This is a genomic window from Curtobacterium sp. Curtsp57 (assembly GCF_047324335.1).
Classification (GTDB): Bacteria; Actinomycetota; Actinomycetes; order Actinomycetales; family Microbacteriaceae; genus Curtobacterium.
The window spans coordinates 629661-741995 of the sequence record NZ_CP168511.1 but is presented as its reverse complement, the minus strand read 5'-3'; the positions used below and the strand labels follow the sequence as shown (position 1 = coordinate 741995).

The window sequence follows — 112335 nt, the reverse complement described above, 5'->3', positions numbered from 1 at the left end:
GTCCGAAGAACACGGCTGCCGGGACATCCGGAAGCACGTCGCCTGGTACTTCAAGGGGTACCCGATCGGCGGTGACGTCCGGTCCGGGCTCGCCATGGCGTCCAGCCTGCAGGAGATCGACGACCTGCTCGCACAGCTCGACCACGACGCGCCGTACCCGGGTGCCGACGCCGAAGGCCCCCGTGGTCGTGCGGGACACCCCAAGCGCACGGCACTGCCCGACCGCTGGCTCGAGAGCCGCGACGTCGACGCCGAGTTCCGCAAGGTCCTCGCGGCCGCCGAGCTGCACCACAGCGGCGGATGAGCGCCACGAGCTCGTACGGGCCGGCCGACGCGGAACGCTGGCTGCCCGAGGAACACGGCAACCGCCGCAGCGACTTCGCCCGCGACCGCGCCCGGCTGCTGCACTCCAGTGCGCTCCGCCGTCTCGCCGCCAAGACCCAGGTGCTGAGCCCGACCACCGGCCTCGACTTCGCCCGGAACCGCCTGACGCACTCGCTCGAGGTCGCGCAGGTCGGGCGGGAACTCGCCGACTCGCTCGGCCTCGACCCCGACGTCGTGGACACCGCCTGCCTGGCGCACGACATCGGCCACCCGCCGTTCGGCCACAACGGCGAGACCGCGGTGAACGCCTGGGCCGCCGGCATCGGTGGCTTCGAGGGCAACGCGCAGACCCTGCGGCTCCTGACCCGGCTCGAGCCGAAGGTCTACGGCTCCGGTCCCGATACGGACCGCGCCTACGGGCTGAACCTGACGCGGGCCTCACTCGACGCCTCGTGCAAGTACCCGTGGCCGGCGTCGCAGGGTGTCGCCGAGTCCTCGTCCGGACGCACCAAGTTCGGCTTCTACGACGACGACCACGACGCCTTCGAGTGGCTCCGTGCAGGTGCTCCCCGCCGGCAGCGCTGCATCGAGGCCCAGGTGATGGACCTCTCCGACGACATCGCGTACTCCGTGCACGACTTCGAGGACGCCGTCGTCGCCGGGTTCATCGACGTCGCCGCGCTGGGGGACCGCGTCGGCGAGAACGACATCGTGTCCGCCATGCACGCCTGGGTCGGGGACGACCTCAGTCGCGACGAACTCCTCGAGGCGTTCGACCGGCTGCGATCGCTGCCGCTGTGGATGACGTCGTACGACGGCTCCCGGCAGGACGCCGCCCGCCTGAAGAACCTGACGTCGCAGCTCATCGGTCGGTTCGCCAGGACGGCCACCACGGCGACCCGGCAGGCGTACGCGTCCGGGTCGCTCGTCCGGTTCGCCGCGTCGGTGGTCACCCCGCCGGAGATCATCGGCGAGATCGCCGTGCTCAAGGGGATCGTCGCCGCGTTCGTGATGACCCACGGCGACCGGCAGCCCGTGTACGAGGACCAGCGCCGGATCCTCACCGAGCTCCTCGACGCGATCGCCGACCGCGGCGTGTCAGCGCTCGAGCCGGGCTTCGCCGCCGACTGGCGCGGTGCGCGTGACGACACTGCACGGCTGCGCGCGGTCGTCGACCAGGTCGCGAGCCTGACCGACCAGGGCGCCCTGGCATGGCACCGGCGGCTCGTCGTCGGCGACCGGGAAGCCGTCCACATCCCCGTCTGAGCCGTCCGCGCGGCTGTGCACGGCTCGTGCTGCGCGGCTGTGCACAGCTCGTGCCGAGCGGTCGGCGCGGTCGGTCCGGCGAACTAGGATCGAGGGGTGGCTGGACTCATCGCGCGGAACGACATCGACGAGGTCCGCGCACGCGTGAACATCGCCGACGTCGTCGGCGACTACGTCACGCTCAAGTCCGCTGGAGTCGGGTCCTTGAAGGGCCTCTGCCCGTTCCACGACGAGCGCTCTCCGTCCTTCCACGTCCGCCCACAGGTCGGTCGCTACCACTGCTTCGGGTGCGGGGAGGACGGCGACGTCTTCAGCTTCATCATGAAGCAGGACCACACCACGTTCTCCGAAGCGGTCGAGCGGATGGCGGCCAAGATCGGCTTCACCCTCCACTACGAAGAGGGCGACGGGCCGCGGACCGACTACAACACGCGCGCACGGTTGATCGCGGCGAACGAAGCGGCGCAGCAGTTCTACGTCGCCCAGCTCACCTCCCCGCAGGCGGATCCAGCACGCCGGTTCCTGGGAGAGCGCGGCTTCGACCCGTCCGCCGCACAGCACTTCGGCGTCGGGTTCGCGCCGAAGTCCTACGACGCGCTCAAGGACCACCTCAAGGGCCGCGGCTTCACGATGGAAGAGCTCATCTCCGCCGGGCTCGTCGGTCAAGGGGACCGTTCACCGTACGACCGGTTCCGCGGGCGCCTGATGTGGCCGATCCGCGACGTCACGGGTGCCACGATCGGGTTCGGCGCCCGTCGGCTCCTCGACGACGACAAGGGCCCGAAGTACCTCAACACCCCCGAGACGCCGATCTACCACAAGAGCCAGGTGCTCTACGGGCTCGACCTCGCCCGGCGCGACATCTCGAAACAGAAGCAGGTCGTCATCGTCGAGGGCTACACCGACGTCATGGCCTGCCACCTCGCCGGGGTGACGACCGCCGTCGCCACGTGCGGCACCTCGTTCGGCGTCGACCACATCAAGGTGCTGCGTCCGATGCTCGGCGACGTCAGCGGCGCCGACCCGAACGCCAACGGGGAGGTCGTCTTCACGTTCGACCCGGACGAAGCCGGGCAGCGGGCGGCATCCCGCGCCTTCGCCGAGGAACAGCGGTTCGCTGCGCAGACCTACGTCGCGGTGGCACCAGGTGGGCTCGACCCGTGCGACCTCCGGCTGGCCAGGGGCGACGACGCGATCCGGCGGCTCGTCACGAACAAGCGGCCGATGTTCGAGTTCATGATCCGGCGCACGCTCGACGGGCACGACCTCGAGACGGTGGAGGGGCGGGTCGCTGCGCTCCGTTCCGCGGCACCGGTCCTCGCCGGCATCCGGGACCGTTCGTTGACGCAGGGCTACGTCCGCGAGCTCGCCGGGTGGCTCGGGATGGAGATGGGCGACGTCCGTCGCGCGGTCGATGGTGCTCGTTCCCGATCGTCGTCCGTGCCCGTCGGCCAGGCCGGCCCCGGTGGTCAGATGGTCGCCCCGCTCGACGAGCCCGTCGCCGGGATCCGGTCGCTCCCGAACGACCCGATCACCCGCATGGAGCGCGACGCCGTGATGGCGATGGTGCAGCAGCCGACGTCGGTGGGTGCACCCCTGCTCGGGCTGGCGGCCGCCGCGACGTTCTCCGCGCCGATGCTCGCCGTCGTCCGTGACGCCGTCGTCGCCAACGTCGACTCGCTCGGACGGTCGGACTGGCTGGACCGCCTGACCGCCGACGTGCCCGCCCCGGTCAGGGGACTCGTGTCGGAGCTCGCGCTCGCGCCGATCCCCGCCCGCAACGACGAGGACCTGGCGATCTACTGCCGGGGGATCGTCGTGGCCCTGGTCGAGCGGGACCTGCTCGCGCGCAAGGCGTCACTGCTCGGGCAGCTCCAGCGCGCCGATCCGAACGAGAACGCCGATCGTCGCGGCGAGATCCAGCGCCAGCTCGTCGACATCGACGCGCAGCGCATGCGACTCCGCGCCGACGCCGACCCCGCCTGACCCGCCGTCCTGGGCTCCACGCCCTGCTGCCGTGTCCTGTGCCTCGTGCTCCTGGTCCTCGTCGTCCGGTGCCTCGTGCTTCTGGTCCTCGTCGTCCGGTGCCTCGTGCTCCTGGTCCCACGCCCGACGAGTGGTCACGACACCCCGCTCATGTTCGCCGACCGGTCTCGATCCGTTGGTCGTGCGCACGTGCAGCGACGACCCGTGACCGGTCGGCGAGGTGCGTGCGGGGTGTCGTGACCGGTCGTGCTGTGACCCGTCGGCGAGGTGCGTGCGGGGTGTCGTGACCGCTCGTCCCGTGCACGTCGCTCGTCCCGTGCACGTCGCTCGTCCCGTGCACGTCGGTCGTTCCGTGCGCGTCACTCGGCCGCGCGCGGTCGTGTTGTGGTGCGCAACTTTCGTGCGCGGCGCGCCGCGCGTGACGGCCGGATGATGCGGCATGCGCAGCACTCCTGCGTTACAGCGGTGTAAAAAAAGCGGCCCCGCCGGAAGAAGTTCCATGGCAGGGTGTCTCTCAATGAGTGTCCCGGGCCGGTACACAGCGGTTCCACCACCGACCCAGGGGCTCCTGCAACCAACAGCAGAGAGGCATCGGACATGGCATCCGTGTTCAAGAAGCGCACAGCCACGTGGGGCAAGCGCACGATCGCGCTCGGCGCGGGAGCAGCAGCGACGGCGCTGGTGCTGACCGGCTGCGCGGGCGGCGGCAGCGGCTCGTCCACCGACCTGAACGGCCTGATCATCGGCACGACCGACTCGATCACGTCGCTCGACCCGGCGGGCTCCTACGACAACGGCTCGTTCGCCGTGCAGAACCAGGTGTTCCCGTTCCTGATGAACACCCCGGTCGGCAGCCCGGACGTCAAGCCGGACATCGCGACCAAGGGCGAGTTCACGGACCCGACGACCTACACGGTCACGCTCAAGAAGGGGCTCGAGTTCGCGAACGGCAACAAGCTCACCTCGAGCGACGTGAAGTTCTCGTTCAACCGTGAACTGAAGATCAACAACGAGAACGGCCCGCAGTCGCTGCTCGCGAACCTCAAGAGCATCGACACGCCGAACGCCACGACCGTGGTGTTCCACCTGGACCACGCCGACCAGACCTGGCCGCAGGTGCTCTCGAGCCCCGCCGGTCCGATCGTCGACGAGGACGTCTTCTCGGCGGACAAGCTCACCCCCGCCGCGGACATCGTCAAGGGCAAGGCGTTCGCCGGGCAGTACGAGATCACCTCGTACAAGGAAAACCAGCTCATCCAGTACAAGGCCAACCCCAAGTACGACGGGCTGCTCGGCAAGGCGAAGACGGACGAGGTGACGGCCAACTACTACACGAAGGAGACCGACCTCAAGCTCGCCGTGCAGAAGGGCGACGTCGACGTGGCGTACCGCTCGCTGACGCCGACCGACATCGCGTCGCTCCGCAAGGACGACAAGCTCACGGTCACCGACGGCCCCGGCGGTGAGATCCGCTACCTGGTCTTCAACTTCAAGTCGCAGCCCTTCGGGACCGGCCAGTCCGACTCCGACGAGGCGAAGGCCCTCGCCGTGCGGCAGGCCGTGGCGGACGTCGTCGACCGCGACGCGCTCGCCAAGGAGGTCTACAACAACACGTACACGCCGCTGTACTCGATGGTGCCCGACGGCCTCACCGGTGCTGCGACGCCGTTCAAGTCGATGTACGGCGACGGCAACGGCGCGCCGGACGTGGACAAGGCGAAGAAGACCCTCGCCGACGCCGGTGTCGACGGCAAGATCCAGCTCGACATCCAGTACGCGCCCGACCACTACGGTTCGGCGTCGGACGACGAGTACGCCCTGCTGAAGACGCAGCTCGAGAAGTCGGGCCTGTTCACCGTGAACATCCAGTCGACGGTCTACACGACGTACGCCCAGGAGCGCACGAAGGACTCCTACCCGGAGTACCAGCTCGGCTGGTTCCCGGACTTCTCGGACGCCGACAACTACCTGTCGCCGTTCTTCACGAAGGACAACTTCGTGCAGAACCACTACGACGACCCGACGATCCAGGACCTCATCGCGAAGGAGCAGGCCGAGTCCGACCCGGCCAAGCGCGCTGACCTGATCGAGCAGGCGCAGGAGCGCGAGGCGACGCAGATCTCGACGCTGCCGCTCCTGCAGGGCAAGTCCGTCGCGGTCGCGTCGAAGGACGTCAAGGGCCTGAAGCTCGACGCGTCGTTCAAGTTCCGCTACGCAACGCTGAGCAAGTAAGCACCACCCCGGAGGGGGCGTTCCGCAGGCCGGAACGCCCCCTTCGGCCGCGCAGGACCACCGGTCCACACACAGGACCCGAAAGGCACCCACCCAGTGACCCTCACGACCCCAGAGGCGATCGACACCGAGCCCACGAAGCCGGCGGCACAACGCAGTGCCAAGTCCGGCGGTGGCATCGGGCGGTACGTCCTCGTCAGATTCCTCCTGATCTTCCCGACCGTCTTCATCCTGGTGACGCTCGTGTTCTTCCTGATGCGCATCATCGGGAACCCGATCGTCGCGTCCGTCGGCGGCCGGCTGACCCAGGCGCAGCTGCAGGAGCGCCTGCACGCCGCCGGCTACGACCGACCGGTGATCGTCCAGTACCTCGAGTACCTCGGCAACATCGCCCGTGGCGACTTCGGCACGACCGCGACCGACCACCGTCCGATCACCGAGATCATCGTCACGTACGGCGGTGCGACCGCGGAGCTCGTGTTCTACGCGCTCATCGTCGCGCTCGTCCTCGGCATCCCGCTCGGCATGCTCGCGGCGTACCTCCGTGACAAGTGGCCGGACGTGCTGCTCCGCGCGCTCGCGATCCTCACCTACGCGACACCGGTGTTCTTCGGCGGTCTCCTCATGAAGCTCGTCTTCTCGGTGTGGCTCGGCTGGTTGCCCCTCAGCGACCGGGCGTCGACAAGAGTGGAGCTCGCGCTCGACCAGGTCCCCGGTGCGACCGGCATCTACATCATCGACGCGCTCCGCACCGGCAACGGCCAGATCATCGGCGACGTGCTGCTGCACGCCGTGCTGCCCGCGCTGACGCTCGGCCTCCTCACCGCAGGCATCTTCCTGCGCCTGGTGCGCGCGAACATGATCGGCTCGCTCGGCTCCGAGTACGTCGATGCGGCCCGCTCCCGCGGTGTCCGCGAGTCCCGACTCGTCCGGACGCACGCGTTCCGCCCGGCCCTGGTGCCGATCATCACGGTGATGGGCCTGCAGATCGCGATGCTCCTCGGCGGCTCGGTGCTCACCGAGACGACGTTCGGCTGGCGCGGCCTCGGCTTCGAGCTCAACCAGTACCTGTCGGCCCGTGACTTCGTCGCGGTCCAGGGCATCGTCGCGATGCTCGCGGTGATCGTCGCGGTGACGAACTTCATCGTGGACGTCGTCGCGGCCCTGATCGACCCGAGAGTGAGGTTCTGACGATGACCGATGCGTCCCTCGTCGACCGCCACGAGCCGCTCTGGAAGCGCCTCCCCATCGTCGTCCAGCTCCGCAGGAGCACCGGATGGCAGCGCGCCATGCTCATCACGGGCGTCGTCATCTGCGCCCTGTACCTCCTCGTCGCGGTGTTCGCACCACTCATCGCCCCGTACGGCTTCGGCCAGCTGCAGGGTGCTGACGGGGCGAACTTCCCCCGCACCGGTGCCCCGAGCGCCGAGCACATCTGGGGCACCACGGTCGGCGGCTTCGACGTGTTCAGCCGCGTCGTGTTCGGCGCCCGCACCGCGGTGCTCGTCGTCATCGTCGCGGTGGTCGTCTCGATCATCGTCGGCGTGCTGCTCGGCATGGTCTCCGGCTACATCGGCGGATGGCTCGACCGCATCCTGGTCGTCGTCGCCGACGCGATCTACGCGTTCCCGTCCCTGCTGCTCGCGATCGTCGTCTCGATCGTGGTCTCCGGCGGCAACTCGAGCTACTACGGCGGCATCACGGCCGCGGCGATCTCGATCACTGTCGTCTACGTCCCGCAGTACTTCCGCGTGGTCCGAGCAGAGGCCGTCCGGCTGAAGAACGACGCGTTCGTCGAGTCCGCCCGCGTGATGGGCACGAACCCGTGGCGCATCATGACGCGCCACGTGCTCCGCAACTCGACCCGGTCGCTGCCGCTGATCCTGACCCTCAACGCGTCCGACGCGATCCTGACGCTCGCCGGCCTCGGGTTCCTCGGGTTCGGCATCGGTCCGACCGCCGGCGCCGAGTGGGGCTACGACCTCAGTCGCGCGCTCTCCGACGTGGCGTCCGGCGTCTGGTGGACCGGCGTCTACCCGGGTGTCGCGATCGTGGTGCTGGTGCTCGGCGTCACGTTCGTCGGCGAGAGCCTCAACGACATCTCCGATCCCCGCCTGCGAGCGCGCCGGCGGCTGAAGCAGCTGGTCTCCACGCGTGACAAGGCGACAGCAGCGGAAGGGGCAGCAGCATGACCGACGCGACCAACAGCCTCCAGTCCGAACGGAAGGAACCGGTCGTCGTCGTCGACGACCTCACCGTCACCTTCGCAACAGACGGCGGCGCCGTCGACGCGGTCAAGGGCGTCAGCATCGACGTCCGACCCGGCGAGGTCCTCGCCCTGGTCGGCGAGTCCGGCTCCGGCAAGTCGGTGACCGCCCGCAGCATGCTGCGGCTGATGCCGGAGACGGCGACGCTCGGCGGGGCGGTGATGCTCGACGGCACCGACGTCGTGTCCGTCGGCGCGCAGAAGCTCCGTGAGCTCCGCGGGACCGCCGGTGCGATGGTGTTTCAGGAACCGTCGACCGCACTGAACCCGGTCTTCACCGTCGGGTGGCAGATCGCCGAGGGCCTCCGCGCCCACGGTGGTGTCTCGAAGAAGGAGGCCCGCGCGAAGGCGATCGACTACCTCCGTCGGGTCGGCATCCCGGACCCTGAGGTCCGCGTGGACCACTACCCGCACCAGTTCTCCGGCGGTCAGAAGCAGCGGGTCGTCATCGCGAGTGCGCTGGCGCTCGAGCCGAGCGTGATCATCGCCGACGAGCCGACGACGGCGCTCGACGTCACGGTGCAGGCCGAGATCCTCGACCTGCTCCGCCGCTGCCGCGACGAGTTCGGCGCGGCGATCGTCATCATCACCCACAACATGGGCGTCGTGGCCGACCTGGCCGACCGCGTCGCCGTGATGTACCAGGGCGAGATCGTCGAGGAGGCGCCGGTCGCGGAGCTGTTCGGGAACCCGCAGGCCGACTACACGAAGCGGCTGCTCGCCGCGGTGCCCCGGCTCGAGGCGTCGACCGGCGCTGCGCGCCGGGCGATCATCACCGAGGACGTCGCACCGGTCGTCGAGGCGAAGGGGCTCGAGATCGAGTACCCAGGACGACTCGGCTCGCACGCGTTCAAGGCGGTCAAGGGCGTCGACCTGGCGATCCGTCCGGGCGAGGTCCTCGGCCTGGTGGGGGAGTCCGGCTCCGGCAAGACCACCATCGGACGGGCGATCGCCGGTCTCACGCGGGTGACGGGCGGGTCGCTCGAGGTGCTCGGACACGAGATGCTCGGGTTCAAGGAGCGCGACTTCAAGCCGGTCCGGAAGGACATCGGGTTCGTGTTCCAGGACCCGGCGACGTCGTTCAACCCGCTGCTGACGATCGCCGAGTGCGTCGCCGAACCGCTCATCGTGCACGGCGTCGCGTCGTCACCGCGGGCGGCGCGCAAGCAGGTCGACGAGCTGATGGAGGCCGTGCAGCTCCCCGCGGCGTACGGCGACCGCTACCCGCACGAGCTCTCCGGTGGGCAGCGCCAGCGTGCATCGCTCGCCCGGTCGCTCGCGCTCCGGCCGAAGCTGCTCATCGCCGACGAGCCCACGAGTGCGCTCGATGTGTCGGTGCAGGCCCGTGTGCTGGAGCTCTTCCTCGAGCTGCAGCAGGACTTCGGCTTCGCCTCGCTGTTCATCAGCCACGACCTCGCGGTCGTCGGCGCGCTGTCCGACCGGATCGCGGTGCTGTACCGCGGCGACCTGGTCGAGACCGGCACGACGGCAGAGGTCCTCGGCGCACCGCAGCACCCCTACACGCAGCGCCTGCTGGCGTCGTTGCCGGTACCTGACCCGGCCGAGCAGGCCGAGCGACGGCGTACGCTGGAGCAACTGGAGCACGTCGGGTCCTGACCCGACGGACCGGCCATCCCTGGAGGCCCGGCCTGCGTCGTCGACGCTGGTCGAGCCTCCAGGGCGGTCGGCTCCACTGCACCACGTACGACGCGCGGACGCGTTCCGTCCGCGCTGCGCCCCCAGGGGGCGGCGCGGGAGGGGTTCCATGATCGGGGTCAACGGACCGGCGGTCGTCGCGGACGACGTGTCCATCGAGTACCGGGTGCCAGGCGCCCGACCGATCCGGGCGGTCGACGGCGTCAGCCTGACGGTCCGCAGCGGCGAGATCCTGGCGCTCCTGGGGGAGTCGGGCTCGGGCAAGTCGACGTTCGCGGCGGCGGTCGCCGGCCAGTTCGGCGCCCGTGGCGAGGGCGAGGGTGCGCAGCGTCGGCACATCGTCGGCGGCGAGCTCACCGTCCTCGGGCAGAAGACCCGCGGGCTCCGGGCCTCGTCGCGCCGGCTCGCCCGGCTGACCGGGCGGATCGGGTACCTCTCGCAGGACGCCGCGGACCGCCTGAGCCCCGACCTCACCGTCGGCGAGGCCATCGCCGAACCGATCTACGCCCGTGACCGTCGCTTCGATCGCAAGGAAGCCGGACTCATCGTCGCGCGGCTCGTCGACGCCGTGCACCTGCCGCTCGGCGTGATGCGGCTCAACACGTGGGAGCTCTCCAGCGGGCAGCGCCAACGGGTCGCACTCGCGCAGGCGCTCGTCCTCGAACCGCAGCTCCTCGTCGCCGACGAGCCCGCCCGCGGCGTCGACGTCCTCGTCCGCCAATCCGTGCTCGAGGCCCTGGCGAACCTCCAGCAGGGTCGCCAGTTCTCCGCCGTGGTCGTGTCGAGCGACCTCCGTGAGGCCCGCGCCCTGGCCGATCGCGTCGCCGTCATGAACGAGGGACGCCTGGTCGGGCTCGGGACGTTCGACGAGGTCCTCGACAGCCCCGTGGATCCCTACGTGAAGACCCTCGCCGCGACCGCTGCCCGGCCGGTGAAGCGTCGACCCGCCGGCGGTGCCGCTGGTGCGCCGCGCCGCTCGTCCGCTCCACGCCGTCCGGCGACCGCCGGCACCGGCCCCCGTACCGACCGACAGGAGAACGCGTGACGTCACGTGGCCACCGCGCAGTGCTGACCGACTCGGGAGCGCCGCTGCCGGTGCCACCGCCGACGTCCGGTCCGATCGCGATCCTGCCCTCGCCGGCCGATCTCCACGTGTCGGCCGTGTCCGACGCCGGTGGCACCGTCGCCGCGCTCGACGGCGACACGCGTGGGATCGTGTGGCTCGACCCGCGTGACCCCTCCGGCCTCGAGTCCGCGCTGGACTCCGCGCCCGGCGTCACCTGGGTGCAGCTGCCGTTCGCCGGGGTCGACGCGTTCGCGCACCTGATCTCCGCGCACGGGGACCGCGTGCTCTTCACCTCGGCCAAGGGGGCCTACGCGGAGCCCGTCGCCGAGCACGCCCTCGCGCTGACGCTCGCGACGCTGCGCGTCCTGCCCGCGCGGGCCCGGGCGACGTCGTGGGCGACCGAACCAGAGGGGGTGTCCCTGTACGGCCGGAACGTGCTCGTCATCGGCGCGGGCGGCATCGCGTTGGAGTACATGCGGCTGCTCGCACCCTTCGACGTGGACGTGACGGTCGTCCGCCGGTCGACCTCCCCGGTGCCGGGTGCGTCCCGCACGGTGACGACCGACGACCTCGACGACGTCCTGCCGTCTGCCGACGTCGTGATGATCGCCGCGGCGATGACCTCCGGCACCGCGAAGCTCTTCGGCGCGGCGCAGTTCGCGCGCATGAAGCCGACCGCGCGGCTCGTGAACATCGCCCGCGGCGGACTCGTCGACACGGACGCGCTCGTCGACGCCCTCCGTGCCGGGGAGATCGCCGGCGCCGGTGTCGACGTGACCGACCCGGAGCCCCTTCCGGACGGTCACCCGCTGTGGGAGACGCCGGGCGCGATCATCACGCCGCACCAGGCGGACACGCCCGAGATGGTGGCGCCGTTGCTCGCGGAGCGGGTGCGGGCGAACGTGGAGGCGTTCCTCGCGGAGTCGGGATCCGGCTTCGTCGGCGTCGTGGACCCGGTCGCCGGGTACTGACGCGCGGCGCGCCCGGGGTGCGTGCCGGATGCGCGGGGAGCGTCCGTTGTCCTGCTATGCTGTTACCCGTTGTTCAGACCGGGTCACCCGGGACGACGACTGATCCTCGATAGCTCAATTGGCAGAGCAGCCGGCTGTTAACCGGCAGGTTGTTGGTTCGAGTCCAACTCGGGGAGCGTCAGGCCCTCACCGTCCGCGGTGGGGGCCTTCTCGTTTTCCCGCGCATTGTGCCGATCCTTCACGGCGGGCGCCGGGGTGGATGCTGTTAGCGTTCACAGGTGCACCTCCTCCGTCGAACCGTCCGCGCGGCATGCTGCCTCGTGGTCGCGGGCGTGGTCATGGGCGGGGTCGCTGCGTGTACTGCGGGAGCCGAGTCCGAGCCGGACGACTCCGTCGACAGCACGCCGTCGTCTTCGGTCCCGGCATCGGGCACGGCACCGATGGTGTTCGCGTTCGTCTGCCGGGACGATGGGGTGCCTGGCCGCACGGAGACGTTCACGACCTACTCGGCGGTCTGGGAAGCCGGGCGGACCGACTGCCGGGCGCAGCGCATCACGGGGACCGAGGCGTCGGCGCAGCAGCAGGACGCGGTGGACGCCGCGGCGGGGGAGTCGACGATCGAGCAACTGGCGGCGACCTGCGCAGTGTCCGGGACGGCCCCGTGGACGACCCCGATCGAGTCGGCTGCCGAGGCACGGACGGCCGCAGGGCTCGCGATCTACTGCCCGGGGCATCCGGAGATGGACCACCTGCGCGACGCGATCGCGGCGTACCGGGGCTGAGCCGAGCCTCCAGGCCGGGTTCGACGCTCCGTCAGCCCTCCGGGTGGTCGCGGCCGGGCAGCCAGGACTTGCCCGGTCCGCCCCAGCTCTGCTTCTTGACGGACTTCTGGGACTGCTTGGCGTACGGGTGGACGAGGCGGTCCGCGTAGAGCACGCCGTCGAGGTGGTCGTACTCGTGCTGGAAGATGCGCGCGAGCCAGCCGTGCGCCTCGATCTCGAACGGTTCGCCGTGCTCGTCGACCGCGCGCAGCAGGGCACCCTCGCTCCGGCGCAGCGGGAACCGATCGCCGGGGATGGAGAGGCAGCCCTCGGACTCCTCGTCCTCGTCCAGTTCCTCCACCGACTCGGGCACCGCCGGCGTGATCCACAGAACGGGGTTCACCGCTGCGCCGCGCCAGAGCACGCCGTCATCATCGGTCCATGCGTACACGAAGAGCCGCTTGCCGACACCGACCTGCGGGCCGGCGAGCCCCACACCGGGCGCCAGGTCCATCGTCTCGAACATGTCCGCCACCAGGGAGCGCAGGTCGTCGTCGAAGACGGTTACCTCCTCGGCGCGGACGTGCAGGACGGGTTCACCGGTGATCCGGATGGGGAGAACGGCCATTCACCCAGGTTATCGGGAGCGGTCGGATAGCCTCGACGCGTGACGACGGACCTCCAGCTCCCGGACGCGGTGAACAACCTCACCCCGTTCCAGGCGCTCATGATCCCGGTCGCGCTCATCGGAGCGGTCTTCCTGTCGCTCGGTGCCCAGTTCCAGGCACGCGGGGTCAAGCGGGTCGAAGCGCGCCTCGGCAAGCAGTCGAAGGGCCTGAGCGTCCGGCACATCCTCGGGCTGATCTCGAGCGGGTACTGGGTGCTCGGCACGATCATGCTCGGTGTCGCGGTGGTCCTGCAGCTGATCAGCATCACCTACGCGCCGCTCATCGTCGTCCAGCCGCTCGGCGCCGTGGCGCTCGTCATCACGACCTGGTTCTCGTCGCGGTCCTCCGGGGTCCCCCTCGGGCGACCGGCGCGGCGCGCGGTGTGGACGTGCATCATCGGCGTCGGCCTGTTCGTCGCGATCGCGGCGTTCGTCGGGCACGAGAGCCCGATCACCCGCGCCCAGCTCGTGACCGTGCTGATCATCCTCGCGGTGGTCCTCGTGCTCGTCCTCGTGTCGTTCCGCGTCGTCGCGAAGCACAAGAGCGCGCTCTACTACATCATCGGCGCCGGGGTGCTCTACGGGTTCGTGGCGACCCTGGCGAAGGTCACCCTGAACCGGTTCGTCAACCACACGTTCGACTGGCTCACCGTCCTGGCGATCATCGGCGTCATCGTCGCGGCATCCCTCGGCGGGTACTTCGTGCAGAACGCCTACTCGGCGGGGTCGGCGGACCTGGTCATCGCCGGCCTGACCGTGGTGGACCCGATCGTCGCGGTCGGCATCGGCGTGATCGTCCTCGACGAGGCCGCCGGCGCACCGGCGTTCGCCGTCGTCGGGTTCGTCGTCGCCGCAGCGATCGCGGTGACCGGTGTCTTCATGCTCGCGAAGTACCACCCGGAAGCCAGACGCTGACCGACGCCGTCCCCCTGGAGGCGGGCACCCCGTCCACCGCGCGGCTGACGCGGCCGGGCATCGGCGTACGGTAGCGTTTCAGGCCCAGACCAACGCCGGCACGTCGGACCAGCGACCCGCCGGATGCAGGCCCAGGAGAGGACGACGCCCACCGTGTCAGGAGACGCCACCCCCACCGGACGCCCACTGCGCATCCTCATCGCCGCAGACACCTTCTCACCGGACGTCAACGGCGCTGCCACCTTCACGGAGCAGCTCGCCGTCGGCCTCGCCGAGCGCGGCCACGAGGTCCACATCATCGCCCCGGCCGCGGGCCGGCACCACGGCACCTTCGACGAGGAACACCGCGGGGTCACCCTCGTCGTGCACCGGCTCAAATCGTACAAGTGGCCGCTGCACGCCTGGCTGCGCTTCGCGTGGCCCTGGAGCGTCCGGAAGCACACCGCCCCCATCATCGATGCGATCAAGCCCGACGTGCTGCACATCCAGTCGCACATCATCGTCGGCCGCGGCGTCGCCCGGGAAGCACACGACCGGGGCATCCGGATCATCGCGACGAACCACTTCATGCCCGAGAACCTCCTCGAGTACACGCCCTTCGGTCGCTTCACGCTGCCGATCGCGCTGAAGATCGCGTGGAACGACGCCGCCCGCACCTACCGGCTCGCCGACGCCATCACGACGCCGACGAACCTCGCCGCCGACTACCTCCGCGAAGCCATCGCCGGACAGCGCGTGCTCGCGATCTCGTGCGGCATCGACGCCTCGCGGTACGTCGCGCGGGAAGGCCGTCCGGCGAACAACGAGATCGTCTTCGTCGGCCGCGTCGCCCCGGAGAAGAACCTCGACGTCCTGTTCCGGGCGCTGCCGCTGCTCCCAGCCGAGCTCGGCGCGCGCATCACGATCGTCGGTGACGGCGAGATGATCCCGAAGCTGACCGCGCTGTCGAAGGAGCTCGGGATCGAGGACCGGGTGACGTTCCTCGGGTTCGTCTCCGACGAGGTGAAGTTCCGCACCCTGACGAACGCCACGGTCTTCGCGATGCCGTCCACGGCCGAGCTGCAGAGCATCGCCTCGCTCGAGGCGATGGCGTCCGGTCTGCCGGTCGTCGTCGCGAACTCGATGGCGCTGCCGCACCTGGTCGACGGCAACGGGTACCTGTTCGAGCCCGGTGACGAGCGCGACCTCGCCGACAAGCTCGCGAAGGTCCTGACGGCCTCGGACGAGGACTACATCCGTCTCCGAGAGCGCAGTCTGGCCATGATCGAGGCGCACGACATCAACCGCACGCTCGCGACGTTCGAGTCGCTGTATCGTGGGGAGCCGGTGGCCTAGGCTCCCGACGAGGGGCGGTAGCCAAGCTGGTCAAGGCAGTCTGCTCATAACGGAACGATCGCGGGTTCGAGTCCCGCCCGCCCCACGTAGTCGCAACGAAGCGCGGGTTCAAGAAGCTCCGAGACACCGGCCCGCCCCACGCAGTCGCAACCCACCGCGGGTTCAAGACGATTCGAAAGGCGGGCCCGCCCCACGTGCACCTCCCCACACGCAAGCGGAACAACGACGACGACCAGACGCCCCGCCCGACCCCGAACGTGACGTTCGAGGCGTCCCGGTCGGGCACCGGCGTGCGCGTCAACGCGTTCCGCATCGGGTTCATGGGCGGCATCGGCGTCCTCGTCGCGCTGCTCGCCGGCGCCCTCATCGGCCAGCTGTCGACCGTCCTCGTCTACATCGGCGTCGCGCTGTTCATCGCCCTCGGCCTCGACCCGCTCGTCACGTTCCTCGAGCGCTACATCCCACGGTGGGCCGCGATCCTGGCGGTCGTCGTCGTGGTGCTCGGGGCGTTCGTGGGCATCGTGTTCGCCGTCGTACCGATCGTCGTCAACCAGGCGACGAACCTGGTGCACAACTTCCCGGAGATCGTCGAGGACATCTCCAAGCAGGACTGGGTGCAGAACCTGTCGAAGCAGCTCGCCGGCTCGTTCGACCTGACGCACGCGCTGCAGTCGGTCCAGTCCTTCGCCGAGGACCCGGGCAACCTGCTGAGTCTCGGGGGCGGGATCCTCGCGGTCGGCACCGGCATCCTGTCCGGGCTGACCGGCGTGCTCATCGTGCTCATCCTGATGCTCTACTTCCTGGCGTCGATGCGGAGCATGAAGAGCATGCTGTACCGCTTCGTGCCGGCCTCGCGTCGCCAGAACTTCGTCGACGTCAGCGAAGAGGTGACGTCCTCGGTCGGTCGCTACGTCGTCGGCCAGATCTCGCAGGCAGCGATCAACGGGATCCTCAGCCTGGTGTTCCTGCTCATCATCGGCGCGCCGCTCCCGGTGCTGCTGGCCACGTTCGCGTTCATGGGGTCCCTGATCCCGCTCGTCGGGACGCTCGGCGCGGCGATCGTGATCTCGCTGCTCTGCTTCTTCGCCTCGCCGGCGACCGCGCTGGCCGCCGCGATCTACTACCTCGTGTACATGCAGGTGGAGTCGTACGTGATCTCCCCGCGCATCATGTCCCGCGCCGTGCAGGTCCCCGGCGCGCTCGTCGTCATCGCCGCGGTCGCCGGAGCCACGATCGGTGGAGTCCTCGGCGCCCTCGTCGCCGTGCCGATCGCCGCATCGGTGATCATCATCGTGCAGAAGGTCATCTACCCGAGGCAGGAGCAGGCATGACCTCCTCCGCGCGTGAGCGCTGGGCGGTCGGTCCGCGAGGCCCGCTGGCCCTGGTGAACGCGCAGCGGGTCGATCACCCGCAGGCCGTCTGGCCCGTGCCCGGCACGTGGGCACCGTCGGTCGGCGGACTCACCGTGACCGCTGCCGCGGGTGACGGTGTGGTCGTCGACGGCGTCCCGGTCGACGGAACGGTCCTCGTCGCAGGTGACGAGGCGGTCGTCCCGTCGACGGTCGCCTTCCCGGAGGGGTTCGCCGGGACCGTCGCCGGACGCACCCTCCGCGTGTGGGACCCGGCATCGGAGGCGATCGCCCGCTTCGCCGCGATCGACCGGTTCCCACGGTCCGACGACTGGATCGGTTCCGGCCGCTTCACGCCGGCGCGGGACGTGGCCGGCCTGGAGGCTCGTGGTGACGTCCTCGACGCCGCCGGCGATCCGTTGGTGGTCGCCGGCACCGTGTCGACGACCGTGGGTGGCGTGGCCGTCACGCTCGTCGCGGTCCGGTCGGCACCGTTGGGGGGAGCGGCGCGGCTGCAGCTCATCGTCCAGGACGCGACGAGTGCGCTCCCCGAGGACGACGGCCACAGCAGCTACTCGATGGGGCGGTTCCTGTTCGTCTCCGACCCGGGCGCCGCCGCAGACGTCGAGCTCGACTGGAACGAACTGGTGCTGCCACCGTGCGCGTTCTCGTACCAGTACGCCTGCCCGATCCCGCCGCCGGAGAACCGCCTGTCGGTCCTGGTGACGGCGGGGGAGCGGCACCCGATCGATCGGGATGGTGCCGTCTTCCACTGATCCGGGCTCGGACACGGGCGGATCCGGCCCGCGTCCTTGCCGTTCCCAGCGGCGACGCTGCATAATGGGCGTGTCCGCAAGGACATCACAATCGGATATCGATGGCTCTGGTCACCGGATCCTCCGCAGGTCGATGGGGAAGTCGCACCTGATGATCGGAGGAATCATGACCGGGACTGCGTCAGGAGTGCTCTACGTGCACTCCTCCCCGCGCGCGCTCTGCCCCCATGTCGAATGGGCAGCAGGTCGCGCGATGAGTCGTGCCGTGAACTTCTCCTGGCTGGACCAGCCCGCGCAGGACGGCTCCCGGCGTACCGAGTACACGTGGACCGGGCAGGTCGGTACCGGTGCCGCTATCGCCTCTGCGCTGCGGGGCTGGGAGCACCTCCGCTACGAGGTCACCGAGGAGCCCACCGAGGCGTCCGACGGCGGCCGGTGGATGCACACACCCGACCTCGGCGTCTTCTACGCGCAGACCGACGTCACGGGCAACATGGTGATCCCCGAGGACCGCGTGCGCTACGCGATGGAGGTCGCCGGCAGCAACGCCCTCGAACTGCACCGTGAACTCCGACTGGCGCTCGGCCAGGCCTGGGACGACGAACTCGAGCCGTTCCGCCACGCTGCCGAGGGCAACCCGGTCGTCTGGCTCCACCGCGTGGGCTGACCCCGCCACGGCGTCAGTCCGGCGCTCCAGGACTCCGACACCTCTGCGAAAGCGACAGTTCCCCGCCGATCACCGGCGGGGAACTGTCGCTTTCGCGATGTGGACGCGACCACAGGACGACGGAGGCCCGCCCCGCAGACGCGAGACGGGCCTCCTGGCTGATCGGTGTCAGGCCGTGCGGAACGCGACGACGGCGTTGTGGCCGCCGAAGCCGAACGAGTTGCTGACCGCGAGCAGGTCGCCCGCCGGCAGCTCGCGCGGAGCCGTCGCGACGTCCATCACGATCTCCGGGTCCTGCTCGGTGAGGTTGATCGTCGGCGGCGCGACCCGGTTGTGCAGCGCGAGGACGGTGAACATCGCCTCGATCGCACCGGCACCACCGAGCAGGTGCCCGGTGGACGCCTTGGTCGCCGAGACGACGACGGAGTCGAGGTGGTCACCGAACACGCGACGCATGGCGTGGTACTCGGCGATGTCGCCGACCGGGGTCGACGTGGCGTGCGCGTTGACGTGCGCGACGTCGTCGCGCGAGGCACCGGCGTGCTCGAGTGCCGTCAGGACCGCACGGGCGGCCGCGCTGCCCTCGGGGTCCGGAGCGGTGATGTGGAATGCGTCTGACGTGATGCCGGCGCCGGCGACCTCGGCGTAGATCTTCGCGCCGCGGGCCTCGGCGTGCTCCTTCGTCTCGAGGATGAGGGCGGCGGCGCCGTCCGCGAGCACGAAGCCGTCGCGCGTGACGTCGTACGGACGCGAGGCGGTCTCGGGGGAGTCGTTCCGACGCGAGAGCGCCTGCATCGCGGCGAAGGACGCGAGCGGCATCGGGTGGAGCGCTGCTTCGGCACCACCGGCGATGACGATGTCGGCTTCACCCGTGGCCACGTGCCGGTACGCCTCGGCGAGGGACTCGGTGGACGAGGCACATGCGGAGAGGTACGTCCGAGCACCGCCGCGGGCACCGAACTCCATCTCGATGGCCGCTGCCGGACCGTTCGCCATGAGCATCGGCACGGTCATCGGGAGGACGCGGCGCGGGCCCTTCTCGCGCAGGGTGTCCCATGCGTCGAGCAGGGTGTTCACGCCGCCGATGCCGGTCGCCCAGTCGACGATGAGACGCTCGGGGACGACGGTCTCGTTGTCGATGCCGGCGTCGGCCCAGGCTTCGCGCGCGGCGATGAGCGAGAGCTGCGACGACGGGTCGAACCGCTTCGTCTCCGGGCGGGTGAGCTGGTCGGTGATGAACTTCCGGGCCTGGCCCGCGAACTCGACGGGGATGTCGAGCTCGGCGTAGCGAGGGTCTTCGAGCCTGGTGATGCCGGACTTGCCCTCGAGCAGGGCGTCCCAGGTCTCCGAGGCAGTCGCGGCGAGAGGGGTGATCGCACCGATCCCGGTGACGACGACGGTCTTGTTGGTCATGGAACGACTTGTTTCTTCTGAGGTGGACATGAAGAGCGCCGCGGCCCGTGACCGGAAGGGTCGAGCCGGACCGCGGCGTTCAGGAAGTTCGCGCCAGGGTTGTGGGTATCAGGCCTGGGCCTTGACGATGAAGTCGACGGCGTCACCGACGGTCTTGAGGTTCTTGACCTCTTCGTCGGGGATCTTGACGTCGAACTTCTCTTCGGCGTTCACGACGATGGTCATCATCGAGATCGAGTCGATGTCGAGGTCGTCCGTGAACGACTTGTCCGCCTGCACGGTGTCGGTCGCGATGCCGGTCTCGTCGTTGATCAGCTCGGCCAGGCCGGCGAGGACGTCTTCGTTGGACAGGGCCATGATGGTGTCTCCTTGAGGGGGGTGTCGTTTGACCGTGGACCAGCCTAGGGCACGGGGTGGTCCCGTGCCCGCAGCCTGGCGGGCCTGTGGGTGAGTCGGTGGACTAGGGGAGCACGACCACCTGCGCGCCGAACACGAGTCCGGCGCCGAACCCGATCTGCAGGGCGAGTCCGCCCGACAGCTCCGGGTGCTCGTCGAGCAGGCGGTGGGTGGCGAGCGGGATGCTCGCCGCCGACGTGTTGCCGGTGGTCGTGATGTCGCGGGCGATCACCACGGACTCGGGGAGGCCGAGCTGCTTGGCGAACTCGTCGATGATGCGGATGTTCGCCTGGTGCGGGACGAAGGCGGCGAGCTGGTCGGGGCGGACGCCTGCGGTCTCCAGCGCTTCGCGGGCGACCTTGACCATCTCCCAGACGGCCCAGCGGAACACGGTCTGACCGGCCTGCCGTATCGTCGGCCGCGCGGCCCCCGCTTCCCACTCGTTGAAGGTCGAAGTCATGCCGATCGCGTCCCACTTGGACCCGTCCGATCCCCAGATGGTCGGGGCGATGCCGGGGAAGTCGCTCGGGCCGACGACCGCCGCGCCGGCGCCGTCACCGAGCAGGAACGAGATGGACCGGTCGGTGGGGTCGACGATGTCGCTGAGCTTCTCGGCGCCGATGACCAGCACGTGGTCGGCGATGCCGGACTTCACGAACGAGTCGGCCTGGGCGATGCCGTAGGCGTACCCGGCGCACGCGGCGCTGATGTCGTAGGCCGCAGCCGGGGTGGCGCCGATGCGCTCGGCGAGGAGCGACGCCATCGACGGCGTCGCGACCGTGTGCGTCACGGTGCTGACCAGGACGACACCGATCTGGTCGGGGGTGAGCCCGGCCTTCGCGATCGCTTCGCGCGCCGCGGTCTCGGCGAGGTCGACCGCCTCGACGCCCTCACCGGCGCGCATCCGGGTGATGATCCCGGTGCGCTGCCGGATCCACTCGTCGGAGGAGTCGATCGGTCCAACGAGGTCGTCGTTCGGGACGGTGAGCTCTCCGCGCGCGGCGCCGAACGCCATGATGCGGCTGAACTCGTGGCCCCTGCGCTGCGCGAGGACGGGACGGCCGGTCGGCTCGACGGCTTCTGACACGTCGGTCATGCGGACACCTCCGCGGTGCTGAGGAGCTCGATCGCGGCCGGCAGGTCCTCGGGGGACTTGATCGCGACCGTCGGGGTGCCGCGCAGGCCGCGCTTGGCGAGTCCGACGAGCGCACCGGCCGGTGCGAGCTCGATGATGCCGGTGACACCGGCCTGCTGGAAGGACTCCATCACGGAGTCCCAGTGCACGGGGTTCGCGATCTGCTGGACCATCAGGTCGACGAACTGCCGGCCGTCGTCCACGCGCGAACCGTCGGCGTTCGTCCAGATCGGGAGCGTCGGGTCCACGGCGGTGGTGCCGGCCGCGACGGGGGCCACACGCTCGACCGCGGGGGCCATGTACCGGGTGTGGAACGCGCCGGCCACGGCGAGGGGGATCACGCGGGCCTTCGCCGGCGGGTTCTCGGCGAGTGCCGCGATCGCTGCGGCAGCGCCGGCGACGACGGTCTGCCCGCCGCCGTTGTGGTTCGCGGGCACGAGGCCGTGTGCCTCGAGGGCCTGGGCGACCTCGTCGGCGTCACCACCGAGGACGGCCGCCATCGAGGTCGGCTCGAGCGCTGCGGCGTCGGCCATCGCCCGGCCGCGGGCAGCGACGAGGGAGACGGCGTCGGTCGGCTGCAGGATGCCGGCGACGGCAGCGGCGGTGAACTCGCCGACCGAGTGTCCGGCGACGCCTCCGACCAGGGCACGGCGGCCGTCGGCGAGGAGTGCGTCGGCGGTGATGATGCCGGCGGCCACGATGAGCGGCTGGGCCAGTGCGGTGTCCTTGATGGTGTCCGCGTCGGACTCGGTACCGTGCACGGCGAGGTCCACGCCGATCGCTTCGGACCACTGCCCGACACGTTCACGAACGGCGGCGTCCTCGAGCCACGGGGCGAGGAAGCCGGGAGTCTGGGAGCCCTGTCCGGGCGCGACGACGACGATCACCGGACAATCCTGTCTGCCGCGACGCGTGCGCCCCGTGTGGACTCCCGACACGAATCCGCTCGAGACATTGTGGGACCCCTACGGTCGGAGGTCACCGGCGTCCGATCCGACGTCGACCGGAGGCCGACTCGGACATCGCGCCGAGGATGAGCGCCGACTGCACGATGAGGGCGTCGCGGGCGTGTGTGGCATCCCACCCGATGATGTCGGCGACACGACGGAGCCGGTATCGGACGGTGTTCGGGTGCACGAAGAGCTCGCGGGCCGTGGCTTCGAGGGACCGACCGGTGTCGAGGTAGCACCAGAGGGTCTGGAGCAGTTCGGTGGACTGGTCCTTCAGCGGGACGTAGATGCGCTGGACGAGGGCGGAGCGGGCGAGGGGATCGCCGGCCAGTGCTCGCTCGGGGAGCAGGTCGTCCGCGAGCGCTGGACGGGGAGCGCCGCGCCAGGCACGCGCGACGGCGAACCCGGCGAGGGCCGCCTTCGCCGAGGTCGACGCGTCGACCACCCCGGGGACCTCGTTGCCGAGGACCAGGTGCCCGTCGCCGAACATCGGCTCCAGTGCCTGCGCGATGGCCATGAACGAGACGGGCTCTTCGCCTTCGGGGACGTCGTCCCGTGGGGTCGAGCGACCGATGACGACCACGAGCCGCGACCCCTGCACGCCGATGAGCACGTCGGCGTCCATGTGGCGGGCAGCACGGCGGACCTGGTCGACCTCGAGCTGCTTCGGCGCTGTGCCGACCAGCACCGCGACCTCGCCGTGACCGTGCCAGCCGAGCGCCGCGATCCGTGACGGCAGCTCGTCGTCGTACTCGCCCGACAGGATCGAGTCGACCACGAGCGCCTCGAGCCGCGCGTCCCAGAGCCCGCGGGCCTCCGCAGCACGCGCGTAGACGTCGGCGGCTGCGAACGCGATGTCTCGCGAGTACTTCAGGATCGCCTCCTGCAGCATCTCGTCGTCCTTGGCGCGCTCCTCGACCACGGTCACGACGACGCGGATGAGCTGCAGCGTCTGCTGCAGGCTCACCGAGCGGAGGAGTTCCCGCGGCGCGGAACCGAACACGTCGGCCGCGGCGATCCACGGTGTCGACGCGCTGCCCTCGAGCCACGAGATGAACGACGTGATGCCGGCCTGCGCGACCATGCCGACCGCGGAGCGTCGACCAGGGGGCATCTCGCTGTACCAGGGGAGCGTGTCCTCGAGCCGCTTGATCGTGGCGGTCGAGAGTTCGCCCGACACCTGCCGGAGCCAGGAGAGCGCGCGTTCGCGGTCGCTCTCCCGGCCCACGGCAGGGTCGGTGCGGGGTGTCGTCACCGCCGGTGTCAGCTCTCGCCGCCGGCGGAACCGGTCGTGCCGGCGGTCACGTCGTGCAGCCGGTACTTGTCGATCGCCTGCTGGACGAGCGCCGCATCGACCTTGCCCTGGCGGGCGAGCTGCTGCAGCGTCCGCACGACGACCGAGGGGCCGTCGATGTGGAAGAAGCGACGGGCGGCCGGGCGGGTGTCCGAGAAGCCGAAGCCGTCGGCGCCGAGGGTGGCGTAGTCGGTCGGCACGAACGGGCGGATCTGCTCCTGGACCTGGTGCATGAAGTCGCTGACGGCGACGACGGGCCCCTCGGTCGAGAGCAGGCGCTCGGTGACGTACGGCGTGCGCGGCTGCTCGTTCGGGTTGAGGAACGCGTGCTGCTCCGCGTCGAGGCCGTCGCGGTAGAGCTCTCCCCAGCTCGTGACGCTCCAGACGTCTGCGGAGACGCCCCAGTCCTCGGCGAGGAGCTGCTGTGCCTCGAGGATCCACGGCACCGCGACGCCGGACGCCAGGAGCTGCGCCTTCGGGCCGTCGTGCTCGCTCGGCTTGAGCAGGTACATGCCCTTGACGATCCCGTCCACGTCGACGCCCTCGGGTTCGGCGGGCTGGACGATGGGCTCGTTGTAGACCGTCAGGTAGTACATGACGTTCGGGTCGGCGTGCTTGGGCGAGCCGTCCTCGTTCGTGCCGTACATGCGGTCCAGGCCGGACTGCACGATGTGCCCGATCTCGTAGCCGTACGCCGGGTCGTAGGACACGACGGCCGGGTTCGTCGCCGCGAGCAGCAGCGAGTGTCCGTCGGCGTGCTGCAGGCCCTCGCCCGTGAGCGTCGTGCGGCCGGCGGTCGCGCCGATCATGAACCCGCGGGTCATCTGGTCGCCGGCGGCCCAGATGGCGTCGCCGGTGCGCTGGAAGCCGAACATCGAGTAGAAGACGTAGACCGGGATGAGCGGTTCGCCCTGCGTCGAGTACGACGTGCCGACGGCGGTGAAGGCCGCGAGGGCACCGGCTTCGTTGATGCCGACGTGGATGATCTGGCCCTGCGGGCTCTCCTTGTACGCCAGGAGGAGTTCGCGGTCGACGGACGTGTAGTGCTGCCCGTTCGGGTTGTAGATCTTCGCCGTCGGGAAGTACGCGTCCATGCCGAACGTGCGTGCCTCGTCCGGGATGATCGGGACCACGCGGTCGCCGAAGTCCGGGGAGCGCAGCAGGTCCTTCAGCAGACGGGCGAACGCCATGGTGGTGGCGATCTCCTGCTTGCCGGAACCCTTCTTGACGACCTGGTACTTCGAGTCGTCCGGCAGCGTGATCGACGTGTACTTGGTGCGACGCTCCGGGACGTACCCGCCGAGTGCCTGACGGCGCTCGTGCATGTACTGGATCGCCTCGTCGTCGTTCCCCGGGTGGTAGTACGGCGGCGTGTAGGGGTTCTCCTCGAGCTGCGCGTCGGAGATCGGGATGCGCATCTCGTCGCGGAACTGCTTGAGGTTGTCGAGCGTGAGCTTCTTCATCTGGTGGGTCGCGTTGCGGCCCTCGAAGCTCGGGCCGAGGCCGTAGCCCTTGACCGTCTTCGCGAGGATGACGGTCGGCTGGCCCTTGTGCTCGGTCGCGGCCTTGAACGCCGCGTAGACCTTGCGGTAGTCGTGGCCACCGCGCTTGAGGTTCCAGACCTGGTCGTCGCTGTAGCCGTCGATGAGCTGCAGCGCCTTGGGGTCGCGCCCGAAGAAGTTCTCGCGGACGTACGCGCCGTTCTCGGCCTTGTACGTCTGGTAGTCACCGTCGGGGGTGACGTTCATCAGGTTGAGCAGCGCGCCGTCGGTGTCGCGGGCGAGCAGGTCGTCCCACTCGCGGCCCCAGATCACCTTGATGACGTTCCAGCCGGCACCGCGGAAGTAGCTCTCGAGCTCCTGGATGATCTTGCCGTTGCCGCGCACCGGGCCGTCGAGACGCTGCAGGTTGCAGTTGATCACGAAGTTGAGGTTGTCGAGCCCGTCGTTCGCCGCGACCTGCAGCTGCCCACGGGACTCGACCTCGTCCATCTCGCCGTCGCCGAGGAACGCCCAGACCTGCTGGTCGGACGCGTCCTTGATGCCGCGGTTCGACAGGTACTTGGCCTGCTGTGCCTGGTAGATCGCGTTGATCGGGCCGATGCCCATCGACACGGTCGGGAACTGCCAGAAGTGCGGCATGAGGCGCGGGTGCGGGTACGACGACAGTCCGCCGCCCTCGTGCGACTTCTCCTGACGGAACCCGTCGAGCTGGTTCTCGTCGAGGCGGCCTTCCATGTAGGCACGGGCGTACATGCCTGGGGAGGCGTGGCCCTGGAAGAAGACCTGGTCGCCGCCGGACGCGTGGTCCTGCGCGCGGAAGAAGTGGTTGTAGCCGACCTCGTACAGGGCGGCGCTCGACGCGTAGGTCGAGATGTGGCCGCCGACCGAGATGCCGGGGCGCTGCGCGCGGTGCACCGTGATGGCCGCGTTCCAGCGGATCCAGCGGCGGTAGCGACGCTCGAGCTCTTCGTCGCCGGGGAACTCCGGCTCGTTCTCCGGCGCGATCGTGTTGACGTAGTCCGTCGTCGGGACCATCGGCACGCCGAGGTGCAGTTCCTTGGACCGCTTGAGCAGGCTCAGCATGATCTCGCGCGCACGCTCGTGACCGTGTGCGGCGACCAGTCCGTCGAGGGACTCACGCCATTCGGCGGTCTCCTCCGGGTCCTGGTCCGTGCTGCCGTTGCTGTACGGGTCCTGGTCGTTCACCGTCACCCTTGACCTCGGTTCGTTCTCGTGGTGGTGGACATGGTGGCGCACCGGTCGGTCGGGTCGCGACCAGCGGTGGGAGCCTCGACCACTCTAGGCCCCACTGCCGACAGGTCGCCTGTGGGAGCCGCGCCCACACGGAACACTCCTGGGCCCCAGCACCGACGAGCACCCTGATGGTGACGTGTGTCCGCACGCTCGTGAACAGGTGCTTGCATTCGCGTGTCGTCGGCGTACGATTGCCGATCGTGCCCGTGCGACCCTGCGCGTGCATGGATCGACGGGCACACCCGCAGCCCGAGGAAGAAGTACACGCAACGATGGCACTGGAGATCGGCTCACTCGCGCCGGACTTCGAACTCCCGAACCAGTTCGGAGAGCACGTCCGCCTCAGCGACTTCCGCGGTTCCCGCCCGGTCGCACTCGTCTTCTTCCCGCTCGCGTTCTCGTCGACCTGCACGAGCGAGCTCTGCGCCCTCCGGGACAACATCGCGATGTTCCAGGACAACCGCGTCGAGCTCATCGGCATCTCGGTCGACTCGAAGGCGACGCTCCGCTCGTTCGCCGACCTCAACGGCTACGACTTCGAGCTCCTCGCGGACTTCTGGCCGCACGGCGCCGTCTCGAAGGAGTACGGGGTCTTCCTCGAGCACAAGGGCTTCGCGAACCGCGCCACCTTCGTCATCGACGTCCAGGGCCGCATCCGCGCGTCGATCATCTCCGAGCCCGGCGTCGCCCGCGACGTCACCGAGTACCGCGCGGCGCTCGACCGGCTGGCCGCCTGCACGGCGCCCGTCCCGGTCGCCTGACCGTCGGTCGCCTGACAGTCGGACGCCTGACGGGCGGTCCGTCGCACCAACCGTCGACCGGTCCGGTTCCGAACACCTCCCGGGTGCGCAGGCACCGGACTGGAGGCTCGGTGCACGCCATCGACACCGCCGCAGCACCGCGGACGGGCACGACCGACGCGTACGCGCCGTTCCCGGTGACGGCTGACGCCGACAGGTGGTCGCTCCGCAGGACGGTCGTCCCGACCGTGCACGGTCCCGTCGTGGTGCACGCCCGCAGCGGGGGCCGGCCCCTGCTGTTCCTCCACGGGGTCGCCGGTTCCTGGACCACGTGGACCCCGTTGCTCGAGGCCGCCGACGGCTTCCCGACCCGCGGGCTGGTCCTCGTCGACCTGCCCGGCTGGGGGTCGTCGCCCGCACCTTCGACGCCACTGTCGGTCGACGACGCCGTCGCGGTGCTGACCGCCGTGCTCGATGCGCTCGACGTCCCGGTCGTCGACGTCGTCGGGCACTCGATGGGCGCCTTCGTCGGCATGCACCTCGCGGTCGCCGCCCCGGACCGGACCCGCTCGGTGACGCTCGTCTCCGGGACGACGTTCGCCGCGATCGACGCCGCTCGGCACCTCGTGCGCGGCGTGCTGACCGTCCCCGCGTTCACACTGCTGCGGGCCGGCCTCGCCGTCACGCGGGGCGCGGCCGTCCCGATGCTCCGGGTGCTCGCCGGCATCGGTCTCCTGCGGTTGCTCGCCGCACCCGTCTTCACCCACGTGCGGCGCCTGGACCGGAGCGTGCTCGACGCCTTCGTCGAGGAGCTCCGGCCTGCAGGCTTCCTCGCCGCCGCGCGATCGGGCGCCGCCTACGACACGGACCGCTGGCGCGGGATCCAGTGCCCCGTGACCGCGGTCTCCGGGCGCGACGACGTGTTCGCCCGCGTCCGAGACCTCGAGGACCTGGCACGCGTGGTGCCGCAGACGCGGACGGTGCTCCTGGACGACTGCGGGCACTTCGCCCACGTCGAGCACCCGGCAGCGGTGGTCGCCGCGCTCAGTGGTACTGCGGCGGCCAGTCGAACGCGGGCGGACGACGTGGGACCTCGCCGACGGTCGTGACGACGAGGTCGACCTCGCCGAGGTCCTCCAGCTCGATCGACCGAGGGTTCCCCAGGTACCGGCGGCCGTCGACCCACACGGTCAGGTCCCCGTGCAGACCGCCCACACCCCAGGCGCTCAAGGAGACGCCCCACTCGTCGAAGAACTGCCCGAGGGTGAAGTCCTGACGGACCGGCGACTCGACGTGGACGATGCCCGACGTGTCGTGCGTGTGGATCTCCGCGGCGAAGTGCCGACGGTCCGAGTGGCCGATGTCCGCGGGGATCACGACCGGTTCGTCACCGTCGGTGATCGTCACGTGGGTGTGGATGTGCTCGGCCAGTCGCTGTCCCCACACGTCGTGGAGCCCTGCGGCCTCGGCCCGTGCCGCGAGGTCGGTCGGACGCGGCCACGGCGGACCGTCCTGCACCGCCGAGCACCCCGCGAGGAGCACCACGAGCGCGGCGGCCGTCAGGGTCGCAGTCGCCGTCGCTCGTCGCACTGTTCCGTGTGTACTCGGTCAGACGCGCTCCGGCACGAGTGCCGCGACCCGGGATCGGACCTCGGACACCACCGTCCGCCGCATGCCCTGCGAGAACAGCGCGTGGTCTCCGTCGGGCACCGGCACCAGGCTGACCGACCCGGGGTGGGGCCCTGGTGCGTACCGCTCGAGCGCTGCGCGGCCACCGAGACGCTCGAACGTCGCGATGTCGACGGGAGCCGCGATCACCACCACCTCGGTGCCGGCCGCCACGAGTGGTCGCACGTGCTGCAGGACACCCCCGGTGCGGCTCCGCTCGACGTGCGCACGGACGACCTGCGGCACGACACGGTCGTACCAGGACCGGATCCACAGCCGGGCGGGCGACGGCGACCACGCGGCCGCCGCGCTGTGGCCCCCCGGTGCGGCGGGTCGCCGGCGGAAGTCGTTCGGGCTGATCTCCACGACCAGCCGCGGGGACAGCGCCGCCGAGCGGCCGGCGAGCCACGCACCGGCACACATGCCGACCAGCGCGAGCCGGTCGCCGTCGACCCCGAGGGCGGACACGACCGCGTCCTGGTCGTCGACCCACGTCTGCGCGAACAGGTGGTTGTGCTCACCGGCGGACACCGCCGTGCTCTCCCCGGTGCCCCGACGGTCGACACGGACGACCCTGGCGCCGTCCTCGGCGAGCGCCCGGGCGAGCGCGACCTGGTAGTCGTTCCCGCCGACCCGGTGCTCGGCGCCGCCGGTGTGCAGGACGACGACGGGAGCGTCGTCCGGCGCGCCGGCGGGGACCGTCTCCACGGCGAAGAGCGACTCCGGTCCGAGGTGCACGACGTGCTCCGAGATCCCGGAGTCGAGGTCGAGGACCGCGTCGACACGTGTCGGTCGCGACGCGACCGTCGCCGTGGGCACGTGTTCGTCGACCCATGCGACCACCGTGTCGACCGCCTGCACCGGCATGCGCGCGTGGATGCTCATCTCGTCGAGCAGCTCTGCGCTCCCAGGTACCTCGACGACCGGGAGACCACCGACCGCTCGGGGGCCTCGCGCCCCTGGCCGCACCAGCACGAGCGTGGAGCGGGGGTCCCGTTCGACGTGCACGAGCGCGGCGACGGCTGCGGCCTGCGCCGGATCCAGGTCGATCCCGACGAGGGTCTCGACGCCGTCGACGACACGGGTGGCCTCGATCGTCAGCGTCGCGAGCGCACGCTGTCGACGCAGCCAGGCCCGGCCGGACTCGGGGGCGTCCCAGAGCACCAGGCCGTCGTCCTCGGTCGCGGCTGCGGAGGCGATGAGTGCGCCTGAGGCGAGTCCGACGAAGACGATCCGCTCGGCCCCGGCCGTGCGGAGCACGGCCGCCGCGTTGCGAGCGGACCGGACCGGCGCGTCGGGGTCGGCGTCGTCCTGGGAATCGCCACGGCCGGACGGGTCGTAGCGCACCGAAGCCACGCCACGAGCCTCCAGGCGGTCCGCCAGCAGGCGGAACGTGCGGTACGCGAGCACGCCCTCCTGTCCGAGTGGTGTGCAGATCACGACCCCGGCGCGCACCGACGGCGGCGTCTGCACCGCGACCCGGGAAGCCGGGGAACCCGACCACCCGTGCGTGGTGGTCACAGCGTCAGCGCGCGACGGACAGCCGCCGGCCATGCTGCGGGTTCGGTGCCGTGCGCGGCGAACAGGGCGATCGTGATGCGTTCCAGGCCGAAGGCCAGGCACGCGCTGTGGGCGACCTCGCCGTCCTCGGTGCGGATCCCGAAGGACAGGCCGAAGTGGTCCTCGTGGAGGTTGGCGGAACTGATGGCGGTCGCCTCGCCCGCGTCACCGTAGACCGGCGTGACGAACTCGTACTTCAGTGCCTGTTCGGTCTGGTTGCGCGCGAGGATCTTGCCCACGCGGCCGAAGAACGGGTCGTTCGCGGGGACCACGTCGATGTCCAGGCCGAAGCCCTCCAGGAGCGACCGCATCACGGGGATGTGTCCGTCGCGGTGCGCCTTCGCCGATGTGGGTGTGCCGATGTGGACGAACTCGTGCATGTGGAACGCCTGCAGTCGCATCGGGTCGAGCGATGGCTCACGCCGGAACGAGTCGCCGGCGATGTCGAAGGACCGGCCGGCCTGCGGGACCGTGTCACCGACCAGGCCGTAGACCGGGTGGCAGACCGCTGGGGCGAGCATCAGGTCCGCCGGCTCCAGGAAGGACTCCCAGCGCTCGCCGCGTTCCCGCGCGGCGAGGAGCTCGCGGTGCTTGCGGTCGTCGCCGGTGAAGCCGGAGATCGACGCCGCGAGGTCGGGGAACGAGGCGATGTAGTCGGTGCGCTCGAACGCGGCGAGCGGTTCGACGGGCGGGAAGCGGAGGACCTCGGAGTCGAGGTCCGCCATGGAGCGGAAGGCAGCGGTGTCGACGGCGGTGTACACGCGCTCGAAGACTCCGGTGCGGCCGTAGAGCCCGGGGGAGCCGAGGTCGATGAGGACGCGATCGGCGAGCAGTCGTGCCCGGAGCGCTGCGCGGGCCCGGTCGAGCGGCGTCGCGGTCACGGGTGCTTCGGTGATGGTCACAGGATCGCTCCGCTCATGAGTGCCAGGCCGGCGTCGTTTTGGAGGAGACGGTCGTTGCTCACCATGACGGCGGCGCCGTGTGCGTCTCGGAGGTGTCGGGCGATGCTCATCGGTCCCGACGCGGCGTACCCGGCGATCCCGACGATGCGGAGCGCTGCGGTGACGATGTCCGTCACCTTCTGGGAGGCGCCGATCTTCAGGGCGTTCGCGGCGAGGGCGGAGGCGCTCGACTCGAGGGTTTCGGGGTCGTCGGCGACGGCGTCGAACCGCTCGGCGGCGTGCCGGACGCCGTCGGCGAGGCACTGCAGGTCGACGAGGAGTTCCGCGAGCCGCAGCGCACCGGGTGGTGTCGTCCCGATGCTGGCCCGTGCCTGCTTGCGGACGGCCGAGCGTGCGCGTTCCGCTGCCGAGGCCGCGATGCCGAGCCACACCGACGCCCACAGCACGTGCGAGACGGGCAGGACCGTCTGCGCCGAGATGGTGGCGTAGTCGTCGCGGAACACGTGGTCGAGGGTGGTCTCGGCGTCGAGGATCCACCCGTTGCTGCACGTGCCCCTGAGTCCGAGCGTGTCCCACGTCGAGGTCTGCGAGAGCACCGTGCGTGCGGTGTCGCAGATCACGAGGCGCTGGTCGGACGCCGGCGCGTCGGGGTCCCGGCGAGCGGTGACGAACACCGCGGTGGACTCCGTGGCGTACGAGATGACGGGGGCGTCCTTGCGGAGACGGATGCGACCGGGGACCTCGGTGGACGCCTCGATCGCGCAGGTGGACCGTCGAGCATCACCACCGACGCCCTTCTCGGTGGTCGACGACGCGACGAGCGCGCCACCCAGGACCTGATCGATCATCACGCGCACGCCGGCAGCGTCGCCGCCGTGCCGCCAGAGCGCCATCACCTGGCCCTGGTGCATCGCGAACACCATCCCCGTCGCCGCGCACGCACCGCCGAGCTCGGTCGCGATCGCGGACAGTTCGGACACCGAGGCACCTTCGCCACCGTGTTCGACCGGGACCGCAGCGGCGAGCAGGCCGTACTCGCGCATCGCGGCGATCGCCTCGCGAGGGGGCCTGGCGTCCCGGTCGACCTCGTCGGCGAACTGCGCGGCGACGGCTGCGACGGCGGCGGTGCGCTCGGCGAAGCGGTCCGCGGTGGATCCGGCCGCGACCACGGACCGCGTCGGGGACTCCGGCTGCAGCGTGGTCACGCCGTCACCTGGGCGGCCGCGGTGGTCAACGACTCCACGGAGGAGAACGTCGCTCGATGCAGGAGGTGGTCGGGGAACTCCGCGTCGAGGTCGTTCTCGATCGCGAGCATCACGTTGACGGTCGCGTGGGACGTCAGCCCGAGGAGGTAGAGGTCCGCGATCGGTGCCACGTCCCACGCGTCGACGGCGAGCCGCCCGTGGTCGGCGAGCGCGCGTCGGACGGCCTGTTCGGTCGTGTCAGCGAGGGTGTTCTGGTCCGGCTGCATGCGAGCAACCCTAGGGACGGGGTTGCCCCGGAAAGCCGCCGTCCGGATGCGCGAAACCGCAACGACCCGCCCGGGGCTGAACAGCCGTTCAGGGTGTCCCGATGCGGAGCCCGTTCACCGGTCTGCCAGCGCCACCGCCGTCGCGAGCGCCAGCCCACGCTCGTGGGACAGTGACACGTCGACGACGGTGATCCCCTGCGCCTCGGCGAGCGTCAGGGCTGCGCCGGAGAGCTCCACCACCGGGGCGCCGTGGCCGTCGAGCACGATCGCGACGTCGTGCAACGGCACCGCCTGCCCGCCGGTGGGGCGGAGGAGCTTGATCACGGCCTCCTTGCCGGCGAACCGCGCGGCCAGGCGCTCTGGGTCGTCGCGGGCATCGGCGCGCTCCCGGACCGTGAACACCCGGGAGAGGTACCGCTCGCCGTGCGCGCTGATCCCGGCGAGGACGTCGTCGACCGCGGCGAGGTCGCACCCGGTGCGGACGGCGGTCATGCCGAGATCGTACGTGCCCTGGGACCCGGTGGCCTAGGCTCCGGATCGTGCACGAGCACGGCCTTGCGGCTCGCGACACGCCGACGAGGGAACCGATCGCGGGGCCGCGGACACCACAGGACATGAACCAGAAGACGGGGGACCGCGCCGACTGGGCTCTGAGCGCCGCGGGCGACGGACAGGCCTTCGGGCGGGTGTTCGACCGACACGCACGGCGACTGCGTCGGCACGCGATCGGACTCGTGCCCACCCCTGCCGATGCCGACGACGTGGTCGCCATCGCCTTCCTCGAAGCCTGGCGGCGACGTGACCACGTCCGGTTCGTCGACGACTCGCTGCTGCCCTGGCTGCTCGTGACGACGACGAACGCGGCGCACAACCTCACCCGCTCGACCCGCAGACACCGCAGCTTCCTCGGCCGGTTCCCCGTCGACGACCCCGCTCCCGACCCCGCCGATCGGTTCACCGACGGGGACGCGGTCGCCGCGCTCCGCGGACTCGGTCTCGCCGACCAACGGGTCCTCACACTCTGCGTCCTCGAGGGACTCAGCGAACGCGAGGCGGCGACGGCACTCGGCGTCCCCGCCGGGACCGTCAAGTCCCGACTCCACCGGGCGAAGGTCCGGCTCCACCAGCAGTACACAGCCACAGCGGAACCACTCGGAGGCGCACTGTGAACGACGAACGCTCCCCACTGGACGACGAACGCTCCCCACGACTGACCGCGATGCGCGATGCCCTCGTCGCCGAGGTCGTGTCCACTCCAGCGGCCCGAGCGCGCCGTCGGCGTCGACCGACCCGGGCCACGGTCGCAGCCGTCGTCGTCGCGTTCGTGGTCGGTGGGGGCCTGACCGGCGGGCTCACCGCCGCAGCGCTCCCCGGCAACGACCCCGACACCGCGGTCCAGGCCTCGCTCGGTGCCACGACGCGGTCCATGGTCGAGGACGTCAACCACGGCCGGCTCCTCGGCACCCCGACGTTCCGCGTCACACACGGCGACACCGCGCTGACCCTGTCCTCCCGACCCTCCGGCGCGGACCGCGTCGCCGTGGCGTGGGCATGTCTCGACGGCAGTGCCCCGACCGTCGAGGTGGGAGGTCGCCCGGTCGAGGGCACCACGTGTGGTCGTCGCGCTGACCCGGACTCCGAGCAGGTCGGATGGGCGCTCGCCGCGGCACCGGCGTCCGGCGCCGCCGAGGTGACCGTCTCCGCCGACGACGCCGACCGGTACGGCGTGTGGGTCTCGTGGGCGAGGTCGCCGCAGATCGCTCGTCCGTCCGCGCAGCAGGAAGCCGAGACGGCCGACGGCGTCGTCACGCTGGACGAGTACCGAACGGCGTTCAACCGGCTGCTCGCGTGTCAGGCGCAGGCCGGGCAGCCGATGGCCGACGTCCCGCTCTCCTGGTACTCGGACGGCGGGTGGAACGGCGAGGGGCGGGGGATCGGTCCCTGGTTCCTGTACGCCACGCCGTCCGACGGGAGCGAGGTCTTCGACACGCAGTGCTACCCGAGGGAGTTCGGCGCCGTGGACGCGATCTGGCAGGGGGAACACCCGATGCCGGAGGACCCGCCGGCGGCCGGGTGACGCCAGCCAGACGTGTGCCCTGTGAGGATTCGCCGGGGGCGTTCGTCGCACGTCCTGGCCCGGTGGCTAGCGTTCAGGACATGACGACACCCGCAGAGACCGACCACAAACGCCGGGGCGGGTGGCTGCCCGGCCAGGACGACCTCGAAGCCTGGATCGAAGGGCACCGCGAGCGCGCTCGCGCCCACCGCGACCGCCCGCTGCACCCCGCCGTCGCCGCGTTCCGGCACCTGTTCGACACCGACCCGGTGATCCGGATGGGGATGACCCGCATGATCGAGCAAGTCCCGCACGGCAAGCAGTACCGGAAGGGGCACATCGAGGACATCGACGAGTTCTTCTCCCTCGTCAACGAGGTCATGACGACTGCTCCGGCGTTCAGCGACGGCGGCATGGTCACCACTCCGTTCGCCGCGATCCTCGACTGGACGATGGCCACCCCGGCCGGGTTCGCCGTCTACCGCGACCCGAAGGTCAACGCCGCACTGAAGGACGTCCTCGACGCATGGGCCGAGTACCTCGACAGCCCCGCCTCGCTCACCGTCATCACGGACGGGCCCGACGGGTGGAAGTCGGAGAAGGCACAGCAGGTCGTCGGCATGGACCAGTTCCAGCACGACCCCGACGCCGAGCACTGGGGCTTCACGTCCTGGAACGACTTCTTCATCCGGCGGTTCAAGGACGGCCAGCGCCCCGTCGCAGCCCCCGACGACGACACCGTCGTGGTGAGCTCGAGCGAGTCCACCCCCTACGCCATCGCGACGAACGTGCAGCGTCGTGACGCGTTCTGGGTGAAGCAGCAGCCGTACTCGCTCGAGGACCTCCTCGCGAACGACGAGTCCGTGGACCGGTTCGTCGGCGGGTCCGTGTACCAGGCGTTCCTCAGCGCCACGAACTACCACCGCTGGCACGCACCCGTCGCCGGCACCATCGTCCGCGCCTTCGTCCAGCCCGGCACGTATTTCTCCGAAGCCGACGCCGAGGGCTCGGACGCCGTGGAGCCGAAGGACTCGCAGGGGTACCTGGCGCACGTCGCCGCGCGGGCGATCATCATCATCGAAGCCGACAACCCGTCGCTCGGACACGTCGCGGTCGTCCCCGTCGGGATGATCGAGGTGTCCTCCTGCGTCATCGGCGACGGCATCGAGCCCGGCCGTCACGTCGACAAGGGCGATGAGCTCGGGTACTTCCAGTTCGGTGGGTCCACCGAGTGCCTCGTCTTCGAACCGGGTGCGATCGAGTCGTTCGCCGTACAGGCGTTCCCGGACCCGCAGCACCCCGCGCTGGTCCGCCTCCACACGCAGATCGCGACCGCCGCGTCGGTCTGACCCGTCGGCTCGGTCCGCGGATCCTGCGGACTGGAGGCTCGGTGCCAGCCGGTACCGAGCCTCCAGTCCGTCATGGGGCGCGCCCGGCGACCGCCGCCTGGAGTCGTTTGTCGGTTTCGCCCCGGGTGCCGGCCCGCGGTGGTCAACCGATGCGACGGAGCGCGCGCTGTTCCCGACGGAGCGGCCGCTACGATGGATCTCGAGGGCCTTTAGCTCAGCTGGTAGAGCGCCACGTTTACACCGTGGATGTCGTCGGTTCGATCCCGGCAGGGCCCACCAAGGAAAGCCGTGATCAGCGAGGACGCTCGCCCCGACACCTGGACCTCGCCGGCGGCGAGCGGCTCCGCGTTCTCGGTGTCGCCGAGTCCGGTCGACGACCGGCCATCGGACACGCTCAAGCGCTCCGCGAAGTGGCAGAGCGCTGGCTGCAAGCCCGGCCAGCAGAGAGCCATCACCGCGCGTTCCACAGATCGAACTGTCCACCGCCCGCGGGGAGCGCGCCGCCCTCGCAGGTGACCACATGACGGTGACCCGTATCGGTCGCAACTTCGAACTGCTGTACATGGTCGAGGTCGGCGTCACGATCCTGAGCGCCGCGTCCTCTGCTGCTGTTCGGATGGACGCTAGTGCGGACCGCATGATGCCGGGGACGTCCTCGAACGCTGTGTCGACGACTGACAGACTCGGTTCCGGAGGTCCAGCGATGGTCACGGAACAAGATGTCGATGCGATGAAGCGAGGCTTCGTGGGCGGCGGTGTCATCATCGCCGCAGTTCTCAGTGTGGCGGCGTTGGTCGTCATCCTGGTCGGCGAGACATGGGCCGTATGGCCGTTGCTCCCACTGGCAGCGATGGAGGTCGTGTTCCTCGGACTCTGGGTCCGCCGTCGGCGCCGATCAAGCGGACCTCATCGCGTCCGATAGCCGATCGGCTATCGAGACGCCTCGCGCGGGTGCCGGCGTCGACGACGGTCCCGCGTCGGGCCCCTCGAGGTCTCGCTTCCGCCGCCGGGCGCTGGTGAAGTCGTAGCCGAGCACCAGCGTCACCAGCGCACCGCCGATGACCGCCAGCGCGGGCACGATCACGTTCTCGTGGTGCCCGAGGCCGACCATGATGAGCACGGGGCCGAGAATGACAGCGATCGAGCCTGTGATGTCCGGATACCTGCTGCGTCTCTCAGGAGCGGCTGCGCGGGAGAACCGGCCCACCACCGACCAAGCATGACGATGCGGACGCATCGAGCACGACGGTCGAGCGCGCGACAGCCGATCGGGAGGCGCACGCTCGACACTGCGAGATTCCCGCGGATGAGCATGCTGGCACGGGGCCGGGGTGCTCCTCTTGGCGTTCGGTTGGCCTGGAGCTGCGGCTGCTGTCGTGGTCCTACCCCGGGCCGTTCGGTCAAGGACGTCGACGGCGTTCTTGGGCGGACGAGCTCCGCCTGCGGTTGTTCGGCCTTGTCGAAGGCAGTGCCCGCCGGCAGTGCTCCTCGCGGAGCATCGCCCAGGTGTCGATGCTCATCCATTCGTCCTTGAACCAATCCGCGTCCACAGCGCGGCCCTCGTGCCGGAGGCCGAGCCGCCTGAAGAGTTGCGCCGCGGCGATGTTGCGCGTATCCGTCATCGCGATGATCCGGTGAGCCTCCTGCAAGAGGAACAGATTGTCGATGAGTTGACGGAGTGTCTCCTGGCCCGCTCCGATGCCTTGCCAGTCGGGTGCCAGTGTGACGCCGAGTTCGTACGTGTCTGGCTGATCCGCGACGGCGTGCACGGCGGCGTCGCCGACGAGTGACGTGGTGTCTCGTTGGTGGACTGCGATCTGGAGCCAGTCGCCCGAGCCTGGGAGCAGCTCCGTCGGCTGGTCGGCGATGAGCGCGTCGGTGTCGGCATCGGACCAGCTCGGTGTCCACGACTGGAACCGGGCCACGTTGGGGTCGCGGCGGTACGCAGTGAAGGCCGTCCGGTCAGCCCGACTGAGCACGCTGAGGGTGAATCGTTCCGTGAGGATGGGGAACTCGAGCACGGCAGGAACGCTACCGGGACCTCCGGCGCGGCCGTCCGGGAACGCCACCTCAGCCCTTCGCGTTCCGGGTGTTCCCCTTCGCGACCTCGCGGCGCGCTGCCTCCACCGCGAGCTGGCTGCCGGCAGCCGGATCCGTGAGGAGCCTGAGGGTTGCGGCGGCATGTGGGTCGTCCGCGCGTGACTCGAGCAGGGGCGTGATGACATCCGCTCCGAGCGCGACGAGCGCCTGGCTCAGACTGAGCTGGACGGCACGGTCTCCACGCCCGAGCTGACTGACGAGCAGCTCACCCAACGCCGAGGCTCCGCCGACCGGCACGGTGGCGACGGCGGCACGCCACGCGGCGCGCGCGACCTCGTCATCGGGGTCGGTGATGGATGCGCCCACCACCGTGTGGGTTGACGTGTCGGCGATCTTCGAGAGCGTGTGCAACGCCTGACTCCGGGCCTGCGGGGTGCCGCGTTCGACCTCGTCGAGGAGGTGCGGCAGCACGGCGTGTGCGGGGAGGCGCGTGAGCGCCCACGTGAGCATGTCGCGGACGAAGAAGTCGGGCTCGACCGCGCACCGGACGATGAGGGCGTCGAGGTCGACCGGATCTGCTGCCGTGCCGATAGCGAGCACGGCTTGCAGCCGAACGGAGGGCGATGCGGCGTCGAGGCCGCGCTGTCGTGGGTTGATATGTGCGTTCATGGTTGTTTGTGACAGTATAGAACCGTGAGTGAGATGCTGAGTGTCGAAGATGTAGCGGAACGTCTACAGCTCCGCCCGCGGACCATCCGTGACTACATCCGGACGGGTCGGTTGCAGGCGACGCGGATCGGCAAGCAGTACCGGATCCGGGTCGAAGACCTCGAACTGATCGGCACGCAAAGGCCGACCACCGCTGCACCATCGTCTGGCTCGTCGGACGGTGAAGCCACGGTCTCGGCGACAGTGGTGGTCCGCATCGAGGCCGTGGATCGCCGTCAGGAGGAGCGGGTGTTCACGTTGTTGAACGTCGTGGGCGGGACCTCGGGGGTCGCGTTGCAGGTCGCACGCATACCGAAGGATGGTGCGCTCCAGGTCGTGGCGACAGGGGAGCTCGCCGGTGCGCTGGACGTCCTGACGTTCATCAGCAACGCGATGGAGGCCGCTCGTGACTGAGGACCGCCGGTTCCGCAGTGCTGATGGTGCAGCCGAACTCCGGCGGATGTACGACGCCCTCGTCGACGAGCACCTGCCCCAAGTCGCCCGGCGAATGATCGCGACCACGATTGGGCCTGTTGCCGTGCTCAGTGCCGGTCCGAGGGACGGCCAGCCCGTCGTTCTGCTGCACGGTTCCGGAGCAACAGCACTCTCCTGGGCGCCCACGATCCGACGCCTGTCCGACGAGTACCGCGTCCACGCCGTGAACCTCCCCGGGGAGCCTGGCCCGAGCACAGCAACCCGTGTTCCGTTCCGGGCGGCAGAACAGGCGGACTGGTCCGCCCAGGTCGTCCGCGCGGTGGCCGATCGTCCCGCTGCCGTCGTGGGAGTCTCGATCGGCGGATGGATCGCGACCGCGCTCGCAGCACGCAACCCTGAGCTGGTGGCTCATCTCGTGCTCCAATCCGCGAGCGGGCTCGGACCCCGTCGGGTGCTCCCGCTCGTCCTCGCCGGCGCCCTGACGGTGCTCGGCGAACGGGGGCGTCGATCTGCGCTTTCGTACCTCACCGGTCCCCACGCCGCTCCGTCGGAGCGCACGCCGATGAACCGAGACCTCGATGCCTTCTCGCTCCGGACGTTCGAGCACTTCAGGCCCCGCACCGACCCGCTCCCTGAGCACGACAGCGCTGACCTGCAGCAGATCCGCGCACGGGTCAGCGCTGCCTACGGGGAACTCGACAGGATGCTCGATGCTCGAGCCGCTGCCGACCGGATCCGAAACCTCTTCCCGGCGGCCGTCGTCGAGCTCCGAACCGGTGCCGGCCACCTGATCGGTGACCAGGCCGCGTTGACACACGAGCAACTCGCGGCGTCCGGTTAGCGATCGCCTACCGAGACGATGCGTGAGGCAGGTCGCGGAGTGCGAAACGCTGATCGTAGCCTCGTCCGCTCGGTAACCAGAGGTTGCGCAACGGGGCGTCGGGGCTGCGGCCAGTCGAGCAAGCGGGTGAGGAGGGCGTCGGCGCTGAGGTGTTGAGTGGATCGATGATCGACGTCACCACTTCGCGCGGGCGCGCGAGCGCGGTGCGAGGTGAACGGCGACATTGTCAGTGTGGGCGCACGAGTGCGGTCAGTGGTCGACAGCGAGCGTCGCTTCAACCGATCGTGCCAACGACGTACGCCGACTGGGGTCAAGGCGCTCGGGACATCCGCCGAGTTCACGACTCCTTCGTGGCGACCCCTCCCGCAGTGGCCGAGCGCTAGGAGGACCTGAGGCTGAGGCCTTCGCTCGGAACGGCCGGTAGTGGATGGGCTTCCGGACGCGCCTCCGCACCGACTGGCTTGGTGACCCCGGGCTGGGACGCAGCCCGGGGTGGGCACTCACGGGCGGATGAGCACCTTGAGTGCTTCGCGCGCGTTCATCAGGCGGTAGCCCTCGGCGATGTCGTCGAGGGGAAGCTCACGGTCGAACACCTTGCCCGGCTCGATGGTCCCGTCGAGCACCTGCGGGAGGACCGCCTCGAGGTACGCGCGAACCGTCGCCGGGCCGCCGGTGAGGGTCGCGTTCTTGCCGAAGAGTGATGTGAAGCCGACCGGAGCGTCCTCGTACTGCGGCACGCCGACGCGGCTGATCGTGCCACCGGGACGGACGATGCCGTACGACTGCTCGTAGGCAGGCATGTGGCCGACTGCTTCGAGGACGACGTGTGAGCCTTCCCCTTCGGTCAGTTCCATCACCTTCGCGACGCCCTCATCGCCGCGCTCAGCGATGACGTGGGTGGCACCGAACTCGCGGCCGAGATCGGTGCGGGCGGTGTGGCGTCCCATGAGGATGATCTTCTCGGCGCCGAGCTGCTTCGAGGCCAGGACGGCGGAGAGCCCGACCGCGCCGTCACCGATCACCGTGACGGTCTTACCCGGTGCGACACCACCCTTCTCGGCGGCGTGGTACCCGGTCAGGTACACGTCGGACAGGGTCAGCAGGGACGGCATGAGCGACTCGTCCGTGCCCGCGGGGATGCTGACGGCGGTGCCGTCGGCGTGGGGGACGAGGAGCTTCTCTGCCTGGGTTGCCGAGGCGGCGCCGTCGAAGAAGCCGCCGTGCACGCAGGACGTGGTGATGCCGTCACGGCAGAACGCGCAGGTGCCGTCGGACCAGGCGAAGGGGACGATGACGGTGTCGCCGACGTTGAGGGTGGTGACGTCGTTGCCGAGCTGCTCGATCACGCCGATGGCTTCGTGTCCCATGCGCCGACCCTCGGGGGTGTCCGGTAGGTCGTGGTACGGGTGCAGATCGGATCCGCAGACGCAGGCGTAGGTGACGCGGATGATCGCGTCGGTGGGGTCCTGGAGGACGGGCTCGGCGACGTCGACGACGCGGACGTCGCCGGCGCCGTACATGAGTGTTGCCTTCATGAGGTGGGTCCTTTCCTGCGAGGCGGCGGCTGCCGAGCTCGCGTGGTCTGTCGGGTTGGGTTCGTCAGCCGTTGGTGGGGCGGATCTGTACGGTGGCGCTGGTGGGTCCGTCCTGCAGCATCGGCGACAGGTAAGGGCTGCCGGCGTACTTGCGTTCGTAAGCGGCGTCGACGCGGGCGTTGACGGACGGGTCCGCTTCGTCGAATCGGACGTCGTGCTCCGCACCCGCGGCGCTGACGCGGCCGGCGTGCTGAGTGAGGGCCGCCTGGAACCAGCGGGAACGGCGTCCGTTCCAGGCGCGGACGTAGAGTCCGTCGTCGACGACGACGGACCAGATCCAGGTGGGGGTTCCGTAGGTGTGGCCGTCCTCGCGGAACGGTGACACGTGCAGGTCGTCGCTGGTGGTGATCGCAGCGAGAAGGTCCTCCGGCCATGCCGACTTGGTGTTGTCGGTCATGCGCCGTTGAACTGGTCGTCGGTGATGTGCTCGAGCCACGTGGTGGTCCTGGCGGGGTCGTCGCCGTTTTCGAGCATCGCGATGTGCTCCATGAACATCCCCGGGGCGGCGGCGTGCCAGTGTTCCTCGCCGGGCGGGGTGTAGATCGTCTGCCCGGGGTGGACATCGATGGTGTTGCCATCGCGGGTGCCGAAACGGCCGATGCCCTGGGTCACGCGGAGGTACTGGCCCTTCTCGTGGGAGTGCCATGCTGTGCGGGCGCCGGGGGCGAACCGGACGGTCGCGACGACCATGTGCTGGTCATCTTCGTGTGGGAGCGCGATCGGGTCGAGCCACACGTCGCCGGCGAACTGTTCCGGCGGGTTCTTGCTGGTCGGGTTCGTGGGTTCGATGTTCATCAGTTCGCTGCTTCCTGGGTCCCGAGGACCTTCTTGGCGACGCCCATCGCGCCCATGCCCTTCGGCCAGCCGGCGTAGAAGGTCACGTGCGTGAGTGCTTCGATCAGTTCGGTATGGGTGACACCGTTCTCGACGGCGCGGCCGAGGTGGAACTCGAGCTGCGCGAGGTCGCCGCCTGCGGCGAGGACGGCGACGGTGATGAGGCTGCGGTCGCGGGCGGACAGGTCGGGTCGATTCCAGACGTCATCGAAGAGGACATCGTCGGTGAGTTCGGCGAGCTTCGGGGCGAAGTCGCCGAGGGTGCGGCGTCCACCACCGATCTGGCGTGCTTGTTCGGGCATGGGGTCCTTCCTGGTGGATGGGTTGTGCAGCTGATCTGGTCATCTGCCGGCCGCCGTGACAGGCGACGGGGTCGTTTCGGTGGAGGCGGCTGAGCCGCGCACGTGCAGCGTGAGGACGCTGAGCGGAACCAGCATGAGCGCGGCGGCGATGATCCCGACGGTGACCGGGCCGAGCGGTCCGAGCGGTCCCTGCAGTGCGGCGGCGGCGATCCCGGTGCCGATGGCTGTGCCGAGGTTGAAGGTGCTCGTCGGCATCGCGGTGGTGAGATTCGGTGCGTCGCCACCGAGCTTCGTGGCGAGGGCGATGAGGATCGGGTTGGCGGAGAAGCCGACCAGGCCAAGAACACCGAAGCTGATCAGCACCAGTGTCGGGCTGGTCGACGTCACGGCGATCGCGATGGTTGCGACCAGCGTCACCGCGCCGAACCCGAGTGACGCTCCATGCGGCCGTCGGTCGCCGACGCGGCCTCCGACGATGCTGCCAACCACCGATCCGGCGCCGAAGACGACGAGCGCGATCGGGACCGCGGCCTCGGGAAGCCCTGCACGGTCAGTCAAGAGGGGGCTGATGTAGCCGTAGGTGGAGAGCACCCCACCCGTGATGCACGCGGTGGTTGCCAGGACAAGCCACAGCTGACCAGACCGCAGCCCCCGGAACTCAGCGCGGAGCGACACTCGCGTGGTTTCTGCAGATGACTCCACGAGCCGCCAGATCGGGACGGCGAGGATGAGCGCGAGCAGCGCGAGCGCCCAGAACACGACTTGCCACCCGACGAGTAGGCCCGCGAGAGCACCGAGCGGGACGCCGAGCACGTTGGCGATGTTGCCGCCGCCGATGACGACGCCGAGTGTTCGGGCTGCGGCAGTGGGGCCAGCTGCTTTCGCCGCGACCACGGACGCGATCGCCCAGAACGCGCCGGTCGCTACCGCAGTGACGAACCGGGCGACGAGGAACACCGCGAGCACCGGAACGGTCGCCGCAAGAATCTGCCCCCCGGCGAAGGCCAGCAACGCAGCGATCAGCACCGCGCGGCGGGACACCCGAAGCGTTGCGAGCGTGATGACCGGCGGCCCCACGATCATGCCGATCGCGAAGACCGTGATCGCCAGACCCGCGTGGCCGACCGAGGTGCCGAACGTGCGGGCAAGGTCGGGCAAGAGCCCGGCGACGACGAACTCCGTGGTCCCCATCAGGAACGTGCCCGCGGTCAGCGGGAACGTCAGCCGGGGAAGAGCCATCGGATACTCCTGACAGGTTCATGGGTGGTGCAGTGCTGGCCCGGTGGGACGGCGCCACCGCTGCACCGGTCTGCATAGGCGTGGCAGGTCAGTCGGTCTTGAGCGCGTAACAGTGTTGGCATCGCTGACTGACAGGCCGTCGTCGGTTGCGGGCGAAACCCCGCAACAACTACGAGACCACCGCATCGCTGTGGAAGTGATGCCCTGTCGAGACGTGCCTTGAGAGGGAACGTCTTCCACGTGGGAGTCGGCCGTACCCTGACGGCGTGGACAACAAGACGGAAGTACGCGAGTTCCTGATGTCACGGCGTGCACGCCTGGCGCCGGAGCAGGCTGGCCTGCTCGGCGGCGGTCGGCGCCGTGTCGCGGGCCTTCGTCGCGGCGAAGTCGCCGCTCTCGCCGGTCTCAGTGTGGAGTACTACGGCCGAATCGAACGCGGGCAGATCGCTGGCGTATCCACGGCCGTGCTGGAAGCGCTAGCCCGTGCGCTGCAGCTGACGGAACCCGAGCGGAGCCACCTGTTCGATCTCGCTCGCGCCGCGGACGGCAACACCCTCGCCGCACGCCCCAGAGGGCGTCGCTCCCCACGAGCCGCGCAACGGCAGAGTATCCAGCAGGTCCTCGGCACCATCCACGACGGCATCGCGGTGGTCCGTGACCAACGGCAGAACCTGCTCGCCACCAACCAGCTCGCGAAGGCCTTCTACACACCCGTCATCGGCGATGGCACCGGCACCCCCAATCTCGCCCGGTTCCAGTTCCTTGACCCAGCTTCCCGGGACTTCTACCCCGACTGGGACCTGTTCTCCGAGATGTGCGTCGCGGTGATGCGCGCCGAAGCGGGACGGGACCCGCACGACGCCGAGCTGCAAGAACTCGTCGGCGAACTCTCCACTCGAAGTGACGTGTTCCGACGTCTCTGGAGTGCGCACGACGTGCGCTCCCACGGCTCCGGTACCAAGCGCTTCCACCACCCCGAGGTGGGAGAACTCGTGCTGTTCTACGAGGAGTTGATGATCACCGCCGACCCCGGCACGGTCCTGATGGTCTACACCGCCGAACCCGGCACCCCGACCGCCGAACGGCTTGCGTTGTTGGCATCGTGGGCTGCCGCGCCGACGGGCGCCGCCGCGGACGTCGACGTCGACTGATCAGCGTTCCGGGAACGCGACACCGGTCGCCGCCTCGAGCGCACGCAGCAGCTCGTTCTGGAACTGCGGGTCACGGACAGCCGGATGCGGTTCCTGCTGCCGGTCATGGAACCAGTACCCACCGCTGACCGAGGCGTCCGGATCTCCGATCAGCCGTTCCTGCGTGCGGTGGCCAAGCTCCAGGTCATCCGATGCGCCGGCGCCACCCATCTTCGTCGGCACCCATCCCGGGTCGACCGCGTTCGCCTGCACGTCGGACCACCGATCCGCGACCGCTGCAGCGAACGCGGTGACGAACAGCTTGCTGTCCGAGTAGCTGCTCGACGACGAACCGCCCTTCCAGTCCGCGCCGGCGAGCTGGGCGGTGCCGCCGCGGTGCATGCTGCTGCTGAGGTAGACGTGCCTGCTCGGGCTCTGCAGCAACGCCGTGAGCAAGTACGGCGCCACGACGTTCACGGGGATGATCGCAGCGCCCGAGAGGACGCCGGCGTTGTGGATGACGCCGTCGATCGGTGCCCCGGCCTGCAGCTGCTCCGCCACAGCGAGTACCTCGCCGCGGTTGGCGAAGTCCGCCACGACGAGGTCAGCGCCGCGACCAGTGAGATCCGCGACCGCCGCAGCGCGACCAGTTGAGCGGGCGTGCACGATGACGTCGTGCCCCTCGCGGAGCAACGTCTCCGCGGTCGCTCGCCCGAGCCCGTCAGTGGAACCGGTGACCAAGATTCGTGCCATGCCACTCATCGTGCTCCGCTCCGGCCTCCATAGCGGTGCCCTGAGAGGGCATCGCAACTCGGCTCGCGCCGCCATAGCGTCACAGCACGAACCCCGACGGCGCCCCTCCCCGGCACACCCGTCTCGGCACACAGGAGTGCACGAGCACTCCGGGAAGCGAACGCACGATGAAGTACTCCGTCCTCGGACACACCGGAATGAAGGTGTCCCGCATCTGCCTCGGCACCGCAACCTTCGGCGTCGCCCCGACCGCGCAAGACGCTGACCAGGTCGTCGGCACGGCGCAGGAGCTCGGCATCAACTTCATCGACACCGCGGACGTGTACGGGAACATGCCCGTCTTCGACCGTCCCGGCGCTCCCACTGCAGCCGAGCGCGAGCCCGCGGAGCAGATCCTCGGACGGGCGCTGCGCGGCCGACGCGACAACATGGTCATCGCGACCAAGTCAAACGGCATCGTCGGCCACGATGTGAACCAGCGTGGTCTGTCGCGCCGGCACATCATCCGCCAAATCGAGACCAGCCTCAGTCGCCTCGAAACCGACTACATCGACGTGTACTACGCCCACGACCCGGACCCGGACACGCCCCTCGAAGAGACACTTTCCGTCTACGACGACCTCATCCGGCAGGGCAAGATCCGCGCCGTCGGCTTGTCCAATCACCCTTCCTGGCAGCTCACACACGCCCTCTGGATCGCCGACTACCGGCGGCTGCACGCACCTGTGGTCGCCGAGGTGAAGTACAACCTCATCGACCGCGCCGCGGAACGTGAGCTCGCTGCTGCCTGCACACAGTTCGGCGTCTCCATCGTCCCGTACGCACCCCTGCACGGTGGGCTCCTCGCGGACCTCGCCGTCCTCGACCGTTCCGTCTCCGGCGACCAGCGATTCGGCCAACCAGGGTTCCCGGACCACGAGATCACGATCGCCCGCGAGGTCGACCGTCACAGCCGCGCTTGGGGACTGCACCCCTATCAGGTGTCCCTCGCATGGCTGCTGTCCCGCCCAGCAGTGGCATCCGTCATCGTCGGCCCGGAAACCCCCGACGAGCTCCGCGCGAATGCGACGGCCGCCGACATCGAGCTCAGCCCTGAGCAGCTCGAGGCGCTCACTGCCCTCAGCGCGCAAGACCCCGCATTCCTCCACCGAGCGGGCGACGGCCCCGCCTGACACGCACTCCTCGCCCCCAGCATCACGAGTAGTACGGAAGGACGTTCTCGATGCCCAGCGCCACTCAGCACACCATCGACCTGCTCACCGACTACTTCGCCGCGATGGAGGCAAAGGACAGCGACTGCTTCGCGGCCTACTACGCCGACGACATCACCCTGACCTTCGCGGGCGCGCCCGTCGTCTCCGGCCGTGACGCCGTCCGTCAACAGATGATCGACACCCTCAGCAAGGTGGAATCGTTGGCGCACCACCCGCTGATCAACGTGTGGCAGGAAGACAACGGGTTCGTCATCTTCGAAGTGGACAGCGTCTGGAACCTCCGCGACGGCACGACCACCACGATCACCGCCTGCTCGATCTTCACCCTCCACGACGACAAGATCACCGACCAGCGCATCTACGTCGACAACGGCCCCATCAGCCACCAGCTGAGCTGAGGACCCAACGCACAACACCGCCCGCCGGAGGGGGGCGCGGGCTCGCAACCGATGCGGCGCTCCCTCAGGCCGATCATCACCTGCGCTCAGCCCGATTTCGTCACCCTCGATGATGATCAAGAGAATCGCCCTGCGAATCCAAGACCCCGCGGAAGACTGACATGAACGAACCCCCTGAGCGCTACGAGCCGCCAGCCACCGAGCCGTTCAACGCCCTAGCGATTGCCGGATTCGTTCTTGCCTTCGGGGCAACGCTGATCGGGCTGGTGATCTGCACTGTTGCTCTGGTGCAGATTCGCCGCACGGGACAACAAGGCAAGGGTTTAGCGCTGGCGGGCCTCATCATCTCCGCATCTGCCACCATTGCCGGGACGATTTGCCTCGTCATCGTCGGTCAGCAAGGGTTGCTGCCCTGGCAGTACTAGCAACGGAGGGGCTGATCGCTGGTCCCTGCGCGACTGGAGCTCTGAATCTGCTGCGTCCCACAGGGACGCGGAAGGCAACGATCGCTGACGTGGTCGGCGCCACCCCTCGCAGACCGTTGTGTCCGGGACACTGAGCATGCGATCTCGACCCTCGCTCGAGCGTCGGCGTGATCCCACATGGCGGCAGGGCACGATAGTCAGCTCGGTGCCCGACGGTGCTGATCGAGCGGTCCTCAGGCAGCGCTGTACCGTCAGCATCGGAGAGTCCTGCTCAGCGAGCATCCGCCGCAGCTGTTCAGGGCCGAGACCCGCACAATCACTGGGATGCGCTGCTTCGGTCCCTGGCGGCTCACACATTCACACCGTGGATGTCGTCGGTTCGATCCCGGCAGAACCCACCTCAGTGGTCCCGAACCGGTCGACCAGCTCCCGTTTCAACACCTTCCCGCTCGGACCGAGGGGCAGCGCGTCGAGGACGTGCACGGCACGCGGGTACTTGTACGCCGCGATCTCACCGGCGACGAAGTCGATGAGTTCCTCCGGCGACGCGGTGGCTCCGGAACGCAGCACCACGGCGGCCTCGATCTCCTGTCCGTGCAGCTCGTGGGGGACGCCGAACACCGCTGCCATCGTGACGTCGGGGTGGGTGGCGAGGACCTCTTCCACCTGCCGCGGGTACACGTTGTAGCCGTTCCGGATGATCATGTCCTTCGTCCGGTCGACGATGGTCAGGTAGCCGTCGTCGTCCTTCGTCCCGAGGTCTCCGGTGCGGAACCAGCCGTCGACGATCGCCGCTGCGGTGTCCTCCGGCCGGTCGAGGTACCCGTTCATCAGGTTGTGTCCGCGGATGACGAGTTCGCCGATCGAGCCGTGCGGTAGGAGCACGATCGCGTCGTGCACCTCGGGGTCGGCGATCTCGACGTCGACGCCCCAGACCGGGGTCCCGATGGTGCCGGGCCGCGGTGGGACGCCGACGTGGTTGAACGTCGCGACCGGGGAGGTCTCGGTGAGGCCGTACCCCTCGTGGATGGGGGCGTCGTACACCTTCTCGAAGCGCTCGAGGACGGCCAACGGCAGCGAGGCGCCGCCGGAGATCGCGTAGCGCAGGTGTGGGCGCGCTTCGGAGCGGGTGGCGGCGTCGAGCAGGGCGATGTACATCGTCGGGACGCCCATGAAGACCTCGCAGCCGTGTTCGACCATCGCGGCGAGGGCGGAGTCGCCGTCGAACTTCGGCAGCATGACGATCGTCGCCCCCACCCGGAACCCGGTGTTCATCGTGCACGTCTGTCCGAACGTGTGGAACAGGGGCAGTGCCCCAAGCAGGACGTCGCCGCGGTGCATGTCGAACGTCGTCATGAGGTTCGTGTTGACCTGCTCGAGCAGGGAGAAGTGCGATCCCTCCGCGCCCTTCGGCTTCCCGGTGGTCCCGCTCGTGTACAGGATCGTCGCCGTGTCGAACGGGTCGCGCGGCGTGTAGGTGGTCAGCGGCTCGCTCGACGACGCCAGGGCCTCCAGCCGGTCGTGGACCGGGGCCCCGTCGTCGGACGCCGGCGGTGCGAGGACCGTCAGGAGGTCGACGCCGGCGAGTTCCGCACCGGGTGCGCCCTCGCCGAGCAGCGGGGCCGCGCACACCAACAGCGTTGCGCCGCTGTCCCGGAGGATGTACTCGATCTCGCGGCGCTTGAGCAGCGCGTGCACAGGAACGGCGACCGCGCCGAGGGCGAGGGTGGCGTAGTAGACGCGGGGGAAGTCCTCGACGTTCGGGACGAGCATCGCGACCCGCGATCCCTCGCCAACGCCTCGGTCGCGGAGTGCCCCGGCGTAGGCGAGCGTCTGCGACCAGAGCTCGGCGTACGTCGTGCGGCGGTCGCCGACGATGACCGCGACGTCGTCGGGGTACCGTGCGGCGGACTCGGCGAGGATCGCGGCGACCGACGCGGTCGCCCGGGTGGGTCGGGCGACAGGTGCGGTGTGGTTGGTGGTCATGCGGTCCTCCGGCGACGTCGACGAGTGAGGTTCCCCGATCCTACGGTTCTTGTTCGGAGCGGTTGTCGAGCGCGACGGGGATGGGTACGGTGATGGGCATGCAGTGCCGCTGAACCGTCTTCGATTCCCATCTGTGCGCCGTTCCGGCGCGGTTCGAGAGGTTCACCATGTCCGCACACCTGCCCCTGCACGGCAAGACCGCCCTCGTCACCGGTGTCTCACGACGCCGCGGCATCGGGTTCGCCGTCGCCACGAAGCTCGCCTCGCTCGGCGCGAGCATCGTCATCCACCACCACCGCCCGCACGACCTCGACCTGCCGTGGGGCGGTGACGACCTCGACGCCGTCCGCGACGGGATCCGCGCCCACCTGACCGAGGGTGCACGGTTCGCCGACCTGGCCGCGGACCTGTCGGACCCGTCGACGATCGCCGGTGTGATCGACACGGCCGAGGGGCTCGTCGGCGGCCTCGACGTCCTGGTGTGCAACCACGCCAAGAGCGGGGATGACGGCAGCATCCTCGACATGACCCCGGAACGGCTCAGCGCGTTCTGGGAGGTGAACACCCGGGCGACGATGCTGCTCACCGCCGAGTTCGCCCGCCGTCGGGCTCCGCAGACCGAGGAGCAGCGGCGTCCCGGTGACCGGATCACCGGGAACGGCCCGTACGCCGAGCCGCAGGGTCACGTGTTCTGGATGACGTCCGGGCAGATCCACGGCGCCATGCGCGGCGAGGTCGCCTACGCCGCGAGCAAGGCAGCGCTGGCGGGGGTCACCGCCACCGTCGCCGCCGACCTGCTGGAGCTCGGGATCGTCCTCAACACGGTCAACCCCGGTCCGGTGAACACCGGGTACATGGACCCGGAGACGACGGACCGCTCGCTCGAGGGTCTGGACGAGTACCTGGCGAGCACGCCCTTCGGTCGGGTCGGACGGCCGGAGGACCCGGCTGAGCTGATCGCGTGGCTGTCGACGTCGGCCGGGGGCTGGGTCGTCGGGCAGGTGCTGACGAGCGACGGCGGGTTCTCGCTCTGACCGCGGAAGTCCCGCGGCGGTGCAGGACCCGTCCCGCGGGGTCCTGAGCCGAGCTCGGCCGGTCGCGCACCGGACTGGAGGCTCGTGGCGCGCCCGCAACGATCCTCCGGTCCGGCGGATGACGGCAGAACGGGGCGCGTCCTCGTCAGGAGGCGGCTCGCGATCGCGGCCGATGACGGATTCGGTTCCCGGTTCCCGGTGATCGGGAACCGGATTCGTCATCCCGCCAACGGAATCGTCGATGCGCCGTGGCTCATGTGGTGGGCGACGACCGATTGCGTGTCGGCGCAGCCGACGCCGGTGTGCGTTGCGCCAGGACGTAGAGTCGACCGCGTGCACGTCGTCATCGCCGGCTGCGGCGACCTCGGGACCGCCGCCGGACTCCGCTTCCACCAGGCCGGTCACACCGTGGTCGGCCTGCGCCGCAGCCCCGAACTGCTCCCGACGTGGATCGAGGGACGCGCCGTCGACCTTCGGCACGACGCCCCGGTCATCAGCGCCGACACCGGAGTCGTGGTCGTCGCACTCGCCGCTGGCAGCAGGGACACCGAGACGTACCGCGCGACCTACGTCGACGGACTCCGGCACGTGCTCGACGGCGTCGACGCGTCCGGCTCCTCGCCACGCGTCGTCGTCGTGTCCTCCACGGCGGTGTACGGCGGCGACGGCATCGTGACCGAGGACACGCCCGCGACCGGCGGCAGCGAGACCGCCGACGTGCTCATCGAGGCCGAGGAGCTCCTCCGCTCGCGGGTCCCTGACGCGACGCTCGTCCGGCTCTCCGGGATCTACGGACCCGGCCGCACCCGGTTGATCGACCAGGTCCGATCCGGCCGCGCGACCGTCGTCCCGGGTCCAGGGCGCTCGCCGATGACGAACCGGATCCACCGCGACGACGCCGCAGCGGCGCTCGTGCACCTCGCGACGCTCGACGCCGCACCGCCACTGGTGATCGGCACGGACGACGAGCCCGTCCGCCGCGACGAGGTGCTGCGGTTCCTCGCCGCAGAGCTCGGTGCCGGACCCCTGCCCGAGGCGCCCGCCGACGTCCCGGTGACCGACAAGCGCCTGTCGAACGCGCTCCTGAAGTCCTCCGGCTTCTCGTTCCGGTACCCGACCTACCGCGAGGGGTACCGCGCCGTCATCGCCGGCGACGGCATCCGGTACGCCTGAGCAGCGGGTACCGGATCGGCAGGCATCGGCTCAGCGGTTGACGGCGGCCATCCCCGCGGCGTCGTAGCGGTTGCCGGCGACGCCGATCCGGTCGGCCAGCCCGTCCAGGTCGGCGACGTCGTCGGCGGAGAGCGCGATCGCCGTCGCGCCGGCGTTCTCGTCGATGCGCTCCGTGCGGCGCGTCCCGGGGATCGGCACGATGGACGGGTGCTTGGCGAGGAGCCACGCGAGCGCGATCTGCCCGGGCGTCGCACCGCGAGTCTCGGCGAGGGTCCGTACCGCGTCGACGAGGGCCTGGTTCGCGGCGAGGTTCTCGGCCTCGAACCGCGGCACCTTCCCGCGGATCTCACCCTCGCCGAACGACGTCCCCGCGGCGATGGTGCCGGTCAGGAAGCCCTTGCCGAGCGGACTGAACGGCACGAACCCGATGCCGAGCTCCGCGCAGGTCGGCAACACCGCTGGTTCCGGGTCGCGCGTCCACAGCGAGTACTCGCTCTGCACGGCGGTGACCGGGTGCACGGCGTGCGCGCGCCGGATGGTCTCCGCCGCCGCCTCGGAGAGCCCGAAGTGCTTGACCTTGCCCTCGGCGACGAGTTCCCCGACGGTGCCGGCGACGTCCTCGATCGGCACGTCCGGATCGACGCGGTGCTGGTAGTACAGGTCGATCGCGTCGATGCCGAGCCGGCGGAGCGAGCCCTCGGCCGCCTCGCGGATGTGCTCGGGGCGCGAGTTCACGCCCACCGACCTGCCGTCGACGATGTCGAAGCCGAACTTCGTGGCGAGGACCACCTGGTCGCGGATCGGGCGGATCGCGTCGCCGACGAGTTCCTCGTTGTCGTACGGGCCGTACACCTCTGCCGTGTCGATGAACGTGACGCCGTGCGCGACGGCGTACCGCAGCACGCCGATCATGTCGTCGCGGTCGCCGGGGTTCGGGCCGTAGCTCTGGGACATGCCCATCGCACCGAGTCCGATCGCGGAGACCTCGAGGCCCTGGCCGAGTGTCCTGGTGTGCATACGTGCTCCTGTCGTCGAGATCCACGCTAGGGACGCGGCCCACGCGGAAGGAGTCACGGACAGAACACCTCAGCGCGGAGCACTGCGCTCGGTCGGCTAGCGGAGAGTCCAGGGATCCTCTGGTCGTGTCCCTTCGCGGAACCCGAAGTGCTCGAGCATCGCCATCGCCTCCGGGAAGTGCGCCGCGAGCGTCCCCTCCGCGTGTGCGTCGCTCCCGAACGTCACGGCTCGCCCGCCCTCGTCGCGCCACCACTCCGGGATCCACGGCCACAACCGCCTGGTGTTCATCTCCAGCGCGCGACCCGACCCGGCGATCGCGCGCATCGCCGCCCGGAAGCCCTCCTCGAACCGCCGCGGGTCGAACGGCCCGGCCGACTCCGACGGCCACGAGCGCACCGCGTAGTCGATGTGCGTGAAGACCTCGAACGAGGCCGAGCCGGCGACCATGCGGGGGATCTCGTCGAGGTAGGCCCACATCACCTCGTCGGGATCGCGACGGTGGTAGAGCGTGACGGGTTCGGCACGGTCGCCGTCGGTGAACGGCAGCATGTGCAACGACCCGTTGACCCGATCGATCGTCCCCGACCGGAGCACGTCGGCCGCCGCCGCGTCCCAGACGTGCGGCTGCCCGAACTCCACTCCGGTCAGGATCCGGAGCGCGGGGAACGCCCGGCGGCACCGGTCGATCGACTCGAGGTACCCGTCGAGGTCGAACGGCGGCAGGCGCACGTGGTTCGTCTCGTCGACCAACGCCTCCGCGTGGTCGCCCATGTCCCCGGGTTCGACCCGCCACCGTTCCTCGAAGTCCAGGTGCTCGGTGAAGACGAGCGCGGGCAGACCGATCCGGACGGCCCGGGCGCACGTACGCTCCATCAGCCCGACGGACGCCGGGTTGGTCGCGGCGTCCCACGACCATTCGCTGTGCACATGGGCATCCGCGGTGAGCCTCATGCCGGCCATGCTGCCAGGAGGCCCACGTCGGCGTCACTCGATTCCGTGCCCGTCCAGCAGGCTCGACGCGACCGCCCGCGCCACACCGGTGTCGGCATCGGCGTCCCGGAGGCGCATGGCGAGCGCGCCGGAGACGACGAGCGTCAACTGCTCACCGAGCGTCCCTGCCCGATCACCCACGAGGGGCACCGCCAACTCCGTGAGCCGCGTGCGCAAGCCCGACGACTCGGCATCGAGCACGACGCGGATCTCCGACGGCGCATCGGCGTACTCGGACGCGGTGCCGAGGAACGCGCACCACCGTGACGCCGCCGAGCGGGTGCGGTAGTCGTCGAGTGCGTCGAAGACCGCCAGGAGCCGGGCACGATCACCGGTCTGCCGCTCGACCGCAGCAGTCCACGTCGCCTCCCAGTCCAGCCGGCGCCGCTCGAGGGTCGCGGCGACGAGCGCCTCCTTGCTCGGGTACCCCCGGTAGAGCGTCGCGGACGACACCCCTGCACGCTCCAGGACCGCGTCCACCGAGGTCGCCGCGATGCCGTGCGTGAAGAACAGGTCCTCGGCGGCGTCGAGGAGCTTCTGCTCGGTTCCTGCACGCATGGCCATGTCAGCACCCTAGACTCCGAAAAGTGAAACGATCGTTTTCGAAAGGAACCGGGCTCGCCGCGGCCGGTACAGCCCTCGTCGCGGTGACCTACGGGCTCGTCCGCCTCGCGTACGGACTGGTGCTGCCGGACGTGCAGGCGGACCTGGGGCTCGGCGCGGCGCTCGCCGGGTGGATCTCCGCTGGGGCGTCGACCATGTACTGCGTCGGGGCGGTGATCGGGTTCCTCGCGGCGACGAGGCACCCGCGCTCGCTCGTGGTCCTGGCCGCGAGCACCGCGGCGGTCGGTGCCGCCGGGATGGCGTGGAGCCACGACGCGACCACCTTCGGCGTCGCGGCGGTCCTGAGCTCGACGGGCGCGGGCGCTGCATCGCCGGCGCTCGTCCGGCTGGTCGCGCGGAACACGGCACCGGATCGGGTGCCTCGCGGGCAGTCGGTCGTGAACGCGGGGACCGGACCCGGGCTCGTCGCGGCCGGGGTCCTCGCACTCGCGGTCCTGCCCGAGTGGCGCACCGCCTGGTTCGTCGCCGCGGCCTGTTCCGTGCTGGCCGGGGCCGCAGTGCTCCGCACCGACCACCGCGGTCACGACGACACGACGGAACGCGGTCACGACGACACGACGGAACGCGGTCACGCCGACACGACGGAACGAGTGGACCGAGCAGGACGACCGACGGGGTCGTGGTTCGTCGCGCACCGTCGACTCCTCCTCGCGGCACTGCTGCTCGGCGCCGGCTCCGCCGCGGTCTGGAACTACGGCCGATCCGTCCTGGTCGACGCCGGTGTCGATCGGGAGGCCTCCATCACCGCCTGGATCGCCCTCGGCCTCGGAGGTGCTGCGGTCGTCGTCACGAGCCGGTGGACGGTCGGCATGCGACCCGCGCGGCTCTGGGCGATCAGCGTGACCGCGGTCGTGGTCGGGTCCCTCGCGCTCGCCGTGGCGCCCGGTGCCGTCTCGGTCGCGCTCGTCGCCTGCCTGGTGTTCGGATGGGGCTACACCGCGGCGACCGGGGCGCTGATCGCCTGGACGACCGAGATCGACCCGGATCGTGCGTCGGCGGGGACCTCGATGCTCTTCGTCACCCTGGTGCTCGGGCAGGCCCTGGGCGCCGTCGCGGCCGGCGCCGTGATCGGCGTCGCCGGCGCGGTGACGGCGTTCGCACTGGCGGCCCTGGTCGGACTCGTCTCCGCTCCGGCGGCCGGGCCGCGGCACTGAACGTGCGCACCGCCGGACGGGAGGCTCGGAGCGCGCCCGCACCGAGCCTCCCGTCCGCCCCGTGATCGCGTCGCGAGCCGCGCGCACGTCCGGTGTCCAGGTCGAGCCGCGCGCGGTGCGGCAAGATGGTGTCTCGTGAACCCACAGCCGCAGCAGCCCCGCTGGCGCAAGACCTGGTCGACCGTGCAGGTCGGTCTGCTCTCCGCGGCGGTCATCGCGTGCATCGTGATGCTCGTCGTCGGCGACGGCAGCCTGAACCGGGTGTGGGCCGTCGCACTGGTGTTCTTCGGGATCGCGCTGCTCGGGCACATCACGTTCCTCGTGTACACGGCGCGGTACGAGCGCGACAGCCGCTGAGACCGTCCGAAACGGCCCTTCGTCAGGGCGTGACCATGCCGCCGTTCACGTTGAGCGTCTCGCCGGCGACGAAGCTCGACTCGTGCGACGCCAGGAACACGTACGCGGGCGCGAGCTCGGCTGGCTGACCCGCGCGGCCCATCGGCGACTCGCTGCTGCCGAACTCCGGCAGGGTCTCGGGGTCGACGCCGCTCGTGACCTGCAGTACCGACCAGGTGGGACCGGGCGCGACGACGTTCACGCGGATGCCCTGCTCGATGAGTGCCTGCGAGAGGCCCTTGGAGAAGTTGTTGATCGCGCCCTTCGTCGCCGCGTAGTCGAGACGGTCGGGTGCGGGCTTGTACGCCTCCATCGACGCCGTCGTGGTGATCGTCGATCCCGGGTGCAGGTGGGGGAGCGCAGCCTTCACGAGCCGGAACAACCCGAACACGTTGACGTCGAACGTGGCCTCGAACTGCTCGTCGGTGATGTCGAGCAGATCGGGTTGCCAGACCTGCTTGCCCGCGACGCTGACGAGCGCGTCGATACCGCCGAGCCCCTCGACCGCCTCGGCGACGAGGCGTCCGGCGTACTCGCGGTCGCGGAGGTCACCGGGGATCGCGACAGCCGTCCGTCCGGCGGCGCGGACCTGCTCGATGACGTGGTCGGCGTCCTCCTGTTCCTCGGGCAGGTAGGCGAGTGCGATGTCGGCGCCCTCGCGGGCGAACGCGATCGCGACGGCGCCGCCGATGCCGGAGTCGGCACCGGTGATGAGCGCCTTGCGGCCGGCGAGGCGGCCGGTCCCGCGGTAGGTGTCCTCGCCGAGGTCCGGGACGGGCGTCATCCGCGACTGCAGACCCGGCTCGGGTTGCGTCTGCGGCTCGGGCGACACGTCGGGGTAGCGGGTGCGTGGGTCAGCGGGTTCGTACTGGTCGTGCGGCATGCACCCACCGAACCCGTCGACGCCTGAGAGGTGGTCAGGAGCGTGCGTGATCCGGATTCGCCGGACGCTCAGCGATCCGGACGATGGTGGTGCCATGAGTGACGACGACCAGCAGACCAGGGCCGACTTCGCCGACGCGGTCAACATGACCGCGTCCGAGCTCCGGAAGTGGCTCGACACCGACGAGTCCAAGAGGGTCGGGCAGAAGTCCGGCGGGAGCACCGAGTCCACCGGGCACGAGAGCGGACGGCACATCGTCCGCATCCTCGAGAAGAAGCAGGCCGACTACACGGACGCCGACTACGCGCACATGCGGAAGGTCGTCGGGTACGTCGCGCGGCACGCGAAGCAGCGGCCGAAGGGTGACGTGCACGACACGGCGTGGCGGTACTCGCTCATGAACTGGGGCAACGACCCCGAGAAGCACTGAGGCTCGGCGGCGTACGGTCTCGGCCATGCCGAACCAGCAGATGCGGGGCGTGAAGAACCCCGAGATGTACGAGGAACTCCGCGCAGAGGGCAACTCGAAGGAGAAGTCCGCGCGGATCAGCAACGCCGCGGCCGCGAAGGGCAAGCGGGCGGTCGGGAGGAAGGGCGGGGAGTCCGGCTCCTACGACGACTGGACCGTCGCGGATCTCCGGAAGCGTGCGAAGGAGCTCGGACTCACCGGGTACTCGTCGAAGCGGAAGAGCGAGTTGATCGAGGCGCTGCGCGACCACTGAGGTCGTCCGCGACGGTCAGCGCCAGCTCGCAGAACATCGCGTCGGCCCACGAGAACCACTCCCGTGAGAACGCGGCGGGGTCGTCCACGTCGAACGACTCGTGCATGCGCCCGGTCCCGGCGTCCGTCGCGAGCAGCACGGCGAGGAGCTCCCGCCGGCGCTCCGGCGTCCCGGTGATGCCCTCGACGCAGAGCGCGATCGGCCACACCCGGTTCGGCTCGGTGTGCTGGCTCCCGATCCCCTCGGCCGCCGCTCCGCTGAACCAGTACGGGTTCGCCGGGGACAGCACCAGGCGTCGGGTCGCGGCGGTGACCTCGGGGTCGATGACGTCGGGCGCGTCGAACGGCAGTGAGAGCAGCGACGGCATGTTCGCGTCGTCCATGAGCACGACGCCGTCGAGCCCGTCGACCTCGTACGCGTAGACCTGCTCGCCGTCGTGCTCGACGATGCCGTGCCGACGCACCCCGTCGAGGACGGCCGACCGCAGTGCGTCGGCGTCGTCGGCGAGCCGCGCGTCGCCGTACACGTCGCGGGCGATCTCGGCGAGGTCCAGCAGTGCCTGCGCGGCGTGCAGGTTCTCCGGGACGTTGTAGCCGTACGTGCACGCGTCGTCCGACGGACGGAACCCGCACCAGGTCATGCCCGTGACGGCGACCGGGGTGCCGCGACCGTCGCGGTCGAGCGTCTCGGTCGCGATGCCGACGTCCCGGACGAACCGGTACGCGGACGCGTCGTGGTCCTGCTCGGCGCGCCACTGGTCCACGATCGTGCGGAGGACCCGGTGGGCGCGCTCGTCGAACAGGTCGGTGCGTCCGGTCACGGTCCACAGCCGGTGGGCGAACTGGACCGGGTAGGCGAGGCTGTCGACCTCGTACTTCTGCTCCCACACCGACGGGTCCGCGCAGAGGTCCCTGGCATCGTGGTGTGCGCCGGTGGCCGAGCGGTTGAAGGCGTTGGCGTACGGATCGTGGTCGATGCACCGGAACTGCCGCCGGACGACCCCGGTCAGGACGTCGGCGATCGCGGGGGAGTCGGCGGCGAAGCGCAGGTACGGGAGCATCTGCGTCGTCGAGTCGCGGAGCCACATCGCGGGGATGTCGCCGGTGATGACGAAGGCGGTGCCGTCGTCATCGAGGGTGATGGTGTCGGTCAGCGTGCGGGTGAGGGCTTCCTCGACCCGGTCGCCGACACCGACACCGGCGGTGCCCCGGACCGCGTCAGCGGCGGCCCGGAGCACCGAGGTGGTCTCGTCGTCGAGGATCACGCGGAGACCGGCTCCACCTGGAGCACCGACGCGATGGTTCCGCTGTGGGCGCCCTCGTACGCCGCCAGGATCATGCCGAGCACGGCGATGCCCTCCCGCTCGGTGTGGATCGGACGCGTGCGGTCCCGCAGGCACGCGCCGAACGCGCCGATCTCCGCCGCGAAGGTGTCCACGTCCTCGTAGGTCACGGTCTCGCTGGTGCCGTCGAGCAGGTCCCAGCGGAGCGTGGTGCCGTCGCTCGTCAGGGAGCCGAGCTCACCGACGGCGCTGAAACGCTCGGTGCCGGCGGCCGGCTCGTACGCCCAGCTCGTGACGAGCTGGCCGACGGCACCGTTGTCGAAGCGGAACAGGGCCTGCGCCGAGTCCTCGCCCTCCATGAACGTCAGGCGGTGGGTCGAGAGCAGCGCCGTCGCCTGGACGGGGACCCCGCCGGCGAGGTGCATGAGCAGGTAGCTCGGGTGGTAGCCGGTGTCGATGAGCTCGCCGCCGCCGCTCTTTGCCGCGTGTGCACGCCAGCCCATGTTCTCCGGGTCGAAGTCGTTGCGGAAGCTGTCCGTCGTGCGGACCTCGTACACGGTGCCGAGGACGCCGGTCTCGATGAGCTCCTTCGCCTTCGCGACCGCCGGCATGAAGAGCTGGTTGTGCGCGCACATCAGCGTGACGCCCGCATCGCTCACGGCGGCCTGCACGTCGCGCGCTTCCTCCGGGGTGAGGCAGAGCGGCTTCTCGCAGAGGACGTGCTTGCCGGCACGTGCCGCGGCGACGATCGCGTCGCGGTGCAGGTGGTGCGGCAGGCAGATGTCGACGGCGTCGATGTCGGCGCGGTCGAGCATCTCCTGGTAGTCGGTGAAGTGGGGCACGCCGAGCTCGGCGCCGCGGGCCTCGGCGGTCGACGCGAACGCATCGGCGACCGCGGCGATGCGGATGAGGTCCGGGTGCTGGGCGTAGCCGGCGATGTGTGCGGACGCGATGCCGCCGCCGCCGATGAGTCCGACGCGGATGGTGTCGTTGGACATGGTGACTCCTGGTTTCGTGCTGGGTTGCTGGTGTCGGTCGGTCGCGCGGCCGGTCAGGCCGCGACGGGGGTGCGCGCAGCGGCGTTCGCGGCGACCACGAGCCTCGTGAGCTCGACGGCGCGGGCGATGTTGTCGTCGGCACGCGTGCCGGAGGTGATGTGGTCCACCCACTGTCCGAAGGCGTCCTGACCGTCCTCGGGGACCGGGATGGTGACCGGCTCGTCGCCGTACGCCGACCCGCCGGCGGTGAGCCGGGCCTCCTGGTCGGAGAACGCGAGCCATCCGCCGGTGCCCGCCACGTCGATCGTGAACGGGGTGCCCGCGACGAAGCCGGCTTCGATGATGCCGATCGCCTGGGAGGCGTAGCCGACCGTGACGACCGCGTGGTCCTCGACGGCGCGGCGGGTGACGGAGCGGTAGACGGCCTCGACCGAGTCCGGGCGGGCACCCAGGAACAGCTGCGTGAGGTACACCGGATGGCAGCCGAGGTCGGTCAACGCGCCGCCGATCGCGGTCGACGGATCGAAGAAGCGCTCCGGCAGCCACGGCCGGACCGCGCCGTCGTGCGACAGGCGGACGCGGGCGTGGTTGACCTCGCCGAGGCGGCCGGATCGGATCTCCTCGAGGATCGCCTGCGTGTACCCGTGGTACAGCCGGGGGAGCGAGACGATCAGCGTGACGCCGGCTGCGTCGCAGGTCGCGATGATCTCCTCGCACTCCTCCACCGTCGGGGCGAGCAGCTTCTCGGTGAAGACGTGCTTGCCGGCCCGGGCGGCGCGCGTGATCACGTCGCGGTGCACGTCGGTCGACGTCGTGATCGTGACGGCGTCGATGTCGTCGCGGGCGAGCAGCGCGTCGAGGTCGTCGGTGAACTCGACACCGAACTGCTCGGCACCCTCGCGACCACGGGCGACGTCGTCGTCCCACACGGCGACGAGCTCGGTCCCCGGGTGCTCGACGGTCTGGCGGGCGTAGTCACCGGCGTGGACGTGCCAGAAGCCGAGGACGGCGACGCGGATCGGGGTGGTGGTGCTGGGCATGGTTGCCTTTCGTGGAAGTGGTGCGTGATCCGGCCCGGGGAAGCTAGACCCGGACCTTGTCGTAGTCCTTGGGCAGCTTGAACGGGGAGTAGGTCTGCATCATCGGGTTGACCCGCGCCTGTGCGCGCTCGACCGCCTCCTGCGGCGACGCGGTGCCGAGGAGCACGCTCGACCTGGCGTCGGCGAGCGAGTCCCACCACGCGCCACCGACGGGCAGGGGCGGGCGGCAGGTGGAGTCGGGCATCGACTCGACGAAGAAGCGGATCGACTTCGCGGAGCCCTTCGGGTCCTTCAGCGCGGCGATGTTCGACGGGACGCTCGTGGCGGGGACCATGTAGGTCTCCTGGCCGCGCTTGCCGGTGAAGTACTTCATCAGCTCCCACACGGCCTTGTTCTTCTTGGAGCCCTTCGGCAGGCAGAGCGCGAAGCCGCCGGACCAGGTGTACTTGTCGTCACCGGCGGCCTGGGTCGGCAGGTACGCGACACTCCAGTCGAGGTCCTTCGGGCCGTAGTTGTCGAACGTCTGGATCGTCGAGGGAACGCTGACCATGAACGCCATCCGGTTCGCCAGGAACGCGGTCTGCCCCGGCGGGTGTCCCGTGGGCTCGTACGTGGCGATGAACGTGTCCGCGGCGCGGTAGCCGTAGCGCTGCGCCCACTCGTCGTAGAACTCGTAGATCTTCTTGACGCTGCCGGAGTCCATCGTCATCTGCGAGTCGGCCTGGTCGAAGTACGACGCCCCGAGTCCGAGCCCCCACGTGAACGGCCAGCCCTCGCCGTACCAGGGGAGGAGGCCCATCTTGCTGTAGTTGCCGCCCTCCTTCTTCGTGAGCTTGTCGCTGACCTCGGCCATCCGGTCCATCGTCACCGGGCCGTTCTGCTCCCAGTCGAACTCGTCCAGGTCGAGCCCGGCGTCGCGGAGCATCGTGCGGTTCACGAACATCCCGCGGGCGTCGGTGTCGTGCGGCAGGCCGTACGTCTTGCCCTGGTAGGTCAGCTCGCCGACGGTGAACCCGAGCCAGGAGGACAGGAACTCCTCCTTGGAGACGTCCTCGAACTCGGCGATCAGCTCGTCGATCGGCTCGATGAGCCCGATCGCCGCGTACTGCGCCGCGCTGAACCGGTCGAGGAGCCACAGGTCTGGTGCTGTTCCACCGCGGACGGCCGTGATGACGCTGGTGGCGTCGCCCGTGCCCTGCGAGGGCACCTGGTTGACGCGGACGTCGATCTCCGGGTGCAGCTGCTTGAACTGGTTGATGACCTTGGTCTGGAACGGCACGAAGGTTCCCGTGACGCCCCAGATCGAGACCGAGTTCGGGTTGCTGCCGGCACCGCCCGTCGCGCACCCGGCGGCGAGCAACGCGAGGGCACCAGCACCGCCCGTCGCGGCGGCGGCGCGGAGGAAGGTCCGGCGGTCGAAGGCGGCGCCGTTGTGTCGCGCGTTCACTTGAAGCTCCCGATCTGGATGCCCTTGAGGAAGGTCCGCTGGAAGAAGAAGAACAGGATGACGAGCGGCAGGATGATGAGGATCGATGCCGCCATCAGCTGGTTGAACTGGAAGTCCGCGCTGTTGTTCAGGCGGAAGACCTGGAGGCCGATCGACAGGGTCTGCACGTTCTCGTCCTGCAGGTAGATGAGGGGCCCGAGGAAGTCGTTCCACGCACCCACCGCGGCGAAGATGCCGACCGTGACGAGCGCGGCCTTGGCCTGCGGGAAGACGATCCGCCAGAGGATGCGCCACTCGGACGCGCCGTCCATGCGTGCGGCGTCGAGCAGGTCCTTCGGGATCTGCAGCAGGAACTGCCGGAGGAGGAACACGTAGAACGCGGACCCGAACAGGCTCGGGACGACGAGCGGCAGGAAGGTGTTGATCCAGCCGAGCCGCGCGTACAGGTCGAACATCGGGATGAGCGTCACCGGGAACGGGATGAACAGCGTCGCGAGCACGACGTAGAACATCCGGTCGCGGCCACGCCACTCGATGCAGGAGAACCCGTAGGCGATGACCAGGTTCGACACCATCGAGAACAGCGTCACGAGCACGGTGATGATCAGCGTGTTCCGGAAGAACGTGAAGAACGGCATCGCGTTCACGGCCTCGCCGAAGTTCGACCAGTCCAGCCACTGCGGGAACCAGGTCGGGGGGAACGCGCCGAGCTCGCTGTTGCTCTTCAGCGCGGAGATCACCATCCAGTAGATGGGGATGAGGAACAGCAGGCTCATCGCGATGAGCACCACACGGGCGCCGATCGACGACCACGGGGAGCGGACGGAGCCGTCGGCGTTCCTGGAGCGGTCCGCGCGGGCGTTCCTGCGGTCCTTGGGGCGGACGTCCTCGATCGACGACGTCTCGGTGGACACTCGGTCCTTCTGCATCGTCATGGCGTCACTCCCCGCTCACGTCGTAGTTCACGAACCGCTTGGACAGCCAGTAGACGAGTCCGGAGAGGATCATCCCGGCGAGGAACAGGAGCACGGCCATCGCACTCGCGAACCCGAGCTGCGCGTAGCTGAACGCGTTCTTGTAGAGGTAGAGCATGTAGAACAACGTCCCGTTGTCCGGGGACCCGAGTCCGCCGGTGCCGGACGAGATCACGTACGCCTCGGTGAACACCTGCAGGCCGTTGCTGATCCCCGTGATGAGGTTGAACAGGATCGCGGGGGAGATCAGCGGCAGCGTCAGCGCGAAGAACTGCCGCACCGGACCGGCGCCGTCGACGCGTGCTGCTTCGTACAGGGTCTTCGGGATGCCGCGCATGCCGGCGAGGAACACCAGCGCCGCGTTGCCGGCACCCATCTGCGCGAGCGCGACGATCACGAGCTTCGCGGTCGTCGGGTCGCCGAGCAGATTCGTCGCCGGGATCCCGACGAGCTTCATCGCCTGGTTCACGATGCCGGTCTGCGGGTTGACGAGCACGACGAAGATGAACGCGAGGGCGAAGGTCGGGATGAGGGACGGGATGTACAGCGCCGTCCGGTACCAGCTGATCTCCTTGACGTCCTGGTTCATCGCCAGCGCGATCACGATCGCCACGACGATGCCGACGGGCACCGCGATCACCGCGTAGAACAGCGTGTTGCCCACGGCGGTGTGGACGAGCGGGTCGAGGAACGCGGCGATGTAGTTGCCGAACCCGACGAAGGTCGCGGCGTTCATGCCGGAGTACCGCGTCAGGCTGATCACGAAGGAGTAGATCAGCGGGTACGCGATGAACACGAGGACCCCGACGATCCACGGGGAGATGAAGGCGATACCGATGCGGAGGCGTCGCTTCTCCGCTGCGGTCCAGGGGTGTTTCTTCCCCGCTCGTCGACCGGTGCGCTCGGTCGGTGGAGCGGGTCGCGCTGTGGTGGCCGGGCGAGCGGTCGTCGTCACGGGCGTCCCTTCGGGTTCCCGTCTCACACCGGTGTGACGACGGGCGCGACCACCTCGGTGTGGTCACTCGGCGATCTGCCCGTCCGGATCGGTTCAATCCAATTGATTGACAAATTCGCTTGGTCAGGAATGCTAGGGACCATGCACGAGCTTCGTCAAGCACCTGATCGCTGAGATGTCTGCAGGGCAGAACGCGACCCACATCGCGGCGCACAACCGCGCCGTGGTGCTCGACGTCGTGCGCCGTGACGGCCCGGTCACCCGCTCCGCGCTGACCACCAGGACGGCACTGACCGCCCAGACCGTGTCGAACATCGCGGCCCGACTCCTCGCCGACGGCCTGGTCCGGGAGACCGGCGCAGCGGTCCGGGAGACCGGCGCAGCGGTCCGCGAGACCGGCGCGGCGGTCCGGGAGACCGGCGCGGCGGTCCGGGTCGCCGGCCCGGTCGCCGGTCGTCGCCTCGAACTCGCGCCGGACGGTCGCTTCGCCGTCGGCGTCCACCTCGACCCCGCGCAGGTCTCCGTGGTGCTCCTGGACCTCGCTGGCGGGCTCGTCGCCGAGCAGCACCTCGGCGCGGCCGACGTCGACGATCCCTCGTCGACGCTCGACGCGATGGCCGGCGCGGTCGACCACCTCGTGACGTCCGCTCGGATCGACCGGGCGCGCGTGGCCGGCATCGGTGTCGCGGCGCCTGGCCCCATCGAGCGGGACCGCGCGGCGCTCGGCGCCCCCGTGCAGCTCGCCTCGTGGTCCGGCGTCCCGATCGCCGCCGAACTCGCGGAGCGCACCGGGTTCCCCGTCCGCATCGAGAAGGACGTCGTCGCGAGTGCCCTCGCCGAGTGGTGGACGGCGCGGTCGACCGAGGACCTGGTGTCGGTGTACCTCGGGCACGGCGTCGGAGCGGGCATCGTGGTCGGTGGCGAGGTCGTCCGAGGCAGCACCGGCAACGCCGGGGAGTTCGGCGGCATCCCCGTGCACGCGCACGGCGGCTGGACCGAGCTCTGGGAGGCGTGTCAGCCCCTCCAGCAGGTCCGGCGCGGGGTGGCCGCCGGGCTCCTCGCGCCGGTCGCCGAGGACCCGGCGTCCGTCCGGGCCGCGTTCGAACGGCTGTGCGCGCTGCCTGCGGCACGGCCGCTCCTCGCCGAGGCCGGCGCGGCGCTGGGGTCGGCGCTCGTCCACGTCGTCGAGCTCCTCGACGTGCAGCGCGTGGTCGTCGGCGGGAGCGCCGCACTCGCCGGCGGCGCGACCCTCCTCGACGGACTGCACGCGCGGCTCTTCGAACGCCTGGGTTCGCGTCGCGCGCCAGCGGTGGCGTTCACGGCGCTCGGTGAGGACGTCGTCGCCCGCGGCGCGGCGTGCGCCGTGCTGCTCACGTCCGCCCCGGCCGGTCCCGTCGTCCCCGCGGTGCGGCAGGTCCGGACGGGAGGCCCGGCTCGGCCCCGGGACATCGCCCACCCCTGGTAGGCGGTCGCGGAAGCGTCCGTCTCAGACGCCGAGGCGCAGGAGGAGCGGGCCCAGCAGGCCGATCACCCAGATCGCGACGATGGCGGCGGCGCCGATCGCGAGGCCGCGTCGCTTCCAGCGCCGCCTCGGCGTCGCCGGCTGCTCGCCCCACATCTGCGTGCGGACCATCATCCGGTTCGCCTCGCCGACGAGCTGCCGGATCTGCGGGTCGTCCATGTCGAGACGGCCCTCGCGCGCGTGTTCGGCGATCGCGGCTGCCTCGTCCAGGGACAGCCCGTCGCTCGTGCTCCCGGGACCGGTCATGACGTCATCGTCCCACTCCGGAGCGCGCTCGGCACACGGGTGCGCTGAACGGCGAGGTCGAGGGGGATCCCGCGCTGCAGCTCGATGACGTCCTCGCTCGTGATGACCGCGCCGTCGACGGTCGGCAGGTCCAGGTAGGTCCGTCGGACCACATGGGCGAGGGCGTCGTCCGACGCCGGGGTGTGTCCGTCGGCGAACTGCCAGTGCTCCGGGTTCCGACGGAGTTCGACGGCCTCGTCGACCGTGGCCGGGTCGGCGAGCAGCACCGCCCAGAGCTCGTCGTCGGTCAGCCCGGCGAACCTGGCGGGGGTGAGCGTCCCCGCGTCGAGCACGCGCGTCACCAGCGACCGGAGCACGACGTTCGGGACGATGTTCGCCTCGGACCGCTGCGCCCGGGCCTCGCGCACCGCGAGGTCCACCACCGCGGCGGCGGTCGCGGCGTCGGTGTCGACGGTGCCGTCGACGAGCCGCAGCCGGCCGAGGAGCTCAGCGGGCGGCGAGGTCGTCCGGCCGTGCGCCTGACCACTGCGCAGGAACGAGTCGAGGTGGTCGAGCTTCAGGCCGCCGCGCCGGTTCGTCAGCGGGGACGGCAGTGCGCCGTCGTCCGTGCTGATCACGGCCTCCGGATCGATGCCGCCGTCGTGCAGCACGTCGGCGAGCCCGCGGACCGCAGCGCGACCGAGCGTGTGGTGGTCGAGTCCGCCGAGCCCCTCGAGCGTGTGGCTGAACGGCAGGTGCCCGACGTCGTGCAGCAGACCGGTGACCCGGGCGAGCGCGTCGTCCGGGGCGAAGTGCGCCACGAGGGCGAGGACCCCGAGCGAGTGCTCGAGGCGCGTGTACGTCTGTGTCGTGGTGATCGACGCTGCGCCCGCGTGGGCGATGAACGCGAGTCGCCGGACCGGCCACGTCGTGAGGAGCGTCCGTTCGAGGGGCGTCAGCCGGACCTCGATGCGCCAGAGCGGGTCGAACCACACACTGTCGATGCCCAGTGTGTCCACTGCGTCGCCGTGCACGTGACCTCCTCGACCCTGCCGACCTCACGCTACCGGGGGACGGCCCGTACGGTCGATGGACAGCGCCGTGCGCGTACGAACGGGCACATGGCACATCGATTCCGCGGTCAGGTCGTCGTCGTCACCGGAGCCTCGAGCGGCATCGGGCGAGCGGCGGCGCACGAGTTCGCACGAGCAGGCGCGACGGTGGTCCTCGCTGCGCGCAGCCACGAGAGTCTCGAGGCCGCCGCGGAGGAGTGCCGACGGTTGGGTGCCGAGGCGCTCGCGATCACGACGGACGTCGCGGACGAGCAGCAGGTGGCGGACCTCGTGGGCACCGTCACGAGCCGGTTCGGACGGATCGACGTCTTCGTCGGGAACGCCGGCCTGTTCGTCTACGGCCTGTTCGAGCAGACCCCCACCGAGTCGTTCAAGCGGGTCGTCGACACCAACCTGTACGGGCACCTCAACGCGATCACGCATCTCCTGCCGCACTGGAGGCAGCGCGGCCGCGGGACCTACGTCTTCGTCGGGAGCATCCAGTCGCTGTTGTCCGCGCCGTACCAGTCCGCGTACGTCACGAGCAAGCACGCGGCGCTCGGACTGGTCGACGTGCTCGGCGACGAGTTCGCCCACACCGGCATCGAGTTCACCACGCTGATGCCCTCGACGATCGACACGCCGATCTACCAGAACGGCGCCAACTACACGGGCAAGCGGTCCCACCCGCTGCCGCCGACGGTGTCCGTCGAGCGGGCAGGGCGAGCCGTGCTGCGTGCAGCGGCCCATCCGAAGCGGTACCGGTTCGTCGGACGGATCCAGGCGTCGCTCGTGCCGCTGCAGTACGTCTTCCCCGGCCTGTTCCACGCGATCACGGGACCGATGGTGGAGACCTTCGCGCTGCGCGGGAAGGGCGAGCCCACCGACGGCAACCTGTGGCAGCCGGCCGAGTCCGGCAACGCCACCGACGGCGGGTGGGTCGCGAAGCGACGGCGCGTCACGCGCCCGCTCCTCGTCGTCGGCGCGGTCGGGGCGGTGCTGGCCCTGGCCGCTGGCGGCCGCCGCCGGTGACGCCGGATGTCGGACGGGTCGCCGTGCGGCCCGGGACGACGTAGCGTCTGGAGCATGACCACGACGACCGAGACCGCGTTCGCAGTCGACTGGCGTGCGTGGCACGACGCGCACGAGGCCGCTCGCGCCGACGAGCACGGCTTCCTCGCCGTCACGAGCATCCGCTGGCTGACGTGGACGCCCGAGCGCTTCGACGACGCGCCCGGCGAGTGGTCGACGAGTGACGACGGCCCCGTCGTGGTGCTCGCGGACGGGGAGTCGCTCGAGGTCGACGGCGCCACCGTCACGGGCACGCACCGGTTCGGGCCGCTCGCGGAGCGCTCGTCCACCACCGTGGTGTGGCGCACCGACGACGAGACGACCGTCGTCGAGGTGGCCCGACGTGGCGGCAGCGACATCGTCCGCCCGAGGCACCCGTCGAGCCCGATCCGCACCGGGTACCGCGGCACACCGGCGTACGCACCGGACGAGCGCTTCGTCGTCGACGCCCGCTTCACCCCGTTCGACGAGCCGCGCGAGGTCACGGTCGGTTCCGTCGTCGACGGACTCCAGCACGTGTACGCCGCACCGGGGACCCTGTCGTTCGACCTCGACGGGCCGCGGACGCTCCTGGCGTTCAACGGGCACGGCGACGGGTTGCACGTGCTGTTCACCGACCGGACGAGCGGCGTCACGACGTCCGCGGCGAACCGGAGCCTCGACATCGACGCCCCCGATGCCGAGGGCCGCACCCGCATCGACTTCAACCGCGCGACGAACCTGCCGTGCGCCTACACGGCGCACGCCACCTGCCCGCTGCCACCGGCCGAGAACCGGCTCGACGTCGCGGTCGAGGCGGGCGAGCAGCTCCCGGCCTGAGCGGGTCGGCGGACACCCGAGTGGGTCTCCGGACACATCCGCGCGGACCAGGGCGCTGCCGGCAGGGCCGCGTCCGTAAGCTCGCGACGTGGGCACGGGGGGAACCGACCACCGGTCGGACTGGAGGCGCGGGGCGGGCCGAGGGGGAGCCTCCAGTCCGGTGGGTGGGCACCTTCAGTGCGTCACGCGCGTCCAGCCGGACGTCGCGCGCCACGCGCGCGGATCGAACGTGAAGACGCTGCCCATGCCCGGCTGGTCGAGGTCCCTGGAGATCGCCGCCCCGGTGAGGTCCGCGAGGAGGAGCGCGCCGACCGCGCCGTGCGAGACGATCGTGACGTCGGCCCCGTCCGCGGTGTGCCCGCGGACGGCATCGACGATGCGGGCTTGCGCGTCGACTGCGCGCTCCCATCCCCGGACCGACTCGGCGGGGCGGGCGAAGAAGGCGTCGACGACCGGTTCGAACTCCGACGGCGCCAGGTAGCCGGTCGCGCTCCGGTCGATCTCGCCGAGGAGTGGGTCGACCGTCGTGGCCAGGCCGACGGTCCGGGCGAGGAGGTCGGCGGTCTCGAGGGCCTTGCGCTCCTCGCTCGAGACGATCCGTGCCGTGCCGGGACGCCACGCGTCGCGGTGTGCAGCAGCGGCGCGGGCGCGGCCGGTGTCGGACAGGTGCCACGACTCGATCGGCGCAGCGGGGTCGACGACGACCTCGGCATGGGTCAGGAAGAACGACGGCATCCGTCGATCATGGCAGCGGGGCGTCGTATGGTGACTGCGTGGAGTTCCCGGGGGAGGCGGACGGCGCGCGTGACGCGTCGACCTCTCCGGGGTCACCCCGGGGCACGCAGGACCAGCAGGACGATACGCCCCGAGAGGCACGGCGCGCTCCGCGCGCTCATCCTCACGGAGGCACCGACAGGTCCCCCGGGAACGCCACGCCCCTCGCCGTCGTCGCCGCCGCGCTGGCCGACGCCTTCCTGGCTGCCGAGGAGTGGACCGCGGACGCGTTGACCGTCGCGGGGTACGACGTCCTCGGTGTCGAGCGGGCGTACGTCGGTCTGGCGGTCGCCGCCGCGCTCGACGCGTACCCACGGCCACCGGTGGACGCACCGCGGCAGCTCGCGGCGGTGCTCGCCCGTGCGCCCCGACTGGCGACGTTGCACCGGTCGCGGGAGCAGGTGCGGCCCGTTCGGGTCCTCGCACGGCAGGCGGTCCCGGTGCGGGCACGGCCCGAGACGGCGAGTCGGCTGCTGGTCGACACGCTGCCGGAACTGGCCCGGGCGCTGGACCTCACCGTCGGGCGGCTCTTGTGGCTCGCGGACACCAGAGGGTGGAACCGCAGCCGTGGGCCGTCGAGCCCACTGCACCACCACCGGCACGAGTGGGTGCGACGTCCTGACCGCACGCCTCGGCTGCTCGAGAAGCCGATGGCGATGCTCAAGCGGACGCAACGGACGATCCTCGACGAGCTGCTCGTCGCGCTGCCCGTCCACGACGCCGCGCACGGGTTCGTCGCGGGCAGGGGCGTGCTCTCCGGTGCGAGGGCGCACGTGGGACGGGAAGTCGTCGTCTCCGCGGACCTCACCTCGTTCTTCGCGTCGGTCCGCGCTCCCACCGTCTACGGCGTGTTCCGTGCGGCGGGCTTCGCCGAACCCCTCGCCCACGTCCTCACGGGGATCTGCACGCACCGGGTCCCGCCCCACGTGCTCACGGCGATGCCGGACGGCGGCGACCCGGACGAGCGGGCGGCGCTGCGACGATCGCTCGCGGAAGCGCACCTGCCGCAAGGCGCACCGACGTCGCCCGCGTTGGCGAACCTGGCGCTCCGGCACCTGGACGCGCGGCTCGACGGCTGGGCGACGGCGGTGGACGCGACCTACACCCGCTACGCGGACGATCTGGTGTTCAGCGGTGGTGATCGCCTGGCGCGCCGGACGGATGCGTTCCTCCGCGGCGTCGACAGGATCGTCCGCGAACAGGGCCATCGACTGAACCCACGGAAGACCCGTGTCCGCCGACATGGTGTGCGGCAGTCGGTCACGGGCGTGGTCGTGAACGCACGGACCGCACCCGGTCGGCGAGAGGTCGATCGGTTGCACGCGGAACTGCACAACTGCGTCGTGCACGGTCCGACATCGCAGAACCGATCAGGGCACCCCGCCTTCCGCGAACACCTGCTCGGGCGGATCGGATGGGTCGAGCAGGTGCACCCGGGGCGGGCGCGACGGCTCCGGGAGGAGTTCGCACGCATCTCCTGGTGACTGATCCTCGGCAGGTCACTCCAGGTCGTCGGCCGCGGTGGGGTCGACCGCGCGGACGCCGTCGACCTCGCCGAGCTGCGCGAGCAGCATGCCGGAGTCCCGCGGTCCGGTGACCTCCAGCCGGACCGCGGTCGTCTCGTCACGGTCGCTGTCCTGCTGGACGAGCCGGCCGACATGCCAGCCGCTGGCGGTGACGAGCGTCAGGACCTTCGGCAGCACGCCTCGGCCCGAGTCGTACAGCACGTCGAGCGTCAACGACGACTCGGCGGAACGGGGGAGCGCGCGGATGAGCGCCGTGTAGCCGAACACCACCACGAAGTGCAGGGCGGTGACGACGAGGGCGAGCAGCCAGAGTCCGGCGCCGGCGGCCATGCCGATCGCCGCGGTCTCCCACACGGACGCCGCGGTGGTGAGCCCGCGGACGGCCCCACGGCGCGTCAGGATCAGCCCGGCGCCGAGGAACCCGACGCCTGAGACGATCTGGGCCGCGACGCGCGACGGGTCGAGGACGACGTGGCCGGCGAGCAGGACGTCGCTGAAGCCGTACTTGCTGACCAGCAGCATCAGGGCAGAGGCCGTGCCGACGATGGTCTGCGTCCGGATGCCCGCGGCCTTCGACCGGAGCTGCCGTTCGAGTCCGATGAGCGACGCGAGGGCGAACGCGAGCAGGACCTCGCCGATCTGCACCAGCCCCTGTCCGGCGAACGGCGCGGTCAGGTCGTGGATGGTCATCGCGTCGACGCTACGCCGCGACGAGGTGTGACGCCCGGTTTCGCCGCGTTGCACGAGGTTGCGGCAGCGGTGTCCGGCCGTGCGCGCGGTCGGTAGCGTGCGCCGCATGTGCCCGAGTGAGATCCCAGCAGACGACCGGTACGACGAGCTCATCGCGCCGCTCCGGCCCGTGATCGAGCGGATCGGACTCGACGCCTTCGAGCGGGAGCGTGACGAGCGCCTCGCGACGGAGCAGCTCGGGTGGCTCGTCGAGGCCGGGTTCGCGCGGTGGCGGACCCCGGAGGACTGGGGCGGCGTCGGGGCTCGGCTGTCCGACCTGTTCCGCGCCGTCGCCGAGATCGCCGAGGTGGACCCGAACCTGGCGCACGTGTGGCGGAACCACTTCTCGTTCGTCGAGGACCGCGTGCACGCGGACGGCGGCACCGCGGACCGGGAGCTCGTCGCGCGGCTCGGTGGCGGCGAGGTCGTCGGGGGTGGGTGGAGCGAGACGCCGAACGCCACCGGGGAGCGCATCACCACGACCGCACGCCGGGACCCGGACGGCGGATGGCGCATCAGCGGCGCGAAGTTCTACTCGACGGGCAGCGTCTACGCCAGGTGGATCACGGTGATGGCGATCGACGAGGCGGGGGAGCAGATCGTGGCGCTCGTCGACGCCGAGGACCCCGACGTGGTGGTCGGTGACGACTGGGACGGCTTCGGACAGCGCATCACCGGCAGCGGCAGCGTGCGGTACACCGACGTGCACGTCCCGGACGAGCGCGTGCACCCGTTCGCCACCCGGTACCCGTACCAGGAGCAGTACTACCAGACCTTCATGCACGCGATCCTCGTCGGCATCGGGCGTGCGGCACTGCGTGACGGCGTCGCCGCGCTGCGTGCTCGTGCCCGGGGACACCACAACGGAACTGAGGCCCGCCCGACACACGACCCGGAGCTCCTCGGTGTCGTCGGGACCGTCGCCGCGCGGGTGTACGCGGCCGATTCGGCGTTCGTCGCGAGCCTCCGGTCGATCGACGACACCGTCGACCGCCACGACGAACTGCGCGCGGCCGGAGCGGACCCGGCGGGGGACGAGACGCTGACGGGGCTGCTGGAGCGGAGCTGGATCACGGTGGCCCAGGCGCAAACCGTCGTGACCGATTCGGTGCTGGACGCGACGACCGTGGTGTTCGACGCCCTCGGGTCGTCGGGGACCTTCCGATCGATCGGCCTGGACCGGCACTGGCGGAACGCGCGCACCCTGTCGTCGCACAACCCGCGCGTGCACAAGCGGCGGATCGTCGGCGACCACCTGGTGAACGGCGCGAGCCCGCTCGACCGCCGGGACCCGACGGCAGCCGCCGCCCCGTCGACCGCTGGCGCCACGTCCGCGTGACGCCCGGTCGCGCTGCGACCGCCGAGGCGTAACGCCCCGTCATCCCGCGCAACGCGGTGACGCCCACGAGCAGCGGGCTCGTCGCGACCCGTACGGTCGTCCGCAACGGCCCGCCACCCGGCGCTGGGGAGGCGACGGTGGCGGGCCGCTCCCGATCCCGGAGGACAGATGACGGACACCAGCACACGCATCGCATCGCCGATCCGCGTGTCAGACCCCGACCTCGCGACCGCGGTCCACGAGCCCGGAGGCATCGCCGGACTCGCGGACCGGATCCGGCGCACCGACGCGGACACGGTCGTGCTCGGTGCGGACCGCTTCGTCCAGGAGCAGGCCCACGGACCACGGGTCGACCCGACGTCGGCGGCGCTCGCCCTCGGCCGTGCGCTGCCGGCGCACCGGTTCCTGATCGCCGTCGCCCCGACACGGGACCACCCGTACAACGTCGCCCGTCGGGTGCTCTCCCTCGACCACGTGCTCGCCGGTCGCGTGGGGCTACTCGTCGGTGCCCACGACCACGGCGCGCACGACCCCGCTGCTGACGACGAACGCTCGCACGACCCCGCCGAGTTCGCACGGGTCGTCCGCGGTCTCTGGGCGACGTGGCCGTTCGACAGCATCGTGGGGGACCGCTCGACCGGGGTGTTCGCGGACACCGACCGCATCCGGCCGCTCGACCACGACGGCGGCCCCGGCGGATACCGCGTGCGTGGCCCGTTGACCACGCCGTCACGTCCTGGTGGCTCACCCGTGCTCGCGGTCTGGGACGACGTGGACCTGCCGGACGCCGACCTGCGCCTCTCCGCCGCGACCCCCGTCCTGCCGGCCGACGCTGCGCAGCGCGGCCCGGCGACCGCCGCATGAGCCGCGACGCCGACGCCGGCCTGGTCCTCGGCGTGAACCTGCAGGGCTTCGGGCAGCGACCGGCCGCGTGGCGGACCCAGGACGTCGCCGCCACGGACCTCCTCACCGTGGCGTTCTGGGAGGACCTCGGGCGCACCGCCGAGCGAGGCCTCCTCGACATGGTGTTCCTCGCCGACCACCCCGCCTGGAGCGACCCGAACGTCCGGGCGTACGGGCTGCTCGAGCCGTTCGTCGCCCTCGGGGTGATCGCCGGCGCGACGACGCACCTCGGGCTCGTCGGCACCGCGTCGACGACGTACAACGACCCGGTGGAACTCGCCGAGCGGACCCTGTCGCTCGACACCGTCTCGGGCGGGCGGGTCGGCTGGAACGCGGTGACGACGTACGACCCCTCGGTGTCCGCGAACTTCGGCGTCGCACGGAACCCCGATCGGCCGGAGCGCTACGCCCGCGCGGGGGAGTTCGTCGACCTCGTCCGGGCGTTGTGGGCCTCCGCCGCCACCGGGGCGACCGTGCACCACCGCGGCGAGTTCCTCACGCACGACGGTGTGCTCCGGGTCCCACCGTCGGCGCAGGGGCATCCGGTCGTCTTCCAAGCCGGGGGATCGCCGCACGGCCGCGACCTGGCCGCCCGGGTCGCCGAGGGCGTCTTCGCCGTCGAGCTCACCCCGGAGCCGGCCCGAGAGCACCTCCGTGCCGTGAAGCGCGCCGCCGCGACGTACGGGCGGCGGTCCTCCGACGTCACGGTCGTCCCCGGGCTCTCGCTCGTCCTCGGCAGCACCGAGGCCGAGGCGCACGCCCGCTTCGACCATCTCGAGTCCCTGGCGCCGGACGGGTACGCACTCCGGGCGCTCGGCACGCACCTCGACGCCGACCTCGGCGGTCTCGACCCGGCAGCCCCCATCCCGTCGTCGATCCTCGACCGAGAGGTCGACCCGGTCACGTACGGCCCGTCGCTCGGCTACCACGAGACCGTCGTCCGCTGGGTCCGCGCGAACAACACGAGCCTCCGCGACGTCCTGCGGGGCTTCGGCGGGTACGGCGCGCGGATCGTCGTCGGCACACCGGAGCAGGCGGCGGACACGATCGAGGACTGGTACCGCACCGGTGCCGCCGACGGCGTCAACCTGATGATCGACGAGTTCCCCCGGGGACTCGAGACCGTCGTGGACGAACTCGTGCCGATCCTGCAGCGTCGCGGCGTGTTCCACCGCGAGTACGAGGACGTGACCTTGCGCGGCCGGCTGGCCGCGCGCCGTCACGCCGCGTGACCACCGGACGGGAGGCGCGGGTCGGGCCCGCACCGTGCCTCCCGTCCGCCTGCGCCGGTCTGGAGGCGCGGGTCGGGCCCGCACCGTGCCTCCCGTCCGCCTGTCGTTGCGTCTGCAACCGGCGACAGGATCGCTGTCGTACGACAGCGACCCTGTCGCTTGGCCGCGTGTGCAACAGTTGCAGGCGCGCAGGAGCGACAAGACCGATGTCGTACGACAGCGACGCTGTCGTTCCGAGTCGGGCCCGCCGCCGCCCCGCCCGCCCAGCGCCGCGTGACGCCGCGTGACGCGCGCCCCGCCGACCGACGTCACGTGACGAAACCCCCGGTCACGGACCGCAACACCCGTCACTGGACGGTGCGAGCCGCCATAGCGTCGCAGCCATGACCGACTTCCTCGACCGCGAGCACGACAAGACCTACACCGCCGTCTACAAGCGTGAGACGCCCGACATCCTCGCCGCGTTCGCGCAGTTCGACGGTGCCGTGTTCCAGGCAGAGGACCGGGCGATCCCGCTGAAGTTCCGCGAGCTCATCGCCGTCGCGGTCGGCATCACCACGCAGTGCGTCTACTGCATCGACGCGCACTCGCAGCGCGCCGTGCAGGCCGGCGCGACCGAGGCCGAACTCGCCGAGGCCGCGTGGGTCGCGACCGCGATCCGCGCCGGCGGCGGCTTCGCCCACGGCCGCCTCGGCTTCAAGTTCGGATCCGAAGCGTCCCCCGCACACACCCACTGAGACGGAGCCCACCGTGCCCGATCGCATCACCCTCGTCACCGCGCTGCAGGGTGCCGGGTGGCACCCCGCCGCCTGGCGTGCCGCCGACTCCGACGCGGAGCGGCTCACCTCGCTGCGGCACTGGCGCGACGTCGTCGTCGAGCAGGACCGGCTCGGCGTGGACGCCGTGACCATCGAGGACTCGTTCACCGCAGGGCCCGAGCGGGATGGCGACCTGGACACGACCACCGTCGTCGGCCGCCTGGACGCCCTGTTGATCGCCGCCGCGGTCGCTCCCGCCACCCGGCAGATCGGCCTGGTACCGACGGTGAGCGTCACGCACACCGAGCCGTTCCACGTCGCGACCAGCCTGCAGACGCTCGACCACGTGTCGCTCGGACGTGCCGGCTGGCGGCTCCAGGTGAGTCCGACGGCGCGGGAGGCCGCACTCTTCGGGCGAAGGACCCTGCCGGCCACGCCGGACGACGCCACCGTCGCGGAGCTCTTCGCCGAGGCGCGCGAGGTGGCCGAGGTCGTCGACCGCCTCTGGGACAGCTGGGACGACGACGCGATCATCCGCGACGTGACGACCGGGCGGTTCATCGACCGGGACCGGATCCACAACGCGGAGTTCGTGGGGGAGCACGTCTCGGTGCACGGCGCGTCGATCGTCCCCCGGTCGCCGCAGGGCCGGCCGCCGGTCTTCTCGCTGGCCCACCGGTCCGACGCGGCCGCGCTGGCCGTGGACGTCGCGGACGTCGTGCTGGTCACGCCCGGCTTCGACGGACGGGAGGACCGGGAACTGCTCGCCGAGGTCCGTCACCTCGAACAGGTGGCCGGGTCCACCGCCCCGCGCCCGGTCCTCGCGGACCTCGCGGTGCTCATCGGCTCGTCGTCGGCTGTCGCCGCCGACGAACTCGCCGCCCTCGACGACCTGGCCGGGACCCCGTACGTCTCGGATACGTCGGTGCTGGCGACCACGGTCCCGGACCTGGTCTCGCGGATCGCCGGGCTGCGCGAACTCGGCTACGCCGGGGTGCGGCTCCGCCCGTTGCGCATCCCGACGGACAGCACCGCGATCGCCCGGCAGCTCGTCCCGGCGCTCGTCACGGCCGGACTCCGGGCCGACGTCGCCTCCCGACCGGCGGTCGACCTGCGCACCCGGCTCGGGATCGCCCCGGCCGTCAGCCGTCACACCCGTCCGACCACCGAAGGCGTCCTCGCATGACCACGAAGCGTCAGGTCCACCTCGCCGCGCACTTCCCCGGCGTCAACAACACGACCGTGTGGAGCGACGACCGGGCCGAGAGCCAGATCGCCTTCTCGTCGTTCGAGCACTTCGCGAAGAACGCCGAGCGCGGGTTCTTCGACTTCCTGTTCCTCGCCGAGGGGCTCCGGCTCCGCGAGCAGAAGGGCCGCATCCACGACCTCGACGTCGTCGGTCGACCGAACACGCTCGCGATCCTCGCCGCGCTGGCCGGGGTGACCGACCACATCGGGCTCGTCGGCACGCTGCAGACCACGTTCAACGAACCCGTCGAACTGGCGAAGCAGCTCGCGACCCTCGACCACCTGACCGGGGGCCGCGCCGGCTGGAACGTCGTCACGAGCTCCGATGCCTTCCACGGCGCGAACTTCCGTCGCGGCGGCTTCCTCGACCCGGCTGACCGGTACACGCGGGCCGCCGAGTTCGTCGACGTCGCCCGCGAGCTCTGGGACTCGTGGCGCGCCGACGCGGTCGTGGCGGACCGCGCTGCCGGAGGGTTCGCCGACCGGTCCCGGATCCGCGACGTCGACCACCACGGCCCGCAGTTCGACGTCAGTGGCACGTTCCCGGTCCCGCGGAGCCCGCAGGGGCATCCCGTGGTCGTGCAGGCCGGTGACTCCGACGAGGGCCGCGACCTCGCCGCGAGCCGGGCCGACGTGATCTTCTCGCTGCACACCGAGTTCGCCGACGCGCAGGGCTTCTACCGGGACGTCGCCGCTCGGCTCGAACGCGTCGGCCGCTCGGAGGACGAGCTGCTCATCCTGCCCGGCGCGACCTTCGTGCTCGGCGACACCGCGGCGGACGCCGAGGAACGAGCCAGGGCGATCCGGCGGGCGCAGGTCAGCCCGGCCACTGCGATCGCGTTCCTCGAGCAGGTGTGGAACCGCGACCTGTCCTCCTACGACGTGGACGGCCCGCTGCCCGACGTCGAGCCGGACCTCGACGGCGCCGCGATCACCCGTGGTCGTGCACGCCACACCCGGGACGTCCCCGCGCTCGTGCAGGGCTGGCGCGACCGTGCCGAGGCCGAGCGACTGTCCATCCGGGAGCTCGTGATCGAGGTCTCGACCCGCGGCGGGTTCGTCGGGACGCCGTCGCACATCGCGGCGGAGATCGACCGGTACGTGCGGGAGCGCGCCACGGACGGGTTCGTCGTCGTGCCGCACACGAACCCCTACGGGCTCGACGACTTCGTCGACCGTGTGGTCCCGCTGCTGCAGGAGCGTGGCGTGTACCGGTCGTCGTACGAGGACGGCGCCACCCTGCGGGAGACCCTCGGACTCCCCGGTGTCCGGACGGGGCGGGAGGTCCTCGCGTGACCACACCCCTCGCCGTCCTCGACCTCGTCCCGGTCAGCGCGGGTTCCACCCCCGCCGAGGCGCTCCGCAACACCGTCGACCTCGCCCAGCGCGCCGAACGTGCCGGATACGCCAGGTACTGGCTCGCGGAGCACCACCTCAACCCCGGGGTCGCCGGCAGCGCGCCGAACGTCGTGATCGGGGCGATCGCCGCGGCGACGTCCAGGATCCGCGTCGGCAGCGCCGCCACCCTCGTCGGGAACCAGCGCGCGTTGCAGATCGCCGAGACGTTCGGCACGCTCACGGGGCTGTACGGCCCGCGCTTCGACCTCGGGCTCGGCCGGTCGGGTGCTCCGGCACCAGGGACCGCGAAGCCGCCGTCGCTCGCCCCGCGGTCCGACGAGGTGGTGGACGGGCTGCTCGTCCCCGCGCCGTTCGACTTCCGGATCGCGCCGAACAGCCGGTTCGCCCTGCAGGGGACGTTGCTCGGGCGGGTCCCCGGCGACGTCGGTGCGTTCGAGGGTGAGGTGTCGCTCCTCAGGGCCTTCCTCGCGGGCACGTACGAGCCCGGCGGCGCGCACGGCGGGTCGGTCGTCGACGCCACGCCCGCGGCCGGCGCGGACGTCGAGCTCTGGGTGCACGGGTCGACCGGCGGTGAGAGCGCGCGGATCGCCGGGGCGCTCGGGTTGCCCTACGGTGCGAACTACCACACGTCGCCGGGCACGGTCCTGGCGTCGGTGGAGGCCTACCGTTCGGCGTTCCGGCCGGGGGTCCTGCCGGCGCCGCACGTCGTCGTGTCGGCGGACGTCGTCGTCGCGGACACCGACGCCGAGGCCGTGCGCCTCGGTTCGGGCTACGCGGCGTGGGTGCACTCGATCCGCTCGGGCGTCGGAGCGATCGCGTACCCGCCGCCGGCCGACGGGGCGGTGCTCGACGCCGAGGTCGCCTCCTCGGTCGGCGACCGGCTGGCGACCCGGTTCGTCGGCGCGCCGTCGGAGGTGGTCTCGCGGCTCGAGACGCTCCGCCGGGTGACGGGAGCGGACGAGCTGCTCGTCACGACGATCACGCACGAGCACGCCGACCGAGTGCACTCGTACGAGCTCCTCGCCGAGGCGTGGGCAGCGCACGAGTCCGCCCCCGAGGCGGTCGTCGCGCGCTGAGCGCGCCGCGCTCGGCGCGCTCGGCGCCGGGCGCGGCTGCATCGAGTGCGCGGACGTGGCGTCGCACCCGACCTGGGAACCGGCCTTTGTGCGCACTCGTCGCATGAGGGCCGGCCCTCCACATGCCGGACGGGAGGCTCAGGGCTGGCCGGACCCGAGCCTCCCGTCCGGCGTCGAGTGCGCGGAAGTGGTGGCTGGTCCGCGTCTCGGATCGCACCTTCTGCGCACACGGCCGGTCGGCCGACCGACCGCCCGGCCGAGTGCGCGGACGCGGTGTCGTACCCGCCCCGGGAACCGGCCTTTGTGCGCACTCGTCGCACGAGGGCCGGCCCGGCCACACGCCGGACGGGAGGCTCAGGGCCGGCCCGACCCGAGCCTCCCGTCCGGCGTCGAGTGCGCGGAAGTGGTGGCTGGTCCGCGTCTCGGATCGCACCTTCTGCGCACTCGGCCGGCAGACCGGCCGACCGCCCGGCCGGCCGGTCGGCCGACCTCCCGGCCGAGTGCGCGGACGCGGTGTCGTACCCGCCCCGGGAACCGGCATTTCTGAGCACTCGTCGCGTCCGCAGGCGGGCCGGGCCGGATCGCGCACCGCCCCTGCGCACTCGTCGCGTGGTGCGGTGGGCCGGCCGCACGCCGGACGGGAGGCTCGTGGCGGCATGGCCACGAGCCTCCCGTCCGATGCGTGCTGAGCCCGCCGCCGATGGTTGCGTCCGCAAGGAGCGACAGGGTCGCTGTCGTACGACAGCGACCCTGTCGCTGCGGCGCGCGTGCAAGTGTTGCGTCCGCAACGAACGACACCCTCGACGTCGTACGACGTCGAGGGTGTCGTCCCGAGTCGGCCCGGCGAGCCGACCGACCGGGCGAGCCGACCGGCCCGGGCGAGCCGACCGACCCGGCTCAGCTGTTGTCGAGCGGCAGCCCCGGCGGGTTGATCTCGGACTGCTGCACGGCCTCGTTCGACAGGTTGTACGCCTGCAGCCACTTGGCGTACGTGCCGTCCTCGATGAGCTCGTTGATCGCCTTCTGGACCGGCTCCACGAGTCCGTTGTCCTTCTTCGTCGTCGCGGCGATGAGCCCCTGCAACGACCCACCCGCACCGGAGTACGTCCCCGCGGTCTTTGTCGGGTTCGCGCTGCCCGCGCTCTGCGTGTTCTGGTACGCGATGCTCGGGTTCGGGCCGAAGGACGCATCGATCTTGCCGGAGTCGAGCGCGAGCTTCGTCGAGTTCGTGTCCGGGTAGTACTTGACCGTCAGGGTCTTGCCGGCGGCCTCGAGCTGGTCCTTCCACTCGAGCAGGATCTTCTCCTGGTTCGTACCGGACCCGACGGCGACGGTCTTGCCCGCGAGCACCGAGGGGTCGCCGTCGAACGTCCAGTCGCTCGACTTCAGGACCTGGAAGGCCAGGTTGTCCTCGCGGTACGAGGCGAAGTCGTACTTCTCCTTGCGCTGCTCGGTGTCCGTCACGTTCGAGAACCCGACGTCGACGGAGCCGCTGTCGATGCCGACGAACAGGTTGTCCCACGTCGAGTTCTTCACCTGCGCGTCGAGCCCGAGCTTCGCGGCGACGAGCCGACCGAGGTCGGGCTCGGCACCCGTGAGCGTCTTCTGGTCGTCGCCGGTGTAGGCCAGCGGCGGGAACCCGGAGGGCAGTGCGCCGATGCCGATGACGAGCTCGCCCGACTTCTTGACGTCGGACGGCAGCGCGTCGTGGAGCTTTTCGTCCTCGGCGACGGTGAGCGTCGTCTCCTTCGCTGCGCCGTTCGAGGCGGCGCCGATGGTGACCGTGCCGTCGACGGAGGAGCCGGAGCCGGAGCCGGTGCCGGCGTTCGCTCCCGCGGCGCAGCCGGCCAGGGCGACGACGACGCCGGCGGCGATGGCGAGGGCGCCGGTGCTGCGCCAGCGGGACAGGGTGGTGATGGGCATGGTTCTCCTGGGGTCGGGTGCTGTGGGGGGTGGGGAGTCGGGGTCAGCGCAGGCGGCTGAGGAACGCGCGGGTCCGGTCGTGGCGGGGCGCGTCGAGGACCTGCGACGGCGGACCCTGCTCGACGATCCGGCCGTGGTCGAGGAACACGACGTGGTCGGCGACCTCGCGGGCGAAGGCGACCTCGTGGGTGACGATCACGAGGGTCGTGCCGGACGCGGCGAGAGACCGGATGACGCCGAGCACCTCGCCGACGAGCTCGGGGTCGAGCGCCGAGGTGGGCTCGTCGAGCAGCAGCACCTCTGGTTCGAGGGCCAGGGCACGGGCGATCGCGACGCGCTGCTGCTGGCCGCCCGAGAGCTGCCTCGGACGGGCGTCGACGCGGTCGCCCAGTCCGACCTGCTCGAGCAGGGCGATGCCGCGGACCCGGGCGGGCGCGACACGGACACCGGCGGCGACGAGCCCCTCGATGACGTTCTCGAGCGCGGTCAGGTGCGGGAACAGGTTGAAGTGCTGGAACACGAACCCGATCCGGGCGCGCTGCCGGAGGATCGCTCGCTCCGGCAGCTCCTTGTAGCGACCGCTCCCCGGCACCAGCCGCACGCCGATCGTCTCGTCGCCGATCGTGACGACGCCCCGGTCGAGCGGCTCGAGGTGGTTGATCGCCCGGAGCAGCGTGGACTTGCCCGACCCGGACGGCCCGAGGACGGCGGTCACGCTCCCGGCCGCCAGGTCGAGGTCGATCCCGTCGACGACCCGGTTGTCACCGAAGGCCTTGACGGCCCCGCGGATGCTGATCGTCGCGCTCACGAGACGACCCTTCCGTCGTTGTTGTCTGCGGTGACCAGACGGCCAGCAGCCGTCGACGACCGGACCGGAGCCGAGCCTCCTGTCCGGATCCGCCGCCAAGCGGCGCGGACCCGCTGCAACGGCGTCGGCGGCAGCGTGCGCACCGAACCGCGGGACGTCCACCGCTCGACGTAGTACTGGACGATGGAGACGGCACTGGTCAGCGCGAGGTACCAGAGCGTCGCGACGACGAGCAGCGGGATGATGTCCGTCGGGTAGGTGCTCGACAGGTTCTGGACGACCCCGAACAGGTCGAGGAGCGACACGTAGAACAGCAGCGAGCTCGCCTTGAGCAGCCCCACGATCTGGTTCACGAACGCGGGGACGATCGAGCGCATCGCCTGCGGCAGCACGATGCGGAGGAACTGCCGGTGCCGGGGGAGCCCGAGTGCCTGTGCGGCCTCGTGCTGCCCGTGGTCCACGGCGAGGACCCCGGCGCGGACGATCTCCGACGCGTAGGCGATCTCGCTGAGGCTCAGTCCGATCACGCCGATCGCCAGGTCACCGAGCACGTTCGCGGTCGGCACCTCGACGTGCGGGCCGAACGGGACGCCGATCCCGATCGTCGGGTAGAGGTTGCCGAGGTTGTACAGGAAGACGAGCACCAGGATCAGCGGCACGGACCGGAACAGCCAGACGTACCCCCACGCCAGGCTCGACAGCACCGGGTTGCGCGACAGGCGGGCGATCGCGACGACGATGCCGCCGGCGAAGCTGATCACGGCGCTGAGCGCCGTCGCGACGAGCGTGAGCTGCAGGCCGGTCAGGATCGCCGGGCTGAACAGCCACTTCCCGACCCGCGGCCACTCCCAGGACGGGTTCGTGAAGAGCGTCTCGACGAGGTTCGCGAGCAGCACGAGCACGACCGCCGCAGCGATCCACCGCAGCGGGTGGCGGAGCGGGATGACGGGGCGGTCGGTCGGACTGGAGGCCCGGGTCGGCCCCGCCCCGTCGGTCCTGATGGTCTTCTCGAACGGGTGGATCCCGACCTCCTCCGACGACTTGGTCACGTCGTACAGCGGGGTGTAGCCGAGCCGGGTGTAGAGCCGCACCGCCTCGGGTTGCCGTGGCCCGGTCGTCAGGTACACGCGCCCGAAGCCACGTCGTCCGGCCTCGGCCTCGAGTTCCTGGACGACGACCCCCGCGAGGCCACGGCCGCGCGCCTCGGGGGTCGTCCAGATCCGCTTCAGCTCGATCGTGTCGTCGTCGTACGGCTTGAACGCGCCGCCGGCCACCAGGCGGTCGTCCTCGTACAGGAGCACGAACGTGCCGAGCGGAGCGGTGAAGTGCTCGACGGGGTACCGGTTGATCTCGGTGGAGGCCGGTTCGCCGAAGTGGTCGCCGTAGCGGGCGTCGTACTCGCGCTCGAGGTCCGCGAGCATCGGTGCCGCTGCCGGGTCGTCGGGGCGGACGGTGCGGAACGCGAGGGCACCGTGCCGGTGCTCCGTCGCGTGTGCCGTGTCGGTCATGGCGTGACCGTACGAGGGGTTCGCGCCGCCCGACAACGCCCTGCGCAACACAGCGGCACGGAACGGAACCCAACGTCACGTCGGCGTGGTGGATGACCTTCCGTGACGCGTCAGCGGTGTGCGCGGCTCGCTATGGTGAGCCCATGAGCGCCCATCGCGTCACCGCACCAGAGCCCCCGGCCGACGGCAGCAAGCCCAAGGGACCGGCGTCGTACTTCCCGAGCATCGAGAAGACCTACGGCCGCCCCGTCCAGGAGTGGCTCGACCTCGTGGCCGACCGGCTCGACACCGACCGGCACATGGAGGTCGTCGCGTGGTTGAAGTCCGAGCACGGACTCGGGCACGGTCACGCGAACGCCCTCGTCGGGTACGTGAAGAACGCCCTCAGCTGAGGACGGACCGCAGCCGTGGGAGCGTCTCGACGTCCTCGTGCGCGCCACCGCCCTCGTGGCCGTTGAACTCCCACACCGTCATCTCCTTCGGGCCCCCGTGCGCGTTGTACGCGGCGTAGACGGTCGACGGCGGGCACGTCGGGTCCATCAGCGCGGTCGAGTACCAGGCCGGAGCCGTCGCGCGGGCGGCGTGCAGGACCCCGTCGAAGTACGCCAGCGTGCCGAAGACCTGGTCGCGCCCGGTCCGGTGCACCGTGAGGTACTGCGCGATCTCGCGGTAGGGGTACGCGTCGGTGATCGTCGTGCCCCGCGGGAAGTCGCAGAGGAACGGCACGCGGGGGAACACGCCGGCGAGTCCCTCGACCAGGCCGGACACCGCGATCGCCATGCCGCCGCCCTGACTGACGCCGAGCACGGCGACGCGGGCGGGGTCGACGAGGTCGATCGCCCGCGCGGCGTCGACGGCACGGACGGCGTCGGTCGTGAGCCGACGGTAGTAGTAGGTCTCCGGCGACTCGATCCCGCGCGTCATGACCCCGGGGACCGCCGGGCCGGAGCCGTCCGGATCCGGGGTGTCGCCGACTGACCAGCCGGACCCCTGCCCGCGGGTGTCCATGAGCAGGTGCGCGTACCCGGCAGACGCCCACAGCAGCTGCTCGGTCGGGAGGCCACGGCCGCCGCCGTAGCCGATGTACTCCACCACCGCGGGGAGCGGCGCGTCCGGGCTCGTGCCAGCTGGGACGGTCAGCCACGCGTGGATCCGCTGCCCGGCCCAGCCGGCGAAGGTCACGTCGTAGGTGTCGAGCGTCGTGAGGCCCGTCGCGACCCGGTCGACGGCGACGTCGATCGGGTGCTGCCGGGCGTCGGCGAGGGTGGTGGTCCAGAAGTGGTCGAAGTCATCGGGCTCGACGACGCTCCCGCGGTAGGCGTGGAGCTCGGGCCCGGTCATGTCCGTGTACACGACACCGACCCTGGCACGGCGGCGCCGGGTCTGGCTAGGAGCGGACGAGTCGTGCGATCGCCTCGGACGCTTCCTTGATCTTCGCCTCGGGGTCGCCGCCGTCCGCCATCGCATCGGCGACGCAGTGGCTGAGGTGGTCCTCGACGAGGCCCAGTGCGACCGACTGCAGGGCCTTCGTCATCGCGGACACCTGGGTGAGGATGTCGATGCAGTACTGCTCGTCCTCGACCATGCGCTGCAGGCCGCGCGCCTGTCCCTCGATGCGCCGGAGACGCTTCAGGTACGCGTCCTTGGACGAGATGTAACCGTGGTGGTGCTCGGTCATGGCGCCTCCTGTCGAGTGGTACCCCACCAGGGTATGCCATGCGGCCGGAACGGCCGGAACGGCCCGCACGGTTGCGGGTCCGCCAGCGCTCGACTGTCGGTGGTGCGCCCTACCGTGACCGTCGTGGTGGAACCCGTCGACGCGTGGTGGCGCCGCCGGCAGTGGTCGCGCGGTGTGCCGATGCCGTACGCCGTCGGGGAGTTCCGAGCCGCGTGGGCGTCCTACCCGGTGCTCGTCCGGCAGTACCACCCGGAGTGGAACGCCGGCATCGTCCTCACCCAGATCCCACCGGCGGCCGACGTCCTCCTGACCTGGGAGTGCGACGTCGGCCACGTGTTCGTCGCGACCCCTGCGGAACAGCGTGGGCGTCCCGGCCGAGAGCGTCGTCGTTCCGTCTGGTGCCCCGAGTGCGCGCTGATGGCGAAGCCGCAACGCTGGCCGACCCTGCCCGACGAGTGGCCCGAAGCCGTTCCCGCACCCCAACGTGCGGTGCGGGTGACCGGTCGCCAGACCCTGCCGGCCGCGCCCGGCCGTGGGATCGGCGCTCCCGGGACGTCGTCCGGCATGCCGACCGGCGCGGTGGCGTCCGAGCGTGTCCGTCGGCCCGGTGCGGTCCGGTCGTCCGGCTCCCGCTCGGCGGCTCCTCGTCGCATCTGCCAGAAGACCCCGCGACTGCCCTCCGGCGACGCCTTCGTCAGCGTGTGTGCGCCCGCGACGGCCTCCGCGGTGGAAGCCGAACTCCGGCAGGCGCTGTCCGACCGCTTCGACTTCACGTTCGACCGCAACGCGATCCGCCTCGACCGCCCGTTCCACGACCACGTCGAAGCGTGGCCGGACATCATCCTGCCCGAGCTCCGCGTCGCGATCGAGTACGACTCCACCGGACGGCACGGCCTCGAGCACGTGGGACCCCGCGAAGCGTCTGACTGCCGCAAGGACCGGGCGATCCGCGGTGTCGGGTGGGAGGTGATCCGGATCCGGACCGGTCGGCTGCCCGCGCTCGGCCCTCACGACCTGCAGGTGTCGGGGATCTCCGGCCGGACCATCGCGAGCCTGGTCGACACGCTCCGTGACGTCCGCGGCGCGCTCTTCGTCGACGCCTACGCACGCTGACCCCACGCCCGAACGCCCGCGCCCGCCGACGCGCACGCCCGCGCCCGCCGACGTGCCCGCCCGCGCCCGCCGACGTGCCCGCCCGCGCCCGCCGACGCGCACGCCCGCCGCATCCGTCACCCGCGGAGCGCCAGCGCCTCGCTCGTCCAGCGCGCGTGCAACGACCACGGGTCGGACACCCCGCCGGCGACGACCGCGACGTGCGCCAGCAACGCCGGCGTCGTGCGGAACCACTCCGTCCCCGGGTACCGCGTCGCTGCGAACTGCCCGTGCCGACGCCGTTCGAGCACCCGGTCGCCCCGCTCGAACGCCATCAGGTCCTGGTGGCTGATCCGCCCCAGCCGCTGCCGCGGGTTCGCCGTCGTGCCGATCTTGATCCGGTCGCCGACGTCGTCCCGCTGCCGCAGGTAGTACACGACGTCGACCCGCGGGGGAGCGAGGTCGCCGTCGGGCACGTCCCCGAACGGCCACTCGCACACGGCGCACACCGATCCCGACGGCCACCGCACGCCGAGCCGCGATCCGCAGACGAGACACGGGCCGGGCAGGACGTCCTCGGTCCCACGGGCGGAGGCGGCGAAGTCGGCCACGAGCCCCACGTGCGACTCGCACAGCGGCACCGGCGCGCCGGACGCGACCGGGCCCGCGCAGCCCGGGACGCAGCAGGACTGGACCATGCGCCGAACGCTACCGGCGACGTCCGACGCTCCCCGGGCCTCCCGTCTGGTGCCCCGCGGTCAGGACGCCGCGACCGGCTCGGACGACCCCCGTGCCGCGCGGTCCACCCGCACGAGCGACCGGTCCACCAGGGTGATGACGAGGAAGAGTGCCGCCGTCCCCGCCATGAACCACGCGAGGTCGTGGAGTCCCGCGTCCGTCGTCCCGTGGTGGAAGAACGCCCCGCTGGCCGACGACGCGATCATCGCGCCGAGGTACATGAACGTCCGGAGGAGCCCTGCGGAGGCGCCCACGCGCGCGGGGTCCGCCTGGTGGTAGAGCGTGTTCTGCACGGCCAGGTTCACGAGCCCCTGCGGGATGCCGAGCACGATCGCGACGACGAGCAGCAGTGCGATCGGCGAGCCGGACCCCGCGAACAGGACGACGACGCACCCGACCACCTGGGCCGCCGCACCGACCACGAGCTTGCCGCGGATCTCCGGACGTCGGCCGGTGAGCGTCGCGACCAGGATCCCCGTCGCGAACGTCGGCAGCAGGACGAGTCCCGCCTGCGACGGGGAGAGCCCGCGACCGCCTTCGAGCCACTGCGTGAACCCGTAGAGGAAGCAGTACGACACCGTGGCCGCCAGCACGCCGCGGGCGTAGGTGACGAGCAACGGCACGTTGCCGGCGAAGACCCGCACGTCGATGAACGGGTCGGGCGCGCGCAGGGAGCGCCACGCGAAGGCGGCGCCGAACAGCACGGCGAGCCCGAGCAGCCAGAGCGTCTCGACACCGATCGACATGAGGAAGAGCAGGAGCGAGACGAGCGTGCCGGCGAACAGCACGATGCCGAGCAGGTCGATCCGGAGCCGGTCGGCACCAGGGGTCACGGGCATCGTGCGCGGCAGGACCAGCGCCCCGAGCACCAGGCACGCGACCGCGAGCGGGATGTTCACCGCGAACGTCGCACGCCACCCACCGAGCCCGATGAGGAGCCCGCCGAGTGTCGGCCCGATGACCGCGATGGTCTGCGTCGCGACGGACAGCGCCGTGAGCACACCGGCGGGGGAGGCGATCCCGGTGCGGTCCGCCTCCGAGCGGATCAGGTACATCGACGCCGGGTAGCCGGCGCAGGTGCCGAACCCGAGCACGACGCGCGCGGCGATGAGGACCCCGAGGTTCGGCGCGAACACACCCAGCACGCCCGCGATGCCGGTGAGTGCGGCTCCGATCAGGAACAGCCGTCGCGGCCCGAAGGTGTCCACGAGCCGTCCGACGAGCGGCTGCCCGATGCTCGTCGCGAGGTAGAGCGCCGACACGAGCCACGCCGTCTGCGACGGGGGAGCGCCGAACGCCGAGGCGATGGGCACGAGGGCGACGGCGATGATCGAGGAGTTGATCGGGTTCAGGATCGACCCGAGCATCATCGGTGCGAGCAGCCGCCGGTCGAACCGGTCGGTGCGCGCGGCAGTGCTGGCGGACATGCCGCCACCGTACGCTCCTCAGCGCAGTTGTACAACCATGCTGTACAACAGGGTCAGTCGAAGATGACGCCGATCGGCTCGCGCTTCTCCTCCTGGAAGCGGTCCTCCGCGCGACCCAGCGCCCAGTACGCCGACAGGGACATGTCCGACTTCTCGAGTTCCCACTCGTCCTGCAGGAGTCGACGGATCGCCTTCATCGCGGTCCGCTCGCCGTGCGCGAAGACCTGGACCGGACGGGAGGCTCGTGGCAGCTTCCTGGCCTCCTCCAGCAGGAGCGTGCCCGGCTCGGCGCCGGCGGCGTCGCGGTACAGCCAGCGGAGCGCGATCCCCGCAGGGTGCGGGATGTCCTGCTCGTCGTCGGGGCCGGCGATCTCGACCAGGGCGACACCGGTGGCGGAGTCGTCCATCGCCTCCAGTGCCGATGCGATCGCGGGCAGTGCGCTGTCGTCACCGAGCAGCACGTGCGCGACGGCCGGATCGGTGCTCGGAGCGTAGCCGCCGCCCGGGCCGGACAGTGCGAGCCTGTCGCCCGGTTCCGCCGCGGCTGCCCACGGACCGGCGAGTCCCTCGTCGCCGTGCACCACGAAGTCGATGGCGATCGTGCGGGCATCGTGGTCGATCGCCCGGACCGTGTACGTGCGGCGTGCCGGACGGTCCTGCTTCGGGAGGGTCTCGCGCAGTGCCTCGAGGTCGTACGGCGGCTGCAGCCCGAGTGACGGCTTCGCGAGCAGCAGCTTCACGTACTTGTCCGTGGTCTCGAGGCGTTCGGGGTCGGCCGCGTGGACGAAGTCCTCGAACGCGGGGCCGCCGAGGTGGACCCGGACCATGTGCGGCGAGAGGCGCTCGGTGCGCTCGACGACGAAGACGTGCTGGGGGCGGTTCGGTTTGCTCATCGTGGTGGAGCTTCCTCTCGGGGGATCGCAATCGCCTGGAAGTTCGACGGAGTGCTTGACGTCCGGCTCAGTAAGGTTAGCCTTACCTCATGGATAGTCCCGTCATCCCGTTCTCCGAGCTGCTGCGGAAGCGCACCCGTCGCTCGCACGGCTCCTCGGCGGGGAACGGTTTCATGGACGACCTGCTCGGCGGGAAGTGCGACGTCGCCGACTACGCCGCGCTGCTCGGACAGTACTCGTTCGTCTACGACGCCCTCGAACGCGCCGCCGCGCGCATGGCCGACCACCCCGTCGCGAGTCCGTTCGTCACCGCGCAGCTGACCCGGATGCCCGCGATCCGATCGGACCTCGAGTACCTCATCGGATCGGACTGGTCCGAGCTGGTCTGTCCGCTGCCGGCGACGACCGCGTACGTGCGACGGCTCAACGAGGTCGCCGCCGAGTGGCCGGGTGGGTTCGTCGCGCACCACTACACGCGGTACCTCGGCGACCTGTCCGGCGGGCAGATGATCGGCCGGATGCTCTCCGAGCAGTTCGGGTTCGACACGAACGGCGTGCTGTTCTACATCTTCGACCAGGTCGCCGACCCCGCCGCGTTCAAGGACACCTACCGCGGCCAGCTCGACGCCGCGCCGTGGGACGACGACGAGCGCGAGCGGGTGATCGCCGAGGTCGAGCTCGCGTACGAGCTGAACAACGGACTCCTCGCGGAGCTCGATGCCGGTCGTCGCCCGGACGTGGCGGTGACCGCGTGAGCGCCGGCGCCTCCGAGCCCTTCGACGACGATGCCCGAGCGGCGATCCTGCACCACATGAACGGCGACCACGCCGGCGACAACCTGGTGATCGTCCGGGCGAACGGTGCCGCCACCGCCGTCGCCGCCACGATGACCGAGATCGACGCGATCGCCGGGGTGTGGATCGCCCAGCTCGACGACGGCGACGTGGAACGGGTCATCGTGCCGTGGACGACGCCGCTCACCGATCGACGATCCGCCCGTGTGCAGATCGTCGAGGTGCACACCGCCGCGCAGGCGCAGCTCTCCGAGCCGAGCTAGCCGCCAGGGCTCCACAGACCCGCCGGGATCGCGGACGGTCGGCCACAGCAGGGGTGCTCCCGCTGCCCGTCCGCCTTCCCGGCGACACAACCCGCCCGGCGGCACCTAGCGTCGGATGCGCCGCGTGAGCTTCGCGATCGGGCCGGTCCGGGGTGCGCGTTCGGACGGGTCCTCGACCTCCTGCTGGTAGAAGTCCGCGAAGTCGACCATCATCGCCCGCCGCTCCGCGCGCAGGTACGCCCGACGCTCCCGGGTGAACGCGATGACGGTCGACCAGCACATCAGCACCATCACGACGCTGAACGGGAGCGCCGTGGTGATCGCGGCCGTCTTCAGCGCGTTCAAGCCGCCGGCGAGCAGCAGTGCGATGGCGACGAGCGCCGTGACCCCCGCGAAGAACACCCGGATCCAGTTCTTCGGCTCGATCTGCCCGCCGGTCGCGATCATGCCCATCACGAGTGCCCCCGAGTCCGCAGAGGTCACGAAGAACACCCCGATGAGGACGATCGCGCCGATGACGAGCACCGACCCGGCCGGCAGGTCCCCGAGCATCTGGAAGAGCACCTGCTCGACGTTCACGGTCCCGCCGGCGCCGAGGAGGTCCCCGTTCCCGTTGAGCTGGTCCCACAGCGCGGTCCCGCCCATGATCGAGAACCAGAGGAAGGTCAGCAGGGTCGGGACGAAGAGCACGCCGAGGACGAACTGGCGCACGGTCCGACCGCGGGAGATCCTGGCGATGAAGATCCCCACGAACGGGGCCCACGACATCCACCAGCCCCAGTAGAACGTCGTCCAGGCACCCTGCCACTCCTGCCCGGCCTTGCCCGCGAAGGCACTCGTGTCGAACGCGAGCCCGACGAAGCCCTGCAGGTACTGTCCGATCGACTGCACGAACTCGCCGAGCAGGAACTGGGTCGGTCCGAAGGCGAGCACGACCAGGAGCAGCGCCGCGGCGAGCAGCAGGTTGATGTTCGACAGGATCTTCATGCCCTTGCCGACGCCGCTCAACAGCGACCCGATGGCGATCAGCGTGACGACGACGATCAGCCCGATCTGCAGGCCGCGGGTGTTCGCCGCGATGTCCGTGTAGTCGAGTCCTGCACCGATCTGCAGGACACCGAGGCCGAGGGACGTCGCGACGCCGAACAGCGTCCCGACGAGCGCGACGACGTCGATGAGGTTCCCCCAGCCGCCCGTGACCCGCTTGCCGAGGAGCGGCTCGAGCGCCCAGCGGATGGACACCGGGCGACCGCGGCGGTGGATCGCGTAGGCGAGCGCGAGCCCGACGACGACGTAGATCGCCCATGCGTGCAGGCCCCAGTGCAGGAACGTCTGGGACATCGCGCGCTGGGCGAGCTGCTCGTCGCTGCCGGTGACGCCTGGCCTGGGGGAGGCGTAGTGGCTGAGCGGCTCCGCGACGCCGTAGAAGACGAGCCCGATGCCCATCCCGGCGGCGAACAGCAGCGCCAGCCAGGACATCGTGGAGAACTCGGGCTGCTCGTCGTCCTTGCCCAGCACGATGTCGCCGAACCGGCTGAACCCGATCCAGATCGCGAACAGGACGAACCCCGCGGCGACGATCACGTAGTACCAGCCGAAGTCGCGGACGATCGCGTCCTGCACCGTGGCGAAGACGGCCTCGGTCTGCTTCGGCGCGATGAGTGCGATGACGACGAACGCCAGCACCAGGCCGGCTGCCGGCCAGAACACCCAGCGCTTGACCGGCGGCTCCCGTCCGTCGTCGCCCTCCAGGACAGGAGGCTCGTCATGCGCCACCTGGGCGGCCCCCGTCTCGTCGATGGCCGCTTCGGCGCCCTCGGCCGGTTCCGCAGTGTCGCTCACACCCCCGGATTCTACGAACGGACCCCGAAGTCCGTCCGGATGCGATCCGAATCCACGCCGCCCGTCCGGACGGTCGTCGTCACCGGAGCCCGGCTGCCGATACGCTGCTCTGGACCCGGAAGCGGTATACCGGGCCGACCCGAAAGGACGAGATGACGGCGATCGACGGATCGACGCGCTTCGGGAGCGCGCGCGACGATGTGAGCGGAGCGGTCGACAGCGACCTGCGTTCGGATGTCCGCTACCTCGGCAAGCTGCTCGGGCGGGTGCTGCGCGAGAGCGGCGGCGACGACCTGCTGCGCGACGTCGAGGCCCTGCGTGCCGCGGTGATCGAGGCGTATGAGGGCTCCGACGCGGACGGCGCGGCACGTGCCGAGGCGGTCGTGTCCGGACTCTCGGCGGAACGCGCCGAAGAGGTCGCACGTGCCTTCACCACCTACTTCCACCTGACGAACCTGGCCGAGGAGCACCACCGTGTGCGCGTGCTCCGGCTGCGCGGGGACGACGGCGGTGTCGCGGGAGACTCGTTCCCGGCGACGTACGCCCAGCTCGTCGACGAGGTCGGCGCCGAGCAGGCGGCCACGCGACTCGACGCGCTCCGCTTCCACCCCGTCCTGACCGCGCACCCGACGGAGGCCCGCCGTCGCGCGGTGACCACGGCCGTCCGCCGCATCACGGACCTCATCGACGAGCGCGACCGGGCGAAGAACTCGACGGCGCTCGTGGAGAACGAACGGCGGCTGCTCGAGGAGATCACGAACCTCCTCCGCACGTCCCCGCTCCGCACCACCCGGCCGACCCCGCTCGACGAGGTCCGCACGGCGATGAGCGTGTTCGACCAGACGCTGTTCGAGATCGTCCCGCAGGTCTACCGTCTGCTCGACGACCGGCTCCAGGGCGACGCCGCTGGCAGCGCTCCGGCCAAGGCCCCGGCGTTCGTCCGGTTCGGCACGTGGATCGGCGGCGACCGCGACGGCAATCCGCACGTCACGGCCGACGTGACCCGGCAGGCGGCCGAGATCGCGGCGGAGCACATCCTGCTCGGCCTGATGCGCGCGGCGACCCGCATCGGCAGCACCCTGACCCTCGACAGCAGCGAGACCCCGGCGGACGCCGGACTGACCGCGCTCGTGGCGGCGCAGGAGACCCTCGACCCCGGCATCGCCGAGCGCATCGGGATCCGCGCGCCGAACGAGACGCACCGCCGTGCGCTGCTCTTCACCGCTGCTCGGATCGACGCGACCCGTCGCGGCGACGCCGTGCTCGCGTACGACGGACCAGAGGCGTTCCTCGCGGACCTCCGCACCATCCAGGCGTCGCTCGTCGCGGCCGGCGCGGCGCGTCCCGCGTACGGCGAGCTGCAGAACCTCATCTGGCAGGTCGAGACCTTCGGGTTCCACCTCGCCGAGCTCGAGGTCCGGCAGCACTCGCAGGTGCACCGGAACGCCCTCGCCGAGATCCGTGCGGGTGGCGAGCTCAGCGAGACGACCGAAGAGGTCCTCGCGGTCTTCCGGACCATCGCGGACCTGCAGCGTCGGTACGGCGTGCGGGCTTCCAACCGGTACATCGTGTCGTTCACGCAGTCGGCGGAGGACCTGGCGAACGTCCACGAGCTCGCCGCCGCCGCGCTCGGGTCCGCCGAGGCGGCGCCGGTGCTCGACGTCATCCCGCTGTTCGAGACCTTCGCCGACCTGCACGCGAGCGTCGGCATCCTCGACGAGGCCGTCCGGACCGAGGCGTTCCAGCGACGCCTCGCCGCGACCGGTCGCAAGCTCGAGGTCATGCTCGGGTACTCGGACTCCTCGAAGGACGTCGGCCCGGTGTCGGCGAACCTGGCGCTCTACGACGCGCAGGCGAAGATCGCCGAGTGGGCCAGGCAGAACGACGTCGAGCTCACCCTGTTCCACGGACGCGGCGGGTCGCTCGGCCGCGGTGGCGGTCCCGCGAACGAGGCCGTGCTCGCCCAGCCGCCGGGGTCCATCGACGGCCGGCTGAAGCTCACCGAACAGGGTGAGGTCATCTTCGCCCAGTACGGCGACCAGGACATCGCCGCCCGGCACCTCGAGCAGATGGCCTCCGCGACGCTGTTCGCGTCGTCGCCGTCGAACGAGGCGCTCACCGAGGCCGCTGCCGATCGGTTCGCCGACCTCGCCCAGCAGCTCGACGACGTCTCCCGCGACGCCTTCTACGACCTCGTGAAGGCCGACGGGTTCGCGCCGTGGTTCGCCACGGTGACCCCGATGGAGGAGATCGGGCTGCTGCCGCTCGGATCCCGTCCGGCGCGCCGTGGACTGTCGGTCGAGTCGCTCGAGGACCTCCGCGCCATCCCGTGGGTCTTCTCGTGGACCCAGGCCCGGATCAACCTCGCCGGCTGGTACGGCCTCGGGTCCGCGCTCCAGGCGGTGGGCGACGAGGAACTCCTCCGTACCGCCTACGCCGAGTGGCCGCTCTTCGGCGCGATGATCAAGAACGTCGAGATGTCGCTCGCGAAGACGGACGAGCACATCGCCCGCCGGTACCTCGAGCTGGCCGACCGCGACGACCTCGCGGCGAAGGTGCTCGACGAGATGCTCCGCACGCGGGAGTGGGTGCTCCGGGTCTCCGGCGGTGCCGACGTGCTCGAGGACCGTCCGGTGCTCGCCCGCGCCGTGCGACTCCGCAGCCCGTACGTCGACGCCCTGTCCCACCTGCAGCTCCGGGCGCTGCGCGCGATCCGCAGCACAGGCAGCACCGATCCGGCCGATGCCGACCACCGGCTGCTGCTCCTGACGGTCAACGGGATCGCCGCCGGCCTGCAGAACACGGGCTGACCCCCGAACGCACCGGCGGACGGGAGGCGCGGTGCTGGCTGGCACCGCGCCTCCCGTCGATCGCGTGGCGCGACCCGTCACCGGCCGGTGACCCTCCTCGAGTGGTCGCGACACCCCGCCAGCCCGACGCCGACCGGCCACGGATGGTCGTCCGGCCGAAAGACACCCGACGTCCCGCGACCACTCGGCGAACGCGAGCGGGGTTTCGTGACCAGCCAGTCTGCACTGTCGAATCGATTCGGTCCGCGGTAGCGTGGCGGACGTGACGACGGAGCGCATGCGGACCATCTCGACCACCCTGCCGCCGATCGTCCCGCTGGCCCTCATCGTCGGTGTCTCGCCGTTCGCGACGGACATGTACATCCCCGCGTTGCCGGCGATCGCCCGCGACCTCGGGACCACGCCGAGCGCCGTGCAGCTCTCCCTGACCGCGTTCCTCGTCGCGTTCGCGGTCGGGCAGTTGCTCGCCGGCCCGGTCAGCGACGGCATCGGTCGCCGGCCGATGCTCCTCTGGGGCACCGCGCTCTTCGCCGTCGCCTCGCTCGGGTGCGCCCTCGCCCCCGACGTCGTCACGCTGGTCGTCGCCCGGGTCGTGGAGGGCCTCGCCGGAGCCGCCGCTGCCGTGGCCGGGCGGGCGATGGTGTCCGACGTGACCGACGGGGCGGTCATGGCGAAGGTGTTCGGCACCCTCGCGGCGATCAACGCGATCGGGCCGGTCGTGGCGCCGCTCGTCGGGGGAGCGGTCCTGACGGTCGGGACATGGCGCGTGATGTTCGTCGTGCTCGCGGTCCTCGGCGCGGTGTTCTTCGCCATGGTGGTGGCCCGGTTCCCCGAGACCCTCCGCGCGGAGGCACGCGGCGGCATCGGCCTCGGCGCGAACTGGCACCGGATGCGCGAGCTCCTGGCGATCCCGCGGTTCCGCGCCTACCTGCTCTCCGGGGTCCTCTCGACCATCGGCTTCTTCGCGTACATCGCGACGAGTTCGTTCGTGTTCCAGACGCAGTTCGGGTTCTCGGAGGGGCTGTACACGATTGTGTTCGCCACGAACGCGACGATGATGATCATCACGACCCTCGTGTTCCGGCGGGTCGTCGGGCGCTTCTCCGAGGACGGCCTGCTCACGTTCGGGCTCGTCGTCGGGACGATCGGTGGGGCCGGGGTGCTGGCCTCGGCGCTGCTCGGCCTCGGTCCCGTCCCGGTCTGGTGTTCGCTCGCCGTGGTGACGGGCGCGTGGGGGTTCGTCCTGCCGGCCGCGATGACCCGCACGCAGCACGTCGGCGCCGCGCACCCGGGGACCGCCGCGGCGCTCCAGGGCGGACTGTCGTTCGGGCTGGGTGGCCTCGGCACGCCACTCGCGGGGGTGCTCGGCGGGACCGCGCTCGCGATGGGTGCGGTCATGGTCGTGCTGATGGCAGCGGCGGTGGTCGTGCAGACGGTGGCGACACGGAGAACTCGCTGACCGTACCGACGGTGGGCGGAGTCGAACCGATAGGGTCCGTGGAGCACGCGCACCGACCTGAGGAGGACCACCGGCATGGAGATCGTCGTACACGAGGCACAGGCGGACGCGGCGGTCCTGGAGTGCAAGGGGCGACTCAACATGGTCTCGGCCCCCGCGTTCCGGGAGACCGTCGCCAAGGTGGTCGGGGACGGTCGGCACCGTGTGGTGGTCGAGCTCTCCGCCGTGGACTTCATGGACTCGTCCGGACTCGGCGCCCTGGTCGGGTGCCTGAAGACCGCGCGGCAGGCGGGCGGCGACCTGCGGATCGCGGCGCCGTCCGACCAGGTCTCGATGGTGCTGAAGCTCTCGAACATCGACAAGATCCTGCGGACGTACCCGGACGGGGACGCCGCGGTGTCCAACTGGGGATGAGCGGGTCCGCCGTGGGCGAGCACCGCCTGGAGTTCGCGTCCCCACCGGACGACGTGAACGCGGTCCACGACTTCCTCGCGGTGGTGTGGGGCACCGAGCCGTCGGTCGGTGCCGAAGACCGCATGGCCTTCGAGCTGGCGCTCGTCGAGCTCGCGTCCAACGTCGTCGAGCACGCGGGTGCCGGCCACCGGGTCGCGTGCTCGCTGGCCCTCGCGGTCACCGGTGACGGGCTGGAGGCACGGCTCACCGACGACGGTCGGCCTGCGTCCGTCGACCCCGCGGCCGCCGTGCTGCCGGACGGGTCCGCGGAGAGCGGTCGCGGTCTGGCGCTGGTCGGCATGGTCGTGGACGAGCTGCGGTACGAACGCGAGGGCGACCGCAACCGCTGGACAGTACGCCGCGGCCGGTCCTCCAGCACCGCCTGACTGTCCAGAACGCGCACTGGGTGAGCCGGAACCCGCAAGGCTCCGACGGCGATTCCGTCGGGGTCACCGGCGCGTGTCACGATCCGGTCGATGACAGTCGAGTCCGACCCCAGGATGAGCTTCGAGACGTCTGGTGACGACCTCGGCGCGGCGCTCCGCATGTACGAGGACGCGTACGAGGGCACCGATTTCGTCGCGCGGTACACGGAGCGCGACTTCTCGTACCGGTTCCGCGTGGTCGGTGACGACACGATGTCCTTCCGGTCGAGTCGGTTCGACGCCCGGGTGTCCGGCGAGGTCGAGGTCCGTGACGAGTACGTCGTGATGTGGACGGCCGAGGGCGGCGGTCGGGTCGACGTCGGCCGCGACGAGGTGACACTCGTCCCGGGGACGCCGATGATGTTCCCGACCGGACGCCCGTACGTCTTCGACCTCGCCGACATCCGCCAGAGCCTGGTGCAGTTCGAGCGCAGCTACCTGGAGGGCGTCGCGGCGGAGTTCCACGGCGCGCAGCCGGGGCCGCTCGTGTTCGACCACGCCGCCGCCCTCGAAGCCGATGACGTGCGGGTGTGGAACCGGCAGGTCCAGGCCGCCGCCGCGACGGTGCTCGGCAGCGCACCGGCCTCGCCGCTCGTGCTGGCGGAGACCGCCCGCGAGACCGCGACGACGCTGCTCCGCACCTTCCCGCACCGGCTGCTCACGCCTGATGTCCCGCTGCCGCAGGGCGCGACCGGCAGGGTCCGCGGGGCGGTGGAGTACATGCACGCCTTCGCACACACGCCGATCTCCACGACCGACGTCGCGGAACACGTCGGCCTGAGCGTCCGCGGTCTGCAGCAGGCCTTCCAGCGGCAGGTCGGCACGGCCCCGAACGCCATGCTCCGCGGGATCCGACTGGACCGCATCCGGGAGGAGCTCCGCCGGGGATCACCGGGGGAGCTGACGGTCGCGTCGGTGGCGGTGAAGTGGGGCTTCGCACACCTCGGGCGGTTCTCGGCCGCGTACGCCTCGCGCTTCGGCGAGTACCCGCGGGACACGCTGCAGGCCTGATCGACCGCGGCGGACGATCCCGTACGCTGCAGGAGTGAGCCGACCTCGACCCTGGGTGATCGTCCCCGGCATCTGGAACTCCGACGCCGAGCACTGGCAGTCGCACTGGCAGGAGTCCCGCGGGGCGGACGCCGTGCGGATCGCGCCGACGTCCTGGTCCGAGCCGGATCCCGACGACTGGTCGGCCGCGATCGACCGTGCGGTGGCGGCCTGTGCCGAACCGCCCGTGCTCGTGGCGCACAGCCTCGGCGTGCTGGCGGTGGCGGCGTGGCTCGCGGAGCACGACGACGGCCGCGTGGCCGGTGCCTTCCTCGTGGCGCCGCCGGACCCGGACGCCCCCGGGTTCCCCGTCGCCGCGGCCGGCTTCACGGTGCCGACGCAGGGCGTGCGGACGCCCACCGTCCTCGTGGTGAGTGACGACGACCCGTACTGCACCGCTGATCGTGCGCTCGGGATCGCTTCGACGCTCGGCGCGGGGGTGCAGCGGATCGGCGCCTTCGGGCACGTCAACGTGGCGAGCGGCGTGGGGGACTGGGACGCCGGACGCACCCTGCTCGAGGACTTCGCCGCGACGCTGTAGGCCCGATCGCAGCCGAGCGGTGCCCGCCCGGACGACACGCCGTTCACGTTCAGGGCGATATGGCACGCGATGCCGCGACACTCCGCGGATGTCCGACGGGATCGAGCGCGCGATATTCATACTTCCCTCATGGAAACGCAGTCCGGTGCACGCACCCCCCTCGTCGACCCCTTCGGTCGCGAGCTCGAGGAGTGGCTCCGTGACGCACCGGCGACCCGGTCACCGTACGTGTCGGACCTCGTGGTCCCACCCGTCACGGGTCCGGTGCAGCGACCGGACGCCACCACGGACGCCGCACCCGAATGCGACCACGCCACCGAGGAGCCATCGTCGGCACCCTCGGACGACACGGCGTTCCGTCGCCCCCGCGACCGTGGGCGTCACGCCTCGGTCTGCGCGCCGTCCTTCCCCGAACCCCCTGAGCGGCTCGCGCTCCGCATCGACGAGCTCGAGGTCGAGGTGTCCGCGCAGAGCGGCCGTCCGGTGATCGAGCGCATCGTGATCCTCGAGGACGAGGTCCGCCGTCGCGACGAGGACCTCGCCCGCCTGTCCGCCTGGGAAGCCGTCGTCGCCGATCTCGCGGACCCCGAGGTCGACGCCGCTCGTGCGTACGCGCGCTCGGTCTTCGCCGACCTGCTCGCCGACGCCGCCGTCGAGAACGACCGCCGGGACCGTGCCGCCGCCCGCCGTGCAGCGGCCACCGGGGCGGTCGCGGTCGTGACCGCAGGCTCGGTCGCCGTGGTGACGGCGCCTACCGCGGCGCCAGCCCTGGTCGAGCCTGCAGCGGCGCCCGTCACCGCGGACCGGGTCGACGACCTGGACGTCGAGTCCACGGAGCGTGACGAGCCCGCACGACCCGTGCTGCGCCTCCCGGCCGTGTCGCCGGTGTCCGCGAACACCCGCCCGACCCCGCTCGTCCAGCCCGCGACCGGTCCGACGGTCGTGGACCGCGACGCCTTCGCCGCCGTCCTCCGTGCGCACCGTGTGGAGACGGCCGGCACGCCGGTCGTGTTCGCCGCCGAGCACGCGGCCGAGCTCCCGGCGGTCGCACCGTCACCGGAGCCGCAGCCCGTGGCGACCACCGAGGCACCGGCGCACTCCGGTTGGTGGTCCCGGGTCGTCGCCGCGGTGCTCCGGCTCGTCCGCCGCTGAACCCGGTGGCCTGCCGCTCCTCGGTAGACTGACCGGATGCCGACGCTCCGCGATCTCCAGGCCGTGATCGAGTCCCTCTGGCCGGTCGACGGCGCGGAGTCCTGGGACGCCGTCGGCCTCGCCTCCGGGGACCCGGACGCGGTCGTCGAGCACGTGCACCTCGCCGTCGACGCCGTGCCGGACACGGCGCGTGAAGCCGTCGCGGTCGGTGCCGACCTGCTCCTCACGCACCACCCGCTGCTGCTCCGCGGCGTGACCACGATCGCGGAGTCGACCTACAAGGGGTCCGTGCTGGCCACGCTCGTCCGCGGTGGTTGCGCGCTCGTGGCCGCACACACCAACGCCGACGTCGTGCGCTCCGGCACCTCGGCCGTGCTCGCCGACCGGATCGGGCTCACCGACCTGCGTCCGATCGAGTCCGGTTCGGCAGCGGACACCGGGATCGGCCGGGTCGGCGTGCTGCCGGAGTCCGTCACGCTCGGGGCGCTCGCACGGCGCATCGTCGACGTGCTGCCCGCCACCGCGTCTGGGGTCCGCGTGTCCGGCGCGTACGACCAGCCCGTCCGGACCGTCGCACTCTGCGCCGGCGCCGGGGACTCCCTGCTGGGCAACCCGCTCGTGCAGGCCGCCGACGTGTACGTCACGAGCGACCTCCGTCACCACCCGGCGTCCGAGTTCCGCGAGCAGGCGATGCTCGCTGGCGGCCCGGCACTCATCGACACGTCGCACTGGGCCACCGAGTGGCTCTGGCTCGACGTCGCCGCCGAGGAACTCCGTCGCGCCGCCGGTGTCCGCGTGACGGTCAGCGACCTCCGGACCGACCCGTGGGACTTCGCGGTCCTGCCGAACGCCTCCGCCCCCACCACCGAGCACCACAACGAAGGAGCCTGATCATGAAGGCAGCACCCGAGGACCAGGCCATCCTCCTCGACGTCCAGCGTCTGGACAACGACATCACCCGCATCGCGCACCGCATCAGCTCGCTGCAGAAGGGCGCCAAGCTGACCGAGCTCGGCACGACGGCGGCGGGGCTCAGGAGCGAACTCGTCGACGCGACCGGCAAGGTCGAGGACGCCGAGCGCGACCTCGCCCGACTCGAGTCCGACACCGCGACGGCCCAGGCCAGGATCGAGCGCGACACGACCATGCTGCAGAACGTGTCGAGCGCCAAGGACGCCGCCGGGCTCCAGAGCGAACTCGACTCGTTGCAGCGCCGCATCGGGGACCTCGAGACGTCCGAGCTGGAGATCATGGAGACGCTCGACGTCCTCCGTGCGCGGGTCGGCGACGTCGAGGCGAAGCTCGCCGACGTCGAGGCGCAGCGCACCGCCCTCGTCGCGGAGCGGGACACCGAGATCGAGCGGCTCGAGGGCGACCGGGTCTCCGCGACCCAGAGCCGCGCCGACGTCGCGGCGAAGGTCCCGGACGACCTCCTCGCGCTGTACGAGCGCCAGCGTGCGCGGTACGGGTTCGGGGCGTCGCTCCTGCAGGGCGGTGTGTCGACGGCGTCCGGCGTCACGCTCACCGGCGCCGACCTGCAGGCGGTCCGTGCGGCCGCGCCCGACGACGTCGTGCTCTGCCCCGACAGCGAGGCGATCCTGGTCCGGACGGCCGAGTCCGGCCTGTAGACGCACGCCGAACCGGACGGGAGGCCCGGTGCCAGCTGGCACCGGGCCTCCCGTCCGTCACGTGGTGCGAACGGGCCGGCCGTACGCCGGGTTCTGTCCCGCCTTGCAGCGGTGACGGCCATCTCTCTCGGACCGACGTTGCCGTCGGCCTCCAGCGGTCTACCCGAGGACTCGGCGAGCAGCCTCGACGTCCTCTGTCTGACCTTGCTCCGGGCGAGGTTTACCGAGCGAGTCCGGTCACCCGGACCCCTGGTGGTCTCTTACACCACCGTTTCACCCTTACCGACGTCGCCGCCGGCGGTCTGCTTTCTGTGGCACTGTCTCGCGGATTGCTCCGGGTGGGTGTTACCCACCGCCCTGCTCTGTGGAGCCCGGACGTTCCTCGGCACTCCCGGGGGAGTGACGCGACCGTCTCACCGACCCGTTCGCAGTGCCGAGTCTACCGGTGCCGAGTGGTCGTGACACGCCGCGTGCGAGCGCCGAGCGGTCACGAACTGTCGCTCCCAGACCGGCCGGACGACGGCTCGTGACCACACGGCGAAGCGTCAACGGCGTGTTGCGACCGCTCGGCGGCACAGTCGCGCCGGGCTACTTCGAGTTGAACGCCAGGGTCGCGGCACCGATGATGCCGGCGTTGTTGCGGAGCGTCGCGGGGATGATGTCCGCCTGCAGGTCGAGGAGCGGCAGGAACTCGTCGTACTGCTTCGACACACCGCCGCCGACCACGAAGAGCTCGGGGGAGAGCAGGGCCTCGAGCCGCGAGTAGTACTTCTGCAGACGCTTCGCCCAGTGCTTCCAGGAGAGGTCGTCCCGCTCCTTCGCCGCGAACGAGGCCTTCGTCTCGTAGTCGACCCCGTCGATCTCCAGGTGGCCGAGCTCCGCGTTCACGATGAGCACGCCGTCGTTGATGAGCGCGGTGCCGATGCCCGTGCCGAGCGTCGTCATGATGACGAGGCCGTCCCGACCCTTGGCGGCGCCGAACTGCTGCTCGGCGAACCCGGCGGCGTCGGCGTCGTTGACGAAGTGGATCGAGCGGCCGAGTTCCTTCTCGAAGAGCGCCTCCGCCTCGAAACCGATCCACTTCTTCGACACGTTCGCCGCCGACATGGTCTTGCCGTCGCGGACGATCGCGGGGAAGCACACACCCACGGGGACGTCCTGGTCCGGGCCGAGCTCGTCGAGGATCTCGACGACGACGGACACGATGTCGTGGGGCTTCCCGCCCTCCGGGGTGGCCTTCTTGATCCGGTCGGTCGTCAGTTCACCGGTCGTCGTGTCGACGATCGCGCCCTTGATGCCCGTACCGCCGATGTCGACGCCGACTGCGAGTGAGGTCATGAGGAGCGGTTGCCTTTCAGGAGACGGTGAGGAGCTCGGCGCCACGTTCTGTGACGACGAGGGTCTGTTCGAACTGCGCGGTCCAGGACTTGTCGCGGGTGCTGACGGTCCAGTCGTCGGCCCAGATGTCCGCTTCGATGCCGCCGAGCGTGAGCATCGGCTCGATGGTGAACACCATGCCGGTCTCGATGACGGTGTCGTACTGGGGCGCGTCGTAGTGGGGGATGATCAGGCCGGAGTGGAACGCCCGGCCGACCCCGTGCCCGGTGTAGTCGCGGACGACGCCGTAGCCGAAGCGTTTCGCGTACGACTCGATGGCGCGGCCGATGACGTTCACCTGCCGACCAGGGGCGACGGCCTTGATGCCGCGTTCCATCGCGATCCGCGTGCGTTCGACCAGGTCCGCGACCTCTGGCGCTGCCTGCCCGACGACGAACGTGCGGTTCGTGTCGCCGTGCATGCCGTCCTTGTACGCGGTGATGTCGATGTTCACGATGTCGCCGTCCTGCAGCACCGTGTCGTCCGGGATGCCGTGGCAGATGACCTCGTTGACCGACGAGCACAGCGACTTCGGGTAGCCCCGGTAGCCGAGCGTCGACGGGTAGGCGCCGTGCGCGAGGACGTACTCGTGCCCGATGCGGTCGAGCTCGTCGGTGGTGACACCGGGGCGGATCGCGGCGGCCACCGCGTCGATCGCCCGGGACGCGATGCGCCCGGCGGTGCGGATCAGCTCGATCTCGGACGCGGAGTACGTGTCGCCGAGCCCGTGCTCGTGGGGCTCGACCCTGCCGACGTACTCGGGGCGTTCGATGTCCTTCGGGACGGGCCGCTGGGGGGAGATGCGGCCGGCGGTCAGGTGTCCGTGTTCGTCCCGGGGCATGCGGACCACTCTAGCCGCGGCGGACGACGACCCGTGCCGCCCGTGCCGCGGACGGCGAGGGTACGTTTGGCGGCATGAGCGACGAGCGCATCGAGTCCCAGTGGTGGTTCAACGACAAGACCCACGCGGTCGAGCAGGGACCGCAGTCTCCGCAGCGCGACCGGATCGGCCCGTTCGAAACCCGCGAAGCAGCCGAACACGCGCTGGAGCGCATCAAGGCAAACAACGAGAAGTGGGACGACGAGGACGCGTGACGCGATCCGGACAGGCCCGGTGACGGACGGGACCGCTGACGGACGGGAGGCACGGTGCCAGCTGGCACCGTGCCTCCCGTCCGCCGTCCGGCCCCGTCAGGGGCGGTACGTGATCGGGAGCCGCCGGTCACGACCGAACGCCATGCCGGAGATCTTCGGACCGATGGCTCCCTGTCGGCGCTTCCATTCGGACCGGTCGACCAGGCGGGTGACCTCGGCCACGGTGGCCGCGTCGAACCCACGCGCCACGATGTCCGCCGCGCCCTGCGCCTGCGTGACGTAGAGGTCGAGGATCGCGTCCAGGACCTCGTACGGCGGCAGGGAGTCCTGGTCCTCTTGTCCGTCGCGGAGTTCGGCCGACGGCGGCTTCGTGATCGAGTTCTCCGGGATCGGTCCGGTCTCGCCACGTGACGCGGCGACCGCGTTCCGCCACCGGGCGAGCTCCCACACCATCGTCTTCGGGACGTCCTTGATCGGGGCGAACCCGCCGACCGAGTCGCCGTAGATGGTGGAGTAGCCGACGGCGAGCTCGGTCTTGTTGCCCGTCGTCAGCACGAGGTGCCCGTCGAGGTTCGACAGTCCCATCAGGATGAGCGCGCGGACACGGGCCTGGATGTTCTCCGCCGCGAGCCCGGTGAGTGCGAGCTGCTCGTCGAAGGGAGCGACGAGGTCGGCGATCGGCTCCGTGCGGTACTGCAGGCCGAGCCGGGCGGCGACGTCGTCCGCGTCCGACCGCGAGTGGTCAGACGACCACCGCGACGGCATCGAGACGCCGAACACGTTCGACGGGCCGATGGCGTCCACGGCGATGGCCGCGCACACCGCCGAGTCGATGCCGCCGGAGAGCCCGAGGACCACCGAGCGGAACCCGTTCTTCTGCACGTAGTCCCGGGTGCCGAGCACGAGCGCGTCCCAGATCGCGGCGGTGTCGTCCAGCGGTGCCGCGATGTCCAGGGGCAGCGCCGGGCGGCCGGGGAGCTCGCCGGGCGTCGTGTTCGGCGTGTCCAGGACGATGCGCTGGACGTGGTCGGTCTCGACGGGGTCCGTGGCGGGTGCCGGGTCGACGTCGACGACGAGCAGGTGCGGCTCGAACTGCGGGGCCCTGGCGAGGATCGTGCCCTGCTCGTCCACCACGACGGAGTCGCCGTCGAAGACCAGGTCGTCCTGGCCGCCGACGATGTTCACGTACGCGACGATCGTGTCGGACTCGGTCGCACGACGGGTCACGAGCGGCAGCCGGACCTCGTCCTTGTCCGCGACCCACGGCGACGCGTTCACGACGAGCAGCAGCCCGGCGTCGGCGTCGAGCACCCGCGCGACCGGGCCGCCGTCGCGCCAGAGGTCCTCGCAGATGATGATCGCCACGTCGACGTCCGCGATCCTGGCCACGAGCAGGTCGTCACCGGGGATGAACACCCGGTACTCGTCGAACACCGAGTAGTTCGGCAGGTGGTACTTCGCGGTGGTGGCGACGACGCGTCCGTGCTGCAGGACGCTCGCGCAGTTCTTCGCGATCGCGGTCGGGGCCGTGCTGACGTCGACGGCCCGCGGCTCGAACGGCCCGTCCGGGTGTCCGACGACGACGGCGACGTCACCGAGCCCCTCGTCGGCGAGCCGTGCGGCGAGCGTGACCACCGCGGCACGCGCGGCCCGCAGGAACGACGGACGCGACGCGAGGTCCTCGATCGGGTAGCCGGAGATCGCCATCTCACCGACCGCGACGAGGTCGGCGCCCCGCGCGGCTGCGGAGCGGACGGCGTCGACGATCCCGGCGGTGTTCCGGGCGAACGCACCCACCACCGGATTCGTCTGGGCGAGTGCCAAGCGGAGACGGGGCATGACCACTAGCCTATTGACCACGGCCGTCGTACGGCCGTGGTGGAACGCGGAAAGGGCGTGCATGGACAAGCAGACGGACTTCGTGCTCCGCACCATCGAGGAGCGGGGCATCAAGTTCATCCGACTCTGGTTCACGGACGTCATCGGGACCCTCAAGTCGGTGGCGATCGCCCCGGCAGAGGTCGAGGGTGCGTTCGCCGAGGGGATCGGTTTCGACGGCTCCGCGATCGAGGGCCTCAGTCGCTCCTACGAAGCCGACGTGCTCGCACACCCTGACCCCTCGACGTTCCAGATCCTGCCGTGGCGCGGGGAGATCGACCCGACCGCGCGGATGTTCTGCGACATCGCGACGCCGGACGGCCAGCCAGCCGTCGCCGACCCCCGCAACGTCCTCAAGCGCACGCTGGCGCGGGCGAGCGAGCGCGGGTTCACGTTCTACACGCACCCCGAGATCGAGTTCTACCTGCTGAAGGACCGCGACTGGAAGGACGGCGGCCCGAAGCCCGTCGACCAGGCCGGCTACTTCGACAACGTCCCCGGCGGCAGCGCCCACGACTTCCGTCGCCGCGCCGTCCGCATGCTCGAGGACCTCGGCATCTCGGTGGAGTTCAGCCACCACGAAGCGGGCCCCGGCCAGAACGAGATCGACCTCCGCTACGCCGACGCGCTGACGATGGCGGACAACATCATGACGTTCCGCACCGTGGTGAAGGAAGTCGCGATCGAGCAGGGCGTCTACGCGACGTTCATGCCGAAGCCGATCTCCGGGCAGCCCGGCTCCGGCATGCACACGCACGTGTCGCTGTTCGAGGGCGACCAGAACGCGTTCTACGAGCCCGGCGGCGAGTACCAGCTCTCCCCGACGGCGAAGCAGTTCATCGCGGGCCTGCTCAAGCACGCGCCGGAGATCACGGCGGTCACGAACCAGTTCGTGAACTCGTACAAGCGGCTCTGGGGCGGCGACGAGGCCCCCTCGTTCGTCACGTGGGGCCACAACAACCGATCGGCCCTGGTCCGCGTCCCGCTGTACAAGCCGAACAAGGGCCAGTCGTCGCGCGTCGAGTACCGCGGCATCGACTCGGCGGCGAACCCGTACCTGGCGTACTCGCTCATCCTCGCCGCCGGACTCAAGGGCATCGAAGAGGGATACGAGCTCCCGGCCGAGGCCGAGGACAACGTCTGGAGCCTCAGCGACTCCGAGCGCAAGGCCCTCGGGTACGCGCAGCTCCCGGCGAGCCTCGATCACGCGCTCTCGCTGATGGAGGACTCCGAGCTCGTCGCCGAGACGCTGGGGGAGCAGGTGTTCAACTACGTGCTCCTCAACAAGCGGCAGGAGTGGAAGCGGTACCGCGACCAGGTCACGCCGTTCGAGCTCGACACCAACCTGGGGATGCTCTAGCAGGAGATGACCGGCAGGACGAAGACGTCGCGTTCCGAGTTGGCCCGGCTGGGCTTCGCGGAGCTCTCCGAGACGCTCGAGCGTCTGGCCGACCTGGAGGCCCGGTCCGGCTCCGACATGCGCCTGCCGGTCAGCGAGCGGCCGGGGCTCTGGGAGTCCACGGCCGATCCCGACGGTGCGCTCCGGCGCATCGAACGCCTCATGGAGACCCATCCGGACGAGGTCAGGGCCGTCCTGGCGGACGACGACGCCACCGAGCGGTTCGTCCGCCTGCTCGGTGCCTCGGTCGGTCTGGGGGACTTCTTCCAGCGCCGACCCGCCGAGCTCGCACTGCTGCTCGACCCGGTCACCGCACCGTGGTCGCAGCAGGAGTACACGGCGTCCCTGACCGAGGCGGTCGACGGCGGCACGGGTGAGGACGCCCGGCTGCGACTCCGGGTGCGCTACCGACGGCACCTGGCGCAGATCGCCCTGTTCGACGTCCTGCACCCGTCCCCGACGAGCGCGTTCCCGGCCGTCGCCGCCGGGCTCGCCGACCTCGCGGGCGCTGCGCTCGACGTCGCCGTGGACGTCGCCAGGCGAGAGGTCCCTTTCCCAGAAGCCGACGTCGCAGCGACCCCGCTCGCCGTCATCGCGATGGGCAAGGCCGGTGCGCGCGAGCTCAACTACGTCAGCGACGTCGACGTCATCTTCGTGACCGAGGCGACGGACACCGTCGACACCGACAAGGCCGTCCGGATCTCCACCCGCATCGCGATCGCCGCGACGCACGTGATCACCGACCTCGCGGTCGAGCCGGCGCTGTGGGAGGTCGACGCCAACCTGCGCCCAGAGGGCAAGGACGGCGCCCTCGTCCGGACCCTCGACTCGCACGTGGCGTACTACGAGCGCTGGGCCAGGGAGTGGGAGTTCCAGGCGCTGCTGAAGGCCCGCGCGATCGCGGGCACGACGGACCTCGGGGAGCGCTACGTCGCTGCGGTCGCGCCGTTCGTGTGGAACTCGTCGAAGCGTCCCGGGTTCGTCGAGTCCGTGCAGCGCATGCGCGAGCGCGTGACCGACAACATCCCGGACGCCGAGGTCGACCGGCAGCTCAAGCTCGGACCCGGGGGCTTGCGCGACGTCGAGTTCACCGTGCAGCTCCTGCAGCTGGTGCACGGCCGCGACGACGAGAGCGTCCGCGTGCGCTCGACACTCGAGGCCATGGACGCGCTCACCGCGGCCGGGTACGTCGGACGACCGGAAGCCGCACGGTTCGGTCCCGACTACGCCCTGCTGCGGGTCCTCGAGCACCGGATCCAGCTGCGGCGGCTGCAGCGGACGCACATGATGCCCGCGGACGAGGACGAGCTCCGGGTCCTCGCGCGCTCGAGCGGCGTCGCGACGTCGGCGAGTGCGCTGGAGACCCGCTGGCGCGCCGTCAAGCTCGAGGTCCGCGGCCTGCACGAGCGGCTGTTCTACCGCCCGCTGCTGTCCGCCGTGGCTGCGTCCGACGGTGACATCGTCCTGACCAACGACCAGGCGCGGGACCGCCTCGGCGCGATCGGCTTCGTCGACCCGGACGGTGCGTTGGCACACATCCGAGCGCTCACGCCTGGCACGTCGCGTCGTGCGACCATCCAGCGGAACCTGTTGCCGGTGCTGCTCCGGTGGATGGCGGAGGGCCCGGCACCCGATCGCGCGCTCCTGGCGTTCCGCCGGTTGAGCGACACCCTGGGGGAGTCCAGCTGGTTCCTGCGCATGCTCCGCGACTCGTCGGGCGCCGCGCACAGCCTGACGACCGTCCTGTCCGAGTCCGCGTTCCTGTCCGGGCTCCTCGAACGCTTCCCCGAGGCGGTGGCCTGGCTCGACGAACCCGAGTCGCTCCTGCAGCCGCGACCGATCGCGTCCCTGCTGTCCGAGGTGCGCGCGACCACGGCGCGGCACGGCGACGACGTGGCAGCGGCGTCGTCGCTGATCCGGTCGATCCGCCGGCGCGAGACGCTGCGGCTCGGGATGGCGGCCGCGCTCGGCAGGCTCGACGTCGACCAGCTCGGGCCCGCCCTCAGCGACATCACGGAAGCGACGTTGACCGGCGCGCTCGACCTGGCACGACGCGACGCTCCGGACGACCTGGAGTTCGGCATCATCGCGATGGGACGCTACGGCGGGCGCGAGCTCGGGTTCGGGTCGGACGCCGACGTCCTGTACGTCTACCGCGCGCCCGAGGGCACGGGTGAGACCGCCTCCCGTGCGGCACAGGTGATCGTCCGCGAGCTCAACCGCCTCACCGACGATGCCATCTACCCGTTCGACCTCGACATCGACCTGCGTCCGGAGGGCAAGAACGGCCCGGTGGTGCGCACCCTCGAGTCCTACGGCGCCTACTACGCCCGCTGGTCGCTCACGTGGGAGGCGCAGGCGCTCCTCCGTGCCAGGGGTGCCGTCGGGGACGAGCAGCTCCTCCGCGACTTCGAGCACCTCGCCGACCGCACCAGGTACCCCGAGCACATCGAGGAGCGCGAGGTCCGCGAGGTCCGTCGCATCAAGGCCCGCGTGGAGTCCGAGCGGCTGCCCCGCGGTGCGGATCCCGCGCGCCACCTGAAGCTCGGTCGCGGATCGCTCAGCGACGTGGAGTGGTTCGTCCAGCTCCTGCAGCTCCAGTACGCCCTCTCCGTGCCGGCGCTCCGCACGACGTCGACGCTCGACGCCCTGGACGGAGCCGTCGCCGAGGGACTCGTCGCGGCGGAGGACGGGGAACGTCTCGCCGCAGCGTGGCGGTTCGCGTCGAGGACCCGCAGCGCGCTCGTGCTGTGGTCGGGCAAGACCACTGACGTGCTCCCGGTCGACCGCACCCAGCTCGAGGGTGTCGCGCGGTTGATGGAGTACCCGCCGGGGTCGGCGACGCAGCTCGAAGAGGACTACCTCGGCGTCACCCGACGTGCCCGACAGGTGTTCGAGCGCGAGTTCTACGGCGCCTGACCTCCGCCCGACACGCCCGGGATGTCGATCTCGTCGCGAAGGTGACATGTCGTCGAAGGTTAATTCCTCGTGTCGCAGGTCGTCCCCCGAAATCGGACGTCCCGTACCCCGCTCAGCAACCGATGTCGCGCCGTTACCGAGCTGTGACGAAGCGTTCGGAAGACCGCAGCACGCCGTGCGAGGTCGGCCCGCGACCCGCCCGGTGACCACGCTCTGAACTGGGCTTTCCCGGAGACGCGATCCGGGCCTCCCGTCTGCTCGTCCACCCCGTCGGGGTGACCGGCGGGGTGAAAGCAGTCCGCACATGTGCTGACAGCAACCGAGGGGACAGGAGGAGTACGCCCGTCGGGGGACTTCGGTGTACCCCGTAACGCGCTCGTAACGCCCCCGGACGGGGGTCACGTTGCAGCGGTCGCCTCGGAGATGCGTCAATGGGTCTCACCCGAACCGACCCCCGATTTCCCGATGGCGCGGAATCACCACCCCGAACGTTGAAGCAGGGATCGATGTTCACCTTCATTCTGCAGATCAGGCAGATGGTCGACGGACACCCCGAGTTCTACCTCTTCGCCGTGTACTCCGCGGTGATCTGGTTGCTCTGGTTGCTCAAGGTCGTCCTGTCCGCCCGTTACCGCCCCTTCACCGGCAGCTACGTCGGGACGACGAGCGTCGTCGTCCCCGTCGTGGACGAGCCACTCGACCTCTTCCGGGACGTCATCGGCCGCATGGTCGAGCAGCGCCCAGGCGAGATCATCGTCGTGATCAACGGCAAGAGGAACGAAGCGCTCGAGGAGGTCTGCGACGAGTTCGCCCCACTCGTCCGCTGGACCCACACGCCGATCCCCGGCAAGCGCAACGCCGTCAAGGTCGGCACCGAGATGTCGAACGGGGACATCACCGTCCTCGTCGACTCGGACACGGTGTGGACCCCAGGCACGCTCGAAGAGCTCCTCAGGCCGTTCGCCGACGAGTCCGTGGGCGGTGTCACCACCCGGCAGCGCATCCTCGAGCCCGAGCGCTCGTGGATCACCCGC

110 protein-coding genes, 3 tRNA genes and 1 other RNA gene (2 of these 114 running past the window's edge) are annotated in these 112335 nt (G+C 70.8%); 64 read left to right on the top strand and 50 right to left on the bottom strand.

Features of this window, described 5'->3' with window-relative positions:
• From dusB to ACEN9V_RS03435, 11 genes are all read left to right on the top strand, one after another.
• Positions 1 to 304 carry the 3' end of a tRNA dihydrouridine synthase DusB gene (gene dusB / locus ACEN9V_RS03485; protein WP_402728489.1) on the top strand. It extends 851 nt beyond the left edge of the window, so only the last 304 of its 1155 coding nucleotides appear in the window; its start codon lies off the left edge, out of view; the stop codon is at positions 302 to 304.
• Positions 301 to 1590 carry a deoxyguanosinetriphosphate triphosphohydrolase gene (locus ACEN9V_RS03480; protein ID WP_413602150.1) on the top strand — a complete coding sequence of 430 codons (1290 nt, stop codon included), beginning with the start codon at positions 301 to 303 and terminating at the stop codon, positions 1588 to 1590. The genes dusB and ACEN9V_RS03480 overlap by 4 nt, the downstream gene beginning before the upstream one ends.
• Positions 1591 to 1686: 96 nt before the next feature.
• The gene (gene dnaG, locus ACEN9V_RS03475) at positions 1687 to 3576 is read left to right on the top strand and encodes a DNA primase (protein ID WP_413602149.1); all 1890 of its coding nucleotides are present in this window, start codon (positions 1687 to 1689) and stop codon (positions 3574 to 3576) included.
• A gap of 597 nt (positions 3577 to 4173) precedes the next feature.
• Positions 4174 to 5808, top strand: coding sequence for an ABC transporter substrate-binding protein (locus ACEN9V_RS03470; RefSeq protein ID WP_402728492.1), 1635 nt, complete (start codon positions 4174 to 4176; stop codon positions 5806 to 5808).
• Between the two features lie 120 nt (positions 5809 to 5928).
• On the top strand, positions 5929 to 6999 hold the full coding sequence (locus ACEN9V_RS03465) for an ABC transporter permease (RefSeq protein WP_413603032.1): 1071 nt from the start codon (positions 5929 to 5931) through the stop codon (positions 6997 to 6999).
• A gap of 2 nt (positions 7000 to 7001) precedes the next feature.
• Positions 7002 to 8000: an ABC transporter permease gene (locus tag ACEN9V_RS03460; RefSeq protein WP_413602148.1), complete on the top strand. Its 999-nt coding sequence runs from the start codon at positions 7002 to 7004 to the stop codon at positions 7998 to 8000.
• Positions 7997 to 9691 carry an ABC transporter ATP-binding protein gene (locus tag ACEN9V_RS03455; RefSeq protein WP_413602147.1) on the top strand — a complete coding sequence of 565 codons (1695 nt, stop codon included), beginning with the start codon at positions 7997 to 7999 and terminating at the stop codon, positions 9689 to 9691. Before ACEN9V_RS03460 ends, ACEN9V_RS03455 begins: the two co-directional genes overlap by 4 nt.
• A gap of 148 nt (positions 9692 to 9839) precedes the next feature.
• The gene (locus tag ACEN9V_RS03450) at positions 9840 to 10775 is read left to right on the top strand and encodes an ATP-binding cassette domain-containing protein (RefSeq protein ID WP_413602146.1); all 936 of its coding nucleotides are present in this window, start codon (positions 9840 to 9842) and stop codon (positions 10773 to 10775) included.
• Positions 10772 to 11767: a D-isomer specific 2-hydroxyacid dehydrogenase family protein gene (locus ACEN9V_RS03445; RefSeq protein ID WP_413602145.1), complete on the top strand. Its 996-nt coding sequence runs from the start codon at positions 10772 to 10774 to the stop codon at positions 11765 to 11767. Before ACEN9V_RS03450 ends, ACEN9V_RS03445 begins: the two co-directional genes overlap by 4 nt.
• Positions 11768 to 11870: 103 nt before the next feature.
• A tRNA-Asn gene (locus tag ACEN9V_RS03440) sits at positions 11871 to 11943 on the top strand.
• Between the two features lie 102 nt (positions 11944 to 12045).
• A complete protein-coding gene (locus tag ACEN9V_RS03435; RefSeq protein ID WP_413602144.1) occupies positions 12046 to 12549 on the top strand; it encodes a hypothetical protein in 504 nt (167 codons plus the stop codon).
• A 31-nt stretch (positions 12550 to 12580) separates the two neighbouring features.
• Here ACEN9V_RS03435 and def read toward each other — a convergent pair whose 3' ends face one another.
• The gene (gene def / locus ACEN9V_RS03430) at positions 12581 to 13156 is read right to left on the bottom strand and encodes a peptide deformylase (protein ID WP_413602143.1); all 576 of its coding nucleotides are present in this window, start codon (positions 13154 to 13156) and stop codon (positions 12581 to 12583) included.
• A 39-nt stretch (positions 13157 to 13195) separates the two neighbouring features.
• Between def and ACEN9V_RS03425 the strand changes: the two genes are divergently transcribed.
• The 6 genes from ACEN9V_RS03425 to ACEN9V_RS03400 all read left to right on the top strand — a co-directional run bounded on the left by ACEN9V_RS03425 (position 13196) and on the right by ACEN9V_RS03400 (position 18237).
• Positions 13196 to 14110: a DMT family transporter gene (locus ACEN9V_RS03425; RefSeq protein ID WP_281264263.1), complete on the top strand. Its 915-nt coding sequence runs from the start codon at positions 13196 to 13198 to the stop codon at positions 14108 to 14110.
• Positions 14111 to 14263: 153 nt separating this feature from the next.
• Positions 14264 to 15445, top strand: coding sequence for a glycosyltransferase (locus ACEN9V_RS03420; RefSeq protein WP_413602142.1), 1182 nt, complete (start codon positions 14264 to 14266; stop codon positions 15443 to 15445).
• Positions 15446 to 15456: 11 nt separating this feature from the next.
• Positions 15457 to 15530: transfer RNA gene (locus ACEN9V_RS03415), tRNA-Ile, on the top strand.
• A gap of 109 nt (positions 15531 to 15639) precedes the next feature.
• Positions 15640 to 16776: an AI-2E family transporter gene (locus ACEN9V_RS03410; protein WP_281264265.1), complete on the top strand. Its 1137-nt coding sequence runs from the start codon at positions 15640 to 15642 to the stop codon at positions 16774 to 16776.
• Positions 16773 to 17570 carry a DUF1684 domain-containing protein gene (locus ACEN9V_RS03405; RefSeq protein ID WP_413602141.1) on the top strand — a complete coding sequence of 266 codons (798 nt, stop codon included), beginning with the start codon at positions 16773 to 16775 and terminating at the stop codon, positions 17568 to 17570. Before ACEN9V_RS03410 ends, ACEN9V_RS03405 begins: the two co-directional genes overlap by 4 nt.
• 166 nt (positions 17571 to 17736) lie before the next feature.
• Positions 17737 to 18237 (top strand): DUF3145 domain-containing protein, encoded by a 501-nt coding sequence (locus ACEN9V_RS03400; protein WP_281264267.1) that lies wholly within the window; start codon positions 17737 to 17739, stop codon positions 18235 to 18237.
• 168 nt (positions 18238 to 18405) lie between these two features.
• Here ACEN9V_RS03400 and ACEN9V_RS03395 read toward each other — a convergent pair whose 3' ends face one another.
• The 6 genes from ACEN9V_RS03395 to aceE form a co-directional block, all read right to left on the bottom strand.
• Positions 18406 to 19650: a beta-ketoacyl-[acyl-carrier-protein] synthase family protein gene (locus tag ACEN9V_RS03395; RefSeq protein ID WP_281264268.1), complete on the bottom strand. Its 1245-nt coding sequence runs from the start codon at positions 19648 to 19650 to the stop codon at positions 18406 to 18408.
• Between the two features lie 108 nt (positions 19651 to 19758).
• Positions 19759 to 20007 (bottom strand): acyl carrier protein, encoded by a 249-nt coding sequence (locus ACEN9V_RS03390; RefSeq protein WP_281264269.1) that lies wholly within the window; start codon positions 20005 to 20007, stop codon positions 19759 to 19761.
• Between the two features lie 103 nt (positions 20008 to 20110).
• Positions 20111 to 21142, bottom strand: coding sequence for a beta-ketoacyl-ACP synthase III (locus tag ACEN9V_RS03385; protein ID WP_402728500.1), 1032 nt, complete (start codon positions 21140 to 21142; stop codon positions 20111 to 20113).
• Positions 21139 to 22068, bottom strand: a complete 930-nt coding sequence (locus ACEN9V_RS03380; RefSeq protein ID WP_413602140.1) for an ACP S-malonyltransferase — start codon at positions 22066 to 22068, stop codon at positions 21139 to 21141. Before ACEN9V_RS03380 ends, ACEN9V_RS03385 begins: the two co-directional genes overlap by 4 nt.
• 91 nt (positions 22069 to 22159) lie before the next feature.
• Positions 22160 to 23386: a PucR family transcriptional regulator gene (locus tag ACEN9V_RS03375; RefSeq protein WP_413602139.1), complete on the bottom strand. Its 1227-nt coding sequence runs from the start codon at positions 23384 to 23386 to the stop codon at positions 22160 to 22162.
• Positions 23387 to 23394: 8 nt separating this feature from the next.
• On the bottom strand, positions 23395 to 26139 hold the full coding sequence (aceE, locus tag ACEN9V_RS03370) for a pyruvate dehydrogenase (acetyl-transferring), homodimeric type (RefSeq protein WP_281264272.1): 2745 nt from the start codon (positions 26137 to 26139) through the stop codon (positions 23395 to 23397).
• A 314-nt stretch (positions 26140 to 26453) separates the two neighbouring features.
• Between aceE and ACEN9V_RS03365 the strand changes: the two genes are divergently transcribed.
• Entirely contained in the window at positions 26454 to 26942 is a 489-nt protein-coding gene (locus tag ACEN9V_RS03365) for a peroxiredoxin (RefSeq protein WP_402728504.1), read from the top strand.
• A 110-nt stretch (positions 26943 to 27052) separates the two neighbouring features.
• Positions 27053 to 28030, top strand: coding sequence for an alpha/beta fold hydrolase (locus ACEN9V_RS03360; RefSeq protein ID WP_413602138.1), 978 nt, complete (start codon positions 27053 to 27055; stop codon positions 28028 to 28030).
• Here ACEN9V_RS03360 and ACEN9V_RS03355 read toward each other — a convergent pair.
• From ACEN9V_RS03355 to ACEN9V_RS03330, 6 genes are all read right to left on the bottom strand, one after another.
• Entirely contained in the window at positions 27966 to 28511 is a 546-nt protein-coding gene (locus tag ACEN9V_RS03355; protein WP_413602137.1) for a hypothetical protein, read from the bottom strand. The two genes, ACEN9V_RS03360 and ACEN9V_RS03355, sit on opposite strands and share 65 nt — an antisense overlap.
• Positions 28512 to 28529: 18 nt before the next feature.
• On the bottom strand, positions 28530 to 30110 hold the full coding sequence (locus ACEN9V_RS03350) for an alpha/beta fold hydrolase (protein WP_413602136.1): 1581 nt from the start codon (positions 30108 to 30110) through the stop codon (positions 28530 to 28532).
• On the bottom strand, positions 30107 to 31051 hold the full coding sequence (locus ACEN9V_RS03345; RefSeq protein WP_413602135.1) for an amino acid--[acyl-carrier-protein] ligase: 945 nt from the start codon (positions 31049 to 31051) through the stop codon (positions 30107 to 30109). Before ACEN9V_RS03345 ends, ACEN9V_RS03350 begins: the two co-directional genes overlap by 4 nt.
• The gene (locus tag ACEN9V_RS03340) at positions 31048 to 32256 is read right to left on the bottom strand and encodes an acyl-CoA dehydrogenase family protein (RefSeq protein ID WP_413602134.1); all 1209 of its coding nucleotides are present in this window, start codon (positions 32254 to 32256) and stop codon (positions 31048 to 31050) included. The genes ACEN9V_RS03345 and ACEN9V_RS03340 overlap by 4 nt, the downstream gene beginning before the upstream one ends.
• Entirely contained in the window at positions 32253 to 32522 is a 270-nt protein-coding gene (locus tag ACEN9V_RS03335) for an acyl carrier protein (protein ID WP_413602133.1), read from the bottom strand. Before ACEN9V_RS03335 ends, ACEN9V_RS03340 begins: the two co-directional genes overlap by 4 nt.
• A gap of 114 nt (positions 32523 to 32636) precedes the next feature.
• Positions 32637 to 33014, bottom strand: a complete 378-nt coding sequence (locus ACEN9V_RS03330) for a holo-ACP synthase (RefSeq protein WP_413602132.1) — start codon at positions 33012 to 33014, stop codon at positions 32637 to 32639.
• 122 nt (positions 33015 to 33136) lie between these two features.
• Between ACEN9V_RS03330 and ACEN9V_RS03325 the strand changes: the two genes are divergently transcribed.
• From ACEN9V_RS03325 to ACEN9V_RS03305, 5 genes are all read left to right on the top strand, one after another.
• Positions 33137 to 33691 carry an RNA polymerase sigma factor gene (locus ACEN9V_RS03325; protein WP_413602131.1) on the top strand — a complete coding sequence of 185 codons (555 nt, stop codon included), beginning with the start codon at positions 33137 to 33139 and terminating at the stop codon, positions 33689 to 33691.
• Complete coding sequence (locus ACEN9V_RS03320; protein WP_413602130.1) at positions 33688 to 34599, top strand: hypothetical protein; 912 nt, start codon at positions 33688 to 33690, stop codon at positions 34597 to 34599. The genes ACEN9V_RS03325 and ACEN9V_RS03320 overlap by 4 nt, the downstream gene beginning before the upstream one ends.
• An 80-nt stretch (positions 34600 to 34679) precedes the next feature.
• Complete coding sequence (locus ACEN9V_RS03315; protein ID WP_413602129.1) at positions 34680 to 35927, top strand: phosphatidylserine decarboxylase family protein; 1248 nt, start codon at positions 34680 to 34682, stop codon at positions 35925 to 35927.
• Between the two features lie 203 nt (positions 35928 to 36130).
• Positions 36131 to 36206, top strand: a tRNA-Val gene (locus tag ACEN9V_RS03310).
• 241 nt (positions 36207 to 36447) lie between these two features.
• Positions 36448 to 36849 carry a hypothetical protein gene (locus ACEN9V_RS03305; protein WP_413602128.1) on the top strand — a complete coding sequence of 134 codons (402 nt, stop codon included), beginning with the start codon at positions 36448 to 36450 and terminating at the stop codon, positions 36847 to 36849.
• Here the strand turns inward: ACEN9V_RS03305 and ACEN9V_RS03300 are convergent.
• The 3 genes from ACEN9V_RS03300 to ACEN9V_RS03290 all read right to left on the bottom strand — a co-directional run bounded on the left by ACEN9V_RS03300 (position 36823) and on the right by ACEN9V_RS03290 (position 38636).
• Positions 36823 to 37047: a hypothetical protein gene (locus ACEN9V_RS03300; protein ID WP_413602127.1), complete on the bottom strand. Its 225-nt coding sequence runs from the start codon at positions 37045 to 37047 to the stop codon at positions 36823 to 36825. The two genes, ACEN9V_RS03305 and ACEN9V_RS03300, sit on opposite strands and share 27 nt — an antisense overlap.
• A 280-nt stretch (positions 37048 to 37327) precedes the next feature.
• A complete protein-coding gene (locus tag ACEN9V_RS03295) occupies positions 37328 to 37948 on the bottom strand; it encodes a GNAT family N-acetyltransferase (protein WP_413602126.1) in 621 nt (206 codons plus the stop codon).
• Between the two features lie 49 nt (positions 37949 to 37997).
• Positions 37998 to 38636 (bottom strand): HEAT repeat domain-containing protein, encoded by a 639-nt coding sequence (locus tag ACEN9V_RS03290; protein WP_413602125.1) that lies wholly within the window; start codon positions 38634 to 38636, stop codon positions 37998 to 38000.
• 33 nt (positions 38637 to 38669) lie between these two features.
• Between ACEN9V_RS03290 and ACEN9V_RS03285 the strand changes: the two genes are divergently transcribed.
• Together ACEN9V_RS03285 and ACEN9V_RS03280 are read left to right on the top strand one after the other, a co-directional pair.
• Positions 38670 to 39089 (top strand): helix-turn-helix domain-containing protein, encoded by a 420-nt coding sequence (locus ACEN9V_RS03285; RefSeq protein ID WP_413603031.1) that lies wholly within the window; start codon positions 38670 to 38672, stop codon positions 39087 to 39089.
• On the top strand, positions 39082 to 39951 hold the full coding sequence (locus ACEN9V_RS03280; protein ID WP_413602124.1) for an alpha/beta fold hydrolase: 870 nt from the start codon (positions 39082 to 39084) through the stop codon (positions 39949 to 39951). The genes ACEN9V_RS03285 and ACEN9V_RS03280 overlap by 8 nt, the downstream gene beginning before the upstream one ends.
• A gap of 500 nt (positions 39952 to 40451) precedes the next feature.
• Here ACEN9V_RS03280 and ACEN9V_RS03275 read toward each other — a convergent pair whose 3' ends face one another.
• The 5 genes from ACEN9V_RS03275 to ACEN9V_RS03255 all read right to left on the bottom strand — a co-directional run bounded on the left by ACEN9V_RS03275 (position 40452) and on the right by ACEN9V_RS03255 (position 43921).
• Complete coding sequence (locus ACEN9V_RS03275; RefSeq protein ID WP_413602123.1) at positions 40452 to 41486, bottom strand: zinc-binding dehydrogenase; 1035 nt, start codon at positions 41484 to 41486, stop codon at positions 40452 to 40454.
• Between the two features lie 64 nt (positions 41487 to 41550).
• Entirely contained in the window at positions 41551 to 41943 is a 393-nt protein-coding gene (locus ACEN9V_RS03270) for a DUF2255 family protein (RefSeq protein ID WP_413602122.1), read from the bottom strand.
• On the bottom strand, positions 41940 to 42341 hold the full coding sequence (locus tag ACEN9V_RS03265) for a cupin domain-containing protein (RefSeq protein ID WP_413602121.1): 402 nt from the start codon (positions 42339 to 42341) through the stop codon (positions 41940 to 41942). Before ACEN9V_RS03265 ends, ACEN9V_RS03270 begins: the two co-directional genes overlap by 4 nt.
• Positions 42341 to 42682 (bottom strand): carboxymuconolactone decarboxylase family protein, encoded by a 342-nt coding sequence (locus tag ACEN9V_RS03260; protein WP_413602120.1) that lies wholly within the window; start codon positions 42680 to 42682, stop codon positions 42341 to 42343. Before ACEN9V_RS03260 ends, ACEN9V_RS03265 begins: the two co-directional genes overlap by 1 nt.
• Before the next feature lie 39 nt (positions 42683 to 42721).
• Positions 42722 to 43921 (bottom strand): MFS transporter, encoded by a 1200-nt coding sequence (locus tag ACEN9V_RS03255; RefSeq protein WP_413602119.1) that lies wholly within the window; start codon positions 43919 to 43921, stop codon positions 42722 to 42724.
• 266 nt (positions 43922 to 44187) lie between these two features.
• Here ACEN9V_RS03255 and ACEN9V_RS03250 point away from each other — a divergent pair, with 266 nt between their 5' ends.
• The gene (locus ACEN9V_RS03250; protein ID WP_413602118.1) at positions 44188 to 45072 is read left to right on the top strand and encodes a helix-turn-helix transcriptional regulator; all 885 of its coding nucleotides are present in this window, start codon (positions 44188 to 44190) and stop codon (positions 45070 to 45072) included.
• On the opposite strand, the gene ACEN9V_RS03245 is transcribed toward ACEN9V_RS03250, so the two are convergent.
• Positions 45073 to 45804: an SDR family NAD(P)-dependent oxidoreductase gene (locus tag ACEN9V_RS03245; protein WP_413602117.1), complete on the bottom strand. Its 732-nt coding sequence runs from the start codon at positions 45802 to 45804 to the stop codon at positions 45073 to 45075.
• Positions 45805 to 45971: 167 nt separating this feature from the next.
• Between ACEN9V_RS03245 and ACEN9V_RS03240 the strand changes: the two genes are divergently transcribed.
• The 3 genes from ACEN9V_RS03240 to ACEN9V_RS03230 all read left to right on the top strand — a co-directional run bounded on the left by ACEN9V_RS03240 (position 45972) and on the right by ACEN9V_RS03230 (position 47841).
• Positions 45972 to 46976 carry an aldo/keto reductase gene (locus ACEN9V_RS03240; RefSeq protein ID WP_413602116.1) on the top strand — a complete coding sequence of 335 codons (1005 nt, stop codon included), beginning with the start codon at positions 45972 to 45974 and terminating at the stop codon, positions 46974 to 46976.
• 50 nt (positions 46977 to 47026) lie between these two features.
• Positions 47027 to 47416 carry a nuclear transport factor 2 family protein gene (locus ACEN9V_RS03235; RefSeq protein ID WP_413602115.1) on the top strand — a complete coding sequence of 130 codons (390 nt, stop codon included), beginning with the start codon at positions 47027 to 47029 and terminating at the stop codon, positions 47414 to 47416.
• Between the two features lie 161 nt (positions 47417 to 47577).
• Complete coding sequence (locus ACEN9V_RS03230) at positions 47578 to 47841, top strand: DUF4190 domain-containing protein (protein ID WP_413602114.1); 264 nt, start codon at positions 47578 to 47580, stop codon at positions 47839 to 47841.
• A gap of 357 nt (positions 47842 to 48198) precedes the next feature.
• On the opposite strand, the gene ACEN9V_RS03225 is transcribed toward ACEN9V_RS03230, so the two are convergent.
• The gene (locus tag ACEN9V_RS03225) at positions 48199 to 49827 is read right to left on the bottom strand and encodes a long-chain-fatty-acid--CoA ligase (protein WP_413602113.1); all 1629 of its coding nucleotides are present in this window, start codon (positions 49825 to 49827) and stop codon (positions 48199 to 48201) included.
• Positions 49828 to 49994: 167 nt separating this feature from the next.
• Between ACEN9V_RS03225 and ACEN9V_RS03220 the strand changes: the two genes are divergently transcribed.
• Positions 49995 to 50861 carry an SDR family oxidoreductase gene (locus ACEN9V_RS03220; protein ID WP_413602112.1) on the top strand — a complete coding sequence of 289 codons (867 nt, stop codon included), beginning with the start codon at positions 49995 to 49997 and terminating at the stop codon, positions 50859 to 50861.
• A 333-nt stretch (positions 50862 to 51194) separates the two neighbouring features.
• The gene (locus ACEN9V_RS03215; protein WP_413602111.1) at positions 51195 to 52034 is read left to right on the top strand and encodes an NAD-dependent epimerase/dehydratase family protein; all 840 of its coding nucleotides are present in this window, start codon (positions 51195 to 51197) and stop codon (positions 52032 to 52034) included.
• 30 nt (positions 52035 to 52064) lie between these two features.
• Here the strand turns inward: ACEN9V_RS03215 and ACEN9V_RS03210 are convergent, their stop codons facing one another.
• From ACEN9V_RS03210 to ACEN9V_RS03200, 3 genes are all read right to left on the bottom strand, one after another.
• Positions 52065 to 53051 (bottom strand): aldo/keto reductase, encoded by a 987-nt coding sequence (locus ACEN9V_RS03210; protein ID WP_413602110.1) that lies wholly within the window; start codon positions 53049 to 53051, stop codon positions 52065 to 52067.
• Between the two features lie 96 nt (positions 53052 to 53147).
• The gene (locus tag ACEN9V_RS03205) at positions 53148 to 54002 is read right to left on the bottom strand and encodes a PHP domain-containing protein (RefSeq protein ID WP_413602109.1); all 855 of its coding nucleotides are present in this window, start codon (positions 54000 to 54002) and stop codon (positions 53148 to 53150) included.
• 33 nt (positions 54003 to 54035) lie between these two features.
• A complete protein-coding gene (locus ACEN9V_RS03200; protein WP_413602108.1) occupies positions 54036 to 54605 on the bottom strand; it encodes a TetR/AcrR family transcriptional regulator in 570 nt (189 codons plus the stop codon).
• 23 nt (positions 54606 to 54628) lie between these two features.
• On the opposite strand from ACEN9V_RS03200, the gene ACEN9V_RS03195 reads away from it, so the two are divergent.
• Together ACEN9V_RS03195 and ACEN9V_RS03190 are read left to right on the top strand one after the other, a co-directional pair.
• Complete coding sequence (locus ACEN9V_RS03195) at positions 54629 to 55819, top strand: MFS transporter (RefSeq protein WP_413602107.1); 1191 nt, start codon at positions 54629 to 54631, stop codon at positions 55817 to 55819.
• Between the two features lie 135 nt (positions 55820 to 55954).
• On the top strand, positions 55955 to 56176 hold the full coding sequence (locus tag ACEN9V_RS03190) for a hypothetical protein (protein ID WP_413602106.1): 222 nt from the start codon (positions 55955 to 55957) through the stop codon (positions 56174 to 56176).
• A 22-nt stretch (positions 56177 to 56198) separates the two neighbouring features.
• Here the strand turns inward: ACEN9V_RS03190 and ACEN9V_RS03185 are convergent, their stop codons facing one another.
• Positions 56199 to 57098, bottom strand: coding sequence for an SDR family oxidoreductase (locus ACEN9V_RS03185; RefSeq protein ID WP_281264321.1), 900 nt, complete (start codon positions 57096 to 57098; stop codon positions 56199 to 56201).
• A gap of 94 nt (positions 57099 to 57192) precedes the next feature.
• On the opposite strand from ACEN9V_RS03185, the gene ACEN9V_RS03180 reads away from it, so the two are divergent.
• Both ACEN9V_RS03180 and ACEN9V_RS03175 read left to right on the top strand, forming a co-directional pair.
• Positions 57193 to 57528, top strand: coding sequence for a DUF3140 domain-containing protein (locus ACEN9V_RS03180; RefSeq protein WP_413602105.1), 336 nt, complete (start codon positions 57193 to 57195; stop codon positions 57526 to 57528).
• Positions 57529 to 57553: 25 nt separating this feature from the next.
• Positions 57554 to 57820: a Rho termination factor N-terminal domain-containing protein gene (locus ACEN9V_RS03175; RefSeq protein ID WP_413602104.1), complete on the top strand. Its 267-nt coding sequence runs from the start codon at positions 57554 to 57556 to the stop codon at positions 57818 to 57820.
• Here ACEN9V_RS03175 and ACEN9V_RS03170 read toward each other — a convergent pair.
• From ACEN9V_RS03170 to ACEN9V_RS03145, 6 genes are read right to left on the bottom strand one after another with little or no spacing between them, the layout of a single operon-like run.
• Entirely contained in the window at positions 57762 to 59084 is a 1323-nt protein-coding gene (locus ACEN9V_RS03170; RefSeq protein ID WP_413602103.1) for a glycoside hydrolase family 125 protein, read from the bottom strand. The genes ACEN9V_RS03175 and ACEN9V_RS03170 overlap by 59 nt on opposite strands.
• Complete coding sequence (locus ACEN9V_RS03165; RefSeq protein ID WP_413602102.1) at positions 59081 to 60100, bottom strand: Gfo/Idh/MocA family protein; 1020 nt, start codon at positions 60098 to 60100, stop codon at positions 59081 to 59083. Before ACEN9V_RS03165 ends, ACEN9V_RS03170 begins: the two co-directional genes overlap by 4 nt.
• A 53-nt stretch (positions 60101 to 60153) precedes the next feature.
• Positions 60154 to 61140, bottom strand: coding sequence for a Gfo/Idh/MocA family protein (locus tag ACEN9V_RS03160; protein ID WP_413602101.1), 987 nt, complete (start codon positions 61138 to 61140; stop codon positions 60154 to 60156).
• Between the two features lie 43 nt (positions 61141 to 61183).
• A complete protein-coding gene (locus ACEN9V_RS03155) occupies positions 61184 to 62587 on the bottom strand; it encodes an ABC transporter substrate-binding protein (RefSeq protein ID WP_281264326.1) in 1404 nt (467 codons plus the stop codon).
• A complete protein-coding gene (locus ACEN9V_RS03150; protein ID WP_281264327.1) occupies positions 62584 to 63522 on the bottom strand; it encodes a carbohydrate ABC transporter permease in 939 nt (312 codons plus the stop codon). The genes ACEN9V_RS03155 and ACEN9V_RS03150 overlap by 4 nt, the downstream gene beginning before the upstream one ends.
• Positions 63523 to 63526: 4 nt before the next feature.
• Positions 63527 to 64516, bottom strand: coding sequence for a carbohydrate ABC transporter permease (locus ACEN9V_RS03145; RefSeq protein WP_413602100.1), 990 nt, complete (start codon positions 64514 to 64516; stop codon positions 63527 to 63529).
• 175 nt (positions 64517 to 64691) lie between these two features.
• Here ACEN9V_RS03145 and ACEN9V_RS03140 point away from each other — a divergent pair, with 175 nt between their 5' ends.
• On the top strand, positions 64692 to 65981 hold the full coding sequence (locus tag ACEN9V_RS03140) for an ROK family transcriptional regulator (RefSeq protein ID WP_413602099.1): 1290 nt from the start codon (positions 64692 to 64694) through the stop codon (positions 65979 to 65981).
• A gap of 21 nt (positions 65982 to 66002) precedes the next feature.
• Here ACEN9V_RS03140 and ACEN9V_RS03135 read toward each other — a convergent pair whose 3' ends face one another.
• Both ACEN9V_RS03135 and ACEN9V_RS03130 read right to left on the bottom strand, forming a co-directional pair.
• On the bottom strand, positions 66003 to 66284 hold the full coding sequence (locus ACEN9V_RS03135) for a hypothetical protein (protein WP_281264330.1): 282 nt from the start codon (positions 66282 to 66284) through the stop codon (positions 66003 to 66005).
• On the bottom strand, positions 66281 to 67297 hold the full coding sequence (locus ACEN9V_RS03130) for an HD domain-containing protein (RefSeq protein WP_413602098.1): 1017 nt from the start codon (positions 67295 to 67297) through the stop codon (positions 66281 to 66283). The genes ACEN9V_RS03135 and ACEN9V_RS03130 overlap by 4 nt, the downstream gene beginning before the upstream one ends.
• 87 nt (positions 67298 to 67384) lie before the next feature.
• On the opposite strand from ACEN9V_RS03130, the gene ACEN9V_RS03125 reads away from it, so the two are divergent.
• Positions 67385 to 68347, top strand: coding sequence for an SDR family NAD(P)-dependent oxidoreductase (locus tag ACEN9V_RS03125; protein ID WP_413602097.1), 963 nt, complete (start codon positions 67385 to 67387; stop codon positions 68345 to 68347).
• Between the two features lie 54 nt (positions 68348 to 68401).
• Positions 68402 to 69205: a DUF1684 domain-containing protein gene (locus ACEN9V_RS03120; RefSeq protein WP_413602096.1), complete on the top strand. Its 804-nt coding sequence runs from the start codon at positions 68402 to 68404 to the stop codon at positions 69203 to 69205.
• A gap of 174 nt (positions 69206 to 69379) precedes the next feature.
• On the opposite strand, the gene ACEN9V_RS03115 is transcribed toward ACEN9V_RS03120, so the two are convergent.
• Positions 69380 to 69940, bottom strand: a complete 561-nt coding sequence (locus ACEN9V_RS03115) for a histidine phosphatase family protein (protein ID WP_413602095.1) — start codon at positions 69938 to 69940, stop codon at positions 69380 to 69382.
• Between the two features lie 38 nt (positions 69941 to 69978).
• Between ACEN9V_RS03115 and ACEN9V_RS03110 the strand changes: the two genes are divergently transcribed.
• Positions 69979 to 71463: a reverse transcriptase family protein gene (locus tag ACEN9V_RS03110; protein WP_413602094.1), complete on the top strand. Its 1485-nt coding sequence runs from the start codon at positions 69979 to 69981 to the stop codon at positions 71461 to 71463.
• Between the two features lie 15 nt (positions 71464 to 71478).
• Here ACEN9V_RS03110 and ACEN9V_RS03105 read toward each other — a convergent pair whose 3' ends face one another.
• Positions 71479 to 72195: an MgtC/SapB family protein gene (locus ACEN9V_RS03105; RefSeq protein WP_413602093.1), complete on the bottom strand. Its 717-nt coding sequence runs from the start codon at positions 72193 to 72195 to the stop codon at positions 71479 to 71481.
• Between the two features lie 106 nt (positions 72196 to 72301).
• Here ACEN9V_RS03105 and ACEN9V_RS03100 point away from each other — a divergent pair, with 106 nt between their 5' ends.
• The 7 genes from ACEN9V_RS03100 (at position 72302) to ACEN9V_RS03070 (ending at position 80149) form a co-directional block, all read left to right on the top strand.
• Entirely contained in the window at positions 72302 to 73573 is a 1272-nt protein-coding gene (locus ACEN9V_RS03100) for an acyl-CoA dehydrogenase family protein (RefSeq protein WP_413602092.1), read from the top strand.
• A 168-nt stretch (positions 73574 to 73741) separates the two neighbouring features.
• Positions 73742 to 74437 carry an LLM class flavin-dependent oxidoreductase gene (locus ACEN9V_RS03095; RefSeq protein WP_413602091.1) on the top strand — a complete coding sequence of 232 codons (696 nt, stop codon included), beginning with the start codon at positions 73742 to 73744 and terminating at the stop codon, positions 74435 to 74437.
• Positions 74434 to 75708: an NtaA/DmoA family FMN-dependent monooxygenase gene (locus ACEN9V_RS03090; protein WP_413602090.1), complete on the top strand. Its 1275-nt coding sequence runs from the start codon at positions 74434 to 74436 to the stop codon at positions 75706 to 75708. The genes ACEN9V_RS03095 and ACEN9V_RS03090 overlap by 4 nt, the downstream gene beginning before the upstream one ends.
• A gap of 383 nt (positions 75709 to 76091) precedes the next feature.
• Positions 76092 to 76445 (top strand): carboxymuconolactone decarboxylase family protein, encoded by a 354-nt coding sequence (locus ACEN9V_RS03085; protein ID WP_281264339.1) that lies wholly within the window; start codon positions 76092 to 76094, stop codon positions 76443 to 76445.
• A gap of 13 nt (positions 76446 to 76458) precedes the next feature.
• Positions 76459 to 77652: an LLM class flavin-dependent oxidoreductase gene (locus ACEN9V_RS03080; RefSeq protein ID WP_413602089.1), complete on the top strand. Its 1194-nt coding sequence runs from the start codon at positions 76459 to 76461 to the stop codon at positions 77650 to 77652.
• On the top strand, positions 77649 to 79010 hold the full coding sequence (locus ACEN9V_RS03075) for an NtaA/DmoA family FMN-dependent monooxygenase (RefSeq protein WP_413602088.1): 1362 nt from the start codon (positions 77649 to 77651) through the stop codon (positions 79008 to 79010). The genes ACEN9V_RS03080 and ACEN9V_RS03075 overlap by 4 nt, the downstream gene beginning before the upstream one ends.
• A complete protein-coding gene (locus ACEN9V_RS03070) occupies positions 79007 to 80149 on the top strand; it encodes an LLM class flavin-dependent oxidoreductase (protein WP_413602087.1) in 1143 nt (380 codons plus the stop codon). The genes ACEN9V_RS03075 and ACEN9V_RS03070 overlap by 4 nt, the downstream gene beginning before the upstream one ends.
• A gap of 897 nt (positions 80150 to 81046) precedes the next feature.
• On the opposite strand, the gene ACEN9V_RS03065 is transcribed toward ACEN9V_RS03070, so the two are convergent.
• Genes ACEN9V_RS03065 through ACEN9V_RS03055 form a run of 3 tightly spaced genes read right to left on the bottom strand, consistent with a single transcriptional unit; the run spans position 81047 to position 84388 of the window.
• Entirely contained in the window at positions 81047 to 82072 is a 1026-nt protein-coding gene (locus ACEN9V_RS03065; RefSeq protein ID WP_413602086.1) for an ABC transporter substrate-binding protein, read from the bottom strand.
• Positions 82073 to 82115: 43 nt separating this feature from the next.
• The gene (locus ACEN9V_RS03060) at positions 82116 to 82880 is read right to left on the bottom strand and encodes an amino acid ABC transporter ATP-binding protein (protein WP_413602085.1); all 765 of its coding nucleotides are present in this window, start codon (positions 82878 to 82880) and stop codon (positions 82116 to 82118) included.
• Positions 82877 to 84388 (bottom strand): GNAT family N-acetyltransferase, encoded by a 1512-nt coding sequence (locus tag ACEN9V_RS03055; RefSeq protein ID WP_413602084.1) that lies wholly within the window; start codon positions 84386 to 84388, stop codon positions 82877 to 82879. The genes ACEN9V_RS03060 and ACEN9V_RS03055 overlap by 4 nt, the downstream gene beginning before the upstream one ends.
• A gap of 143 nt (positions 84389 to 84531) precedes the next feature.
• On the opposite strand from ACEN9V_RS03055, the gene ACEN9V_RS03050 reads away from it, so the two are divergent.
• On the top strand, positions 84532 to 84780 hold the full coding sequence (locus ACEN9V_RS03050; protein ID WP_281264351.1) for a DUF4287 domain-containing protein: 249 nt from the start codon (positions 84532 to 84534) through the stop codon (positions 84778 to 84780).
• Here the strand turns inward: ACEN9V_RS03050 and ACEN9V_RS03045 are convergent.
• Together ACEN9V_RS03045 and ACEN9V_RS03040 are read right to left on the bottom strand one after the other, a co-directional pair.
• Complete coding sequence (locus tag ACEN9V_RS03045; protein WP_413602083.1) at positions 84773 to 85741, bottom strand: acetylxylan esterase; 969 nt, start codon at positions 85739 to 85741, stop codon at positions 84773 to 84775. The two genes, ACEN9V_RS03050 and ACEN9V_RS03045, sit on opposite strands and share 8 nt — an antisense overlap.
• Positions 85742 to 85775: 34 nt before the next feature.
• On the bottom strand, positions 85776 to 86066 hold the full coding sequence (locus tag ACEN9V_RS03040; RefSeq protein WP_281264352.1) for a metal-sensitive transcriptional regulator: 291 nt from the start codon (positions 86064 to 86066) through the stop codon (positions 85776 to 85778).
• A 123-nt stretch (positions 86067 to 86189) separates the two neighbouring features.
• On the opposite strand from ACEN9V_RS03040, the gene ACEN9V_RS03035 reads away from it, so the two are divergent.
• Positions 86190 to 87179, top strand: a complete 990-nt coding sequence (locus ACEN9V_RS03035) for a hypothetical protein (RefSeq protein WP_413602082.1) — start codon at positions 86190 to 86192, stop codon at positions 87177 to 87179.
• Between the two features lie 116 nt (positions 87180 to 87295).
• On the opposite strand, the gene ACEN9V_RS03030 is transcribed toward ACEN9V_RS03035, so the two are convergent.
• Genes ACEN9V_RS03030 through ACEN9V_RS03020 form a run of 3 tightly spaced genes read right to left on the bottom strand, consistent with a single transcriptional unit; the run spans position 87296 to position 90216 of the window.
• Positions 87296 to 87856, bottom strand: coding sequence for a GIY-YIG nuclease family protein (locus ACEN9V_RS03030; protein ID WP_413602081.1), 561 nt, complete (start codon positions 87854 to 87856; stop codon positions 87296 to 87298).
• A gap of 60 nt (positions 87857 to 87916) precedes the next feature.
• A complete protein-coding gene (locus ACEN9V_RS03025; protein ID WP_413602080.1) occupies positions 87917 to 89323 on the bottom strand; it encodes an MFS transporter in 1407 nt (468 codons plus the stop codon).
• A gap of 53 nt (positions 89324 to 89376) precedes the next feature.
• Positions 89377 to 90216 carry a siderophore-interacting protein gene (locus tag ACEN9V_RS03020; protein ID WP_413602079.1) on the bottom strand — a complete coding sequence of 280 codons (840 nt, stop codon included), beginning with the start codon at positions 90214 to 90216 and terminating at the stop codon, positions 89377 to 89379.
• 89 nt (positions 90217 to 90305) lie between these two features.
• Here ACEN9V_RS03020 and ACEN9V_RS03015 point away from each other — a divergent pair, with 89 nt between their 5' ends.
• Positions 90306 to 90971, top strand: a complete 666-nt coding sequence (locus ACEN9V_RS03015) for a heme oxygenase (biliverdin-producing) (RefSeq protein ID WP_413602078.1) — start codon at positions 90306 to 90308, stop codon at positions 90969 to 90971.
• On the top strand, positions 90968 to 91273 hold the full coding sequence (locus ACEN9V_RS03010; RefSeq protein ID WP_413602077.1) for a DUF2470 domain-containing protein: 306 nt from the start codon (positions 90968 to 90970) through the stop codon (positions 91271 to 91273). The genes ACEN9V_RS03015 and ACEN9V_RS03010 overlap by 4 nt, the downstream gene beginning before the upstream one ends.
• A 105-nt stretch (positions 91274 to 91378) precedes the next feature.
• On the opposite strand, the gene ACEN9V_RS03005 is transcribed toward ACEN9V_RS03010, so the two are convergent.
• Complete coding sequence (locus ACEN9V_RS03005; protein WP_413603030.1) at positions 91379 to 92983, bottom strand: BCCT family transporter; 1605 nt, start codon at positions 92981 to 92983, stop codon at positions 91379 to 91381.
• Between the two features lie 284 nt (positions 92984 to 93267).
• Between ACEN9V_RS03005 and ACEN9V_RS03000 the strand changes: the two genes are divergently transcribed.
• The 9 genes from ACEN9V_RS03000 (at position 93268) to ACEN9V_RS02960 (ending at position 102633) form a co-directional block, all read left to right on the top strand.
• The gene (locus tag ACEN9V_RS03000; RefSeq protein ID WP_413602076.1) at positions 93268 to 95925 is read left to right on the top strand and encodes a phosphoenolpyruvate carboxylase; all 2658 of its coding nucleotides are present in this window, start codon (positions 93268 to 93270) and stop codon (positions 95923 to 95925) included.
• 262 nt (positions 95926 to 96187) lie between these two features.
• On the top strand, positions 96188 to 97384 hold the full coding sequence (locus ACEN9V_RS02995; protein ID WP_413602075.1) for a multidrug effflux MFS transporter: 1197 nt from the start codon (positions 96188 to 96190) through the stop codon (positions 97382 to 97384).
• 75 nt (positions 97385 to 97459) lie between these two features.
• A complete protein-coding gene (locus ACEN9V_RS02990; protein WP_281264361.1) occupies positions 97460 to 97798 on the top strand; it encodes an STAS domain-containing protein in 339 nt (112 codons plus the stop codon).
• On the top strand, positions 97795 to 98223 hold the full coding sequence (locus ACEN9V_RS02985; protein WP_413602074.1) for an ATP-binding protein: 429 nt from the start codon (positions 97795 to 97797) through the stop codon (positions 98221 to 98223). The genes ACEN9V_RS02990 and ACEN9V_RS02985 overlap by 4 nt, the downstream gene beginning before the upstream one ends.
• 90 nt (positions 98224 to 98313) lie before the next feature.
• Positions 98314 to 99273, top strand: coding sequence for an AraC family transcriptional regulator (locus ACEN9V_RS02980; RefSeq protein WP_413602073.1), 960 nt, complete (start codon positions 98314 to 98316; stop codon positions 99271 to 99273).
• A 34-nt stretch (positions 99274 to 99307) separates the two neighbouring features.
• Complete coding sequence (locus ACEN9V_RS02975; protein ID WP_413602072.1) at positions 99308 to 99853, top strand: RBBP9/YdeN family alpha/beta hydrolase; 546 nt, start codon at positions 99308 to 99310, stop codon at positions 99851 to 99853.
• Between the two features lie 129 nt (positions 99854 to 99982).
• Positions 99983 to 101005, top strand: a complete 1023-nt coding sequence (locus tag ACEN9V_RS02970) for a hypothetical protein (protein ID WP_413602071.1) — start codon at positions 99983 to 99985, stop codon at positions 101003 to 101005.
• A 36-nt stretch (positions 101006 to 101041) separates the two neighbouring features.
• Positions 101042 to 101896 carry a Nif3-like dinuclear metal center hexameric protein gene (locus ACEN9V_RS02965; protein WP_413602070.1) on the top strand — a complete coding sequence of 285 codons (855 nt, stop codon included), beginning with the start codon at positions 101042 to 101044 and terminating at the stop codon, positions 101894 to 101896.
• A gap of 2 nt (positions 101897 to 101898) precedes the next feature.
• Positions 101899 to 102633 (top strand): zinc ribbon domain-containing protein, encoded by a 735-nt coding sequence (locus ACEN9V_RS02960; protein WP_413602069.1) that lies wholly within the window; start codon positions 101899 to 101901, stop codon positions 102631 to 102633.
• Between the two features lie 67 nt (positions 102634 to 102700).
• On the opposite strand, the gene rnpB is transcribed toward ACEN9V_RS02960, so the two are convergent.
• From rnpB to map, 3 genes are all read right to left on the bottom strand, one after another.
• An RNA gene (gene rnpB, locus ACEN9V_RS02955) (RNase P RNA component class A) lies at positions 102701 to 103057 on the bottom strand.
• Between the two features lie 164 nt (positions 103058 to 103221).
• On the bottom strand, positions 103222 to 103971 hold the full coding sequence (gene ppgK, locus ACEN9V_RS02950; protein ID WP_281264368.1) for a polyphosphate--glucose phosphotransferase: 750 nt from the start codon (positions 103969 to 103971) through the stop codon (positions 103222 to 103224).
• Between the two features lie 16 nt (positions 103972 to 103987).
• Positions 103988 to 104851 (bottom strand): type I methionyl aminopeptidase, encoded by an 864-nt coding sequence (gene map / locus ACEN9V_RS02945; protein ID WP_413602068.1) that lies wholly within the window; start codon positions 104849 to 104851, stop codon positions 103988 to 103990.
• Positions 104852 to 104925: 74 nt separating this feature from the next.
• On the opposite strand from map, the gene ACEN9V_RS02940 reads away from it, so the two are divergent.
• Positions 104926 to 105105: an SPOR domain-containing protein gene (locus tag ACEN9V_RS02940; RefSeq protein WP_281264370.1), complete on the top strand. Its 180-nt coding sequence runs from the start codon at positions 104926 to 104928 to the stop codon at positions 105103 to 105105.
• A gap of 96 nt (positions 105106 to 105201) precedes the next feature.
• On the opposite strand, the gene ACEN9V_RS02935 is transcribed toward ACEN9V_RS02940, so the two are convergent.
• Positions 105202 to 106944: an NAD+ synthase gene (locus ACEN9V_RS02935; RefSeq protein WP_413602067.1), complete on the bottom strand. Its 1743-nt coding sequence runs from the start codon at positions 106942 to 106944 to the stop codon at positions 105202 to 105204.
• 61 nt (positions 106945 to 107005) lie between these two features.
• Here ACEN9V_RS02935 and glnA point away from each other — a divergent pair, with 61 nt between their 5' ends.
• The 3 genes from glnA to ACEN9V_RS02920 form a co-directional block, all read left to right on the top strand.
• A complete protein-coding gene (gene glnA / locus ACEN9V_RS02930; RefSeq protein ID WP_281264372.1) occupies positions 107006 to 108343 on the top strand; it encodes a type I glutamate--ammonia ligase in 1338 nt (445 codons plus the stop codon).
• 6 nt (positions 108344 to 108349) lie between these two features.
• Complete coding sequence (locus ACEN9V_RS02925; RefSeq protein WP_413602066.1) at positions 108350 to 111301, top strand: bifunctional [glutamine synthetase] adenylyltransferase/[glutamine synthetase]-adenylyl-L-tyrosine phosphorylase; 2952 nt, start codon at positions 108350 to 108352, stop codon at positions 111299 to 111301.
• Positions 111302 to 111807: 506 nt separating this feature from the next.
• Positions 111808 to 112335, top strand: partial view of a glycosyltransferase family 2 protein gene (locus ACEN9V_RS02920; protein ID WP_413602065.1) — the beginning only. 1107 nt of this gene lie beyond the right edge of the window; the window shows 528 of its 1635 coding nt (coding positions 1–528); it begins with the start codon at positions 111808 to 111810; its stop codon lies off the right edge, out of view.

Bases quoted from the DNA above. Each gene is read 5' to 3' on its own strand.
- ACEN9V_RS03480 (WP_413602150.1), top strand. From the start codon at position 301: ATGAGCGCCACGAGCTCGTACGGGCCGGCCGACGCGGAACGCTGGCTG.
- ACEN9V_RS03470 (WP_402728492.1), top strand. From the start codon at position 4,174: ATGGCATCCGTGTTCAAGAAGCGCACAGCCACGTGGGGCAAGCGCACG.
- ACEN9V_RS03460 (WP_413602148.1), top strand. From the start codon at position 7,002: ATGACCGATGCGTCCCTCGTCGACCGCCACGAGCCGCTCTGGAAGCGC.
- ACEN9V_RS03455 (WP_413602147.1), top strand. From the start codon at position 7,997: ATGACCGACGCGACCAACAGCCTCCAGTCCGAACGGAAGGAACCGGTC.
- ACEN9V_RS03450 (WP_413602146.1), top strand. From the start codon at position 9,840: ATGATCGGGGTCAACGGACCGGCGGTCGTCGCGGACGACGTGTCCATC.
- def (WP_413602143.1), bottom strand. From the start codon at position 13,156: ATGGCCGTTCTCCCCATCCGGATCACCGGTGAACCCGTCCTGCACGTC.
- ACEN9V_RS03405 (WP_413602141.1), top strand. From the start codon at position 16,773: ATGACCTCCTCCGCGCGTGAGCGCTGGGCGGTCGGTCCGCGAGGCCCG.
- ACEN9V_RS03400 (WP_281264267.1), top strand. From the start codon at position 17,737: ATGACCGGGACTGCGTCAGGAGTGCTCTACGTGCACTCCTCCCCGCGC.
- ACEN9V_RS03395 (WP_281264268.1), bottom strand. From the start codon at position 19,650: ATGACCAACAAGACCGTCGTCGTCACCGGGATCGGTGCGATCACCCCT.
- ACEN9V_RS03390 (WP_281264269.1), bottom strand. From the start codon at position 20,007: ATGGCCCTGTCCAACGAAGACGTCCTCGCCGGCCTGGCCGAGCTGATC.
- ACEN9V_RS03385 (WP_402728500.1), bottom strand. From the start codon at position 21,142: ATGACCGACGTGTCAGAAGCCGTCGAGCCGACCGGCCGTCCCGTCCTC.
- ACEN9V_RS03365 (WP_402728504.1), top strand. From the start codon at position 26,454: ATGGCACTGGAGATCGGCTCACTCGCGCCGGACTTCGAACTCCCGAAC.
- ACEN9V_RS03335 (WP_413602133.1), bottom strand. From the start codon at position 32,522: ATGCAGCCGGACCAGAACACCCTCGCTGACACGACCGAACAGGCCGTC.
- ACEN9V_RS03330 (WP_413602132.1), bottom strand. From the start codon at position 33,014: ATGACCGCCGTCCGCACCGGGTGCGACCTCGCCGCGGTCGACGACGTC.
- ACEN9V_RS03325 (WP_413602131.1), top strand. From the start codon at position 33,137: ATGAACCAGAAGACGGGGGACCGCGCCGACTGGGCTCTGAGCGCCGCG.
- ACEN9V_RS03315 (WP_413602129.1), top strand. From the start codon at position 34,680: ATGACGACACCCGCAGAGACCGACCACAAACGCCGGGGCGGGTGGCTG.
- ACEN9V_RS03305 (WP_413602128.1), top strand. From the start codon at position 36,448: ATGACGGTGACCCGTATCGGTCGCAACTTCGAACTGCTGTACATGGTC.
- ACEN9V_RS03290 (WP_413602125.1), bottom strand. From the start codon at position 38,636: ATGAACGCACATATCAACCCACGACAGCGCGGCCTCGACGCCGCATCG.
- ACEN9V_RS03285 (WP_413603031.1), top strand. From the start codon at position 38,670: ATGCTGAGTGTCGAAGATGTAGCGGAACGTCTACAGCTCCGCCCGCGG.
- ACEN9V_RS03275 (WP_413602123.1), bottom strand. From the start codon at position 41,486: ATGAAGGCAACACTCATGTACGGCGCCGGCGACGTCCGCGTCGTCGAC.
- ACEN9V_RS03270 (WP_413602122.1), bottom strand. From the start codon at position 41,943: ATGACCGACAACACCAAGTCGGCATGGCCGGAGGACCTTCTCGCTGCG.
- ACEN9V_RS03265 (WP_413602121.1), bottom strand. From the start codon at position 42,341: ATGAACATCGAACCCACGAACCCGACCAGCAAGAACCCGCCGGAACAG.
- ACEN9V_RS03260 (WP_413602120.1), bottom strand. From the start codon at position 42,682: ATGCCCGAACAAGCACGCCAGATCGGTGGTGGACGCCGCACCCTCGGC.
- ACEN9V_RS03255 (WP_413602119.1), bottom strand. From the start codon at position 43,921: ATGGCTCTTCCCCGGCTGACGTTCCCGCTGACCGCGGGCACGTTCCTG.
- ACEN9V_RS03245 (WP_413602117.1), bottom strand. From the start codon at position 45,804: ATGGCACGAATCTTGGTCACCGGTTCCACTGACGGGCTCGGGCGAGCG.
- ACEN9V_RS03240 (WP_413602116.1), top strand. From the start codon at position 45,972: ATGAAGTACTCCGTCCTCGGACACACCGGAATGAAGGTGTCCCGCATC.
- ACEN9V_RS03235 (WP_413602115.1), top strand. From the start codon at position 47,027: ATGCCCAGCGCCACTCAGCACACCATCGACCTGCTCACCGACTACTTC.
- ACEN9V_RS03230 (WP_413602114.1), top strand. From the start codon at position 47,578: ATGAACGAACCCCCTGAGCGCTACGAGCCGCCAGCCACCGAGCCGTTC.
- ACEN9V_RS03225 (WP_413602113.1), bottom strand. From the start codon at position 49,827: ATGACCACCAACCACACCGCACCTGTCGCCCGACCCACCCGGGCGACC.
- ACEN9V_RS03220 (WP_413602112.1), top strand. From the start codon at position 49,995: ATGTCCGCACACCTGCCCCTGCACGGCAAGACCGCCCTCGTCACCGGT.
- ACEN9V_RS03210 (WP_413602110.1), bottom strand. From the start codon at position 53,051: ATGCACACCAGGACACTCGGCCAGGGCCTCGAGGTCTCCGCGATCGGA.
- ACEN9V_RS03205 (WP_413602109.1), bottom strand. From the start codon at position 54,002: ATGAGGCTCACCGCGGATGCCCATGTGCACAGCGAATGGTCGTGGGAC.
- ACEN9V_RS03200 (WP_413602108.1), bottom strand. From the start codon at position 54,605: ATGGCCATGCGTGCAGGAACCGAGCAGAAGCTCCTCGACGCCGCCGAG.
- ACEN9V_RS03185 (WP_281264321.1), bottom strand. From the start codon at position 57,098: ATGCCGCACGACCAGTACGAACCCGCTGACCCACGCACCCGCTACCCC.
- ACEN9V_RS03180 (WP_413602105.1), top strand. From the start codon at position 57,193: ATGAGTGACGACGACCAGCAGACCAGGGCCGACTTCGCCGACGCGGTC.
- ACEN9V_RS03175 (WP_413602104.1), top strand. From the start codon at position 57,554: ATGCCGAACCAGCAGATGCGGGGCGTGAAGAACCCCGAGATGTACGAG.
- ACEN9V_RS03165 (WP_413602102.1), bottom strand. From the start codon at position 60,100: ATGTCCAACGACACCATCCGCGTCGGACTCATCGGCGGCGGCGGCATC.
- ACEN9V_RS03160 (WP_413602101.1), bottom strand. From the start codon at position 61,140: ATGCCCAGCACCACCACCCCGATCCGCGTCGCCGTCCTCGGCTTCTGG.
- ACEN9V_RS03150 (WP_281264327.1), bottom strand. From the start codon at position 63,522: ATGACGATGCAGAAGGACCGAGTGTCCACCGAGACGTCGTCGATCGAG.
- ACEN9V_RS03140 (WP_413602099.1), top strand. From the start codon at position 64,692: ATGTCTGCAGGGCAGAACGCGACCCACATCGCGGCGCACAACCGCGCC.
- ACEN9V_RS03135 (WP_281264330.1), bottom strand. From the start codon at position 66,284: ATGACCGGTCCCGGGAGCACGAGCGACGGGCTGTCCCTGGACGAGGCA.
- ACEN9V_RS03125 (WP_413602097.1), top strand. From the start codon at position 67,385: ATGGCACATCGATTCCGCGGTCAGGTCGTCGTCGTCACCGGAGCCTCG.
- ACEN9V_RS03120 (WP_413602096.1), top strand. From the start codon at position 68,402: ATGACCACGACGACCGAGACCGCGTTCGCAGTCGACTGGCGTGCGTGG.
- ACEN9V_RS03115 (WP_413602095.1), bottom strand. From the start codon at position 69,940: ATGCCGTCGTTCTTCCTGACCCATGCCGAGGTCGTCGTCGACCCCGCT.
- ACEN9V_RS03105 (WP_413602093.1), bottom strand. From the start codon at position 72,195: ATGACCATCCACGACCTGACCGCGCCGTTCGCCGGACAGGGGCTGGTG.
- ACEN9V_RS03100 (WP_413602092.1), top strand. From the start codon at position 72,302: ATGTGCCCGAGTGAGATCCCAGCAGACGACCGGTACGACGAGCTCATC.
- ACEN9V_RS03095 (WP_413602091.1), top strand. From the start codon at position 73,742: ATGACGGACACCAGCACACGCATCGCATCGCCGATCCGCGTGTCAGAC.
- ACEN9V_RS03090 (WP_413602090.1), top strand. From the start codon at position 74,434: ATGAGCCGCGACGCCGACGCCGGCCTGGTCCTCGGCGTGAACCTGCAG.
- ACEN9V_RS03085 (WP_281264339.1), top strand. From the start codon at position 76,092: ATGACCGACTTCCTCGACCGCGAGCACGACAAGACCTACACCGCCGTC.
- ACEN9V_RS03075 (WP_413602088.1), top strand. From the start codon at position 77,649: ATGACCACGAAGCGTCAGGTCCACCTCGCCGCGCACTTCCCCGGCGTC.
- ACEN9V_RS03065 (WP_413602086.1), bottom strand. From the start codon at position 82,072: ATGCCCATCACCACCCTGTCCCGCTGGCGCAGCACCGGCGCCCTCGCC.
- ACEN9V_RS03055 (WP_413602084.1), bottom strand. From the start codon at position 84,388: ATGACCGACACGGCACACGCGACGGAGCACCGGCACGGTGCCCTCGCG.
- ACEN9V_RS03050 (WP_281264351.1), top strand. From the start codon at position 84,532: ATGAGCGCCCATCGCGTCACCGCACCAGAGCCCCCGGCCGACGGCAGC.
- ACEN9V_RS03040 (WP_281264352.1), bottom strand. From the start codon at position 86,066: ATGACCGAGCACCACCACGGTTACATCTCGTCCAAGGACGCGTACCTG.
- ACEN9V_RS03030 (WP_413602081.1), bottom strand. From the start codon at position 87,856: ATGGTCCAGTCCTGCTGCGTCCCGGGCTGCGCGGGCCCGGTCGCGTCC.
- ACEN9V_RS03025 (WP_413602080.1), bottom strand. From the start codon at position 89,323: ATGTCCGCCAGCACTGCCGCGCGCACCGACCGGTTCGACCGGCGGCTG.
- ACEN9V_RS03020 (WP_413602079.1), bottom strand. From the start codon at position 90,216: ATGAGCAAACCGAACCGCCCCCAGCACGTCTTCGTCGTCGAGCGCACC.
- ACEN9V_RS03015 (WP_413602078.1), top strand. From the start codon at position 90,306: ATGGATAGTCCCGTCATCCCGTTCTCCGAGCTGCTGCGGAAGCGCACC.
- ACEN9V_RS03000 (WP_413602076.1), top strand. From the start codon at position 93,268: ATGACGGCGATCGACGGATCGACGCGCTTCGGGAGCGCGCGCGACGAT.
- ACEN9V_RS02990 (WP_281264361.1), top strand. From the start codon at position 97,460: ATGGAGATCGTCGTACACGAGGCACAGGCGGACGCGGCGGTCCTGGAG.
- ACEN9V_RS02985 (WP_413602074.1), top strand. From the start codon at position 97,795: ATGAGCGGGTCCGCCGTGGGCGAGCACCGCCTGGAGTTCGCGTCCCCA.
- ACEN9V_RS02980 (WP_413602073.1), top strand. From the start codon at position 98,314: ATGACAGTCGAGTCCGACCCCAGGATGAGCTTCGAGACGTCTGGTGAC.
- ACEN9V_RS02970 (WP_413602071.1), top strand. From the start codon at position 99,983: ATGGAAACGCAGTCCGGTGCACGCACCCCCCTCGTCGACCCCTTCGGT.
- ACEN9V_RS02965 (WP_413602070.1), top strand. From the start codon at position 101,042: ATGCCGACGCTCCGCGATCTCCAGGCCGTGATCGAGTCCCTCTGGCCG.
- ACEN9V_RS02960 (WP_413602069.1), top strand. From the start codon at position 101,899: ATGAAGGCAGCACCCGAGGACCAGGCCATCCTCCTCGACGTCCAGCGT.
- ppgK (WP_281264368.1), bottom strand. From the start codon at position 103,971: ATGACCTCACTCGCAGTCGGCGTCGACATCGGCGGTACGGGCATCAAG.
- map (WP_413602068.1), bottom strand. From the start codon at position 104,851: ATGCCCCGGGACGAACACGGACACCTGACCGCCGGCCGCATCTCCCCC.
- ACEN9V_RS02940 (WP_281264370.1), top strand. From the start codon at position 104,926: ATGAGCGACGAGCGCATCGAGTCCCAGTGGTGGTTCAACGACAAGACC.
- ACEN9V_RS02935 (WP_413602067.1), bottom strand. From the start codon at position 106,944: ATGCCCCGTCTCCGCTTGGCACTCGCCCAGACGAATCCGGTGGTGGGT.
- glnA (WP_281264372.1), top strand. From the start codon at position 107,006: ATGGACAAGCAGACGGACTTCGTGCTCCGCACCATCGAGGAGCGGGGC.
- ACEN9V_RS02925 (WP_413602066.1), top strand. From the start codon at position 108,350: ATGACCGGCAGGACGAAGACGTCGCGTTCCGAGTTGGCCCGGCTGGGC.